This is a genomic window from Bacteroides sp. D2, assembly GCF_025147085.1.
GTDB lineage: Bacteria > Bacteroidota > Bacteroidia > Bacteroidales > Bacteroidaceae > Bacteroides.
Map to the genome: position 1 here is coordinate 2,076,175 of NZ_CP102261.1, position 115,343 is coordinate 2,191,517.

78 protein-coding genes, 1 tRNA gene and 3 pseudogenes (2 of these 82 only partly in view) are annotated in these 115,343 nt (G+C 41.5%); 40 read left to right on the top strand and 42 right to left on the bottom strand.

Annotated features, from left to right (window positions below):
* The 11 genes from NQ505_RS06995 to NQ505_RS07040 all read right to left on the bottom strand — a co-directional run.
* Positions 1-186 carry the 5' portion of a hypothetical protein gene (locus tag NQ505_RS06995; protein WP_004327415.1) on the bottom strand. 120 nt of this gene lie to the left of the window's left edge, so 186 of the gene's 306 nt are visible here — the first part of the coding sequence; it begins with the start codon at positions 184-186; the stop codon falls past the left edge of the window.
* Between the two features lie 19 nt (positions 187-205).
* On the bottom strand, positions 206-1,111 hold the full coding sequence (locus NQ505_RS07000) for a hypothetical protein (RefSeq protein WP_004326986.1): 906 nt from the start codon (positions 1,109-1,111) through the stop codon (positions 206-208).
* Positions 1,112-1,114: 3 nt separating this feature from the next.
* Positions 1,115-1,351: a hypothetical protein gene (locus NQ505_RS26235; protein WP_004326987.1), complete on the bottom strand. Its 237-nt coding sequence runs from the start codon at positions 1,349-1,351 to the stop codon at positions 1,115-1,117.
* A complete protein-coding gene (locus NQ505_RS07005) occupies positions 1,348-2,025 on the bottom strand; it encodes a hypothetical protein (protein WP_004325648.1) in 678 nt (225 codons plus the stop codon). The genes NQ505_RS26235 and NQ505_RS07005 overlap by 4 nt, the downstream gene beginning before the upstream one ends.
* 2 nt (positions 2,026-2,027) lie before the next feature.
* On the bottom strand, positions 2,028-2,426 hold the full coding sequence (locus tag NQ505_RS07010; RefSeq protein ID WP_005932412.1) for a hypothetical protein: 399 nt from the start codon (positions 2,424-2,426) through the stop codon (positions 2,028-2,030).
* A complete protein-coding gene (locus tag NQ505_RS07015; RefSeq protein ID WP_004326989.1) occupies positions 2,423-3,292 on the bottom strand; it encodes an ATP-binding protein in 870 nt (289 codons plus the stop codon). Before NQ505_RS07015 ends, NQ505_RS07010 begins: the two co-directional genes overlap by 4 nt.
* A gap of 35 nt (positions 3,293-3,327) precedes the next feature.
* A complete protein-coding gene (locus NQ505_RS07020) occupies positions 3,328-5,367 on the bottom strand; it encodes a hypothetical protein (protein ID WP_004327299.1) in 2,040 nt (679 codons plus the stop codon).
* Positions 5,368-5,382: 15 nt separating this feature from the next.
* Positions 5,383-5,604 (bottom strand): hypothetical protein, encoded by a 222-nt coding sequence (locus NQ505_RS07025; protein ID WP_005932418.1) that lies wholly within the window; start codon positions 5,602-5,604, stop codon positions 5,383-5,385.
* Complete coding sequence (locus tag NQ505_RS07030) at positions 5,594-5,794, bottom strand: hypothetical protein (RefSeq protein ID WP_004327297.1); 201 nt, start codon at positions 5,792-5,794, stop codon at positions 5,594-5,596. The genes NQ505_RS07025 and NQ505_RS07030 overlap by 11 nt, the downstream gene beginning before the upstream one ends.
* 26 nt (positions 5,795-5,820) lie before the next feature.
* A tRNA-OTHER gene (locus NQ505_RS07035) sits at positions 5,821-5,903 on the bottom strand.
* 10 nt (positions 5,904-5,913) lie between these two features.
* Positions 5,914-6,105 carry a hypothetical protein gene (locus NQ505_RS07040; protein WP_004327296.1) on the bottom strand — a complete coding sequence of 64 codons (192 nt, stop codon included), beginning with the start codon at positions 6,103-6,105 and terminating at the stop codon, positions 5,914-5,916.
* 135 nt (positions 6,106-6,240) lie between these two features.
* Here NQ505_RS07040 and NQ505_RS07045 point away from each other — a divergent pair, with 135 nt between their 5' ends.
* Complete coding sequence (locus NQ505_RS07045) at positions 6,241-6,660, top strand: helix-turn-helix domain-containing protein (RefSeq protein ID WP_004327295.1); 420 nt, start codon at positions 6,241-6,243, stop codon at positions 6,658-6,660.
* 399 nt (positions 6,661-7,059) lie between these two features.
* On the opposite strand, the gene NQ505_RS07050 is transcribed toward NQ505_RS07045, so the two are convergent.
* The gene (locus NQ505_RS07050; RefSeq protein WP_004327294.1) at positions 7,060-7,272 is read right to left on the bottom strand and encodes a hypothetical protein; all 213 of its coding nucleotides are present in this window, start codon (positions 7,270-7,272) and stop codon (positions 7,060-7,062) included.
* Between the two features lie 398 nt (positions 7,273-7,670).
* Here NQ505_RS07050 and NQ505_RS07055 point away from each other — a divergent pair.
* Positions 7,671-7,991: pseudogene (locus NQ505_RS07055) on the top strand (low temperature requirement protein A); the annotation flags it as partial.
* Between the two features lie 236 nt (positions 7,992-8,227).
* Here the strand turns inward: NQ505_RS07055 and NQ505_RS07060 are convergent.
* The 11 genes from NQ505_RS07060 to NQ505_RS07110 form a co-directional block, all read right to left on the bottom strand.
* The gene (locus tag NQ505_RS07060; protein WP_009001024.1) at positions 8,228-10,252 is read right to left on the bottom strand and encodes an LruC domain-containing protein; all 2,025 of its coding nucleotides are present in this window, start codon (positions 10,250-10,252) and stop codon (positions 8,228-8,230) included.
* Positions 10,253-10,324: 72 nt separating this feature from the next.
* Complete coding sequence (topA, locus tag NQ505_RS07065; RefSeq protein WP_004323094.1) at positions 10,325-12,670, bottom strand: type I DNA topoisomerase; 2,346 nt, start codon at positions 12,668-12,670, stop codon at positions 10,325-10,327.
* A gap of 272 nt (positions 12,671-12,942) precedes the next feature.
* Positions 12,943-14,664, bottom strand: coding sequence for a TonB-dependent receptor (locus NQ505_RS07070; RefSeq protein WP_009001023.1), 1,722 nt, complete (start codon positions 14,662-14,664; stop codon positions 12,943-12,945).
* A gap of 21 nt (positions 14,665-14,685) precedes the next feature.
* Positions 14,686-17,703, bottom strand: coding sequence for a tetratricopeptide repeat protein (locus NQ505_RS07075; protein WP_009001022.1), 3,018 nt, complete (start codon positions 17,701-17,703; stop codon positions 14,686-14,688).
* A 70-nt stretch (positions 17,704-17,773) separates the two neighbouring features.
* Positions 17,774-18,295: an NUDIX hydrolase gene (locus NQ505_RS07080; protein ID WP_009001021.1), complete on the bottom strand. Its 522-nt coding sequence runs from the start codon at positions 18,293-18,295 to the stop codon at positions 17,774-17,776.
* A gap of 364 nt (positions 18,296-18,659) precedes the next feature.
* Entirely contained in the window at positions 18,660-20,120 is a 1,461-nt protein-coding gene (locus tag NQ505_RS07085) for a DUF4832 domain-containing protein (protein ID WP_009001020.1), read from the bottom strand.
* A 33-nt stretch (positions 20,121-20,153) separates the two neighbouring features.
* Entirely contained in the window at positions 20,154-21,740 is a 1,587-nt protein-coding gene (locus tag NQ505_RS07090; protein WP_009001019.1) for a glycoside hydrolase family 31 protein, read from the bottom strand.
* Positions 21,741-21,771: 31 nt separating this feature from the next.
* Complete coding sequence (locus NQ505_RS07095) at positions 21,772-25,902, bottom strand: response regulator (protein ID WP_009001018.1); 4,131 nt, start codon at positions 25,900-25,902, stop codon at positions 21,772-21,774.
* Positions 25,903-25,919: 17 nt separating this feature from the next.
* Positions 25,920-27,023: a DUF5017 domain-containing protein gene (locus NQ505_RS07100; protein ID WP_009001017.1), complete on the bottom strand. Its 1,104-nt coding sequence runs from the start codon at positions 27,021-27,023 to the stop codon at positions 25,920-25,922.
* 31 nt (positions 27,024-27,054) lie between these two features.
* Positions 27,055-28,848, bottom strand: coding sequence for a RagB/SusD family nutrient uptake outer membrane protein (locus NQ505_RS07105; RefSeq protein WP_009001016.1), 1,794 nt, complete (start codon positions 28,846-28,848; stop codon positions 27,055-27,057).
* Between the two features lie 18 nt (positions 28,849-28,866).
* Complete coding sequence (locus NQ505_RS07110) at positions 28,867-31,938, bottom strand: SusC/RagA family TonB-linked outer membrane protein (RefSeq protein ID WP_009001015.1); 3,072 nt, start codon at positions 31,936-31,938, stop codon at positions 28,867-28,869.
* A 929-nt stretch (positions 31,939-32,867) separates the two neighbouring features.
* Here NQ505_RS07110 and ahpC point away from each other — a divergent pair.
* Both ahpC and ahpF read left to right on the top strand, forming a co-directional pair.
* Positions 32,868-33,434 (top strand): alkyl hydroperoxide reductase subunit C, encoded by a 567-nt coding sequence (gene ahpC, locus NQ505_RS07115; RefSeq protein ID WP_004307892.1) that lies wholly within the window; start codon positions 32,868-32,870, stop codon positions 33,432-33,434.
* Between the two features lie 84 nt (positions 33,435-33,518).
* A complete protein-coding gene (ahpF, locus tag NQ505_RS07120) occupies positions 33,519-35,069 on the top strand; it encodes an alkyl hydroperoxide reductase subunit F (protein ID WP_009001013.1) in 1,551 nt (516 codons plus the stop codon).
* Between the two features lie 167 nt (positions 35,070-35,236).
* Here ahpF and NQ505_RS07125 read toward each other — a convergent pair whose 3' ends face one another.
* From NQ505_RS07125 to NQ505_RS07135, 3 genes are all read right to left on the bottom strand, one after another.
* Complete coding sequence (locus NQ505_RS07125) at positions 35,237-37,753, bottom strand: glycosyl hydrolase family 95 catalytic domain-containing protein (RefSeq protein WP_009001011.1); 2,517 nt, start codon at positions 37,751-37,753, stop codon at positions 35,237-35,239.
* Positions 37,754-37,805: 52 nt separating this feature from the next.
* Entirely contained in the window at positions 37,806-38,513 is a 708-nt protein-coding gene (locus NQ505_RS07130) for a hypothetical protein (RefSeq protein ID WP_009001010.1), read from the bottom strand.
* A 188-nt stretch (positions 38,514-38,701) separates the two neighbouring features.
* Positions 38,702-42,649 carry a two-component regulator propeller domain-containing protein gene (locus NQ505_RS07135; RefSeq protein WP_009001009.1) on the bottom strand — a complete coding sequence of 1,316 codons (3,948 nt, stop codon included), beginning with the start codon at positions 42,647-42,649 and terminating at the stop codon, positions 38,702-38,704.
* Positions 42,650-43,016: 367 nt separating this feature from the next.
* On the opposite strand from NQ505_RS07135, the gene NQ505_RS07140 reads away from it, so the two are divergent.
* The 5 genes from NQ505_RS07140 to NQ505_RS07160 all read left to right on the top strand — a co-directional run bounded on the left by NQ505_RS07140 (position 43,017) and on the right by NQ505_RS07160 (position 52,370).
* Positions 43,017-45,977, top strand: coding sequence for a SusC/RagA family TonB-linked outer membrane protein (locus NQ505_RS07140; protein ID WP_009001008.1), 2,961 nt, complete (start codon positions 43,017-43,019; stop codon positions 45,975-45,977).
* Between the two features lie 20 nt (positions 45,978-45,997).
* Positions 45,998-47,632: a RagB/SusD family nutrient uptake outer membrane protein gene (locus NQ505_RS07145; protein WP_009001007.1), complete on the top strand. Its 1,635-nt coding sequence runs from the start codon at positions 45,998-46,000 to the stop codon at positions 47,630-47,632.
* Between the two features lie 23 nt (positions 47,633-47,655).
* A complete protein-coding gene (locus NQ505_RS07150) occupies positions 47,656-49,329 on the top strand; it encodes a BACON domain-containing protein (RefSeq protein WP_009001006.1) in 1,674 nt (557 codons plus the stop codon).
* A 60-nt stretch (positions 49,330-49,389) separates the two neighbouring features.
* A complete protein-coding gene (locus tag NQ505_RS07155) occupies positions 49,390-50,373 on the top strand; it encodes a glycosyl hydrolase family 18 protein (protein ID WP_032854001.1) in 984 nt (327 codons plus the stop codon).
* Between the two features lie 170 nt (positions 50,374-50,543).
* Positions 50,544-52,370: an endonuclease/exonuclease/phosphatase family protein gene (locus NQ505_RS07160; protein WP_009001004.1), complete on the top strand. Its 1,827-nt coding sequence runs from the start codon at positions 50,544-50,546 to the stop codon at positions 52,368-52,370.
* Between the two features lie 68 nt (positions 52,371-52,438).
* Here NQ505_RS07160 and NQ505_RS07165 read toward each other — a convergent pair whose 3' ends face one another.
* The 10 genes from NQ505_RS07165 to rbsK are packed head-to-tail and all read right to left on the bottom strand — an operon-like array spanning position 52,439 to position 68,166.
* Positions 52,439-53,416, bottom strand: a complete 978-nt coding sequence (locus tag NQ505_RS07165) for a fibronectin type III domain-containing protein (protein WP_009001003.1) — start codon at positions 53,414-53,416, stop codon at positions 52,439-52,441.
* 24 nt (positions 53,417-53,440) lie between these two features.
* On the bottom strand, positions 53,441-54,448 hold the full coding sequence (locus NQ505_RS07170; RefSeq protein ID WP_009001002.1) for a GRP family sugar transporter: 1,008 nt from the start codon (positions 54,446-54,448) through the stop codon (positions 53,441-53,443).
* Positions 54,449-54,466: 18 nt separating this feature from the next.
* Positions 54,467-55,987 carry an alpha/beta hydrolase gene (locus tag NQ505_RS07175; protein WP_009001001.1) on the bottom strand — a complete coding sequence of 507 codons (1,521 nt, stop codon included), beginning with the start codon at positions 55,985-55,987 and terminating at the stop codon, positions 54,467-54,469.
* A gap of 1 nt (position 55,988) precedes the next feature.
* Positions 55,989-57,584: an alpha/beta hydrolase gene (locus NQ505_RS07180; protein ID WP_009001000.1), complete on the bottom strand. Its 1,596-nt coding sequence runs from the start codon at positions 57,582-57,584 to the stop codon at positions 55,989-55,991.
* Positions 57,585-57,595: 11 nt separating this feature from the next.
* Entirely contained in the window at positions 57,596-59,143 is a 1,548-nt protein-coding gene (locus NQ505_RS07185) for an ADP-ribosylglycohydrolase family protein (RefSeq protein WP_009000999.1), read from the bottom strand.
* Positions 59,144-59,149: 6 nt separating this feature from the next.
* Entirely contained in the window at positions 59,150-60,757 is a 1,608-nt protein-coding gene (locus NQ505_RS07190) for an ADP-ribosylglycohydrolase family protein (RefSeq protein WP_009000998.1), read from the bottom strand.
* Between the two features lie 12 nt (positions 60,758-60,769).
* Complete coding sequence (locus NQ505_RS07195) at positions 60,770-62,734, bottom strand: ADP-ribosylglycohydrolase family protein (protein WP_009000997.1); 1,965 nt, start codon at positions 62,732-62,734, stop codon at positions 60,770-60,772.
* Between the two features lie 19 nt (positions 62,735-62,753).
* The gene (locus tag NQ505_RS07200) at positions 62,754-64,283 is read right to left on the bottom strand and encodes a RagB/SusD family nutrient uptake outer membrane protein (protein WP_009000996.1); all 1,530 of its coding nucleotides are present in this window, start codon (positions 64,281-64,283) and stop codon (positions 62,754-62,756) included.
* Between the two features lie 14 nt (positions 64,284-64,297).
* Positions 64,298-67,231: a SusC/RagA family TonB-linked outer membrane protein gene (locus NQ505_RS07205; RefSeq protein ID WP_009000995.1), complete on the bottom strand. Its 2,934-nt coding sequence runs from the start codon at positions 67,229-67,231 to the stop codon at positions 64,298-64,300.
* 20 nt (positions 67,232-67,251) lie between these two features.
* Entirely contained in the window at positions 67,252-68,166 is a 915-nt protein-coding gene (gene rbsK, locus NQ505_RS07210; RefSeq protein WP_009000994.1) for a ribokinase, read from the bottom strand.
* A 143-nt stretch (positions 68,167-68,309) separates the two neighbouring features.
* Here rbsK and NQ505_RS07215 point away from each other — a divergent pair, with 143 nt between their 5' ends.
* Complete coding sequence (locus NQ505_RS07215) at positions 68,310-69,326, top strand: LacI family DNA-binding transcriptional regulator (RefSeq protein WP_009000993.1); 1,017 nt, start codon at positions 68,310-68,312, stop codon at positions 69,324-69,326.
* Between the two features lie 71 nt (positions 69,327-69,397).
* On the opposite strand, the gene NQ505_RS07220 is transcribed toward NQ505_RS07215, so the two are convergent.
* The gene (locus tag NQ505_RS07220; RefSeq protein ID WP_009000992.1) at positions 69,398-69,877 is read right to left on the bottom strand and encodes a DsbA family protein; all 480 of its coding nucleotides are present in this window, start codon (positions 69,875-69,877) and stop codon (positions 69,398-69,400) included.
* Between the two features lie 498 nt (positions 69,878-70,375).
* Here NQ505_RS07220 and NQ505_RS07225 point away from each other — a divergent pair, with 498 nt between their 5' ends.
* Both NQ505_RS07225 and NQ505_RS07230 read left to right on the top strand, forming a co-directional pair.
* Positions 70,376-70,783, top strand: a complete 408-nt coding sequence (locus NQ505_RS07225) for a hypothetical protein (RefSeq protein WP_008770576.1) — start codon at positions 70,376-70,378, stop codon at positions 70,781-70,783.
* 66 nt (positions 70,784-70,849) lie between these two features.
* On the top strand, positions 70,850-71,800 hold the full coding sequence (locus NQ505_RS07230) for a toll/interleukin-1 receptor domain-containing protein (protein WP_004317470.1): 951 nt from the start codon (positions 70,850-70,852) through the stop codon (positions 71,798-71,800).
* Between the two features lie 76 nt (positions 71,801-71,876).
* Here NQ505_RS07230 and NQ505_RS07235 read toward each other — a convergent pair whose 3' ends face one another.
* The gene (locus NQ505_RS07235) at positions 71,877-72,095 is read right to left on the bottom strand and encodes a hypothetical protein (RefSeq protein WP_009000991.1); all 219 of its coding nucleotides are present in this window, start codon (positions 72,093-72,095) and stop codon (positions 71,877-71,879) included.
* Between NQ505_RS07235 and NQ505_RS07240 the strand changes: the two are divergent.
* Positions 72,003-72,278: pseudogene (locus tag NQ505_RS07240) on the top strand (DUF1016 N-terminal domain-containing protein); the annotation flags it as partial. The gene NQ505_RS07235 and the pseudogene NQ505_RS07240 overlap by 93 nt on opposite strands.
* Positions 72,279-72,331: 53 nt before the next feature.
* Here NQ505_RS07240 and NQ505_RS07245 read toward each other — a convergent pair.
* Complete coding sequence (locus NQ505_RS07245) at positions 72,332-72,454, bottom strand: hypothetical protein (protein WP_255344333.1); 123 nt, start codon at positions 72,452-72,454, stop codon at positions 72,332-72,334.
* 251 nt (positions 72,455-72,705) lie between these two features.
* Between NQ505_RS07245 and NQ505_RS07250 the strand changes: the two genes are divergently transcribed.
* On the top strand, positions 72,706-73,029 hold the full coding sequence (locus NQ505_RS07250; protein ID WP_229128454.1) for a hypothetical protein: 324 nt from the start codon (positions 72,706-72,708) through the stop codon (positions 73,027-73,029).
* Positions 73,030-73,090: 61 nt separating this feature from the next.
* On the opposite strand, the gene NQ505_RS07255 is transcribed toward NQ505_RS07250, so the two are convergent.
* Positions 73,091-73,690 carry a DsbA family protein gene (locus tag NQ505_RS07255; RefSeq protein ID WP_009000990.1) on the bottom strand — a complete coding sequence of 200 codons (600 nt, stop codon included), beginning with the start codon at positions 73,688-73,690 and terminating at the stop codon, positions 73,091-73,093.
* 420 nt (positions 73,691-74,110) lie between these two features.
* Here NQ505_RS07255 and NQ505_RS07260 point away from each other — a divergent pair, with 420 nt between their 5' ends.
* From NQ505_RS07260 to NQ505_RS07375, 24 genes are all read left to right on the top strand, one after another.
* Positions 74,111-77,530 (top strand): TonB-dependent receptor, encoded by a 3,420-nt coding sequence (locus tag NQ505_RS07260; protein ID WP_009000989.1) that lies wholly within the window; start codon positions 74,111-74,113, stop codon positions 77,528-77,530.
* A 20-nt stretch (positions 77,531-77,550) separates the two neighbouring features.
* Positions 77,551-79,284: a RagB/SusD family nutrient uptake outer membrane protein gene (locus NQ505_RS07265; protein ID WP_004317477.1), complete on the top strand. Its 1,734-nt coding sequence runs from the start codon at positions 77,551-77,553 to the stop codon at positions 79,282-79,284.
* 19 nt (positions 79,285-79,303) lie between these two features.
* On the top strand, positions 79,304-80,095 hold the full coding sequence (locus NQ505_RS07270) for an endonuclease/exonuclease/phosphatase family protein (RefSeq protein ID WP_009000988.1): 792 nt from the start codon (positions 79,304-79,306) through the stop codon (positions 80,093-80,095).
* A 28-nt stretch (positions 80,096-80,123) separates the two neighbouring features.
* Positions 80,124-82,280, top strand: coding sequence for an alpha-N-acetylglucosaminidase (locus NQ505_RS07275; RefSeq protein WP_009000987.1), 2,157 nt, complete (start codon positions 80,124-80,126; stop codon positions 82,278-82,280).
* A gap of 8 nt (positions 82,281-82,288) precedes the next feature.
* A complete protein-coding gene (locus NQ505_RS07280) occupies positions 82,289-83,431 on the top strand; it encodes a glycerate kinase (RefSeq protein WP_009000986.1) in 1,143 nt (380 codons plus the stop codon).
* A gap of 6 nt (positions 83,432-83,437) precedes the next feature.
* Positions 83,438-84,694, top strand: coding sequence for a GntP family permease (locus NQ505_RS07285; protein ID WP_009000985.1), 1,257 nt, complete (start codon positions 83,438-83,440; stop codon positions 84,692-84,694).
* A 14-nt stretch (positions 84,695-84,708) separates the two neighbouring features.
* Positions 84,709-85,794 (top strand): acyltransferase family protein, encoded by a 1,086-nt coding sequence (locus NQ505_RS07290; protein ID WP_009000984.1) that lies wholly within the window; start codon positions 84,709-84,711, stop codon positions 85,792-85,794.
* 6 nt (positions 85,795-85,800) lie between these two features.
* Positions 85,801-87,984 (top strand): alpha-N-acetylglucosaminidase, encoded by a 2,184-nt coding sequence (locus tag NQ505_RS07295; protein WP_009000983.1) that lies wholly within the window; start codon positions 85,801-85,803, stop codon positions 87,982-87,984.
* A 109-nt stretch (positions 87,985-88,093) separates the two neighbouring features.
* On the top strand, positions 88,094-88,684 hold the full coding sequence (locus tag NQ505_RS07300; protein ID WP_009000982.1) for an RNA polymerase sigma factor: 591 nt from the start codon (positions 88,094-88,096) through the stop codon (positions 88,682-88,684).
* A gap of 108 nt (positions 88,685-88,792) precedes the next feature.
* On the top strand, positions 88,793-89,749 hold the full coding sequence (locus NQ505_RS07305) for a FecR family protein (protein ID WP_009000981.1): 957 nt from the start codon (positions 88,793-88,795) through the stop codon (positions 89,747-89,749).
* A 31-nt stretch (positions 89,750-89,780) separates the two neighbouring features.
* Positions 89,781-90,554: an endonuclease/exonuclease/phosphatase family protein gene (locus tag NQ505_RS07310; RefSeq protein WP_004296439.1), complete on the top strand. Its 774-nt coding sequence runs from the start codon at positions 89,781-89,783 to the stop codon at positions 90,552-90,554.
* 7 nt (positions 90,555-90,561) lie between these two features.
* Positions 90,562-91,341 carry a hypothetical protein gene (locus NQ505_RS07315; protein WP_009000980.1) on the top strand — a complete coding sequence of 260 codons (780 nt, stop codon included), beginning with the start codon at positions 90,562-90,564 and terminating at the stop codon, positions 91,339-91,341.
* Between the two features lie 13 nt (positions 91,342-91,354).
* Positions 91,355-92,884, top strand: a complete 1,530-nt coding sequence (locus NQ505_RS07320; protein ID WP_009000979.1) for a hypothetical protein — start codon at positions 91,355-91,357, stop codon at positions 92,882-92,884.
* 321 nt (positions 92,885-93,205) lie between these two features.
* Positions 93,206-94,192: a FecR family protein gene (locus tag NQ505_RS07325; protein WP_009000978.1), complete on the top strand. Its 987-nt coding sequence runs from the start codon at positions 93,206-93,208 to the stop codon at positions 94,190-94,192.
* Between the two features lie 162 nt (positions 94,193-94,354).
* The gene (locus tag NQ505_RS07330; RefSeq protein ID WP_009000977.1) at positions 94,355-97,570 is read left to right on the top strand and encodes a SusC/RagA family TonB-linked outer membrane protein; all 3,216 of its coding nucleotides are present in this window, start codon (positions 94,355-94,357) and stop codon (positions 97,568-97,570) included.
* A 20-nt stretch (positions 97,571-97,590) separates the two neighbouring features.
* On the top strand, positions 97,591-99,069 hold the full coding sequence (locus NQ505_RS07335; protein ID WP_004317504.1) for a RagB/SusD family nutrient uptake outer membrane protein: 1,479 nt from the start codon (positions 97,591-97,593) through the stop codon (positions 99,067-99,069).
* A gap of 23 nt (positions 99,070-99,092) precedes the next feature.
* The gene (locus NQ505_RS07340; protein ID WP_004317506.1) at positions 99,093-100,169 is read left to right on the top strand and encodes a cellulase family glycosylhydrolase; all 1,077 of its coding nucleotides are present in this window, start codon (positions 99,093-99,095) and stop codon (positions 100,167-100,169) included.
* 36 nt (positions 100,170-100,205) lie between these two features.
* Positions 100,206-102,083: a hypothetical protein gene (locus NQ505_RS07345; protein ID WP_009000976.1), complete on the top strand. Its 1,878-nt coding sequence runs from the start codon at positions 100,206-100,208 to the stop codon at positions 102,081-102,083.
* Positions 102,084-102,109: 26 nt separating this feature from the next.
* Entirely contained in the window at positions 102,110-103,999 is a 1,890-nt protein-coding gene (locus tag NQ505_RS07350; protein WP_009000975.1) for a hypothetical protein, read from the top strand.
* 37 nt (positions 104,000-104,036) lie between these two features.
* The gene (locus tag NQ505_RS07355; protein WP_009000974.1) at positions 104,037-107,291 is read left to right on the top strand and encodes a DUF5107 domain-containing protein; all 3,255 of its coding nucleotides are present in this window, start codon (positions 104,037-104,039) and stop codon (positions 107,289-107,291) included.
* A gap of 226 nt (positions 107,292-107,517) precedes the next feature.
* The gene (locus NQ505_RS07360; RefSeq protein WP_009000973.1) at positions 107,518-108,039 is read left to right on the top strand and encodes an RNA polymerase sigma-70 factor; all 522 of its coding nucleotides are present in this window, start codon (positions 107,518-107,520) and stop codon (positions 108,037-108,039) included.
* 28 nt (positions 108,040-108,067) lie between these two features.
* Positions 108,068-109,207: an aldose epimerase family protein gene (locus NQ505_RS07365; RefSeq protein WP_009000972.1), complete on the top strand. Its 1,140-nt coding sequence runs from the start codon at positions 108,068-108,070 to the stop codon at positions 109,205-109,207.
* A gap of 116 nt (positions 109,208-109,323) precedes the next feature.
* On the top strand, positions 109,324-110,127 hold the full coding sequence (locus NQ505_RS07370; RefSeq protein WP_009000971.1) for an inositol monophosphatase family protein: 804 nt from the start codon (positions 109,324-109,326) through the stop codon (positions 110,125-110,127).
* Between the two features lie 31 nt (positions 110,128-110,158).
* Positions 110,159-110,866, top strand: coding sequence for a ComF family protein (locus tag NQ505_RS07375; RefSeq protein ID WP_009000970.1), 708 nt, complete (start codon positions 110,159-110,161; stop codon positions 110,864-110,866).
* A 256-nt stretch (positions 110,867-111,122) separates the two neighbouring features.
* Here NQ505_RS07375 and NQ505_RS07380 read toward each other — a convergent pair.
* Both NQ505_RS07380 and NQ505_RS07385 read right to left on the bottom strand, forming a co-directional pair.
* A pseudogene (locus NQ505_RS07380) lies at positions 111,123-111,914 on the bottom strand (family 43 glycosylhydrolase); the annotation flags it as partial.
* A gap of 5 nt (positions 111,915-111,919) precedes the next feature.
* A complete protein-coding gene (locus tag NQ505_RS07385; protein WP_009000968.1) occupies positions 111,920-113,599 on the bottom strand; it encodes a sodium:solute symporter family protein in 1,680 nt (559 codons plus the stop codon).
* 211 nt (positions 113,600-113,810) lie between these two features.
* Here NQ505_RS07385 and NQ505_RS07390 point away from each other — a divergent pair, with 211 nt between their 5' ends.
* Both NQ505_RS07390 and NQ505_RS07395 read left to right on the top strand, forming a co-directional pair.
* Positions 113,811-114,848 (top strand): LacI family DNA-binding transcriptional regulator, encoded by a 1,038-nt coding sequence (locus tag NQ505_RS07390; protein ID WP_009000967.1) that lies wholly within the window; start codon positions 113,811-113,813, stop codon positions 114,846-114,848.
* 406 nt (positions 114,849-115,254) lie between these two features.
* On the top strand, positions 115,255-115,343 hold the beginning of the coding sequence (locus tag NQ505_RS07395; protein ID WP_074637918.1) for a SusC/RagA family TonB-linked outer membrane protein. It continues 2,995 nt past the right edge of the window; only the first 89 of its 3,084 coding nucleotides appear in the window; it begins with the start codon at positions 115,255-115,257; its stop codon lies off the right edge, out of view.

Here is a 115,343-nt window from a genome sequence, read left to right on the forward strand (position 1 = left end):
GGAAATAGAGCCGACAATATGTTCAGTCTTGCCGGTAATGATTGAGCCGGCTATCTGCTCAAGCCCGTCTGGATGGTCCTCACTGGCCGCAACGCTCATAAAGGCACTAAGATCGTTTTCCTTACAAAAGTTATCCACGTATTGGCAGAGTTCCTTTACTGCCTCTTTCTGTTTTTCTGTAATCATTTCTGTTAAATTTTAATGGTTAATAATTATATGTTGAAATCGCGAAATCTCTTTTTTGATACTGGCTGTACATAGTTTCCTCCCAATCCGTCTCTTCCTCCTCCGGAAGGTCATCCTCATCAAGTTCTACCTCCTTACGGTAAATCAGATACCGTGCCTCCAGAAAGAAGAGGACCACGCGGCGCAGGAACTCACGGGCGGAGGCGATGCCGTGCTTTTCCATGAAGGAGGCGATACGGTCCGGACCGATAGTGTTCGTGCGGATGCTCACCAGACACTGCCGGCGGAAGTCCTTCAGCGTGCTGCCCCTCACCTCGAACACGCGGTCAGCGATACGGCCGAGACTCTCCGGAATATGGTATCCGGAACCTTCGTCATCCGTTCCCACCAGCAGTTCAGCAGCAGCCGTCAGCATACCCTCCACGCTCATGCGCTGGGCAGCGGCCGTCTCCTTCAGGAACACGTACTGGTAATTGCTCACGTAGGTATGTATGAGGTAGCCTTCAGGACGGCGGAACACCTCTTCGGAGGCAAGCTCCATCGAAAGGTTGTTCAATGTCACACCGGCACCGCAGCAGAAGGCGCACACCAGGCGGACGACAAGACGCTGGCGGTTGCCCCAGCCGCCAGCGATGATGGCACGCTGCAGGCTGCCGGCAACGGCCGGATCCATCTCGAAGAACAGCACCGACTTCTCCTGACGGCGGAAGAAGAACGACATGTCCGGAATACGATCCATGCAGAGGAGGATGCGCCGGGTGGCCGTGGAGACCCTGCCACCATCCGTCATGCGGATGTAGGACTTCACCAGGTGGTTCATCACTACCGTCATGTCGGAAAAATGATAGTCGGCAACCTTCCCGCGGAACAGTTCATGAAGCAGAACGGGCAGCTTCACAACGTAGTTGTAATACTCCTTTCTCATGGCTCACTTGCTTGAAGGTTTCCAGTCCACTGTTATAATCGCATCCAGCTCACCGCTGCCGCCACACACCGGGCAGGATACATGCACGTCCTCGCGGCTGCCCTCTTCCGTTCCCCAGAACCAGCCGTTGCCCTTGCAGTAACCACACTTGTGGCCGGTACTGACGAAGTTCTCACGGTTAGGCCCCTTACACATATAGGCGGGAGGACAAATCTCCAGCTGTTTCTTTATCCTGCTCATGCCTGGCCTCCTTTCTGTTTCGGTCCCGCCACATTCCAATAGTCATAGGCGCCCTTCTCCCAGATTGTGTATTCACCAGTGGCCCCCTGATAACGTCCCTTACTGAAGGCGACGTAGCCCTCTACCCATATCTTCAGGTCGGCATCATACATCACGCTCGTGGCCGCATCACCTTTAGGATTCTTGCCACGGGCATGGCTGATGAAAACAAACAGCTTGTCCGGAAACTCCTCCTTCAGCTGGATATAGTCACGATACGTCATCTGTGTGTATTGGAAGCTGTCAATGATCACGATGTTGAAACTCTTATGACGCCGGAGCCTGATCTTCAAGGTGGGGATGTCCTCCTTGATGAACGCCAAATGGCGGCTTACCTCGGCCATACCAAAGCGCCGCAGGTTATTCTGGACTGTCAGAGAAGTTCCTTCCTCCAGGGAGTTGAACGCCACACGGTCATACTTGCAAAGTTCCTTGCAGAGCTGCATCACGAAAGAGGTCTTACCGTTACCGCTGTTGCCCCACACGAACCAGCAGCCCCGGACTTCCGGAGTGTCGAAGGCATCCTTCCATTTCCCTTCGAAAGGGAATACGTCATACTTCTTGTTCAGGATGTCCCTGACATTCAAGGCACGTCTCATGCCCGCTTTTTTATTATCCTTTTTCTCTTCTTCCATGGTCAGAACAGTGTTAGTTGTCGGATATTGTCAATTCGGTCAAGTACGGCCTGCCGTGCGGCACCCCGCAGTTTCTCGTGGCAGAGCATCCTGCCGAGTGCCCACAAAAGGGCATTCTCACGGGTGGCAAACTGTCCCCATTTACGTCCCGGGTTGAAACCACCGCCGGAACCGCCCACCTCCATGTGAACGCCGGCAACCCACCAGCCGTCCTGCTGTCCCACAAGGGCGTCCAGGTAGTCGCGACCATTCCGGTAAACGGTCACCGTCTCGTATTCCCTCAAGACTGGGTAATCGCTCCAGGGAGCGGGAAGCTGCTCGCGACCGTCGATCTTTAAGTATTCAAATTTGTTTTCCATATCCTTAAAATTACGTTTGAACGGTATTTGAACGGGGGTCATTCCCCCGTCATGCGTTTCACCTTGTGAATGGACTTCCTCACACGCCGCAAATCAAAGTCACATGTCGAAGCCTCCTTTATCACCTTATCGATGTCTTTCCTGTCAGTCACACCGTTGGCGGAACAGATCGCAAACACGTCGTTCACGTCCGTAGGCTCCAACTCATAAAATTTCCGTCCGATACGGCTGTAGAACTCCTTGTAGCCGGGCTTCTGGTACCGCAAGCCGTTGCTGATGCGCTTGGCAATATAATCGGTACTCAAGAACACGACACCGCATTTCTCCTCCAGCTTGTTGTACAGGCTGATGAAATAGTGGAACACCGGTTCGGTCAGCTTGTCCGCCTCGTCGAACACCAGCAGGGGCGCGTCCATCTGGATGATGTCATCCAATATAAGCCCCCACACCTCACGGATATTATACCCTTCGGTCCGGATTCCGACCGTACGGGCGATCTCGCGGACAAAGTCACCTTTCTTCATGTCCTCAGAGCAGAGGATATAGAAAACCTCCTTATGCTCCTGGAGGTAAACACGGGCGGTGGTACTCTTGCCACAACCGGCCTCGCCGGTCACCCAGGTAACATTGCGCCAGCGCTGCGCATCGGAGAGTACAGCCGTGATCTCCTGGTAAGCACCGGTCTCCACGATCTGCCAGCCGGTAGCGCTTACACCACCGACCTGCGAGGCGACATTACGGAACATCTCGTCGCTGATATTCTCATAACGGCCATTCAGGATATTGCTAACAGTACCTACACTAACCCCCTTCAGGCTGCCAGCAGCCTTCGTCTGGCTCGGGTATTTCGCCACGTAAGCCCGGAGGCTTTCACTGATGGCGTCCTTTTCTTTCATTGTAATTTCCATAATCAATATTTTTTATCTTGTTATAAATCTGTTCCTTATAATTTCCCGACCACCTTGCGGATGCTCACTTCCTTCTTCTCAAAGCTGTCCCATGTCACGTTGCTGATGACTTTCATGTCTCGGCCGATGGAAGGACGGGCCGGCTGGCTGTATTTTCTTGTGCGACGGTCAATCTGGCGTTGCGCCTCCTTTCCGAGACCTTTCAGGTCAGGGGTACGCAGACCGTTCTGTTCCGGTGCGACACCATGTTCGTACTCGATGTCCTTGGCAACGACCTGGCGGTTTATACGCTCGTTGATGACGGCCTCCTGCTGGGCGCGGATGAAACGTTTCTCGGCTTCCGTCTGCTCCTGCTGGGCACGGTGGATCATCAGCGGGAACGAAGCCACACACTCAAAGCGCATCGCTCCGCCCTTATCCTTGTACAGCAGACGTACGCTGCTCATGTCATAAGGATCGTACTGGACATAGAACTTCTTGTAGGTGTTACGTCGGCGCCATTCCAGATCAGGCTCACCGGGGGCGGAGAAAACCTCGTAAGGGTATTTCTTTCCCTGTACCGTGATCTCGATACCGTTGGCGGTGAACAGCGACGGTTTCTCGGTCGTGTACCAGAACATCTCCACCATATCCGACACACTTACCGCATCGGTAGCCTCGTTCACGCTGGTATTGTACATCTCAATCCGGGAGATGCCGGTGGCAGGGTGTTTCATTGAATTCCACTGCTCACGGGCGGCGGCATACTGTTCCTTCAGTTCCTCCAATGTGGGGAGGGAGTCGATGTTCGCGTTGATGAATTCCAAATTCGGACGGCTTGTATCTCTCTTTGCCGTAATATTCTGCCCGGTGAAACCGAAACGTTTCTTCAATACCTGGCTCTGGAAGCGGTAGAAAATGTTCTCAATCGTCTTAGATTCGCCATTATACGGAGCTGTCGGGCGGTGGATACGGCTGATCTTCGAGAAAAGGCCCAGCGCCGCGTTCTTCTTATGACCGCCCTGGTTGTCGCACACGATCTCGTAGGGTTTGTGCCGGCTCGTCTGGATAGCCATGCGGAAAGCATGGTACTGGGCGATATAGTCCTCGTTGTCGCTGATGTAATAACCGAGCAGGACTTCACTATAGGCATCCACCACCTCGTACACGCTTGTAGTGCACTTGTTTCCGTTCTCGTCACGATAGTAGAGGTTCAGCTTCGTGCCGTCGCCATACCAAAGGCTGTCACGACGGCCCGGAAGGATGGTCCGGTGCTTGCGGTCATAACGCTGGTGTGCCTTCATTTCCCCATAAACGGCATCGTACCACAGAGGTTCGACACGCGGGCTGTTGAACCATTCGCGGAGGCTGCGGGGACTCTTCAGGGGCTTCCAGCCACGTTCCGGAGCGACACGGTTGTACTCCTCGAAGATCTCCATGTCAGTATAAACCGGAACGCGGCTGCGTTTCAATGCTACAAGGTAACGCCCGCCGTCCTCCTCGATCTTCAGCGTGTTGCTGTTGCCGTATTTACCGCTCACAAGCACACCGTAGTTGTCGGGACGGAACTTGTTTATCAGGGCTTTCAAACGCCCCACACTGCCCGGAAGACTGTGCCCGTACACCGGACGCCATTCCTCACTCGTGACAAGCAGAAGTTCCCAAAGGTTACGGCGGAAACCGGTCAGCTTGTTATTGGATGAACTCAAGCGTTTGAACTCTTCCATCAACGCGTTCAGCACCGAAGCGTTCCAGGTGTATTCCTTCTTCACATCCTCGGGAAGAGCGACCATCTCACCGTTCTTGTCGTAACGGTAATCCTCGAAAAAGTTCTCGGCCTTCTCGTCTTTCTTCACTATGTTACGGATCATTTCCTGTCTCATTTGTTTCTCGGGTTCGCCATGACGCTCAACCCAACGTTTCTTGTATTTCTCGGGAAGGGAGGAATAGGCATACAGAGCCGGATTATTTTCACCACCGCCACGGGAAACGACATCCAGTTTTTCTCGGGACAGCTGGCTATTCAAAGTGCCTTTGGGCATTATATCCAGCAACTCTTTGTAAGTTACACACAATATATTATCAAAGTATTCCATCTCCCAGCTTGATTATCAATCCTCTAAATCATTCAAAGGGACATGCTTCTTCAGCAGCCGCACGGAGATCCCGAAATTCAACACTACGAGAAGTTCCAGCAGCGGATTAATAAAAAAAATAGAGAGCAGGATCCCGAAACTCATACAGAAGTAAAGCACGCAAAAGCGCTGTTTTCGTTTCAGACGAGCAAACCAGTGCAGCTGGTCGCTGAACAATGTCATCAAATCATTTTTCATGGCTACTTGTATTTTGAGGATTACCACCTACTTTGGATCCACCGCGCTCAATGGCGAGCTTACGAATGGAACGGGCCAGTTTGCTGTTCTTACGGAAGGCAAGCGCATGACTCACCATCACGTTTGTACAGCCCATCAGTTCGGCAATTTTATTCACCTCACCGTATTCTACAACTATTCGTTCTTTCATACTATCTAATATTTAAATTATCGTAGTGGGCAGTCGCGGATTCGAACCGCGGACCATAACCTCTCCATTATAGGAGTTTAGTTTGTTCTACCAGCTGAACTAACTGCCCGAGAAAATTATTAAAGCTCCTTTATCGCATCCTCCGGAACACATATTACAGTCCAAACCTGACCATTTTTCATATAATCGATATTATATTCCCGCACGAACGTACAAATGTTATAATCCCAGTCACGAACTATACCATCAATGATCTCACCATTTCTCTTGGTGATTCTCACACTTTGTCCCTTTTTAAATTTTACTTCCATTTTGCTTCTTTTTAAATTCTCATTGTTACCTCAAGCCTTTTTTGTAGCTTTGGGGCGTGTTTAAACTTTAATCACGTGGCAAATATAGTCTAAGTTTCTTAGACAACAAAGTGTTAATCCAAATAATTTAGATTTATGAGCGTTTTTTCTAAGAATCTTAGATATCTAAGGGAGAGTAGGGGACTTAAATTAGATGAATTTGAGTTTCTGGGCATCAAAAAAGGTACAATGTCAAACTATGAACTGGGTAATACAGAACCTAAATTGAGTTTGTTATGTGAAATATCTAAGTTTTTTAGAATATCAATCGACGACTTTCTTTTAAAAGATATAGAAGCCGAAAAAATTACACCAGTAGTAACGGAAACAGCTCCTCCAGAAACAGCTAACAATAATTTTAGGGAGCTTCTGGATGTTTTAAGGGAAAAAGACTCCACCATTCGAGAAATGGCAGAGGAAATAGGGATGCTCAAACAGACAATTACACAACTTAAACAGGACAAGTCGGGGCGTGTTTCGGATGCAAGCGATTCTACGGTTGCCAATGCCATCTAAAACGTGTTTTATGGGGAAAGGGAGGTAAAAACAGTTAAATCACTATTTTACAGCAGAATATATAAAAATACAGGGGAGTAAATAAATATTATCTATATACAATTTACCCCCTACAATATTATAAAAACCGATGAATACCAAATAAAAAAAAGATATTTCCCCGTTTTATTAGAACAAAATAGGCACAAAAATGAATAACCAAATGAATAAGCAATCAAAACATTTCGTTTTTGTAATAGCTTAAATGAATAACCAAATGAATAAGCAAGTGAATAACCTTTCCACTTTTTAAGACGTTCAAAGCGTTCAAACGGATAAATACAGCCTTCCATCATAGTTTGACACTTATAAGGGCAAAAAAAGCCGCTTTTGCGGCTTTTAATTGCGTTCTAAGGCATTTTATCCCTTTCTGGTACATGTTATCAAGCGAGACTGAATAATCATTGCACGTTTCGTGTATTTGGCAATGTCATCAACCAGTCCAGCATGTAAAAGACTACTCTTAGTGATTCCGACCTGTTTCTCCGTCAGAGTTTCAAAAATGGCCGATATACTACCAAAGTAGATGTTCTTTTTCTCAAAAATCAAATGTACATGGATAACTTTACTCATGATATATAGTATTTATTTCACTGCAAATATACCAAATATCAGCTATATGGAATAATTTTAATAAATAAAAATAGGAGAGAAGCGAAGCGCTCCCCTACTCCACTTGCATAAATTACACCATTTGGTTATCTTTGTATATGGAAGTATGGCCTGGGCAAAGCATCGGAGTGAAATAATACCATACTGCCTGAATTCTCCCCTACTCCACTCCTAATGTAAAGAGATTCATTTGAACGGCGTTCAAACAAGGTTCAAATGTAAGCTCGATGTAAAGCGATGTAAACGCTTCGTTTTTCCACCCAGCTCACTCCTACCCCGTTCTAACGCTTTGAAAACCAAAGCAATCAGATATTTTCAGACCGACCGAACTTTGACACGCATCGTTTCTCCCCCCTTAATTGATTATTTGTGCGGTAGGAGACGAACTGATTGTTGCCCATCCCGAGCAAGAAATGAGAGCGGAAGTCGTTTTTGTTCTGATTATCGGACCAATCGTTTATATTCTGGCAAATAGTATCTATAAATACGTCACGTGTCGTATGCTTCCTTTATCACATATTATTGCTGTAATAGCTTTGGCTTTACTGCTTCCCTGGCCTTATCACATTTCTTTATTGACGATGAATATCTTGGTGACATCTGTTTTTATATTCGTGATTGTGTTTGATATGCTATTCCCTAATAAAGGTTTTAAGATAAAATGGGAGCCGAAGATTTAATAATAAAAGCCCATTTATAACAGATAATACTTATATCCTATTGTATGGTGGCTTAAAATAAAAACACAGTTCACACGAATTCTTGGTAAGTATTCAAGAAGTTGTGTGAACTGTGTAATTTTCGCCTTTATAAACGGATGTCTATTATGTATTTTTCATCGACGGTTCGCAATGCGAAGTCCCGATAACGATTCCGTACAATATCCGGCCTGTTCTTATTTAAATCGTATCAATCTTTATTTGTACCAATCTTTATTTTGTTTCCCATTCGATGATACCCATCCTGAGAACTTGGGATATGATTGATCGATTCGTTTCCCTTCCTCTGGAACTGGGAGATTACTTACCGGCATATTGATAGCAAACGGCATCAAGTCTGCAGAAACATAATACATCCCTTCTTCCGGTCTGTAGATGTCTTTTCCGGTTCCCAGTATTGATAAGTCGGCTTTGTCAGTCGGGGGATAATTCATCAGATGTAATTCTTTGCCTCTACCCTCATTGGAACTGATGAAGATAAACGGATTATAAGGAGGTACCACATCTTTCTCACTGGCTCCATCAAGCGTGATGGTTACAGTATATTCTTTTTTTGATTCATCAGTGATATTTTTGAATTTGGTCATGTCGTCATACAACAAAATGGTTGGGTGAGACTGTCCAGGCTCTGTTTCTTTTCCTTCCATGTATATAGAACTTGATAAACCATTGGCATCAGGCCCCGTTATTTTTACACTCTTGACATTGCTGTTTGAGAGCTTGTGGAATTGATATCCAAACCCGTTTTGCAGATAACCGCCACAGTGCTGTAAGATAAACTTGTCTTCTATTTCGTAAATGCGATTGTCAAGAGCGTTTCGGGTCATTGTACTGGTGTACTTTACCATAACGTCATTCATATCGTAATCACCTAGTTTAGGCCATAAGTCTTCAAAAGCCAGTGTACCGGAATAAGAAATTTTATATTGCTCGGGGATTGCTTCGGGGTCCTCAGGCAGTGCAGGCAATGCCGGGTCAATAGCATTCTTTTCTGACGTATGAATATAGAAGATGGCATCTGCATAATCGAAGTCAATATTATCTTCGAATCCTACTGCTACAATCTGTCCGGACTTGGAATCACGGAGAGATACAGTTCTTTGTGTATTATTCGTGTTTAGATTCCTGGTGGAGTAGCGTGCCCCCATACCTTTTATGATATCACCCACTTTGTCTTTATCTGTTTCAGAGGTGAGTTTGCTCTTGAATCCCATACCTTGCAAGCACCAGCCAATGGTGACTCCTGCAGGAAATTTGTCCTCGTATTCCTGTGTCTCTTCATTCCAATATTTGAGTTTTATTTCTTCGCCACACACTAATGCTCCTGCTCCTAAAGTCTTGTAAATAGGAGAGGTGTTTGGAAATGCAATTATTTGTTTTACATCACTCGCGCTCTGGGGCGGATTGTTGGTAGGATAGGTGTAATATCCAACTGTATTGTACCATGCAGCAGAGCTGGTTATAAATACGAGGCTCACTTCGGTCGGGTTAACAATTGGAATATCTGAAGTCATTTTAATGGTACCATCAAAAAACTCCGGATAATTCTGACTGATGTTCATAACCTTGCTTTTACCGTTTTCATCTTTGACTGTAACCTTTCTGAAAACATACTTGATGTTGTATAGTACATCTGCTGGAGGTATATTTATTTTGGCTTCCAGGTTGGTTGGTCTTCCGCTGTCATCCCAGTCTGCATCGGGAAGAACATTCCATTCTTTTAGATAGGTATGTTGGTTCACGGTCACTCCTCTGGTTTTTGATGCCGTTTGTGAACGTAAGGTAGTGATATATGCATCTTGATTAAATGAAAGTCGACGACTGTCGTCAATCGTTAGTTTTAGAGGAGATGCGGTGGCTAAATAATCCGATGATAACCATACTTCCGAGATGTCTGCCGGAATATTCATCTCTCCGCTGAATTTGCCTTCTTCGTCTGTAACTGCACGGTAGATAGGCTCTATGCCCTTTTGGGACACGGTGCCATCAGCTGAGTATTCAATGGGATCTTGATCGTAAATATCAAAAAGGACACGATAATTGTCGCTTTTAAAACAATAATCAACATCCAAAGCAACAGCTTGGGTCATGTTGAAGTCGAAGTATGCTTCTTTTGGCATATGCCTTCTCTCCCAGGATAAGTCACGCTCTTTGTCCATGCAACTGATGGAAGATATGACAAGTACTCCTATCATTAAATACTTTAAAATTGTTTGCTTCATAAGTTTGTGTATTAAAAGATAAAGAGCAAATATATACATTTAATTATATAATTTGCTCTTTTTCTAGTTTTTTTATTTCTTTTTTGCGAATCGTCCTTTTTTTGTGGTCGCTGGTCCTTTTTCATCTTGTAATTTGATGAGTTCCAAACAGCTAGCTAAACTCAAATCTTGTGGGACGATATCTTTAGGAATTTTATAATTGGAACCCTTATAGGTAATATAAGGTCCGTAACGTCCGTTCAGAATCTCAAGTTCCGGCTCCTCTTCAAACGTTTTGATGTGGCGTTCCGCTTCTTTCTGGCGTTTCTCCAGAATCAGCTGTTCAGCCTCTTCCAAAGTAATTTCCATCGGGTCAAGTGTTTTCGGGAGCGATACATATACCTTATTGTGCAGGACATACGGACCGAAACGGCCTACACCTACACTTACTGATTTTCCTTCATATTCGCCCAGTGTACGAGGTAATTTGAATAATTCCAGTGCTTCTTCCAAAGTGATGGTTTCCATGGATTGACCTTTCTTCATTTGTGCAAAGCGTGGTTTTTCTTCATCTTCTACAGTACCAATCTGTACAACAGGACCGAAGCGACCAATCTTAACAGAAACAGTCTTACCTGTTCCCGGTTCTTCTCCAAGAATACGTTCGCCTACTTTATGTTCCGTCTTGATAGCCAATGTATTTTCTACAGACGGATGGAACTTATCATAGAAATTCTTCATGATAGAAGTCCATTTCACTTCTCCTTCTGCAATCTCGTCAAATTCCTTTTCTACGCTAGCGGTAAAGTTGAAATCCAGAATGTCCGGGAAATATTCGGTAAGGAAATCATTTACCACAGTGCCGGTATCCGTTGGGAATAACTTAGCCTTTTCTGCACCGGTAATTTCAGTATGGTTTTCATCCTTAATCTGACGATCTTTCAATGTCATGACATTAAACTGCCGTTCTTCCCCGTCTTTATTACCTTTCTCCACATATTCGCGTTGTTGGATGGTAGAGATAGTAGGTGCATACGTAGACGGACGTCCGATACCCAGTTCTTCCAACTTGCGTACAAGACTTGCTTCCGTATAGCGTGGAGGACGTTGGGTGAAACGTTCGGTTGCGATGATAGGGCCGTGTTCCAACTTCTGACCTTTTTTCAGAGGAGGAAGCAGGTGGCTCTCATCTTCCTGTTCGTTGTCATCATCATAAGATTCACGGTATACACGCAGGAATCCGTCGAACTTAATCACTTCGCCGATGGCTGTAAATACATCGCTGCTGCCACTTATTGTTATGGTAGCAGTTGTCTTTTCCAGTTCCGCATCTGCCATTTGTGAGGCAATGGTGCGTTTCCATATCAAGTCGTACAGTTTCTTTTCCTGTGCTGTTCCTTCAACGGACTGGTTTTCCATATAGGTAGGACGGATAGCCTCATGCGCTTCTTGTGCACCCTTAGTCTTTGTTTCGAAATGACGGGGGTGTACGTAGCGGTCACCCATCATTTTGATGATAGCGTCTTTACTGCCTGCTGTCGCAAATTCCGAGAGGTTGACAGAGTCTGTACGCATATAAGTGATGAATCCCGATTCGTATAAGCGTTGCGCGAGCATCATGGTCTGCGCTACGGTATATCCCAGTTTGCGTGCGGCTTCCTGTTGCAACGTAGATGTTGTGAATGGAGCAGGAGGCGTTTTCTTGACCGGGCGGGTAGTAATATCGTCGATGGCAAAGCTTGCTCCCTGACATGCGTTGAGGAAAGCTTTTGCTTCTTCTTTTGTTTTAATACGGCGAGCCAGTTCAGCTTTCATCTCCACCAGTTTTCCGTCTGTGTCTGGAACGAGGAATACGGCAGTGATGCGATAAGCAGCTTCCGTTTGGAAAGCATGTATTTCGCGTTCACGTTCAACGATCAGGCGGACAGCAACAGACTGAACACGTCCGGCAGAAAGTGCCGGTTTCACTTTTCTCCAAAGCACGGGAGAGAGTTCGAAACCTACGATACGGTCCAGAATCCGTCGTGCTTGCTGTGCATTTACGAGGTTGAGGTCAATGTCGCGTGGTTGTTCAATTGCTTTTAAAATAGCGCTTTTCGTAATTTCATGAAATACGATTCGTTTTGTGTTTTCCGGTTTTAGTTTTAAGACCTCATACAGGTGCCAGGCGATCGCTTCTCCTTCGCGGTCCTCATCGGATGCGAGCCATACGGTTTCTGCGTCTTTAGCTTCTGTCTTCAGTGTGTTAACCAGAGCCTTTTTGTCTGCCGGGATTTCGTAGCTAGGTGTAAAATTCTTCTCTACGTCGATGCTGAATTCTTTTTTCTTCAGATCGCGTATGTGTCCGTAACTAGAAAGGACTTTAAAATCTTTCCCAAGAAACTTTTCAATCGTTTTTGCTTTTGCCGGAGACTCGACAATGACAAGGTTTTTCTGCATAATTCTTTCTTTTATAATGGCTTGTACCACAATATTCGGGGACAAAAGTAAAAAAAAAGATTCTCCCTACCTTATATTATAAGGAGAATTTAATAAAATCTTGAAATTTACATCTGTGAAGGTAAAGGCTAATATGGTAAATCTTAAAATTTGATTCAGGATGTTCGGTGGTATATGTTAAAATGAAATAAGATGATATTTAATGCAATATGCCCATCTCGAATAGTACGGGATGGGCATATTGTGTTTTTATTATATTCTGTCTATTTTCCTTAGAACCGGAAACTCAATCCTCCCAGGAAATTGAATCCTTCCGTAGGATAACCCAAATAATATTGATATTTCTTGTTCAGCAGGTTATGTACTTGCGCATAAACGGATACTCCTTTGAATACATTATAGCTGGCTCCGATATGCAAATCATTAATTGCGGTCATTTTTGCATACTCTTTCACTTCTTTCCGGTTGATGTAATCATAACCCAGATTTATGTTAAGAGCAGAGATCGGATGAATACGTACATTGAAAGACATTTCACTGACAGGTTTCACAGCCAACAGATATTCCTCTGTTTTGCTGTCCCAATTACGGTAAGTATATTTAGCTGATATTCCGAGGATATCTTTGTAATCGTAACTGATTTCACCGCCAAGGTAGAGATTGTCTGTATTATCTTGAGCAAAAGAAAGATAAGAGCCTGAATGAAGATTACTCGGGTCAAAACCTAAATAAGATAAGTCGTTCTTTAGATTCTGATAACCACCGAACACGTTGAACCAAAGTCCCGGATAAGGGCTTGCTTTGAATCCGATACTACCGTTGATTTGCTCGTAAGTATCATAAGGACGTTGTACATATCCCAAAGTAGCAGTGGTATTTGCCTCCGGCAGTTCACCGTAAGGACAGATGTTTTCTAATCTGCGGAAATCATTCAGTTGCTTACCGCCAGTTGCTTTTGCATAAACAATGTAGCTATCAGAAAAAATATACTGTGCAGTGATATCGGGTGAAATACGGAAAGACTTATCAAATCCGAAAGATAAATCTACATTGGCTCCGATATGCAATTTCCAGTCATCATTATCCAGTTCATAATATGGATTTAGAAGAAGCGTTGTGTAGTTCTTGAAATATTCATCTCCGGTGGAAACATTCTTTGTATATCCGCTGTAGAGAAGATTGTTCATTTCCAAAGCGATAGTTATTAATTGTTGGTCACCGATAGCTCCCGTGACATCACCTTTGGTACGTATGATTGTCTCCTTGATACCTGTATTGGCTTCAGATTCATTGAACATGTTATGCTGACGTTCATACATCAACAGATTTGTTTCTGCATTGAAACGCAGTGGTGCAGTCTCATCAATGAAATGAATGCCTGCATGAAAGTCACCGGATGTGAATTTCTGTTTGCTGTTTACGCTCCCCGGTTGGAAGTTGAAGTTGCTCAATCCGAAGTTTCCGGCAATATTTAAATCCAATTTATTAAATTGATGTGTATAATCCACATTAGCACGTGTGCGGTAGTAGAAAGCATTCCATTTCTCTCCATCTGTGAAAGGAAGAGTTAACTTACCATCCATTCCATCCATTTGGAAACGAATATTCAGCTTATCTTTCTTCGACAGGCGGAATAGATAATTGGCAAGAACATCTAAATTGCCATAATTGCCATATCCGGCACGTACATATCCGGGAGTAGTGCCTGGCTGAATTTCTTTTCCGGTATAGGGACGCATCAGACCTGCCGGAACAGAAGTAGCCGGAAAGAATGTCGTAGCATATTCGACCTCTTTCTTGCTCACTGTCGGTTCTTCTACTTTAGGAAGGACGTTCACTTTCGAAGCATCCATAATGTCCGGATTATATTCTTGTTCCACAATGACCGTGCGGTTCATTGTCGTATCCTTCGGTTGGGTCGTTTGGGCTTGAAGGCAGGATGGCATTGAGATTGCCAATGCGAGCCCTCCTATTATATAATGAGATCGTTTCATACTTTGCTATTTATTTAATTCTCAATTCTCAACTTTCAATTTACGAAGTCTGCTTTCAATCATGCTTTGAATATCGTCATTACCCTGGTAATTCTGTTGCAAACTTAACAGATACTGACGTGCATCCAGATCTTTACCTGTAGCGTGGTAAACATCGGACAGAAGGACAAAACTACGTGCCAGCCAATAAGCATGAGGTGTGCTCTGTTCTATATAGTTGAGCAATTCTTTCTCTGCAGCGGCATATTCTTTTGCATCATAGAGTGATTGTGCAACCTGATATTTTGCTTCGGCACCGTAAGAGTTACGTGTATCTTTTGCCAGTTCACGATAATCTTCCAGTGCTTTTTTGTCAGCCTTTTGCTTGGTGTAGGCTTTAGCACGGTAATAAAGAGCTTCGTTCCTTAACTCTGGACTAAGTTTGGCTTCTGCAAGCAGGTCGGTAGCTGCATGGATGGTTTCTATGTCATCTCTCAACAGGAAGGCGCAACGCAAAATACCTGTTTCGGCAAGTTGGCGACGTTCTACGTTAGTTGCTTTTTCTTTCAGCATTTTATAGCTAGCTAGTGCTTCAGCCATATTTTGTTGGTTGAACTGCACTTCGGCACGCAAGATTAGTGCTTCTTCTGCAAATGGGTTGTTAGGATACTCCAATAACTTACCGGAATGGAGAAGAACCATATCGTAATTCTTCTGTTCGTTACCAATCAGGCAGAGGTAATAATGCGCATTCAAGCTGAAAGCACCTTCCGGGAAAGTCTGCAAGTATTTGTTGAGACTTGTTTTGGCTTCTTCCATCCGGCCTTTTATATAAATCTTTTCTGCAGCGGCATACGTAAGTGAGTCTTGTTCATTGGCATCGAAACGGATATGTCCCGGCATGGCATTTGCTAAAGCTGCAAATTCGTCGATGCGGTTCAGGTCTACATAAATAGATTTCAAGTCACGCATGGCAAGGCGGGCTTCTTCGCTGCCCGGATATTTTTCGATTACTTCCTTGTAAGCTCCGATAGCCTGATTGTAGTCTCCTTTCTGATAGTACAATAATCCGATTTCTGCAGCGGCTTTCCGGCTGACAGGACTTTCGGGGTATTTGCTTAGCAATTCTTTGAAAGAGGTAATGGCTTGATTGTTGTTATCCATCAGGACATAAGAACGCCCTTTCTCATAAATGGCATTTACTGCATAAGGAGAAGAAGGATATTTACCCACCAGTCGGTTTAATAAAGTGATTTTGCCGGAATAATCTTTCTGTAGTCCCGATACGAGAGCGAGTTGATAGAAAGAATAGTCGCCGGAAGGAGTATTCATTTGTTCCGCTTGTGAGTAGTAATGTTTGGCTTCTTCGAAGCTGCGTACATGCAGGTAACAGTCACCGATACGGTTGTAGGCATCGGCAAGCGCGGTTGTATTTTCACCTTTTTCCAGTTGGATGTACTTTTGGAAATAATTGCTTGCCTGTGTATAGTCTTTGCGGTGGAAAGCGATATACCCTAGGTTGTAGTTGGCAAGTGCGTACATTTCGTTATTGGGCTGGGTGGTGAGTTGCAGGTAAGCGTTGAAGTCACGGGTTGCTTCCGTCATTCGGTTGAGGCGATAGTAAGATTCACCGCACCAGTAGTAAGCGTCTGCTTTGGTCTGCCGGTTGTATTGTCCGATGGCGATGGATTGATTCAGATATTTAAGAGCCTGTGTGAAATCAGCATTAGCAAATGCTTGTGTACCTAGTTGGAATAGGATTTTCTGTTTGGCTTCCAATATTTGTGCGCTTGGTTTGGCTATCCGGTCGATGGATTTCAGGGCTGCATCATAACTGCGGGTATTCATGTAAACTTCTACCAAATAGCTGCTGACTTTTTCAGCGTAAGGAGAAGTCGGGAATTCATTCAGGAACTTCTCGAAGGCAGTGACGGATTCGCCGAAAGCGGAGAAGGAAGTTTCATGCAGGCAAAGAGCGTAATTGTAGGCTGCCTGTTCCTTGATTTGCATATTAGCACTGGAGGCGGCTGCCTGTTCGAAAGCCATGCGGGCTTTGCTTTTTTCTGCGAGTTGCAGATAAGAGAGCCCCATGTGGAGGTATGCATTTTGAGTAAGGGCATCATTGGCAGTTGTGACTTTGCCTAATGTTTCGGCTGCTTTGGAATAGACTTTCGTCTGATAGTAGGAGAGCCCTAACATATAAAGAGCATCGCGGCGTGGAGCCGAATGATCTTTGTTCAGGTAATTGTTGAATGCTTCTACAGCTTGGTGATATTGTCCGAAGTGGTAGTAGGCATCTCCCAGAATGCGATACATCTCTGCGGCATGCTCGTTATTTGGATAGGCCGACAGATAGTTTTGTGCTACAATCTGTGCCTTATCGTAGTTTTGAAGTTGTGCATAAATTTCGGCAATGTAATAGGGGACAAGTGCCTTGTACTTCGAATCGTCCTGTAACGGCAGGAAACCTTTCAGTGCTTCGTTATAGCGTTTTTGCGTATAGCGGATATAAGAGAGATAATAATCACAGTCTTTGGCATATTTGGGACTGTTGGCGCGCAATGTTTCAAACCAAATTGCTGCTTCTCGTAGATTATCGGTTTTCAGATAACAGGTAGCCAATTGGTAAGTGCAGTCATCCCGTTCCTCATTACCCAGTAGACCGAGGTCGGCAGAGTTGAAGAGTGCCAGTGCTTCGTCATATTTTCCTTCATAGAAATAGCAGGAGGCTAATAGTGCATAAATACGGTTGGCGTAAGGAGTGTCTGGATAGCGGTCGAGATACTTGCGCAGGATTTCGATCCGGTTCTTGTCTTTCAGTTCATAAGCGGAACTGGCCAGCATGTATTCTGCGTCTTGAAGAAGGCTGGCGGCAGGCTTTTGTTTTACAAATGCTTTCAGTGCCGGCAGGGCAGCGGCATAATTTTTTTCCTGGAAAAGTTCTTTCCCTTCTTTATAAAGGTTGTCGGTCGAAGTGAACTTATCACTTGTCTGGGCAAATCCTATCATAGGCGTGCAGCAGATAGCCGCACAAATGAGTCTAGTAATTTCTTTTTTCATAATCGGGTGTTTATGCAAAAGTACAGAATGAAAGGGGATATGTTTCTGTAGTTTGTTATATTTTAACGAATTATCTGCCAGATAAGAACTTTTTAAGTCCTCGCCGGATAGAATCTAGTCCAAAATCTTCCGGATGAATCTCGGAGAGAGGTAGGAAGAAAGAATCTGCTACATCATCCATGGCGGAGAAATGGCTCATGTCTTCTACAGTGCAGAGGAAAAACATATCGAGAGTATGTACAGGAAAACCTGAATAAATATAAATATTGGGAAGTGTGAACTGGTAAACGGCTTTTTTAACTTTCAGCCCTGTTTCTTCCAGTACTTCGCGGGCAACACCTTCTTCGCCTGTTTCATTCATATCGATGAATCCGCCGGGTAGGTCGAGAGTCCCTTTGGCTGGCTCTTTGGCACGTCGGCAGACAAGCAGTTCGTTTTTCTCATTCAAGATGAGTGCTACTGTAGCAGCAGAAGGATTGAAATAATAGGCAAAGCCGCAATCTGCACATTTTTTAGATTTCTCGTTGTTGACCTCAAAATGAGAGGAACCACATTCAGGGCAATATAGGAATTGGGCAAGAGGATGTTCCATGATTCTTTATAGTAAAACGATGTTTCTTGTTTTCTGTGACAAAAGTACGCAAAAAAGCAGAAACAACAAACATTTTCGACTGTTCGTCGAAATAGTGATAATCGGTCTGGAAATGTTGCGGAAAGTACAGATTGTAGTGTAGAATCCAGCCTATGGGAGCTAACACAAAAGAGTAGGTCGTTTTTCAATATCCCTAAATTGAGAACTTATAGGAGGGGGTAAAGCTATTATTGAAATATTTTTGTCATGGTTTGAAAAATTCTTAGAAGAATCAGTAAAGATTACAGGATGCTTTAAGAATTTTTCAAGCCGTGATTTCTCACTGATGATACAGATAATTCAGATCTGTATTTAAGAACATTTCTTAGAATTTCTGCAAGGTTTCCCCATCGAATGTTTCTCCATCCGAACCATCGATTAGTATAGTATTATGTATTTTGTTATATCCGTACTGTTTGTTCCATACGTCTCTGTTAGCCAACTGTATGCTGTACTCCCAGCGTGTGGAGATGGTGGGTTTGGGGTCCGGAAGATTCAGATATATATCATATTCGCCACTGGGCATTGAGGTTGGCAGTCCGAACTGGGCTCTGATTGTGATCTGTTCCCCTGGAAACCAGAAACGCGGGTCTTCTTTAAGTTTTATCTTATACTTGTTGTCTTTCTTCTTTTTGTGGACAAATATGATTTCGACATCTCTAGGATTGAATGGAGCTGCCCATCCCGTATTTTGTAGTTTTAGCGCAATCTCATAAGGGTGACCAATTTTTCCTTTTGGGGTGAAATATCCATCAGAGAGAGTGAACCGATATCCTAAACGTTTTTTAATTTCAGTCATGCAATGCTCATCTTCCCATTGATTGATGACTGCGGGATGATAATCGATATTGATATAAGACCAGTGATATTTGGCAAAGTCGGTTACTGCATTCTCGCAGTTTGAGTACTCAGACAGTTGACAAGTCTCGCCACCCATCGCCACATATTTAGTTTCCCATTCCCAGAATTTCCTGTAATCCGGATTTTCTCCGAAAGTTCCCATATCGTCCGTATCTGCGAGGAAACAGTCGTTGTGGAAAGAGATACGCGATAAGTCGGAACCATTGTAAGCAGTTTCCTGTGTAATGGTATCAGTATGGTTGAGATTGAATGTGAATAACTTGGCGACAGGATACCGTACACTTATCATTCTATCTTTAGGCATTACCTTCAAAAGAGCATCCAGTACTTTACGACGGGGACCATATTCATTTTTCTTAGGCTGATAATTGTAATGGTCAGTGTAATACCATTCTCCCCATACCCCGACAAATCCCGCTTCGAGTACGCAAATCACATCCGAGAACTCATCAAAGATGGGCTTTAGTTGTTGGATATGTTGTTTGGTAAGTGTCCAGGGAGCATCCCAGGGCTTTTCATTTTCGGAAGAGGTATATGCAAAGCGTAATACGCATTTGGCTCCTCCCTTTCTTAATGCCAGCATGTTGTTCCGAATGCGTTGCAGATATTCTTCCGAGATCAACTTGTCTTTGAAGTTTCTCATATAGTATGCGGTGAATATAAGGCTCATTCCTTTGTTACGATATTCGTTTAGGAATTCCGGAGTGATGGCATGATCGTTGTCTGTGGCATATTCCTGATGAGTGAAAAAACCTCTTTCTGGGTTGCATATTACTTCTTCGGATGGCCGGTATGTCACCTTTTCCATTTCTTCCAACGGAGTAAGAAAAGGGAATTCTTGCTCTTCTTTAGAATTGACCTTGTCGCTGCAGAATGTTAGCAGTAAAGATGGAATGAAAAAGAGAGATATTAAGAATCTTTTCATAAGATAATATGTTGAAATGTGGATATTCTGTTGTTACTTAACTTCTACAAACCAAGGTAATCTGGATAGAGGAACATCAATGGTGTAGGTTTTACCTCCTTTATAGAGTTTCCCCATATCATCTTTCCACTTACCCTTGGGGAGTTTCACAGTCCGGGTGTTATCACTGGACATGATGGGGGCTACCAAGTATTTATTTCCCAACATGTATTGATTTTTACATTCTTCAAATCCTTGATTGGGGAAAGCATATTCCATGTGACGTACGATAGGTTCCCCCGTAATGGATGCTTCTTTGGCCAGTGAGAGTATATAATCGCCCAACTGTTCGTGCCATTTGGCGTATTTAATACACGTTTCCAGATTTTCTTTGTTTAGAATACGCCAGGGAGCTACGGAGAACTGCATCATCGGCATCATGGAATGTATCTGGCAGGAGCGTACAATTAGTGTCTGGTCAAAGCTGGAAGCGTCGATGCCCAGAAAGCTGGAATATTCTCCTCCTCCGATCATGTCGGGACAAGTATACGAATAGCCCAGTAAACCGGCGGATACCATTGAAGGAACCAGGCTTGCAACCCCATTCCATGAGTATGTCTTATCTCCTAAACGTTGTACTAAAGGTTGACCGCCCCATTTCCAGCAAGCACGAAACTCATTGTATGGAAATTCCAGTCCGAGTTTTGCCCACAAGTAAGTCTGCTCGGTATCGTATGACTGCTGGTCGAACACGTCTACATCTTTTGCGAGATATCTTTCCGGATCTCCTGCATCGAACTTGAAGCCGTCAATACCATAATCCTTTTGTATTTTTTGGAGAGCTTCTCGCAGATGATTGTAGGCAGCCGGATTGCTCAAGTCATAGCATGCACTGGAACCATTCCACCAATTGAGAATTGCTGGTTGGTCGCTACCTTTTTTTTTCACCAGATAGCCTTTTGCCCGCAGGTCTCTGAATTCTTCGCTATCGGGTGTTACAAACGGACTTACCCACAGCATCACTTTGAATCCCATGGAATGAAGTTTATCGACCATAGCTTTAGGATTTGGAAATTTATCCGGTCTGAACCCGAAATTGGCATAGTTTTTCTGCCAGCTGTCATCGATCATCAGTATGCCCGTGGGGAACCCATTGTCGATAATGCTTTGCGCATACTTCAGAATGTCCTCCTGATTCTGATTATATATGAGCTCTATCCATGTGTTGTATTGAGGCTTTGAGAAGAAAAGTTCGGGCGGCAGAGTCTCCGATGGAGGAAAATGCTTTTTAGAAGCAGCCAGGTAAGCCTCTCTCAACGTGGTTCCGGCCGTTGTATGTTCTATTGTTCCTCTGGCAGATTCAATGCGGATTTTGCCGTTTTTCAACTGGAAACGGAAGGGGCCGTCGCACCAGATATAACGGCCTTTATTAGAAATCAGCAATGGTGTAGTTTGATTATTGAAATTCTGTGTTTGCAGGTCAATTTCCATTGTATTCTCCCGGAAAGGCATTTGACTGCCTAGGTCAGTGGCTCCTCCCCACCATTTCTCATTGGGGAGGATTTCTATCTCTTTCACCTGTTGGGATAGGGTGGTTGCGGCAAGGCTGAATGCCAGGATGCTAAAGATTAATTTCTTCATGATGTTAAGTATTGAATATTCGATTATATGATTAATGCTTGATAAATTCAGATGGCGCGCTTCCGAATTGCTCTTTAAATGTTCTCGTGAAATAAGAGGGACTCTCGATTCCGACAGCGTAACCGACTTCACTGATTGACATGTCGGTAGTTCGTAGCAGTTCTGCTGCTTTGTCTAGTCTGATTTTACGGATATAATTCCCCAAAGACATGCCGGTAGTTGATTTGATGAAACTATACAGTTTGGTTCTGTTCATTCCCAGTTCAAGGCAGAGATGATCGACAGAGAATTGCTGGTTAGTAAGGTTGTCGTTGACTAATTCTATCAGTTTGTCGAACATCTCTCTTTGTCTCTTGTCCTGAATCTCTTGCCGGACATTGTTGGTGGTTGGCAGATTTCGCATCTGATGACTTTTATTGAGGAGATTACGGACATTGGCTTTAAGAAGTCTGGGATTGAAAGGTTTGGGTATGTAGGCATCCGCTCCCATTTCGATTCCTTCAATCTGATCTTCTATCTGCGACTTTGCGGTGAGCAGGATGATAGGGATAAAGCAAGTCTGCAGGTTCTTTTTTAAGGTTGCACACAACTCTATACCATTCATTCTGGGCATCATTACATCCGATATAATCATGTCCGGAAGGCTACGGTTACATTTGTCCAAAGCCTCCTGTCCATCTATGGCCATGATGATATTGTACTCTTTTACAAAGTATTCCCTTAGTATCATAAGTATTTCATGATTGTCATCCACCAACAAAATGGTAGGTTTTCCCTCTCTGTAGATTGCTGTGGTTTCTTCTACTTCCAGCGGTGCATATTCTACTGCATAGTTGGATAAATAGTCCTTTAATACGAATGTATTTTCTTCTGTTTTTTCCTCCTTAGTCAGATAAGCGTCGGATATGGGCAAAGCAATGATGACTTCTGTGCCCACATTGGGCTTACTGCTTATTATAATTCCTCCATGATGGAGTTCGATAAGAGACTTAACTAGAGATAATCCGATGCCCGAACCGGAATGTTGCTTACCTGTATTATTCTGTACCTGATGAAAACGTTTAAAAATTGTGGGCAGTACGGCTTTCTCCATGCCAATCCCTGTATCGCTAACTCTTATAATGACCTGTTCGCCGGGAATCATTTCCTTGGTGTTCCAGAAAGAATCTTTGTATAGAGGAATGATATCGTCCACTAATCCTTTGGAAACTTGGATATTGATTTCACTGTTGGCATGCGAATAGCGTATACTGTTTGATAGGATATTAGACAGTATTTTTCCAAAATGTTCCGGGTCTATCCACATTCTGATGTTTCGGTCGTCAATCTGTAGATTCACATGGATATCTGATGCTTCGGCCCAACCTTTGAATTCTTCATAAATATCGTTGACGTATTCAGGAATCGAAGTATAGGCTGTTCTAAGTTGAGCGGACTTAATTTCTGCCCGGTGGAAATCGAGCAATTCATTGACCATGTTCGACAACTTGCCTGTATTATGCTGGATGATATTTACATATTTGTTCGTGCAGATATCCTCATCTTCTGCTATTTCGTTGATTGCATGGCTTATCAGGGTGAGCGGAGTTCTGAACTCATGAGATACATCCGTGAAGAACCGCATCTTCATCTGCATCATTTCCTCTTTTTGGCGTTCTTGCTCTTTCTGCATGGAAATCGTATTCTTCATTTGAGTCCATTTGATGAAATAACGGAAACCTATGTAGAATAATCCTAGAATGACAAGGATATAGAATGTGTAGGCCCACCAAGTCATCCAGAAAGGAGGTTGAGAATAAATTTGCAATGTATATTGTTCATTGCTCCATGCTTGCCAGTCGCCTGCTTCCACTAGCAGGGTGTGCAAACCGAATGGGATTTTCTGATAAGATACAGTTGGTTCTTTGCCTGCCTCTATATATCGCCATTCATTGTCATATTTTTCCAGTTTGTATCGATAACGTATGTGATGCTGATTTCTGTAAGATAATGATGTAAAGCTGACAGAGAAATTGTTATCAGGGTATTTCAGTTTCAGACTATTGGAAAACTCGATATCCGAGTCCACGACCTTACCGTTAATGTGGCATCTGGTGAAATAGACACGATAGGAAGCCGTGTGCGGAGTCTCGGCAATAGGAGTGAAGTAATTTAACCCATGGGCTCCTCCGAAGTAGAGATTGCCGTCATCGTCTTTGGTGGAAGAAGAGGTGCCGAACACATAACTTTGCAGACCGTCATTAGTGTCGAATAGATTAAAACGTTTGATTTCATCATCGAAATAATTCAGATTGAAACCACCGCACCATACACGGCCGAATCTGTCCACCTCGATACTTTCTATGTCGTTAGACGTTGCTCCAGCTTCTATCCCGTAACTCTCAGCCGAATAGTCGTAGATGCCGTTAGGTCTGTCTATCAGTGTCACTTTATTAAGCCCGTTTCCCATGGTACCTATCCAGTACGTAGACTCGCTTCCTTTATCGATGGGCCAGATATAGTTACTGCTTAAACTGTTTTTGTCATTCTCTTTTGCCAGGTATTTGACGATGCGGATGACTTTTCCTTCATTGTCAAATATGACACGGTTTATGCCCATTGCCGATGTGATAATGAGCTCGTTTTTGATGGTGTCGCTGTATATGTTGTGAAGTAGGTCGGTTGACAGATTATTGGGGGTAGCTGTCTGAGTGGTATAGGTCATTGTGTTTCTCCATTGACTGTTTATTTCTTCGAAACATTCCAATCCGGCATAGGTTGTCACCCATAGGCGGTTGAACTTATCAAAATCCAGCCAGAATATATATCCACCATTGACTGTTCGTAGCGACTGGATGATTTCTCGTGTCTTTTTGTTGATAATGAGGATGTTGTCCCTGACAGCTGCATATATGTTCCGGTTGTCCGACTGTATGCTTGTTATGCTCGGAAATAACTGCGGGAGATGGCAATAATCCCATATCACTTCTTTTGTTTTTATGTTGAAACTGCTTAGTCCTCCGAACTTGCTTCCCATATACACATGCCCGTCTTTACTGTAATGTATGGAACTGATGAATTCGGACCCTATGTTGGTATCCGATGTTTTGAAAGGACTGTATCTGACGGTTTTGAAAAAGCGTGGCCTTGTATTGGCATAAGATACGCCTGCAGTCCAGGCAGATACCCATAGATTGTTATCTCTGTCGAGGAAAATATTGTTGATATCACTGCCTACCGAATAAGGATTGGATGGCGAATGCTTGTGTTCTATTGCAGGCATGGAATCATTGTTCTTCCATACTTGGAAAAGTCCTTCATTGGCTCCTATCCATACATAGTCCGGATCAACGCACAGTGACAGTACACCTCCGGGGGTGTTGAACATCACCTGTTTGATAAGTACATAGTGATCCCCGTTTTCAATTTTGTATTTAGCCAGATGTTCCTGATATATGAGCCATAAATATCCGTTATCATAGCAGATATCCCTGACTCCCGAACCTATGTTATTGTTTATATTTCCGGAGAACTGAAGCTCTCCATTGGCATTGGGCTTGTAGGCAGACAGGTACCTCTTTCCTGAAATCCAGACATTTCCCAAGCTATCTGTGGCGACTTTGGGGTTTAGTTCATCGGCAACATAGCTATACGTATCTCCTATCTTTTGGGCAGAAAGAACCGGCTGGGTACCGTTTTTTTCGGAAGATTGAATTTTTACCAGCCGGATCTGATTATCGGATATGAGCCATAGCTGATGATTGATACCTCGCTTTAGTACCCTGACTTTGGAGTAAAAGTCAGGGTCTGATTGTCCTTCTATACGGTAACTGACAAATTTCTTCGTTCTGATATCAAAACAAGATAATCCGGCTTCGGTAGCCAGCCAGATGTGATGCCCCACTATCTGAATACTGTAAACTCTATTGTAATAGACAGAGTTTATAATACCATTCTCGTATTTGTAAGAATCGATAGAATATCCGTCGTACCGGTTGAGCCCTCGATGGCTTCCGAACCACATATACCCTAAGGAGTCTTGTACAATACAAGTCACGTTATCATGCAACAGTCCATCGTTTCTGGTCAAATGCCGGAACAGAAGCTCCTCTTGTGCACTACTTGTAGTAAATGCACAGGTAAGAATGATAAGTGATAGGATGATTTGTTTATAATATCTCATAAGCAAAAATATCAGTATTATGGATGAACGGTTATGTCAATGGTGGATTGTTGAGTGTTATAATTATACTCACTCGCATTGATTTTGTTTCCTACGTTGTCTTTGTATCCGCTATCCGAATAGTTCTTCATACTCGTATTCGTACCTATCACGACTACTTGATAAGTACCTGGTTGGGTATAGGTATATTGGTATTTCGCTATTCCGGAATTATCATTGATATTCAGAGATTGACCCGTAGCGAATGGAATATAATCAATGTCTCCATAACTTGCAGAGGCTATGTAATAATCGCCCAAATATCCGGCATTATTACTTGGGGTAAACAATATTTGTATGTATGATAACGTTGCCATCGTTTTTCCCGTAGCTCCTTGCCAGGCATCAATAACGCTCGACAGATCAACAGAATAGTCTGTGTAGGCGATGTTAGGATTCCAGTAAATGTCCCAGACGGTTTCGTCCCTGAATATGACATCCGTTTCACCAACTCCGATACCGCCGAGGCGGATTACAACCTGAAAAGTGGTAATCTCAGGACGCGGAGCTCCCGAACTGACATCTTCCAGAATGTCTTTGTCGAATCTCATTCGTAGATTCAATTTCTTGTTCGTGCCCAGTTTTGCATGGGTGTTGAGGCGTAGAGCCTGATACCACCATTCTGGATGTACGGAGGTAATTTTCAATACATTCTGCTGGATAGATTCATCATACTCAACTTCGGCTTCCGAACCTATCAGGTTATCTCCGCTGCCGGCGTTGATAACTTCTGACAAATTATCTTTGATGGTCGTTGCACCGGTCTGTGTATTGGCAAAGTCGCAATTGTAGGGAACTATTTCCGGATCAATAGGACGGTAATTGTTGTTTTGTAAATCTGTGTCGGCCAACCCTTGCAATAGGAAGTAAGCACTTGTCTTGTAATCGTGTCCGTCATCTCCCGTGTAAATGGATAAAGCCATGGCATTGTGCCAGATGCTGAAAGTGACTGGCTCTCCCACTTTAACCTCTGTCTTGTCTGCTTCCACTGAAATTCGCAGATTGGGAGCGTCCTCTTCGCTGCACGCTATAAGCAGGCTTATCGTGAGCAGAAACATGGATTTAATATATGATGTTCTCATTCTTTTATAGTTTAATGTTTACACTAGATGATTAATATCCCGGGTTTTGAGTCAGATTCTTGTTTGTATCTATTTCACTCAAAGGTATTGGCAACAGCATATTACGGGATTGGATGTTTTCCGGAGCTCCGGGAGTGGTAATCTCTCGTTCCGTATTGCTGATAAACGGGTTGTATTGCCGCCACACCTGCATCTGTTTGACTAGGGTACCACGACGGACGAGATCACACCATCTGTCAGTCGATTCGGCTACTAATTCGCGTGCACGTTCATTTAGGATCTCTGTTCTGAAAGCAGTATAGTCATCGCCATATCTGTTATAATCCCATACGGTTCTTACTCCGTCATAAATATAACCGTATGAATTAGGCTTCCAGTCAGGAACACATTCGTCAACTTTATTTATGTAGTCGGTAATTAGTTTACGGGGAAGTACGTCTTGATGCATGATGCCCTCGTTAGCAATTCGCGAACGCTTGCGTACAAGGTTGACGGCATCGTAAGCGGACTGTACTGAAATTCCACTCATATCTATTCCCGAGGACGGCCTGTAATCACCAGGGCCATGATTGACCTCATTATAGGCTTCTGCATACATAAGTAGTACGTCAGCATAGCGGAGCAGGGGTTCGTCCATTCCGAAGTTGGTATAATTATATGATGACGGGTCTGCTAGCGGGAATCGTCTGAACTTGCCTATGCTCCATTGAAGCCAGTTGTTGTTTTCTGTCGCTTCGCTCAATTTCTGGTCTCCTCTTGTGTCCCAGTACATTTTATAATCCCATCCCCATAAAGTACCATCTTCCTGTATTGTCATTCGCGGGCAATTCCATAGACGACGGATAGAATCACTTGGTTCGTATATCATACGATGATAATCCGAGCTGGATATATTGTCCCATGAACCTCCGAGATTTTGACTCCCTCTGATACCAAACATCATACCTGTCCATGTTCCTGTATCGTCACCAGTCAGTCCCTGCACGCACCATAATACTTCATCCGGAGCTTTGTCTCGGGTTTTGGCATTAAATACATCCGGATAATAATCTACCAGTTTATAACGTCCGCCCTGAATAACCGTACTTGAGTACTCTAGCGACTTTCCAAAATTATCGGCAGCATTGCCCAATATTTCTTTTCCATCCCGTTGTGCCACACTGCCAAGCCATAAATATACTTTAGCAAGAAAGCCACGACAGGCATCTTTTGTCAGTCTGCCATATTGGTATCCTTGGGAGGTGTCTCCCTTGTCCATTGTATGATCGATGCAATACTCGAAATCTTCTATTATCTGCTGAAATACATCTTTCTGCGAAGTGCGGGTCACTTCCAGTCCGTCAAGAGACTTGGTGTCTTTTAATACCAGAGGAACATCACCGAACCATCTTACAAGGTCGAAATAGAGGAAAGCACGAATGCCTTGTGCCTGGGCAACGTATCTCTCCCAGTTGTTTATTTTGTCTTTATTGGCTGTGACATTGTCTATCACGGAGTTGCAGTCTTTTATCACTGCATAGTGATTTTGCCACATGCCGGCAATATAGGTGTTTTCAGAGCCATAAGTGAAGTTACTTAGTCCACTCGCTTCATCCCAGCTTGCACGTTTAAGTAAATCGTTGGGAATTTGTTTCATATTATATCCTGTTACCCATGAGTCGGATAGTCTGCGATAGACACCATTAATAGCTTGGCGGGCGTCAGATTCACTATTGTAGAAATTATCGGTTGTCAGTCTGCCTTTGGGGTCTTCTTCCAGAAAATCGGAGCAGCTACAAATGTTCAGGCATACAAGTATTGCAATTAATATGTTAAACTTATTCATGTCCTTGATTTTTTATGATTAAAACCCTAGTTCGATTGAAAGTGAGAAAGAGCGTGGTCTTGGATATGGGCTCATATCAAGTCCTGGTGCCAGACGGGCTACTGTTCCGTATCCGGTATTCGCTTCCGGGTCGAAGCCGGAATAACGTGTCCATAGCCACAAATTAGTTCCGGTCACTGCTACACGCATTTTGGAAAGTCCCATTTTGCGGGTTACTTTGGTAGGGAAATTATAGCCCAGTGACAGGGTTTGCAATCGTAGGAAAGAACCGTCTTCTACTAAGTCACTTCTAAGCACACTCTCTCCCCAGGTTCCTCGACCGTATAAAGGATAATTGTTTTCCGGAGTTTTGGTAGACCATACGTCTTTGTAGACACTCTTCAGGATGTTATTGATACTGGTGGTTCCAACCAAATAATAGGCATTGCCATTTACCACATCATTACCATAGGACCATCGGAAGAAAGCATATAAGTCGAATCCTTTGTAGGAGAATGTATTGCCTATTCCTCCTGTATGTTTGGGATTGACATCTGCGATTGGGGTACGGTCATTTGAGTCGATCACACCGTCTTTGTTCACATCTACTACTTTGAGCTGTCCCAGTCCAAGGTTAGGGCCGGGGTAGCCATTGATAATTTCGGTATCGTTGTTGTATGTTCCGTCACTGATATATCCATAGTAGATACCTACCGGCATTCCTACTCTCAGTAGTACATCGCTGGTGATTTTAGCATTGATCCCTCTGTCGTAGAACTGTTGATATTGTCCTTTGTCTAATGAAAGAATCTTATTCTTGTAGAATGAAATGTTGAAATCTGTAGACCAGCTGAAGTCTCCTTGGAACCAGTTTGCATTAATTGCGAATTCCATACCCTTATTTTCCATCGAACCTGCGTTTTTCCAAGCTTTGGTGTAGCCTGATGTTGATGGTATATTTACTTGCAGTAACATGTCATCAATTCTTTTATAATAAAAGTCGGCCGTGATGGAAAAACGATTATCCAGTACACCGAAATCGAATCCGACATTATATTGTTTCTGGCTTTCCCATTTCAGATCGTCATTGGTGACATTGGAGGGGTACCGCCCGATCTCCACCATATTGCCGTTCATAACCACCTTATTGTTCTCTAATTGAGAAAGGGATTGATAAGATGGAATTTGGTTATTACCTGTCATACCAAAACTGGTACGCACTCTTAGATTGGATATAAAATCGTATTTTTTTATAAACTCTTCTTCGGAAGCACGCCATGCAACGCTGACAGCCGGGAAATATCCATATTTATTATTTGCTCCGAATTTGGAAGAACCGTCTACGCGTAAAGAGGCGTTTAAAACGTATTTATTATCGAAAGTATAGGTTCCTCTACTAATGAAGGACACCATTTGACTGCTGTCATACATATATTTGGGAGCATAAGTGACCAACCCTTTATCAATACCCCAGATGCCAACTGCCATATCTTCAAAGTTGGTTGCTTTGTTATAGACGTCTTTCATTGACCATTTGCTGGCTTCAAAAGCACCCATTAAAGAGAAAGAGTGTTTCTTTATGCTCTTTGCATATTGGAGGCGAGCTTCATATACCCAGCTATTTTCTTCCCGGTTACTGATTTCCATACGTCCTCTTTCTGATTGTCCATACCATGTATCCGAACCCCATAGTTTATTCTGGTCCATGGAGTATTGACGATAGGAAGCACTGGTGCTGAATGTGAGATCTTTCTGTATTTTATAGTTGAAATAGATGTTACCATTGAGTTCACTGTATCGGTTGTTTATATCTACCTGGTCGACAGCTACCAAGGGGCTCATGATATTAATATTGCTGTAATTCATGATGTCTGCCAGTCCCGGATAAAATAGGAAGGGAGAGATTTGTAAGGCATTGAGGATGACACCTGATTGTGACCAGTCACTGACTGGATTTTTATCTTTGGAGGTGGAATAGGATAAATTGATTCCGATATTGATCTTAGAATTTACCTCTTGATTTAAGTTTAAACGCGAGGTGAAACGGTCGAAAGCGGAGCGTTTTATAATCCCCGTGTTATTTAAATATCCGAGCGAGAGCATATAAGTAGTTCCTTTGGTTCCTCCTGATATGCTGGCATTCGTTTCGTATTTTTTAGCTACCTGTGTGATTTCATCCATCCATTTGTGTACTGACGGGTCATTCCATCCTTTATTATCGACAACATTTTGCCAGAAGTTGATTAGGTTGGGGCTGTCGTAAGTTCCATAATCGAGCATTTTCTTGGCATATTCTTCTGGTGATAAAACCTCCAGTGGAATGTGGGGATTCATATCTAATCCTCCGGTCAGACTAAAAGTGAATTTAGGTTTGGTGGAGGCTGTTCCCCGTTTGGTGGTGATAATAACAACACCATTGGCTCCTTTGGCTCCATAAATAGCTGCTGCCGCTGCATCTTTCAGGATTTCCATTGATTCAATATCATTTGGATTCAGTCCCAGCAGAGGATTGTTTACCGTTTCGGTATCTTCATTGGTGATCTGTTGGGTAGGCATTGGTACACCATCAATGACGAAGAGAGGCTGGGTTCCTCCTGTGACGGAGTTGACACCTCTGATTCTGAAAGTCATTCCGCTTGAGAATGAACCGTCTGTGGGGATAATCTGTACTCCGCTGATTTTGCCTTGTAGTGCTTGTAACGTCTGCGTAGAACTACTTTTTGCAATATCTTTTATATTCACAGAAGCAACGGCGGTTGCAATATCACTTTTTCGCTGGCTACCATAGCCTACAACAACCACCTCATCCATCTCTGTGACTGAAGGGTCTAGAATGATATCAAATCTTCGGTTCTTTCCGATAGCGATAGTTTTGGGCTTATATCCCAGATAACTGATGACCAGTTTTTCAGAAGGAAGTACTTTAATCGTGAACTTTCCTTCTAAATCGGTGATTACTGCATTGGTGGTGCCTTCGATATTTATCGTGGCACCGATAAGAGGTTCACTCTTCTCATCCAACACTTGCCCTGAAATAGTTACTTGCTGTGCTAATGCTACTGTGAAATGTAGTATTAGAAACAATGTGCTTAATAGTACTTTTCTCTTCATAGTGCAGATATTAAAGTTTATAATAAGGATTAATACAATTAGATTTAAAATGGTAGTGCAAATAAAGCGAATTATAATATCTATGTTTTGACCTATTGTACTTTTCTCTTGACCAAATTACAGACTTTTTCTTCAAAGGTAATCGCTTTCTATTAATTTCATTTATCACCGCGTAAAATTATTCGATTGGACTTTTTTATAGTGAGTATTATCATGGGGAGTATTGAAAAAGATCGGATATGAAAAATTGTATATTAAATCATTCTGTTTTCTCAAATATGCAGTGGGTTGTGAGCGTAAGGAGAAATATCTGTAGGAATTGATATTAATGTATTTGAGAGTGGTATTATATCGGACTATTTCTTGTCAATGAGTATCTTCTGGGTTGAATAAGGTGAATCATTGATAGAAAAACTCTGGATAGCTATTCAATTTGATAATATCAATAAGTTTTTATCTGTATACTAACTAGAGTAACTAGCGCTCCATATAGACGTTTAGAATTCTTCTTTATGTCTTTCGAATCATTTCTTACCTTGAAACAAAGTGTTCCACACCGAGAAACACTTTGTTCCCCGGTGAGCAACATTTCGTTTCTCACCGGGGAATGATTGGGAAAGCTTCTCTTTTCTGTATATTAGTACTGTTAGCATGCATAAAATCATCGGGAATGGTATATATATGCGTGATTTTATGTGCTATTTTTTCTCGTTGTGGATATTTGGACAATTTGGTGGTGGCACAAATCTTAAAAATGGAACTTTATGGATGTTATTAATTTCATCTATCATAGCATAGAAATATTCGATTGGACTTTTTTTGCAAAGGCAGGGTTTCTGCCTTTATCTTTGCACCAGAAACAAAAAACAAAACATTGTTTCTGATGTTATAAGTCAAATCAATTAATAACAATAAAAGCAATAAAGATTATGGAACCAATTTTAAATTCTCAACTTCCTGAATTCAGTGTTCAGGCTTTTCACAACGGAGCTTTCAAGACTGTAACCAACAATGACCTGAAAGGTAAATGGGCGATTCTTTTCTTCTATCCTGCTGACTTTACTTTCGTATGTCCTACTGAATTGGTGGATATGGCTGAAAAGTACGACCAGTTCAAAGCGATGGGTGTAGAAATCTATTCGGTAAGTACTGACTCTCATTTCGTGCACAAAGCTTGGCATGATGCTTCTGAAAGCATTCGCAAGATTCAATACCCGATGTTGGCAGACCCGACTGGCGCTTTGAGCCGTGCACTGGGTGTATATATCGAAGAAGAAGGTATGGCTTATCGCGGTACATTCGTTGTCAATCCGGAAGGAAAGATTAAAGTGGTGGAACTGAATGATAACAATATTGGCCGTGATGCAAGTGAATTGCTTCGTAAAGTGGAAGCTGCACAGTTTGTAGCCAGCCATGACGGAGAAGTTTGCCCGGCTAAATGGAAGAAGGGTGAGTCTACCCTGAAACCGAGCATCGACCTGGTAGGTAAGATTTGATAGATCTTGATAATGGTGATTATGGGAGGCCGGTAACGGGAGACGCTGCCGGCCTTTCTTTTAAAAAAATAAAAGGGAAAAGATATGTTAGAATCTGCATTAAAAGAACAATTAAAGGGTATTTTTGCTGGGCTGGAGGCAAACTTTACTTTTGATATATCCGTATCGTCCAGCCACGAAAACAAAACAGAATTATTGGAGCTGCTGGGAGATGTAGCGGATTGTTCCAATCATATCACTTGTGTAGTGAATGAGGGAGACGCATTGAAGTTTACTTTACTGAAGAATGGCGACCGCACCGGAATCACATTCCGGGGTATTCCTAACGGACATGAGTTCACGTCATTGCTTTTGGCTATCCTGAATCTGGATGGCAAAGGAAAGAACTTTCCCGATGAGGCCGTTTGCAACCGTGTGAAAGCACTGAAAGGTCCGATACATCTGACCACTTATGTTTCGTTGACTTGTACGAACTGCCCTGACGTAGTGCAGGCTCTGAATGCAATGACTACTTTGAATCCGGCTATTACGCATGAAATGGTAGACGGTGCGCTTTATCAGGATGAAGTAGATGCACTGAAGATACAAGGAGTGCCCTCTGTCTTTGCAGACGGAAAATTACTTCATGTAGGCCGTGGTGAATTTGGCGAATTGCTTGCCAAGTTGGAAGAACAATATGGTATTGACGAAACCAAAGCGAATGCAGAGGTGAAAGAATATGATGTGATTGTAGCCGGTGGAGGACCTGCAGGAGTATCGGCGGCTATTTATTCTGCCCGTAAAGGACTCCGTGTAGCTATCGTGGCCGAGCGTATTGGCGGACAGGTGAAAGAAACGGTGGGTATTGAGAATTTAATTTCTGTTCCGGAAACGACAGGAAATGAACTTGCCGATAATCTGAAAACACATCTCTTACGCTATCCGGTGGATTTACTGGAGCATCGTAAAGTAGAAAAAGTAGAAGTGGTTGGAAAACAGAAGCAGATCACTACCTCTGTTGGTGAGAAATTCCTGGCTCCGGCACTGATTATTGCAACCGGTGCAAGCTGGCGTAAACTGAATGTTCCGGGAGAAGCCGAATATATAGGTCGTGGTGTCGCTTTCTGTCCTCATTGTGATGGGCCGTTTTATAAAGGAAAGCATGTAGCGGTAGTAGGTGGTGGAAATTCAGGCATTGAGGCAGCCATTGACTTGGCAGGTATCTGCTCCAAAGTGACTGTTTTTGAATTTATGGATGAGTTGAAAGCGGACAGTGTACTTCAAGAGCGACTTAAATCATTGCCGAATGTGGAAGTGTTTGTAAGTTCACAGACTACGGAAGTGATAGGAAATGGTGATAAGCTGACTGGCCTACGCATCAAAGACCGCAAAACGGAAGAAGAACGTTTGGTGGAATTGGATGGTGTATTTGTACAGATCGGGCTTTCTGCGAATAGCAGTGTATTCCGCGACATAGTGGAAACCAACCGTCCGGGCGAAATCATGATTGATGCACATTGCCGTACGAATGCGACGGGTATCTATGCAGCCGGAGATGTTTCTACGGTTCCTTATAAGCAAATTATTATCTCTATGGGCGAAGGGGCGAAAGCTGCGCTTTCTGCATTTGACGATAGAGTGAGAGGGATTATCTGATTGATATATTCAGATATAAAAAGCACACAAACAAAACATTAGCAAGAGGAGGAATGACTCCTCTATAAAACACCCTCGCTACAAATCTGTAACGAGGGCTATTTTATATTTAGAGAACATGACATTCTCTTTGAATGGCAGTGAAAGGCCTGTTCCTTTGATGTGGGCTAATGTTGGATGGGATTGTCGTTCCATCCGCTATTTTTACCTAAAGTACGCTGTTTCCAATATTTTACCTTGCTATTAGGAGTTCCGGAATAAACAGTTGGAACATTTTCTTCTTTATCACTGTTGAGCTTAACAATATATTCTCTGTCTGTGATTGTGGCAAACGTAATCACGTTATTCTTTTCAATTTTATATTTTACTTTGTTTTTATCATTGACTGACATCACCACAATATCATTAACTGGGCATGGGTTTTGAACTCTGCAGATATTTCCTTTCAGACTTTTTATCCCTATTTGGGTTACTTTGGCTTGTTCATCTCTTTCGGACGACACAATGAATGCTCCTCTTGCCAGTAAGGTGAAAGCTATTCGTGTCGTATCCCATGCTGTTGGTATTGCAGGAAATACTCTGATTTTGTCTTCATTGCTTTGGAGCATCATCTCATTCATTGCTGTACTATAATTGCTTATAGGCTCCATCCCACATTGGAAGAAATCATGCGAACGGATAGTGTAAATATGTCCCAACAAGTCGTGAACGGATTGAAGGTCATAAATATTATCCGGATATCCGGTGACATTGTGCATCAATCCTTGCGGATACATTTGATGGATGTTCACTCCATTCGTAAGGTATTTAAGGGCTTCGTCTCCAAGTCCCATTCGTGCTGCAATTTCCGGGAGAGGGTAGTGTGCATTTGCACTCTCACGACATTTCAGTAAATTGGTTATGGCTTTTCCCATGTGCGAATCTTTATCATCAATGCCAATCAGTCCTGTTGGAAAGGCACTTGAGCCGGCACTCGCCCACATCCAGGGAGAGTATCGTAACTCTGTATAGTATTCTTCCGCCGGAGCGATAACTTCTCCACATGATTCAAACGGTTCATAAGAAATCTTCCATAAGTGATTCAATACGTGTTTCCATTGGGCTATTTTATCTTTGTCCGTCTTTAATAGAGTAGCTGCTTTGATACAATTTCTGAAGAGCTGTTCGATGCAATTCCTGTCACTAATCGTATTCTTTACATAGCTGATATCTGCTGACTCATATAAAGAAGAAAGAAAATAAAACTCTTTCTTTTCGGCATCCCATTGTAATTTTTCGAGATAGAAATTAGCAGCCTTTTTCATGAAAACGTATGCTTTGTTTTTCAGAAAGTCCTTGTCTCCGGTGAACGCATAGTAATCCCAAAAGAGAGAAGCTATTTGTGAAGCAGGAGTAAAGTTGTTTCTCATATCTTCACGGTCTTTCCCTGTCTGCTCTCCGGTGAAACAATGGGCTTCAGTGATAAGTAATGCATCATCTGATGCTCCATATTCTTTTGCGAGCATTTCTCCCGATGGAATCATCTTGAAGTATGTGTCAAGATACGGAGCCATTAGTTGACAGTCATTCTGCGCACATAATCCCCAGTATTGCTGTTGTGTGTTCCAATGATGAGGAGTTACCCAATTCATGACATCGCGATTCCAACGCCACAATCCTCCATTGAATGCAACGGGAAATTCTCCTTGCGAACCGGCAGCCATCAGGTATCTGCGTAAATAATAGATATTTTCAAGATAATCGTCTCCTAATTTCATGAAAGCATTAGACCAGAAATTCTTGTACCAATTATTTTTATCTGCCTTTAAATGCTCAATGCCATCTGTTTCCGCTTCATCAAGTAATCTTCGGGCAGCTTCTACAGGAGCCTTATTCTCACGATCTGTCACTACACTAATCAAGACTGTGAACTTGTTTTTGACCGTTTTCTGTTCCATGCGATGCGAATTGATAATCACAGCCGTAGCCGGTTCTTTTATAATTCTGCATGCTACGGCGAAATGCAGTCCGTCGCCATTTTCTTCAATAATCATATCATTGCCGTTGAGTAATGACTGGGTTTTGCCTATGCCTACCTTTGGGTCTTTGGGAAATCGTCCGGCATACCAGCCGGAGAAAGAACGACTACCGAGTCTTTCGAGTGAAACAGTTGCTTTTTGTTCAGTTCCTGTTATTTCTTTATTGGGCAGGTTTTCACATTCCAGTATCCATACGTTTCGACCATGGGCCAGCCAGGTCCGGATAGTGGTTGTCGAATAAGGAGTGGCGGCTTTATAAGTCGTTTCACCTTTCTGTAATGATAATCGTCCCTCAAAGTTCTTCAAGTGTATCCAGCTAAAGACAGGAATACCAAAATCTATCTTTAAGCGCGCTGCATGCTTTAGGACGGACAGGTCGTTTTCTTCCTTGTCAGGTTTGCTCCATAAATCGTTTTTGTTTATCTGGAGTTCAATACCATTATCGTTGTTCCAGATCATACCTCCTATGTTCCCGTTTCCCATAGGAAACCCCTCTGCTTCTAATTGAGTCGGAGAGAAATAAACGATATCATGTTTTGACAGATAACTTTCATCAACTCTGAAAGAAGAGGAGGACATATTAAGATACTTGTAGTCTGCTCTATCTTGCGCATGGAGACAAATGCTCATGAATATAAGGGAAAGTGAAATGAACGTTATTCTCATGGTATTAATTTTTTGGGGGGGCTTTTAAGAAATATGTGCTAAGTTCATTTATTTAGTCATGATATGTATATCTGACGAAATCAAACAGTCCGGAATTTTCCTGCTGTGCCGGTCGGTCTCCAATAAATTTAAGATTCTCTACACTGCAAGAAATATGGAATGCAATGTCTTTTCCAAATTTCAGTTGAAGTTCATGTTTGGGCTCGTTGTCTATTAGCCAGGTGATGTAATAGTTTCCATCTTTTAATGTCAAATCAATTTCGAACAGATGCCATCCGGTTTTGATTACTATAGGGACAGAAGAAAAAGGATATGCCTGCGATGTCATATAAGCAATAATTTCGTCCGGAGCAGCATTTAATTCTCTGCGAACTGTGTCTTTGCCATATCCGACTTCAAAATCCAATTCATGTTGGTCGTCATGATATATCCACGAACCCACGCTGCATTGATCTCCTATTCCCATTTGCGGGATATGAGTACGCCAGGTATATCTTCCTGTTGTATAAATCCGTTCTATAGTGCGAACCTTTTTCCGGTCCACCGAATTAGCCCGGGTAAAAATCCGTAAGTAACCATTCTCTAATATGCATTGATTATCCGGGTTGTCATCCTGATGTCCATATTCCCATCCATCCAGATTATTGAAATTCCATTCTCTGTTTGGCGGATTTTTAGTACTGATGTCATTGGTCTGTTGCTGTGCAAAACAAATGCTGCAAATGCATATGAGTGACAGAGTCAAATAGCAGTTTCTCATAATAATTGAATTTAAGTATATTCGTTTTCTTTTAATTGCTTTGTTGCAAAAGTAGTCGAATACCCTATTCTGCTCATCAGATTTTAGTCATTTCAAATCATGAAACGTCCAAATCTGCACTGGAAATCCTAATCGTTCTGTCCCGGAAAGTATAATTTCTATATAAATGATAAACTAAAGTGCTGAATCTACTCTGATGGTTGTTGGGTAGATCCGTGTTGCGCTCTGAATTGAGAAGGAGTCATTCCTTTCATTTCTTTAAATAACGTACTGAAATATCGTTGATAAGTGAAACCTACCTGCTCTGATATTTCAGTAATGCTCATGTCAGACTGAGTTAAAAGAATGATTGCTTTGTCGATTCTTCTACGATTGATATAATCGTTTGCTCCCATGCCGGTCAGTTCCTTGATCTTATTATATAAGGATGTCCGGCTCATTGCCATTTGAGCAGTCAGGAATTTCACATCCAAATCTGGTTGAGACAGATTCTGATCGATCATTTCATTCAATTTAATCATAAATTGTTCATCTGCATTGCTGAAAGTAGCCTCTTGCGGAGACAGAATGAATTGATTGCCCCTGTATCTGGACTTAATATATTCACGGTTTCTCATCTGATTCTGGATCACGCTGAGGAGCATTTCCATTTCAAATGGTTTGGGTAAATAGGCATCAGCTCCTAATTTGTATCCTAACATCTGGCTTTCAGAATCAGCTCTGGCGGTAAGCAGGATGACAGGGATATGGCTAATATTCAGATTCTCTTTAATTTCTTTGCATAGCTGATAGCCATTCATTTGTGGCATCATTACATCACTTACTATAATGTCCGGTTGCTGTTGCTTAATAACTTCCAGTGCTACCAGTCCATTTTCTGCCTGATAGATCTTCTTGAATTTATCCTTAAGGGCACTTTTTAAGAATTCCCTTAAGTCCTGTTTGTCTTCTACAATCAACAGTGAATACCCTTGTAGAGAGAAAGAACCGGATTCTATTTTCTCTTCTTCCTCTGGAGAACTTAAAAGTTCGTTGAGGTAGGAATGTTGAGGACATGATACTTCTTGCTCTTGTAGATTAGCCGGTATTTCATAAAAGAATGTGGCCCCTCTGTCTTCATTATTGAAAGCCCCCATCCTGCCTCCATGCAGGTCAATCAACATTTTAGCATAAGATAAACCGATACCACTTCCTCCCTCATTATGTTTGCCTTGGTAGAAACGGGTAAAGAGCTTTTTTATATCTACGTTATCCAATCCGATTCCCTGGTCTTGTACGTGTACCTGTATACTTTCATTTGTACGGATTGTTTTTATGACGATACGAGTCTGATTGGGGCTATATTTCAAAGCATTCATAATCAGATTGGAAAGAACAACTCTGCATTTGGTGTCATCATACGCGATATATTGTATGCTGTCGTCAAAGTCGTATGTAATTTCAATTTCTTTGGCCTTTGATGCAGTTTGAAATGTTTCTGCCACTTCCTGTATCCACTTGTGCAAAGGATGCGAAGAGATGTGTAGCACTTCCTGTCCTACCTCCATTTTGCGTGCATCAAGCACAATGTTGATAATATCTTTCATCTGATTGGCCTGCTTGAATGCACCCTGTAGATATTCTGGCAGCTCATCTTGCTTTACCTCTTTATTTAGAATTCGTTTCAGGGAAGCATAAATGAGTGTCAAAGGGGTACGTAGCTCATGGCTGATATTGATTAAGAAGCGTATTTTCTCTTCATATATCTTCTTCTCATGTTCCCGCATCTCACGTTTCAGCCGATTCTCTTTTTTTCTTATCAAACTAAAGAAGACTACTCCTGCAACTAGAAATGCAAAGAAAATGCATAGTATAATAAACCAGGTAGATTTCCACCAAGGAGGTGAGACCATAATAGTTAAGATCTCTGTCGGCTGGCTCCATTCACCGTTGGGGGTATCACAGGATACGCTGATGGTATATTCCCCTGACGCTAAGGTACCCAATTCGAGTGTCTGGAGATAACTCTCGATCACCATTTTGTCTTTTCCTGTGATGACATACCGGAAAAGGTGTTTTCGGAAGGAGTTCTTTTCGTCAGCAATCACTTTGATATTGAACGATGAATGATTCCAGGGAATCGAAATACAGTTATTATTAACCTGTTTCAGAGTTGATTTACCATTTAGTTTTACTTCAAGTAGCTTGAGAATAGGAGACGAATTACTTTCGAAAATAATATCCGTATTAATGCGTACCAGTCCCATAGTGCCTCCCATATACAGATTGGGAGTACGAAGAGCAGGAATAGGGGTAAATATCAATTCGTTGGAAGGAACTCCATCGGATTCGTCCAGGATAACGAAACGTTTTTCGTTAATAATATACGCAAAGAACATATTTTGCGCTCCTATCCAGACTTTTCCTTTTTTATCATAGGCAAGGCTGGATACACTGTTGAACAAGTTGGTGTGTATCTTTTCTGTTTTTCCAGTCTGTTTATTGTAGAAGAGCAATCCGAAATTACTTCCTATCCAAAAGTTACCTTTATCATCTCGACAGGCCGATGTGAAATCATCTCCCTCTTTCATGCTGACCAATGAGGACAGTTCGTTGGTTTTGAAGTTTAGTTTAAACAGGTTGTTGGTTCCCATTAGATACAGATGGGTATCGTCGGAATAAATAGCCTGCATAGCTATTTGGCGCTGAATGTCTATTTGGGGTGCATAGAGAATAGATGTTTGCCGGGTATGTTTGTTGTAGATATAGACTTTTGCTCCTAATATGTAAATGTTATCTTTTGTAGCATATAGGTTTACCAAGTCGCCGGATGAAAATTCTCTTTTCGAAATAGAGTCATTGATAATGGGAAAAGGTTGCATCTGTGCGGTTCTCTTATTAAAGGTATAGACCCCTTTATTGAAACATGATAATAAGAGCTCATTTTCAGAAAAATCTGTGATAGAGGTGACTTTCTCTCCGTATGTAGTAGGGTAATGATGAAATGTATTCGTTTTTTGGTCAAATGAGTTGATACCTCCTCCGTCTGTTCCAATCCAAAGCAATGTATCCTTATCTTCAAAGATGCTAACCACGATGCGCTCACTAACTCCATTGGGATTGTTCAGTGGAACATCTTTATAGGTTTTGATGAATACTTTCTTAATAGCGAATAATCCTCCGTGTATGCTGCCTATCCATATATTGTCCATTTGATCTTTATAGAGCCGGTAGATAGAGTTGTTCGGTAAGGATTGCTCATCATCGGAAATATGTTTAAGATAAGAGAACTTCATAGTCTGGAGGTCAAGTATGTTGATGCCTCCTCCGTCAGTGGCTATCCAAAGTTGATTATCTTTTTCAAGAAAATCAAAAATGATGTCGTTGTTGAGCTCGGAATTCCTGGTGGATAAACTGAAAAGTCTTTTCCCCTCTTTCGAGTAGCAGGCCATTCCTTTGCCATAGAATGATACCCAAAGCCGGTTTTGAGAGTCAACAAATATGGTGTTTATCTCGCGCTCTTTTACAAATGGACATCGATACATTTTCTTTTTTGCTAGATCATACATCCAAAGCCCATCTTTCTTACTGCTGGTTATCAGTATATTGGGACTCCACTGAAAGATGCGGTTGATACATTTCAACTTGTCTCCGTCGATGTCGGGGAAGATCGTCGTAATACTTTTATCCGCCAGATTGTATTGGTATAAGGTTTCTTCTCCTCCAAACAGGAAATTGTCATCTATTTGAAGATAAGACCAAGCGGTAAATGGTTTTCCGTTATATTTCAATGGCTGAAACTGATTTTCGGCTTTATTGTAGATGGCAATTCCTTTATTGGTAGAAACGTATAAATCGCCGAAACGATCCTCTGTAATAAAACGAATGAAATTGTCGGGCAATGAGTTGGGCTGCTCCCGGTCATGAAAATAACTTTTCAGTTCAGATTGGTCATAACTATTTAACCCCCATTTAGTACCTATCCATATTACTCCTAAATGATCTCTGTAAATGCACTGCACTCTTGATTGTGACAATCCCTGTTCCAAAGAAATTTGTCTGAAGTAGTAGTCTTGTTGTTCAGCCTTTGTAGAAAGAACAAAGAATAATATCCAAATTAGGGAAGAATACCTCTTTAGTATGTGTGCTTTTGACATAGTTATGTTCTTTTGATATAGCAAATATAAAAGAAGTTATGAAACTGTACAATAGATTTCATCTTCTTTTGTCCACAAAGCTCATTAGATGGCTCGAAAGGGTATTCAGAATACTCCTTTTGAACAGTAGCGGACTAATTATGGATGTTATTTGATCTCTATTTCCATGCTTTGCACCTATATTTGCATAGTTGACACTAAATACGAAAAAGTATTAAACCTTAAAAAAAGACTATTTACTATGAATACATCCTAAAACTGTAGAATGAAGAGGCGGAGTAATGTTGGGAACATTTTGAATGCCTTGACTTATATCTAAAATTCCTAAAAATCTAATATCATTATATTCTAACTAAATGAAAAGTATATGGATAATCTAAGAAAAACGCTTGGCTGCTTGCTACTATTTCTTTTTGCAGCAGTTACATCTACTTATGCACAGGTTGCAAAGCAGTATTCGGGTACTGTTATGGATGCCGACAGCAATGAACCTATCATCGGTGTCAACGTAACCCTTAAAGATGCACAAACTGGTACCGTAACGGATATTTCCGGAAAGTTCTCGATTAGTGCTCCTGTTGGTTCTACACTATCATTCTCTTATATCGGATACGTGACTAAAGAGGTTAAACTGGGAACGAATACCAGTTTGAAGATTACAATGCAGGAAGATCAGAACCAATTGAGTGAGGTAGTGGTCATTGGCTATGGTGTAGTGAAAAAATCAGATATAACAGGTGCTGTGGCTTCTGTTTCTTCCAAACAATTTAAGGATCAGCCGGTAAAGCGGGTGGAAGATATTCTGCAAGGACGTACTGCAGGTGTGGCAGTGACGAGCGTAAATGGTTTACCTGGTGGCACAGTTAAAGTTCGTGTTCGTGGTACTACTTCTCTTAATACCAGCAATGATCCCTTGTATGTCATCGATGGCATTATGTCTGGTGGACTAGATGTAAATCCTGCTGACATTCAATCTATTGAAGTTTTGAAGGATGCTTCGGCAACAGCTATTTATGGTTCACGCGGTGCTAATGGTGTGGTCTTGGTAACTACTAAAAAAGGGGTAGAAGGTAAAGTGCAGATTTATGCAGATGTGGCTATAGGCGTATCGAACATCCTTAAAAAATATGACTTACTGAATGCTTATGAATATGCGACAGCATTAAAGGAATATAATGGTATTTCGTTTGCAGATGATGAGATGGAAGCTTATAAAAATGGTTCCAAAGGTATTGACTGGCAGAATTTGATGTTGCAGACCGGTATTAGTCAGGACTATAAATTAGGTATTTCGGGTGGAACGGCTAAAAATAAGTATCTTATTTCAGCCAATGTATTGAATATGACAGCCATGACCATCACGACCAAGTATCAACGTGCACAGTTGCGGATAAATTTGGATAATGAACTCACTAAGTGGTTGACACTTTCTACCAAAATTAATGCTTCACGTACTCACAGTCATAATGGGGGTATTGACATTATGAACTTCCTGAACTATTCTCCTACGATGGAAATGAAAGATCCGGTAACGGGCGTTTATAATATGGACCCTTATAATTCAGTAAATGGAAACCCTTATGGTGCACGTGTCGCAAATTATGGTGACTCATATGTGTATGCTTTGAATACTAATATGGATTTGACTTTCAAAATAATGAAAGGGTTGACATTGTCTGTACAGGGTGCTGCTAATTACTCTCATGTTCCGAGTTACTCTTTCACCTCGTCGTTAGCAAAACCCGGACAAATTAGTGGTATGGAAAATGCGAGCAGGATGAATCTATTCTGGCAGAATACCAATAATGTGACTTATAACACAAGTTTCGGCGATCATCATTTGACTGTAACAGCTGTGTTTGAAGCAAGTGGCGCCGAAGGTAGAAATTTAAAACTGACCGGTAGTGATTTAGCCAATGAGTTTGTTGGTTATTGGAATGCAAAAAATGCAAAGACACGCGATGGAGAGAATGGCTATTCCGCAGAAGCTATTGTGTCGGGACTTGGTCGAATTATGTACAATTACAAAGGGAAGTATATGCTGACAGGTACTTTCCGCGCCGATGGTTCATCTAAGTTTCAGAAGAAGAATAAATGGGGATATTTTCCGTCAGCAGCTGTTGCTTGGGATGTTGCTAAAGAAAACTTTATGAGCAAACAAAACATTGTCCAGCAATTGAAACTAAGAGCCAGTTTTGGTGTTGTTGGTAATCAAAGTATCGGCGCTTACACAACATTGGGTATGTTGGCTCCTACAAATTATGACGGTTATGGTAGCGATGCAATCCATACCGGTTATTGGACTGGAAATCTTGCTACACCAGATGTAACTTGGGAAAGCACCTATCAGTATAACATAGGTTTGGATGCCAGTGTTTTAGACGGTCGCTTGAGTTTTACAGCCGAATGGTTCCGGAAGGATACTAAAGACTTGTTGCTTCGCAAACCTGCTCCTCAATATAACGGAGGTGGCTCTTTCTGGGTCAACCAAGGTGAAGTTAGAAACTCTGGTGTTGAATTCACCATTACAGCTACTCCTTTGACAGACAAAGATATATTTGGTTGGGAAACATCGCTGAATGCATCTTATTTAAAGAATAAGATAATCGATCTGGCAGGTAGTGATTTTATCGTTGGGGAGAATTATACAAGTATTGGCGGTGGTCCCATTCAAATTAAAAAAGTAGGGTATCCGATTGGTTCTTTCTATCTTTATGAATGGGCAAACTTTAATGACCAGGGCGCCAACTTGTATAAACATCAATCTAATGGAAGTTTGACAACCAATCCGGGTGCTGACGATCTGGTTACTAAAGGGCAGGCCGAGCCTAATTGGACTTTCGGATGGAATAATACATTTACTTGGAAAAACTGGACGCTCAATCTCTTCATCAATGCTGCATTAGGACAAGATAGACTGAATGTAAGCCGCTATGCGATGGGATCTATGACAGGTGTATATCGTTTCATCTCTTTATCTGATGCTTATTACAAAAGTTGGGATAAAGTAGCCAATAAAGCAGATGCTGTGTATGCAAGTCATAAAAATTCAGATAATAGAAACTATCCTGATTCCGATTTCTGGCTTGAAGATGCATCATTTGTGAAACTGAAAAATATAAGCCTTACGTATAATATTCCTAAGAAGATAACGAAAGTAGCCGATATTCAATTGTCGGTCAGTGCTCAAAACCTGTTTACATTAACGAAATACACAGGTATGGACCCAGAAGTGTACAGTGAATCCGATTACGGCTTTAATGGCGTAGATATGGGCTCTTATCCTGTTCCAAGAACTTTCACTTTTGGTATGAAACTTAACTTTTAATCTTTTAACTATACATGGATATGAAAACAATATATAGAATATTCAAATCTGTCGGACTAGCATTGATAGCACTTTGGATGGTGTCTTGCCAGGATTTACTGACAGAAGATCCTAAAGGGCAGTTGGCGGTAACTAATTTCTTCAATTCAAAAGGTGATCTGGACTTGGCTCTGAATGGAATGTATTCCAAAGTTGCGAGTGATATGTATGCAAATATTTGGGCAGGTTTCGAATCAGTGATGGGTGATGATATTTCTACACACCCTGCAGCTAATAAACAGGGGTTGCGTGAGGTAGATACTTATAATGTTTCGGACAATAACACTTGGGTGACTGAATTGTGGGGAGCTCGTTGGAGATTGGTAAAAGCTGCTAATTTCATTATAGATAATGCCGGACGAACTCCGGAGGTGAGCCAGGAAGAGAAAGATGCGGCCATTGGACAAGCTTATTATTGGCGCGCCTATTCTTATTTTTACTTTGTAATGGCTTGGGGAGAGGTACCTATGGTTGTGAAAGATGAAATCAATTACAACATGCCATTGGCAACCGTTCCTGAAATTTATGAACTGATTGTGTCTGACCTGAAAAAGGCAGAAACAATGGTCCCTGCCAATTATACTAAAGATCCCTACGCAAGAAATGGGGTAAACATTGCTGTTAGTCAAGGAGCTGTAAAAGCAACATTGGCTTATGTGTATATGGCAATGGCGGGATGGCCGTTGAACAAAGGAACAGAATATTATCAACTGGCCGCTGCAAAGGCAAAAGAAGTAATCGATGCTGCGAAGAAAGGTACTTACTACTACAAGCTATTACCTGATTACAAGCAAGTATATTCGATGGAGTATAATAAGAATAATCCAGAAGTGTTACTTGGTGTTTACTATAATTTAGGAATAGATGCACTTACCAATGCTCCTTTAGCCGATTTCCTGGCAGACTATGCTTATGGTGGCGGTGGTTGGGGAGATACGAACGGAGAAATTAAATTCTGGTATGATTTCCCGGAAGGCTCGCGCAAAGATGCATCTTATTTCCCGAAAATTATATTGAAGAATGAGACGAAGTTGCGTGATTGGTGGGAAGACCCCAATCCGGAAGCACCACGTGTAGTTGTTGCTCCCTGTTTCATGAAGAAAGTAGAAACGACTACTGGAGAAGAATTCGACTATACGAATCCGAAAATTTCGATGAATCAGAATGGAGAAAAGACGCATCAGATTATTCGCTTGGCAGAAGTATATTGCTGGTATGCCGAAGCTGTAGGTCGCTCAAAAACAGGTAGTATCACGGAAGCTGTCAACTTATTGAATGAGGTACGTAATCGTGCCAATGGATCTGTTGTTGCAGACCGGGATATTTATAAGACAACCATGTCGTATGATGATCTGGCAGAAGCTGCCTATAATGAACATGGCTGGGAAATAGCCGGATATTATTGGGGAAATATTGCCACCAGAGCAAGGGATATGTTTCGCATGAATCGTATTAAAGATCATTTTGAATACAGAAAATTGAATCCGGAGATTGAAGTGGCTCCTGGAGTCTTTAGGAAAGAAGCTGTTTCCGTATCTGGTACGTGGAATGACAGTAAGATGTATCTTCCCCGTCCTTTTGTAGACTCGTCTATTAATCCGAATTTGAAGAACTGAGTGAAACAATAAAAACAATCATTATGAAACTAAGATATTTATATTTAGCAATAGGTGTATTATGTAATGCCTCTTTAGTATCATGCGGCGATAGCTTCAAAGAGAAAACAGAGATTGTTGCATGCGGAATCTCCACAAATGCTTTAACATTCGGAGTCTCCTCTACTGAAGTTCAGACTGTAGATATTACGTCAGAAGCAGCTTGGGAAGTAGCAGTGGATCAGGCAGGTGGTAATTGGCTTACTGTTTCTCCTTTGGAAGGAACTGGTAATGGTACGCTAACAATTTCTGCTGATAAGAATAGCGGTCCAAAACGCAGTGCAACCTTGACCATAGCAGCGAAAGGTGCTGAACTTCGAACCATTACAATTATTCAGGATGGCTATAAAGGAACCATTTATAATTACGGTGACTTTACTGGATTGCAAAAAACAGGACTTGTGGCAGGGATCAATCCGATCACTATCGTAGACAATGACGAATGTGAAGATGGAAAAGCGTTAAGAATCTATACACGGCCAGGTAAAGAGTATGAAGGTACTAATGGAGATCGTTTCAAAGTGCAAACAACAACACAATTCGGATCAGGTCGTTATGAATGGAGGATATATGTCCCTAAATTCGGAATGAATGACCGAGCTAGTATTGGAGCATTCTTATATTTTGACGATGGGCATGAGTTGGATTTTGAAATTTGTTCCGGTACGGCTGCAGACCGTGCAGCACATAGTGCCGGACCAGATGATATGCTGTGTCTTGTGACTAGTCAGGCTAATCCTTTTTTCTCTGAGTTCACGCCTATCAAGGCTGAAGCTTGGCATACGTTTGTTTTGGATTTGAAGTTAGAGAATAAGAAATATCTGGCGGAGTGGTCGGTTGATGGTAAAGTTTTAAAGAGGGCACAATTAGATTATGGTGAAGAAGCTTATTTCCGTGCTATATCTAGTGTCGAGAATCTTTATGGTATGGGCGATCATGCGGCAACTCAAGAAAATTATGCCTTATTTGATTATCTTGAATATGTTCCTTATGATTATTCAATGAAGCCGATTGTTGAAGGTCAGCTTCCTCCCGAACCAGAGGGAACAACAGTGAAGTGGGATTTTGAGGAAGCAGGTTTTGTACCTGTTGGATGGACTAATAATGGAGGAACGATTGCAGATGGAAACTTGAATCTATCTAACGGGAATAACTTCGTTTATGGTCCGGAGATAGGAGCTGGAAAATATACATGGGAAATAGATGTTCCTTTGGTAGGGGTAGGTGAAAAATGGTTGGCAGGTGGTAATATCGCTGCAACTAACGCTGAAGAAAGATCATTCTCTATGTTTGTTTTCGCAGGTACTGAAAATGATCGTGCGGCTTGTACTATTCCTCCTGTTCCAGGTCAAATGCTGGTACGTTGTTATACAGAGTCTATGGGAGTTTACGGTGTACCTATTGATCCGGGTAAACATACTCTGACTATTGACCTCAGACTTAATGCAGATGGTGCATATTGGGCGACATGGATTATAGACGGTGAAGTGGCGAAAACATTCACTACCTGGTATACTCCGGCACAGTTCAAATTTGGATTCTCAATAATGACCTTTGCTGACGGCGGTGGCTGGCAAGGAGATAAGCCTACTGCAAAAACGTATACAGCTAAGTATGACTATATAGAATATAAGAAGTATAACTATGATGAAGAATAACAGTTTACTTTACATTCAATGAGGTATTTAAGTATAATTGGAACAGCTATATGCTGTGTAATGTTGGTAATGACGAGTGTTTCCTGCAAGCAGGAAGCACTCGCTTCCACCACTTTGGAGAAAAAAGTATTTCCTTGGTATGTCTATATAGATGGAAGCTCTTTTAAGGATATAGAACCAGTGAAAGAGATAATTAGTTCCATTAGCGTTTTCGGGAATCCTCCGAAATCATTTATCGATGAGTGTCATCAGAATCATATTGAAGTATATCAGGCTGTAGGTGGAAATGAAGAAACGATTGATACGCCACAGAAAAGAAAGGCACTTGTTGAGAAGTATGTAAGCGATTGCAATGCAAATGGATATGATGGAATAGATCTTGATCTCGAACATTTGCGTCCTGATATTCAGGATGCATATACCGAATTCCTGAAACTTGCTTCAAAAGAACTTCATGCTGTTGGAAAGAAATTAAGCCATTGCGTGAGTTTTTATCCGGCTTTGTATCAGGATAACGAAACTAAGATGTTTCACGATCCGGCAGTCTTGAATGCTACCTGTGATTTAGTGAGAGTGATGTGCTACGATATGTATTTTGCACCGGGAATAAATAAGCCCGAGCTCAAGCACAGAGATGATTGTATGGGCATTGGACCTACGTCCAACTATCCATGGACTAAAGAAGCGATGCTTTTCTGGATGAAACACATTCCGAGTGATAAATTAGTGATGGCACTGCCTGCTTATGCAAATGACTATGCTGTAACTGGTGACATTAAAGGAAGGCAGGTTTATCAATCTGTGCCTGACAGTATAAATGGAATTTTGCCTTCTTCTACTTGGTTATGTTACGAAAAGGTAAACATGTATCTGTATGATGGTACCGATGGTAATCGGCATATGTTTTATGCAAGTGATGCCAGAAGTACAGAAGCACTACTTGAACTAGCCGATGAACTGGGAATCTCTCAAATCGGTTTTTGGCACTTTAATAGCGTAGACCCGCAAATGTGGGATACTACCGCAAAGTGGAAAAAGAAATAATAAGATAATAAATCGACCTTGTAAATAATATAGCTTTGTTCTCATCCCCCCATTTAGAGAAAAGCTATTCTTGGCAATAAGAGGCCGCAAAGGTATGAATTCATATCTTTGTGGCTTTTTATTTTTTTCTTACCTTTGAGGGCTTAACATTAACCCCCAAAAATGAAAACATGAAAAAGATCTTTTTACTAATTTCCGTAATCCTATTTATTTTTCCGGTACAGGCCCAGCATACATTGAGACTGATGACTTATAATATTAAAAATGCGAACGGCATGGATGATATTTGTAATTTTCAACGGGTAGCCAATGTGATAAATAATGCTTCTCCTGATGTTGTGGCTATACAAGAGGTAGACAGTATGACCCGTCGGAGCGGACAGAAATATGTGCTGGGTGAGATAGCTGAACGTACACAGATGCATGCTTGTTTTGCACCTGCCATAAAGTTTGATGGAGGTAAATATGGAATCGGACTGCTGACAAAGCAAGTTCCGCTACGTTTACAAGCTATCCCTTTACCTGGTAGAGAAGAGGCCCGCATCTTGATTCTGGCAGAATTTGAGGATTATATTTATTGTTGTACTCATCTGTCATTAACGGAAGAAGATCGCATGAAGTCCCTGGAAATAGTGAAGTCATTTACTGCTTCCTATAAAAAGCCTCTTTTTCTGGCTGGGGACATGAATGCTGAACCGGAATCCGACTTTATAAAGGAGTTACAGAAAGACTTCCAGATACTCTCCAATCCTAAACAATCTACTTATCCGGCTCCTGATCCCAAGGAGACTATAGATTATATTACTGCATTGAAGTCAAATGCTAATGGCTTCGCTCTTATATCCTCTCAAGTGTTGGATGAACCGATGGCCTCCGATCATCGCCCTATCCTTGTAGAGCTGCGTACCGCTGAAAAGGCAGATAAAATATTCCGTACTAAACCTTATTTACAGAATCCCATAGGTAATGGTATGACAGTTATGTGGGAAACTACCGTTCCGGCATATTGTTGGGTGGAATATGGAACAGATACTACTCAATTGAAACGCGCTCGTACAATTGTTGACGGGCAGGTAGTCTGCAATAATAAACTACATAAAATACGTATCAACGATCTGATACCGGGACAGAAATATTATTACCGTGTATGTTCGCAAGAAATATTGCTTTATCAAGCATATAAGAAAGTATTCGGAAATACTGCCCAGTCAGATTTCTCTGAATTTACGCTTCCGGAAACGGATACAGATTCTTTCACTGCTATTGTTTTCAGTGATTTGCATCAGCATACAAAAACCTTTCGTGCTTTATGCAAACAGATACAGAATATCAACTATGACTTTGTAGTTTTCAATGGTGATTGTGTAGACGATCCTGTTGACCACGAACAGGCAACGACTTTTATTAGTGAACTTACCGAAGGTGTACGCAGTGATCGCATTCCAACTTTTTTTATGCGTGGCAATCATGAGATTCGCAATGCTTATTCTATCGGTCTGCGTGACCATTATGACTATGTAGGGGATAAGACCTATGGTTCTTTTAATTGGGGCGATACCCGTATTGTCATGCTTGATTGTGGAGAGGATAAGCTAGACTCTCACTGGGTGTATTACGATTTGAATGATTTCACACAGTTACGTAATGAACAAGTCGATTTTCTGAAAGAGGAGTTATCTGCCAAAGACTTCAAGAAAGCGAAGAAACGTGTTCTTATTCATCATATTCCGCTTTATGGTAATGATGGAAAGAATCTCTGTGCAGATCTATGGACTAAATTATTGGAAAAAGCACCTTTCAATGTGAGCCTGAATGCTCATACTCATACGTATGCCTATCATCCGAAAGGTGAGTTGGGAAACAATTACCCGGTCATTATTGGTGGAGGATATAAGATGGACAGCGCTACGGTGATGATTCTGGAAAAGAAGAAAGATGAATTGAGGATTAAGGTGTTGAATGTGAAAGGGGAGGTTTTGTTGGATATTACAGTTTAAAGTTAAAAAAAATGGAGATGTGTCAGACTTTTAGACACACCTCCATGAAATAATTATTTCATAAAATGTTATTCGGAGAAATATGTATAATAGAATTTCTCAATATCTCCGTCATAGTTCTTGCTTTCCTCTTTGATACAACTATTTTCATCATATTCGAATGTGTAAGTAGATGCAACGGAGGAATGCTGCCAGCCGCTACTCGTATGACAATTAGCTGAAGCTTTTCCAAAGAGGCCTGTTTCAACCAACCAACGGCTTGGACCACTACCTTCTGCATAAATACAATGTGCACCGCCAACATTAGGTACGGCAGAATAAGTCTGAACTTTGAACTGCTCTACTCCATCAGAGAATCTGGTCCATTGCGTAATATTGCCATTCTCTATTGTAATGTTAGATGCGATATTGCCATTCTTTTCAGCTTTTGTCATGTAGCCATTCTCGTCGTAAGTATATTCATATGTATTTGAACCGTCTACAAAGGTGGCGACATAGCCTTGGTCATTTAAAGTCATTGTATATGCGTTCTTACCTGTTACCGTAATATTGTTTCCTTCGTAAGCAAAGAGCCATTCTCTATCTAGTTCTCCTTCATATAATCTGTAGACACGTTTAACTGTACCGTTGTCATTATATTCATAATACCATTTATCCCAATCATCAGCAAAAGTAGCTATCCGGTAGACTGTTACTTCAGAAGTCGTTGTAAAAGTGATTTCTGCGTATTCTGAATCTTCAAAATAGATTGATCCGGTTTTTTGAGCTTTCACTTTGAATGTGTAACTTTTCTCCGGCTCTAGACCTGTCAGTTGAATGGTATTCTGGTCGGTACTTTGTTCACTACCGTTATTCAAACTATAAATATAAGCTGTTGCATTTCCTATAGCTTTCCATGTAATAACGGCCGAGCTTTCTTTTACATCAGGAACGGTGACTTCTGGTTTATCCAGCACATTTGTACTGGGATGATTGTCGTCATCACTACAAGCAATTGTACTTAGTACTACTGCCAGCATGGCTAATAAATAAAAATACTTTTTCATGTTGTTCTATTTAAGGTTAATAATTTAGTTTCCGGCAACTACTATCATTCCTAAGCCAATCAGGAAGAAGATAAACATCGAAGCCAGCAACTGATTAACAGATTTGGTTGATCCCTTAAATTCTTTCCAGATAAATACTCCCCAGATAGCAGCGATAAGCGGTGCGCCTTGTCCTAACGCATAAGATACCGCCGGACCAGCTTCCCCCGATGCAATATAGCTGAATGCGGAACCAAGTCCCCATATTGCTCCACCAAGCATTCCGCATATATGAGTTCTTGCATTTCCTTTAAAATACTCGGAATAGCTGACTTTTTCCCCGACAAAAGGATATTTCATTACTAATGTGTTGAAGATAAAGTTACTTAATAATACACCAATTGAAAAGACAAAGATGGCAGAATAAGGAGTCATCATTCCTATAGCGGGAGAATTGAAGTTTTCCACGTCCATACCTTTCACTACGAACCTGTAGAATAAAGACATCAATACACCGGCAATTAATGCAATGATAATTCCCTTTTTGTTGTTTTTCTTGCTCTCTTCACCCTTTTGCATCTTTCCGGAGGCCACTCCGTTACAAATGATAGCAATGACAATGAGAGCTACACCACCGAATAAAAGCATGGGATTGCCGGTAGGAATTCCCAGATAGTTGACAATCACCCCTAGTACCAATGCGATACCGACTCCTAAAGGAAATGCTACCGACATTCCTGCTAAAGAAATGGAGGCTGAAAGGAGAATGTTTGAAGCGTTAAATATCACACCACCCAAGATGACCCAGCCGATGCTGTCTCCTGATGCTTGTCCTAGATCTTCAAGGAACGGACGTCCAGTATCTCCGTGGCTACCCATCGTGAATCCCAATAAGATAGTGAACAACACCATTCCAATCACATAATCCCAATAAAAAAGTTCATAACGCCAATTCTTGGAAACCAGTTTTTGGGTATTACCCCAAGAACCCCAACAAATCATGGTTACGATGCAGAATATAACTGCTAATAAATAACTGTTTACTGTAAACATACTATTAGTATTTAATTGTTAAACATGGATTCTGTTATTTAAATAGATAATCCAATCTTCCCAATAAGTGAAAGCATTGGTTTCTTTATATTTCCTTGACCGGAACTCATGTTCCAGATTTGATGCTTCCAAAAGGATATGGATATTACTACTAAGACCATATTCCTTTGATTCGGGTAGTACTTCTATCCAGCATCTGGGATATCTTTTATGAGAGTTAACTGCTTTTATAAAATTGGGAGCGTCACTTTCATCACCAGTGGTATTTACACAGACTATACCGGTAAACAGGTTCTCTCTCCGAATGGTTTCTATGCTTTCTTTGATATGATTTTCCCAAGTGATTAGCGCCCTCATGCGTTGAGAACCTCTGATCCCGGAGCATTGTTTTTCCACATCGGAAATTGTTTTTGACAGATCTACATTCGCTTTTACGAAGCAGAGAACAGCAGGCCATGTTTTGTTGTTATTCACCAGTTGATGAAACTGACTGACGAGAGCCTTTTGTTGTTGCCCGTTAATTTCTCCCTGTACATAGATAATAGGATATTTTCTAATGCTTCCTTGAGCCTGTTCGGGATAATAAATCGTTGTATTACCCATTTTTATAAATGGAGTCTCATTCGGAAAGTTTCTCTCTCTATTTTTTTGTTGATTTTCATTAAAATGTCCGTTGATGAATCTGAATGCTTTTGGCAGTGCTGCATTCCAGCAGGTAAAATCATGCTCTCCTGAACGAACTTCCCATTCATGAGGTATTTTCTTCTCTAACAATAATCGGTGCAACTCTTCATTACTTTCGCATAGAGTACCTTCTTTATCTCCGATATCCAGCATGATGCCAAATTCTTTTAAATCGGAATTGCGAAGGGTAGAAAGAATGTGGTAGGGTGAATGTTGTTTATAATAACTGGTTAGGCGTTCATTACCTTTCTTTCCTACTCCTCCGAAAATCCGTCCCCATTGATTGTCCCATCCTATTTGTGGCCCCTCTTCTATATATTGTTTTTCTGTGCGGATAGATGGCGATAAAGCAACGACAGAGCCGAACAGGTTACGATTACGCAGGCTAACGGACAAGGCTCCGAATCCTCCCATAGAGAAACCGGCTATTGAACGTGCATTAGCGTTTTTGTGGGTACGATAGTTATTGTCAATGTAGGGAACCAGCTCTTTAGTGAAGAAAGTTTCATAAGGGAAACTGCCATCATAAGTATCACTGTAATAAGACAGATAACCGTCGGGAATGACTATGATGAAAGGTTGAATTTCTCCTTTTTTTATCATTTGGTACATAACACGGGCCACGTTGCCATATTCAAGCCAACTGGTATAATCGCCTCCTATTCCATGAAACATGTACAAGACGGGATATTCCATATCTGAATGCTCATAACCTTCCGGCAAGATGATAGAGTAGGAGACTTCTTTTTTTAAAGCCGGACTATAAATGCTCATCCCTTCTTTTTCTATGGGAAGTGCCCGAACTCCATCTATACTTGATAGGAACAGGATGATATATAGCAGTATCTTTCTCATATCATTTCTTTATTAACTGTTCACCAATATAATAACTCATTGAATAAATACCTGTTTGGGCAGACTGTGAACTATCCACTCCGTTTCTGACACGATATTGCACTGGAGCTTCCGCTTTCCGCAATCCATTGAATAGCGTGAACATACTGTTGTAGTTAGTGCCTTCGTCTGTTATATCCAGATAATAGATTTGGGCCTGATTCTCATCAGAAGGGTTGGCAATATCCGCATCTTCTGCGAAGAAGAAATGGATGGCAGGTGTATTACCTGTTGATTGATGGTATAAATAATCGGCGTCTGAACCGTATGCCAATCCTAATCTGAAATCTGCATTATTTTCAGTATGAATTGTTTTCTCCACTGCATTGGTGATAGCTGAAAAACTTATTCCATTTTGAATGATTTCCTTCACATCAAAACCGGCAATTATCATACGTTTGATTTGCATAAGAGAATCCAATGCTACGGCTACCTGTTCTGTTGTAAGGTTAGTATTGCCTTCTCCTTTACTATAATAAAGGACTTTGTAGGTTAAGGTAGAATTGTAATCGTCCGGTATGTATAGCTCGATATTGGAATTACCGACTTTAATGTTTTTAGTTGTAGAATGTAATTCCTCCGTAAACTGCTGCAGTGTTTCTTGCGGATAACTTTGTCCTTTGAATGAACGTTCGATAAAAGGTAGTGCTTCTTTCATGGATTCACGCCAATAACTGTCAGTATGAGCACCGTTCCGTACGCGATATTCGTGTTGGATATTTTTGTCCCGTAATAGAGAGTGTAATTCACCGTTACCTGCATATAATCTCTCTTCATCATCACCACAGTCTATATAATAACGTATGGCTTGAAATGTGGAGCTTGATTTATCTTTGAAAAAGTGCAGAGGACATTGGCTTTTATAATAGCTTGTCAATCTGCCGGTTCCTGCCTGACCACTTCCCCCGAAGTTGTTTCCCCATTGAAGATTCCAACCGTCTTGTGATAGGGAAATGTATTGTTCATCTGTATTTAGAGATGGGCTTAATCCTACTGACACAGAAAATGTTTCGGGATGTTGTGATGCGATGCTCAATGCTCCAAATCCTCCCATAGAGAATCCGGCAACAGCTCTTTCCGTCTTACTGGCTATTGTCCGGAATCGTTTGTCAATCAGGGGTACTAGTTCGTTAATGAACATATCCATATAGTTGAATTTTCCGTCATAACGGTTACAAAAATAAGAGTTGAAACCTTCCGGCATGATGTAAATCAATGGACGAACACTGCCATTGTTGGTTTGTGTATCGACTATGGTTTGAATATTCAATCCTGAAGGTCCCCATGAATTCTGGTTTCCTCCCCAACCATGCAGAAGGAAAACTACTCCATATTTAGCTGTGCTCTCCGATAGATATTCTTGAGGCAGTAATACTGAATATTTGATTTCTTGTCCTATTATTTTGCTATAAAAACTTTGGTCGGGATTATAACGTTTCGTGAACTGTTCCGGTGTTTCGGTTTGTTCATCTTCGGACGGGGGATTGTCATCGGACAAACATGATGACAATCCGTAGGAGAATAATAAGGCTAATAATATGAGTAGTTTTCTATTCATAGCTTTTTCTTTTATTGATAAGGATTGATAGGCTCTGCCGGTGTGGATGAATAAACCACCATGTCTTTACACTGAACAGCATATTTCTCGTTCGGGTTGATCCATTTGATGACCAGCTTGTGAGGTCCTTCCTCTAAATCGTAGTTATAGAAAATATCGTACTTTCTTTTTATATAGTCGTAAGGCATTTCTATCGTTTCTATTTTTTTTCCGTCGATATAAGCCTCTAAAATGGCGATGTAGTTATCATTATTATCTTTAATATCCTGTCTGATTAGTCCCATTAGAACAACGCCTTTGCCGTTGAATTCAAAGGTCTTTTCGGTACCAAGGTCATATTTGATGACTCTTCTTTCAGAAGGATATAGACCTTCGAACGAAACTTCCCATGCTACGGTCTTTGGCTTTTGGATTGTGGTGTAGTATTTATCTCCTTTCACTTTACCTCCATTTGCTTTTAGTACATCGCTCAATAATTTGAGATTGATATCATAAACAGAGCTTAAAGAGATGTCAGTATATGGAAATTTGATATTTTCACATCGTTCGAGTGCTGGTTTCCAGTATTCGGGGATAGCTTTGTAGCCTTGTATGACTCCAAGGATTCCTGCAGCAGTCGCCGGATTACAGTCGGAATCTTGCCCGCAGCGAGTTGCTATATCCATTGTTTTGAAAAAGTCACCATTACCATATAACAGTCCAATAACGCAGTAGGCTGCATTGATCGTGGCGTCAATATTAAATGCATTGAATACTCCTTCCGGACAGCCGATCTCAAAAGCATGACGGTTTTCTATTTCCAACCAGCATTTACGCCAATCATCCGGATATTGTTTCCAATACTTAATTACGTCTGTGATGCAACGGTGGAATTTGCTTTGTTCAGGAATAGTTTTGAGGGCTTCTGTAACAATGGTATAAATATCGTTGTTAACATAAGCCAGTGCATACATTGCTCCCATATATACACCTCCATACCATCCGTCGCCGTAGTTCATGATATGTCCTATCCTGTCGGAAAAATCAGATGCGGTATTTACCATTCCCGGGCATATCATTCCAATGAAGTCTGCTTCAATCTGGAAATCAATATCGTCAGCGTGCGGGTTGTTTTTCCAGTGCCCGGATGCTGGTGGCATAATGCCATGTAATATATTGTATCTAGCTGCCTGGTTGGCATGCCATAGTTTGTAATCTGCATTTGCAAAGGCTTTGGCGAATGACTCGGCAGGAGCATTTATTCCTTCTTTCTGCATAACTTCCAGAAAAGTGAGATCCATATATACATCATCATACAATCCGGGATCTTCTGCAAAGATGTCTTTGCAATAGTCGTCATACCAGATAATTGGAATTTTCTCATGGATAATCGCTCCTCTGTATTTGAACTCTGTGGGACCGCCATAAGTGCATCCGATTGTTTGTCCGGCCCAACCTCCTTTAATCTTGTCGAGCAGTACATCTTTGCTTATTTCAACTGTTTTTCCATATTCTATTTGTGCCGTTCCCGATATGGAGAAAGCAAATAGTAGAATCATGTTAATCAGGACTTTTTTCATCTTAACTTATTTATTAAAGTAAAATCTATCATGTTCTTTTTTCTCTGAATAATACATTATGTCGTTGATACGAATAATATAGTCTTTCTTACGGTTCAACCATTTCATTTTTACGTGGTGTCTTCCTTCTTTCATGAGGTATTTCCAGGCTGGTTCTACTTTCCGATCCGTGTTTTTCATGGGTAATGCTGCTACATGATCCAGTTCTCCATCTATCCATATTTCAACTTTAGCAACATAGGGATCATTAGGCTCTGCTAATCCAAAGACCTCGGAACCGATGTGGCGTGTAGATACACGATTGATGTAATCTGGAGTAATACTTCTTGTGCAGCATATATTTCCCCAGATAACAAATCCATTGCCATTGAAATCGAATTCGAACGTATCTGTCAGGAAACAGTCTTTGCGCTCCCTGTAAAGTGGGTAGGTATTTTCAAAGTTTTGTTCTAGAGGAAGGACGTCTGCTTTTCTGATTGGAATTTCTACTTCTCCACTAGATACAGTACCACCTGTTTTGACTATAAGCTGTTTGGCTTGTTCAAAACTCATGTTGTAGGCTTTAGCTAGGGACATATCGGTTCCTTCAAATGTGAACTCTTCTACTTCTTTCAGGGGATTCAGCCAGAATGAGGGGATGTTGTCATAGCCATACATGACCCCGAGTACACCGCTAACTGTAGATGGGTTACAGTCAGAGTCTTGTCCACAGCGTGCTGCAATATCGATGGAATTAGTAAAATCTCCTTGACCATAAAGCATAGCTAATGCCACGAAAGCGGAATTGAGCTTGGCGTCAATGTTAAAGTTAAGAAATACACCTTTCGGACATCCTACATCACAGTTCCATTTTTCTTGTAGAAAGTACCAACAATCTTTCCAGTTGTCCGGATGCAAAGAATGGAAATTGATTACATCCTGAATACATTGATGGAATGTGCTTTCTTTAGGAATGACAGAGATTGCGGTCCTTAGAATTGCTTCAGGGCTCTGTTCATAGAAAGCAGAACTGTAGAGAGCTGCTACGAAAGCACCACCACAAAAACCGTCACCACTATTCATGATGTGGCCTACTCTTGAAGCGATATCCAATGCCTCCGGTAGCATTGCTGGCGCCATCAGGCCGATAAAGTCCGCTTCAATTTGAAAGTCCAGATCGTCAGCATGCGGGTTATTCAACCAATGACCGGAAGCTGGTGGCATGATGCCCTGACGGATATTATATCTACCTGCTTGATTGGCATGAGCCAGGTGATAATCTGCGAATGCGAATCTTTTGGCAAGTTCTTCTTGTGAACAATCCAGACCGAGCTCATTGAACGCTTCAACAAATGTGCAATCATTATAAATATCGTCGAATAATCCGGGTTTCTTTTCCCACCAGTATTTTACGTAACCTTCCGCCCATGGGATTGGTTGGTAGTCTTGAATATAAGTTCCCGTGAACTTAAACTCTGTAGGTGCTCCGAAAACAACGCCAATGGTTTGTCCTGCCCATCCTCCTTTAATCTTATCTAAAAGTTCTTTATCAGATAATTTTAAAGTTTTTACAGGTTGGGCTTGTATGTTGAGAGCGAAAAGCCCTATAATACATATAGTAATTATTTTCTTCATTTTTCTCCTTCTTTATTTTTCATAAACTCCTAACTCGGTGATAGAGATGAATGATGATACATTTTTCGTGTATTTATGCCAGTGTTCCTGTACCTTGGTATCCATTAGTACACGTATTCCCTTGGTTTTGACTGCCGGAAATTCTAAAACATATTGTGCAAAGGGAGGCTGAAAAAATACAATATCAGTTTCAGGTAGTGTCGGAGTTGATTTGAATTTGCCTGTATCATACCAATGTCCGTCATTTCCAAGATACTGGATGCTTAGAGAAGTAAACCACCCTCCGAATTCCTCCAGGCAACCCATGTCCAAAACAACCATGTTGATAGTATGCTCCTCTTTCCAGCCATATCCGAAATAGTCTATTTTGGGCAGGTTGCTTTTGGCGGCCAATGAATAAAATACAGAGCCTACGCCATCTTTAACCCCATCGTTAATTACTTCCACATTGGTTGCGTACATCGGTTTTCCAAAAGTAATCCAACAAGAATCGAGAACTTCCTCGTTCAGTTTACGGATATTAGCGTAAATAGTGTCGGCTTTGGAGGCAATATTCTTAGTTTTTACCAATAACTCAAAGTCTTTAGTGATTGCGTTTTTGTTATTGGCACTTAACTGAAGGGTAATCGGGAATTTGCCAGCTTCTGTAGGAGTTCCTGCCAATTTACCATTCTGGAATGTAACCCCTGCCGGAAGTTTACCCTTTATCAAGTCCCATTTGAAATTAGCATTTGTCCTGCAGGCAAATGAATAATCCGTAGGCTGTCCGATTTCCAAATCCGGGTTCGGACCGACACAGAATTCCAAAGGAGGGATGAATTGTGCTTTTGGATTCACATATACCATGTCACCTTTTACTTTTCCTCCTTTTGCGCAAACTAGTTCGATTGCCTTGTTATAGGTCCGTTCAATCATGTCTTCAATAGAAGCGTCAGGCATATCAAATCGGGTGATGTTGATATATCGGTCGTTGAACGGCTTTTCCCATCCTTCGATAGGTTTAGTCAGGCTTTCGGGAAGTGACTTTGCACCGTACATTACTCCCAGAAGTCCGGAAATGGTAGCTGCTTGATTATCGCAGTCAAATCCCATTGCGCAACTTAAATCCAATGTTCGTTGGAAATCTCCTTCACCGTACAGCATAGCCAGAATTCCGCATAGTCCGTTCAGGTTAGCATTCCAGATTGTTTTTGTCATAGCCGGTTCATCTATGTAATATTTCTTGGCCATGATTTGACGTGCTTTTACCCAATCTTTAGGATATTTGTCATATAAGGCAATCATTTCTTTTACAGCTATTGCATATCTGTCATCAGCTGGCAGTTCTTTAAGGGCTCGTGTAATGAGCTTGCGGATATCTTTGCAGAAAAACGCATCAGCGTACATTGCACCATATAGGACAGTGGGAGATACAGCCCACGAATCACTTGTGATACGGGCTGCCCAGTCACTTTTTCCTGCAGCATACGAGATCATGCCTGGTGCTGTATACGCCCATATTTCATTAATCAATTGAGGATCGATTTGATACCAATGAGGATTCAGATTTTCGTCACCGGTGAACGGAGGGGTGAATCCAAGATGCATTAATCCGAGTGCTGCCCTATTAGCCAACCATACACGATCTCGGATATGATACATCCATCCTTCACGCATATTGGCATAAGTGGGTTCTACTCCATATTTCTCCATTAATAGTAAATAAATGTACTCAACATCAGTGTCATCATCAGAAAATGCACCGTTATATTTCTGCAACTTATCTATGTTCTTAGTGTAACCGAATGGAAATCTGGATTCGGGAGCGGGTTCATCTACAAATTTATTTTCAAAAGGAAGTCCATATATATTTCCTACCATTTGTCCGATCCAAGCTCCGGCTATTTTGTCTTTTAACTCTGCTTTTGAGATTTTCTGTGCAGAGATAAATAAGATGTTGGTAATTAATACAAGTAAAAAGATGATTGGTTTTTTCATATTTATCAGGATATTATGGTTAATAATCTTTGTTTTGAGATAATTTGGGGTTTGCATTTAGAATATCCGTAGGAATTGGGAATACATTTCTAAAAGTTTCTGAACTTTGGTCAGGATGCGCCCAATATTTCTTCAGATATTTTCCGAAACGTATCATGTCTTCATGGCGCCATCCTTCCCATGCCAATTCTCTGCCTCGTTCTGCATAAAGTTCATCAATCGTTAGCTCACTTGTGGTATATGCGTCGAGACCGGCTCTTGTACGAATCTTCTTGAAGTCTGCCAGTTGGATAGCCTCACTTGTCCTGTTTTGTCGTACCAAAGCCTCTACGTACATTAATACAACATCAGCATAACGGAAGATGGCAAAGTCGTTGTCCATACTAACTGTATATTCTTTTAAAGAGCCATCAGTCTGGTAATGCCATTTCCAGCAACGAGCACCGTCGTATGTCCCCCGTCCTCCGTTGCTATTGTAATATTTTTCTTCGGGGAATACTGGGGTATATTCGAAACCAAGATCCTTTCCGCTTAAGTCCACTTGAGGGCCGTATAACCAGCTTTGGCTTCTGCGGATGTCTTGTTCATCGTATGTTTGGAAAAAGTCCGGTTGGCAGAGAAAACCTGACCATGGAGCTGCCGGAATATTAAATGTTGCTTGTGAGGCAGCTTCCAGTGTCAACGTATGCAGATAAAATGAGTTACTGTCACCGCTAGTATATACTCTGTCATAAAGGATTACGAAGATATTTTCTTTAGAATCTTCGTTTTTAATGTCAAAGTTAGTAGAATAGGAGTCTTCAATGCTGTAAGCGCCTATATCTATAATATCTTTGCAGGCTTTTTCTGCTTTATCATACATTGGAGTGCCAAACCATGCTTCTGCATTTAGATACATTTTCGCAAGAATGCAATAGGCTGCAGCTTGTGTAGCCCGTCCATAATTAGTATCTGAAGGCTCTCTATCCAGAAACTCTATATTGTCATTAATTTCTTTTTCCAGATAGTTGAAAATATATTCTCTACTTTTTTGTTCCGGGTATCCGGTTTCTGTGTAGTCAGTTGTAAAAGGTACGTTTCCCCAGCAAGAAATGGCTTGATAATAGTAGAAAGCACGTAATATCTTCATTTCAGCTATAATCTTCTCTTTTCCTTCAAATTGGATAGGTGATAGTTCCGTTTCGTAAATAATTTCATTACATGCGGCAATACCATTAAATATCCAGTTCCAACCTCTTGTCAATAATTTATTTGCAGGTGGAATTTTATTCGTCTGGATTTCTTCATAACGTCCATTACTATACCAAGAACCACCACAAGCGGGAACGGCACATTCATCAGAAGCTTGTAAAAGTAATGTCCATAAACTTTGTTCGGAATTGTATCCTTGTAATTTCGTATATGCTCTACCTGCATTGGCTACTAACTCTTTTTCATTTTTAAAGAAGTCATTCATAGCTACTCCCGTGTAGACTGTTTCACCCAGATCGGTGCATCCGTATGATAATATACAGATAACGAAACTTAATATTATATTTGTCTTTTTCATGGTAATCTTTGTTTTTAGAATACTATATTAATTCCAAAAGTAAATTCGGTTGTACGTGGATAATAGCTTAAACTTTCCATGCCAGGTTCCAGTCCGGAAAGGGCAACTTCCGGGTCGACACCAGAATAACCGGTGATGCAAAATACATTCTGTGCAGTAAGAGACAGTCTTAGTCTTTTTATCATTTTGGATGTGAAATCCCAAGTATATCCAAAGGTAACATTATCCAGTTTTAAATAAGAAGCATCCTCTATATATTTGGAGGAATATTTATAGGTCGTACTTGTGAAATTCGTTTGAGATAACCAGTTAGATGAGATATTTCTAAGTCCGATGCTGCTTAGATTTTCATATTCCATCGCATAGTTGTTCAGAATTTCTCCGCCGATAGATGCACGTAGTGAGAAGCTCAAGTCGAATTTCTTATATCTGAAGGTATTACTCCAGCTAAGAGTGGCATCCGGATAAGCACAGCCAATTTTTTCCCATTGTTCTTCCGGTACGGAACCGTCCGCATTTTGTCCTAACAATACGTCTTTTCCATCTGTATCAGTTCCTAACCATATAGGGCCGTAGAAAGTACCCAATGACTGTCCTTCTATCAGACGTTGAGTGTAGCAGGCAGCACTTGTAGACCATCCCACCTTGTACGTTCCGTTAGTAAACTCGTCATTAGTGAATTTCACCAATTTGTTTTTATTGTGTGAAACGGTCAGTGAGGTATTCCATGTAAAGTCTCTAGTGTTAAAAGGTGTACCGGATATTGTTAATTCAACTCCTTCGTTAGTTACTTTTCCAACATTCGTAAACAGGGTATTATACACATAAGGAGGAGTCGGTACGATGTAGTCATACAACAAGTTAGAAGTAGTCCGTTTGTAATAATCGAAAGTGAATGAAAGGCGGTTATCAAACATTGTCATATCAACACCAACGTTGAACTCTGCTTTTTTCTCCCATTTTAGATCTGGATTTGCATTACTTGCAGGTTGATAAGTATTAATCCATTGGCCATTGTAATAGAATTTACCGGCTGTAGTCATCATCATCAAAGATTTGTAGTTTGAGAAATCTTGGTTACCGGTAACTCCGTATCCGGCTCTCAATTTTAAATCATCGATCCATTTGACATTCGAGAGGAATTTCTCTTTATTTATACGCCAACCTACGCTGACAGCCGGGAACCATCCCCACTTATTATTGTCACCGAAACGGCTGGAACCATCACGACGTAGTGAAGCTGACAAAAGATATTTATCATCGTAGTTGTACATAAAACGTCCGAAGAATCCGATATATGTATTATCTTCTTTATTGGATGACATACTGGCTTTGCCTTCAGTAAGATTTGTTCCTGTCCCGATGTTATGAGTCTGGTTGTCATCGAAGTCGAAACCGGAATTTGTCATGGATGCAGATGTGCTGTAAGTATACTGGTATGTATATCCGAGTAATGCCTGAATGGAATGTTTTCCGAAAATATTCGAGTAATTTAAAGTAGACTCATATTGTGTATCGTTTTCCTGATAGTTTTCAATATAGGCTTGCCCGTTTGTTCCTATTAAACTAGGATAATAATGTGTGTAATATTCACGTGTTTCATATTGTTCTTTGTCGTATGAAACAAAATTCTCCCATTTTAATCCTTTTATAGGCAATATGTTTAGAGTAGCACGGATATTTGCACCATAATTATCATTCTTACTTTCCATGTTCCTTTCGTTAATGATCGCTACCGGATTATAATATTCCATTGCTTTGATACGGCTATATCCTCCGGCATCCGGATCGCTGTCGTCATAAACAGGCTCTGTTGGATTATGGGTAAATGCCTGCATAAAAGCACTTGTAGAGGAAGGACTGTATTTGCGATGAATGATATTCAGGTTATAATCCAAATCGACCCATTTATCTAATAATGACTGGCGAATATTGGTACGTGCCATTAGTTTTTCGGAGCTATTATGCTTTTGCAAGCCATCGCTCTTTTCATAATTGAAAGATGTGTGATGTGAGAACTTCTCGGAACCTCCGGATATAGACAAGTTGTGCTTATGGCTGAACGGAGTTTGCGTAATTTCTTTAAACCAATCGGTATCACTGTCAAAGATATAACTTTCCAATTCTGGGCGATACTCCTTGATAACAGATTTGTATTCGCTTGCCGATAAAGGTTTTGCTCTGCGTGAAACGACTCCCACGGTGAGTTGTCCATCATAAGAAACTTCCGTTTTGCCACTTCTTGCACGTTTAGTTGTGACGATGATTACTCCATTCGTACCTCTTGTTCCATAAATAGCAGCTGCCGAACCATCTTTTAATACGTCTATAGATTCCACTTCCTGGAAGTTGATATTTCTGATATCTGCACCTGCCACCCCATCAATAATAATTAATGGACCTTGGCCTGCGGAAAGTGTGTTTGTTCCGCGAAGTAATACTTCATATTTGGCTGTCGGATCAGCACCGTTCGGGTTGATAATTTGTAATCCTGCCACTTTTCCTTGCAACATTCCCATAGCATTGGTGAATGTTCCGGGATTGAGGTCATCTTTCTTCATGCTGGTAACCGATCCTGTAAGCTCTTTCTTTGTGGTAGAGCCGTAGCCGATTACTACAACGTCATTAAGCACTTTCGAGTCTTCGCGCAGGTGTATTACAAGCTGTGTCTGATTTCCTACTTGTTGTTCAACAGTTGCATAACCTACATAAGATATAACCAATACATCAGAAGGATTCGCTTTTACATTGAAGGATCCATCAACTCCTGTAATAGAACCATTTGTTGTGCCTTTGACTAGGACACTAGCACCGATAATAGGTTCATTTGCTTCATCGAGGACTGTACCTCTTATTGCCTTTTGGGCAATAACGTCATTGCTCATCAAAGAGAATACTATTAACAACATACTTGTCAATAGACCGTGGATTGAACATTGTTTTATCATAATAACAGAATTAAGGATGATTATTGTATTTCTTTTCTCAAAGGTATAGATACTTGTGCTCCCATTCTGGTAACAGAAATAGAAGAGGCTTTACTTGCAAATATAATTGCATCTTTTAGATTTTTGCCCTCAGACAGAGCTACGCACAGTCCGCCGCAGAATGTATCTCCGGCAGCGGTTGTGTCTACTGCTTCTACTTTGAAGGCTGGAATGTGGGTAAACTTGTTATTTTCATAAGCGAGAGCTCCTTTGGCTCCCATCGTAATAATGACAGTTTTTATGCCTTTCGAACTAATATAACGAATCGCTTCTTTTGCCGATTCATCATCTGTAATGTGCATTCCCGAGATGATTTCAGCCTCTGTGACATTAGGAATAAGAATGTCGACATTGGCTAATAAATCGTCAGGTAGTTGTTGAGTAGGGGCAGGGGCGGGATTTAATATAACGGTAATTCCATCTTTTTTCGCCATTTTGGCTGCATAAGTGACACTCTCGATTGGAGTTTCCAACTGCATAATGACGATGGATGCCTGTTTGATGGTAGATTCTGCACGTTGTATGTCGTCAACCGATAAAGTCCCGTTGGCTCCGGAAGCAACAACAATGCAGTTTTCCCCTTTTTTGTCGACATTGATAAGAGCTACTCCTGATGGTTCCTGCGGGGTAATTCCTACATAAGTAGTGTCGATTCCTTCTTTGTGAAACATTTCCAAGGTTTCATTTCCGAAAATGTCATTTCCTATTTTACATATGAAAGTGACATCTCCTCCTAGTCTTGCAGCAGCTACAGCTTGGTTAGCTCCTTTGCCACCATGATTCATTAAGAAGTTTCCTCCCAGAATTGTTTCTCCTGGTTTTGGTAGACGGTCTGATTTGATAACCATATCCGTATTACTGCTACCTATCACTACGATTTTCTTCTTTGTGTCCATATAATGAGTATTAAGTATTAAGGCGAATTGAATCGCAAACGATGCGCAATCGTTTGCGCAAATATAGAAATTTTTTTCAAAACAAAATATTTTTCTTGCTTTTTTCTCAAATAAAATGTTATTTTTGCAAAAAACAACCAGTAATGAAGAAAACTCTGATTGATGTATCAAAGAAAACTGGGTACTCTATCTCTACGATTTCCAGAGTGTTAAATGGGAAATCAGAGAAATATAGGATCAGCCAGTCTGCTAAGGAGGTTATTTTGCAGTCCGTTAAAGAATTGGACTATCAGCCTGATATAGTTGCGCAAAGTTTGCGCAACAACACGACATATACTATAGGCCTTCTTGTACCGCACATAGATAATCCTTTTTTTGCCAATATAGCAAGTGTTGTCATCCGTGAAGCACAACGTTATAATTATACTGTTATGCTTATTGATACCCTGGAAGATCCTGTTCAGGAAAATAAGGCTATCGATTCGCTTCTATCGCGTAAGATAGACGGAATTATTTTGGTTCCAACCGGTGAAAACCCTTCTAAACTCGAGGAGATTAGTGCTAAAACTCCGATTGTGCTGATTGACCGCTATTTTGAGAAGCATAATTTGCCATACGTAGCTACTGATAATTATGTAGGGGCTTATCAGGCAACAAAATTATTATTAGAATCGGGGCATAGTAAGATTCTCTGTATTCAGGGACCAAGTATCTCTATAACAACTAAAGAACGTGTGCGCGGGTATGTTGATGCGCTTCGCGAAGCTGGTTATCAGGATAACGCAATGATAAGAGGAAATGAGTTCTCGATTCAGAATGGTTATATTGAGACTAAGTTGGCTCTGAACTCTACTACAAAACCTACTGCTATATTTGCGTTAAGTAGTACAATTCTTTTGGGAGCCGTCAAAGCATTAAATGAGCATAAAGTGAGAATTCCTCAAGATATGTCTATCATTTCGTTTGATGATAACTTATATCTGGACTATCTAAATCCTCCTATAACTCGTATTGCACAATCACTGGAGAATATTGGCATTATTGCTGTAAAAATGTTGATGCAGAAGATTTTGGAAGAAACTGAACTACATTCGGAGATTCTTTTGAAACCTAATATTATAAAACGGGATTCGATAAAGGTGTTAACTGATAGAAAGTAGTATTTTAGATAATAGAAAAAATCGGGCTTGAACAATGTCAAACCCGATTTTTTACATATTAATACCGTTTCTTATGCTGCCGGATCCGGTGCTTCTCCGCTACCACCTCCTTCTCCTTTATCGTCTCCCTTTCCATCATCAGGCGTGGGAGAACTGTTGGTTTTAGAACTATCCAATTTCTGGATACTTATTGATTTTATCATGCCTTTAAACATGCTTCCAGGAGTGAAAATTATTTTACGGTTCTTTAGGGCGTCCGTAGTCACTCCTTTTTCATCATCCTGACTTTTGCATCCGAATGAAGGACGAAATGTTCCGAATTCTCCAAGGCTTACCGAAGCCCCGATTTCCATATAGGTTATCAGCGAATCTATCAATCCGTCGAGTACTGATTTTACAGTACCGCGTGGAACGAACCCTACTTTTGTTACCTGGTCACATAGCATTTTAAAATCAACAGTAACCGCGTTGAATGGTCTTGCTACATATTTTTCAGCTTTTTCCTTATCAAAGCCAAAGGTTGTTTTCTTGACTACATATTTCAGTGCCATAATTTTTAATAGTTTTAATCGTTAGTAAATCTAGTTATTATTTTGTGATCACGTTGCAAAGATATGGTATCGGAATTTGCTGTGCAAGCGATTTTGAAGAAGTGCGTTAATAAAATAATTAATATTGAGACAATAGACTGTTATATAGCTGCTTATACGTTTCTTAATATTTACATCATCGCAGCCGCATCTATAAATAGATACTTTTTGCTTGTTTTTTCTAAAAGGCTTAATATAAGATCAATGATAGGTTAGGGCTGCGGTTCATTTTTCATTATTCTGCAACAGCATTGATTGAAAATTGGAATCGTGTGATAGGTAAGCAGAGTATGGTCTTGGCTTCGTCAATGCACCACCCTAAACCATCCTATTTTCCATCGGTTAGTGTTATTGAATAAATATCTCACCTGAATAGTTCATTATAAAAGAATAATGCTTACCTTTAGCAACAATAAAACAGAACTAACACGAGGTTACCCCCCCCCGAAATTTAATAATATGAGAAAGATTATTATAGTAAGTGCTATATCAATGGTCATTTTTTCCTGTTGTATCGGTGTTTCTTCTAATACTGATAAAGATAAGAAATATCTATATATAGAAGCGACAGGAACTAATTCTCATGGTGATTATAGTGCTAAGATAGACACCCTTGAAATAATGGAGAAGAACGATTCACTGGCATATTTGAAAGCTTTTGAAGAATTATGTGTATCACAACGGGCGAGTGCTTTAGTAGTTGAAATAATGAAGGAAAAAATGGGAGATCGTTTTGATGAGTATGAGGAGGTTCATGATTTCCGATTATTGAATGAGAAATTAGAGGAAGTGGACCGGACTATAGTTCCCGATAGCGTCTTGGCAGAAATAGCCCAGAGCATTTTCTCATTAAAATTGGAAAAATAGTTACCTGGCACTTTATCATTATTAGTTAAGAGTTAATTATCCTGATATTATTAACATATAGACATTATGAAATACGACGTTTTTATATCTTATTCCAGTAAAGACAGTGGGGTTGCATTTGATGTATGTGCCATGTTAGAAGCAGCCGGTCTAACTTGTTGGATTGCTCCCAGGAATGTATATGGTGGTAAGTCATATGCACGGGAAATAATTGAAGCGATAACCGAATCACAGATCGTGCTTTTTATCTTTTCGAGTTATTCTAACTGCTCTTCCCATGTAGAAAGTGAAATAGATATAGCTTTCAACCAGGAGAAAGTTATCATTCCTTTTAGGATAGAGGAAGTAAAGATGTCTCCGGAACTTACTTACTATATTAATAAGAAACATCATATTGATGGAATCCCAGAGCCAGCTCTATCATTCGATATTTTAAAAGAAAGTGTGTTGAATAATATTCCCCGGCTTCAAAAGGAACTGGATAAAGAAAGAGCTTATAAATTGTTGAGAGAAGATTTAGGTGATTTTGATATTGAATTTTTAAAAAGTGTCTTGCAGAATAGTAGAAACAATAGAGCTGATCCAAGAAATGTTAATTGTGAAGATAATGTGGCCGAGAACGAATTTAATATATTGCAAAATGCCGCAGGAGAACTATGTCTTTTAATCAGATCCCGGAATGGAAGACCTAGAAAACCATGTTTTATTTGCGATAATTCAAACTTTACTATATTATTCCGGAATAATTCGTCTGCTGTATTTTTAGAAGATATTAATCCTGTAGCTGTTGAAGCTCTCAATAAAGTGAATCAGATGTTGGTCGTGGAACTTAATAATGACGAAGTAGTTAGAGAATATGTTGTACCGATAGTTCTGATTGAGGGATTAACATCATATTTGCAAGATGATGCTATATATGATAAAGATAGCGGTATTCAGGGAACTTTAGACCGTGTATTGAGTCACAAGCAGCAAACATTGTTAAGGAAGCTGTACTGTAACTGGAGAGAGAATTAAAAAGTATAACTAACAATGGAATAAAATTAGGAGAGTAGGCTGCTGCTTTATTTATTACTCAAGAAAAAGTATTTTTCTACCCGAAGGTACCAAAGGTAGCAACGTGGATTGTAGGCTTACCTTCTTCCGCGACAAGGGCGACAAACAACTTGCCGACAAACAGGTTACCGAACTCGCCACCAAAGACAGAACGCCTCTTATCAAAGGCTTCTCCGTAAGAAACTGTCAGATGATAGTTCAGTTCTATAATGAATATAGTCAACAACTTACAAATACGCAACAACCTGTTTTGCATTTGCAGTTAGTTTTCATGACATTGTCGGTTAAACAACTAAGCTGGTCACACAATGTTATTCTGATGCAAAAGGCAAAAGACCTCAAGGCCCGGTATTGGTATATGATACAGTGCCTCAAAACAGTTGGGACGTACCTTCTCACCGCCAGCCCGTTATCTAGCAGTATATCTGCAATCCCTTGACTGTAGACGACGATCACCCCGTCCGTTTCCGCTTTCACCGGAGCGTCACGAACTCACGTTCCTTTTATCCGTTTTTTCTTTTTCTTTCGTTCATCCATCGCTTTCCACAGGTTGCCCGGCATATCGCCCAGATATTTCTTGCAGAATCCGTTGAAGTGCTGTACAGTTAACGACATCTCCGACACAGTCTTCAGAAAATGGCTCAAACAGTACGATGAGGGCGGTCTTGAAGCTTTGGTACGTGCTGACGCAGAGATAAAGGATGTACTTCCTGAGGGTATTGACCGCACGGAGGAATTCTATAAACGAGAAATCTTACGCTTGTGTATAGAGAATGAACGTCTAAAAAAAATTATGCGGTGCGGACGAACGAGGTTGGGCAAACGGAGTATGTTTGTTTAAAAACGAAGAATTCAAAATAGTCGACATGCTGTCAAGAGATTTTGCAATAACGGATATTTGCGCCATGATGGGCGTAAGCCGTGCAGGTTACTATAAATGGAAGCGTCGTGATCCCTCTACGCGTGACCTTAATAGGGAAACGATGGTGGAGTTCGTTGAGCAGATGCACTCGGAACATTCTACCCATGGATACCGTTGGGTGGTAGCTTTCATACGTAATGAGCTTCGAGCCACCGTTAGTGACAACTTTGTCTACAAGTGTTTTCGTTATCTTGGTATTCAGTCGGAAACACGTCCTTGTTTTGCCATAGGCTATGATACTCCAGTGAACTATCATCTGATTTCATGAAGGGTGTAAATACTTGAAGAACTTTCATATTGGAACAGACTATCCTATTTTCTTTGTTTTTCTATTTCTTTAAATATACCACCGTCTTACCTCCACCATATTTTCGTATAATTCCCTCTTCTAAATAGGTATTTAACAGTATAGTTGCCTTGTATCGGCTTATGCCGGCTAGTCTCGTGAAATCGACACAAGTGATGCAACCTTGTTCATCCAGATGTTGCATAAGGATGCTAAGGCATTTGTCTTCATCGGGATTGCCATTGCTTCGGTAAGGTGATTCCATGCGTTCCAACGGTAATGGCTCCATGTTCTCACGGAATTTTTTGTTGATGCGCAGGTTTACTTTATTCAGGTGGATGGAAGGAGAGCGGATTTCTTTCTTCTCCATTACCGGATGGTCGCATTTCAGCGATAAGGAGAAATAACCTAATTCTCCGACTTCCACAATCCAGCCTTGTTTCAACCAATGTTGTAACTCATCGGTGACTGCTTGCAAGCATCCTTCAATGGTAGCCTGACTGAAGGCGTTGCTTTTAGATACTAATTCTATAAACTTCTTAGCATCAAGAGTTCCTGATGGAATCACTCGTGCGTGAAGTGGTTGCTGCTCATCCTTTTTTTGTGGGTTGCCACTGGCATAAAGATCATAATAAACACTCATGTCTTATTTTGTTTTTAGTTATTCAGTAAATATTGTCTCCGGCTACATGATTTTATTCGTTTGACTATAGTCATTTAAATCGTTGACTATAGTGCTTCTTTTATTCGACTATAGTCTATCGAAAGAAACACTATAGTCAAATGAATTAATTCGTGCACTCAAAGGTATTAATTATTTCAGGTAAAGACACTAATTTATGCATTAAATGAGAAAATATTATCTACCCCTTTCTATTTTTGCTATTAAAAACGATACCTTTGAAGTGTTTTCTTTCTTTTTTATCAAGTATGGATTGATTTCCGGTAAATTTTCTCATATATTTCAAATTAATATTCATTAACTTATTTGCCGTAATACTTTTTAATACCTCTTGTGTATTAGCTAATAGATATTGAACTATTAACTTTAAAGACTAATATTATGGAAAAAGATTCTCCTTTTTCATCCACCGGCAGAAGGTGTATTGTAACCCTAATGTGCATATTTGTCACTGCTTTTGTTTATGCACAACAGCAAAAAATATCGGTTAGTATCAAAGAGCTTCCTCTTAAAGAAGCTATCAGTCAGATAGCAGAGAAGGCATCGATGAATGTAGCCTATAGTAAAGAATTTGTGGATACGAGTAGGAAAGTGTCATTGGAGGTAAAAGACACAGATGTAAACAAAGCACTAACTCTTTTGCTAAAAGGGACTAACATTGGGTTCCGTTTCCTGGATGACAGTATTTTATTTTATAATAAAGAATATCAAAATAAAACTGAACCTGTTGATTCACAAGGAGAGAAGAAGGAACTGTATGTGAAAGGTAAAGTTACTGACGAGAATACGGAACCGATCATCGGAGCCACCGTATCGGTAAAGGGATCGACTACGGGTACAATCACCGATATCAATGGTCAGTATTCCATCAAGGTACCTTATGGAAGTACACTTCGGTACTCATACGTCGGCTACCGTGAAGAAAGCGTCATAGCGAAAGCAACGACAGTAAACGTAGTGATGAAAGAAAATGCTGTCAGCCTGGAAGATGTAGTAGTTGTAGGCTATGGCGTGCAAAAGAAAGTGAATGTAACAGGTGCCGTATCTATGGTTAAAGCGGAGGCTATTGAGAACAGGCCTATAACTAACGTAACTACGGGGCTGCAAGGATTGTTACCTGGAGTTAGTATCGTTTCTTCTTCGGGGCAGCCGGGTGCTGTGCCCAGTATCAACATTCGTGGTACGGGAACTATTAACAGTAGTACAGCACCTTTGATCTTGATTGATGGAGTAGCCGGGGGAGACATCAACTTATTGAATCCTTCGGACATCGAAAGCGTATCCGTACTGAAAGATGCCGCCTCATCGGCCATTTATGGAGCACGTGCCGCTAACGGTGTTATTCTTGTAACGACTAAAAAAGGAGAAAAGAAAGAGAGCGTAGTATTTCAATATAACGGATATGCCGGATTCCAGACTCCCACAGCATTGCCCGAACTTGTTAACGGAAGGGAATACATGGAACTCTCCAACGAAGCCATGAGTGCTGCCGGATTTTCCAAGCCCTATACACAAGAGGCTTTCGATAAATATGATTCGGGACTGTATCCCAACGAATATTCCAATACTGACTGGATTGACGAAATATACAAAAGCCGGGCTTTTCAGACGGGGCATAATGTGAGTGCACGGGGTGGAAGCGAGAAAACCGGATTTTTTATGTCGTATGGTTTCCTGGATCAGGATGGGCTGGTTGTAGGTGACGGATATAGTTCAAAAAGACACAATGCGCGTATCAGTGTAAACACGGAGGTGTATGATCGTCTGAAACTGACCGGACAGATGAGCTATGTCGATTTCTATAAAAAGGACTTAGGTTATAGCGGCACATCAGGAGTATTCCGCCTGTCACAGCGTATGTCTCCGTTACTTCCCGTCATGTGGCAAATTCCTGACGAGAATGGCCGGATGGTAGATAGTGAGAACTGGTCGTACGGTTCGGTGCGTAACCCCTTGCAGGTAGCCTATGAGTCGGGAATGGAAGAACGGAAAACACGTGTGCTCAATGGTATTTTCAATGCAGATCTCAAAATTATAGACGGACTGAATGTCGGTATGCAGTACTCTGCAAATATATATACCCGCCAGGTGGATGAGTTTAACCCGAAGATGTTGTCTTATTACTCGGACGGTAGCCCGTTGAAAGCAAATGAAGATGCCAAGGACTATATCTCACAAAGCCATCTTGACGTTATGACCCAAACGTTGCAATTCACCCTGAACTTTAATAAAACCATAGGGCGCCACGAGTTGGGAGCATTGATGGGATTTTCGCAAGAGTGGGAAAACAGAAGCACATTGGGTGCTACACGTGATAATGTGATGGTTGAGGATATTCACGTTATTAGTGCCGGAATGATTAATTTTATGAATAGCGGAACAAAAGACGAGTGGGCTTTACGTTCTTACTTTGGTCGTGTCAACTATGCTTTTGACGGTAAATACCTGTTTGAAGCTAACCTGCGTGCCGACGGAACTTCAAGATTTGCCAAGGGCAATCGTTGGGGATATTTTCCATCATTCTCGGCAGGATGGAACTTCTCACGTGAAAAATTCATGGAGTTCGCTACTTCGGTATTGAGCTCGGGTAAGCTGCGTGCTTCCTGGGGTGAGTTGGGAAATCAAAACATTCCCGGTAATTACTACCCCTACTTGTCACCTATCATAACCGAGGAGTCTTATCCTATCGGAGCTTCTAATACACCTGTTATGGGACTTTGGCAAAACAAAATCGGTAATCCCGACATCAAGTGGGAAACCATCCGCATGCTTAATTTCGGAGTAGACCTTAGTTTTTTGAACAATAGACTGAATGTGGACTTTGATTGGTATAAGAAAGAAAATATTGATGCATTGGTTCGTCCCGATGTTCCGGCTATTGTCGGGGTTTCCAGTAGTAACGTAGGTTATGTCAATCTTGGTAAGATTGATGTCAAAGGATGGGAACTTAATCTGTCATGGCGTGATAAGATCGGAAGTGTAAATTACAATCTCGGGTTCAATCTGTCGGACGCCCGTAATAAGATTACCGATTTGGGTGGAACTCCGGAGTCGCTGACCAGTACGGCTTCCGGTTCGTATCGTCGGGTAGGTGATCCGATAGGTGCTTTCTATGGTTATCTGACTGATGGGCTGGCGCAAGTGTATGACTTCGAATCGGTGAATACAACTACAGGTAAGTACCAGAAACCAAAATTTCCTCTTGTTGCATCACAAAACGGCATTGTACAGCCCGGAGATATTAAGTATCGGGACATCAGTGGTCCTGACGGCGCTCCCGATGGGGTAATTGATGACTACGACAAAGTGGTGTTTGGCGAGAAAGAGCCCCATTACACTTATGCAATCAAGGGTGGTTTGGAATGGAAAGGCATTGATTTCAGTTTCTATTTGCAAGGCGTAGGCAAAGTTGCCGGTTACCTTGAGGATGAGGCTCGGCATGCGTTTATCAATGACTACTCAATCCCTAAAAAAGAGCATCTTGACAGATGGACGCCTATGAATCCAAATGCTTCTTATCCCAGACTTTATCAGTCGCAGGAGCACAACAGACTCTTCAGTGACTACTGGAAAGAGGATGCATCGTACTTGCGCCTGAAGAATATTCAGATAGGTTATCGTTTCCCTGCCCGAATGGTGGCACCTCTTGGCATTAATAGTCTTAGAGTATATGCTTCGGCAGATAACTTGTTTACTAAAACCGATTACTTCGGAGCTTATGACCCTGAAGTGAGGACCACCAGCGGAGATGTCTATCCGCAAGTAAAAACCTATGTTTTTGGATTATCAATAACATTCTAACCTATTAAACGACTATAAAGATGAAATACTCAAAATACTTTTTAATCATTGCTTTATTTGGTATAGTTACCTCATGTAGCGATTTTCTGGATAGAACGAACCCTAACGAGCCGGACAATGTAACATTCTGGGTGAATGAAGATCAGCTTAAAAATGCCTTGCCTCCCTGTTACGAAGCTTTGCAAAAAGACTATCTCGTGAATTGGAGCGAATCGACGGCCGAAACTGTTATGTGGGGGAATATTACTAGTGGACTAAGTAAGGTTTCCGGAGGCAAGCACTCTTATACTGACGGCTTCCCCTTCACTACCTATTGGACAGGAGCATATAGCTATATTTATCGCTGCAATAATTTTCTGGACAACTATAATAAAGCGCAGGTAGCTCAAAATAAGAAGGACGTTTATGCCGCAGAAGTAAAAACCATCCGGGCGCTTATGTACTTTTACCTCACGGTGTTTTGGGGTGATGTACCTTGGGTAGGAGAAGTCATCCAGCCCGAAGATGCATATATCGAACGTACTCCCAGAGAGAAAGTCATTGACCAGCTCGTCGAGGATTTGAAATGGGCGGCAGAGCGCATGCCTGAAGAAAGGTATACAGGCGACAAACTGGGAAGACTCGACCGCTGGGGCGCTTTAGCCATATTGGCACGTATTGCCTTGCAAAACGAAAGATGGGAACTGGCTGCAAAAACGAGTGAATATATCATCGAAAACAGTCCCTATGGCCTGTATGAATACGAAAAACTATTTCATCACGAAGGGGATGTCGAGAATGATCCGAAAAATATCGAAGCCATCGTATATAGCCTTTTTGTACCCGAAATCCGTACACAAAGTCTGCCCAATGAAACTTGCAGTCCGACGGACTATATACGCCTCAATCCAACGAAGTCGTTAGTGGATGCTTATCTGTGTACAGACGGTAAACCGGCAAAAACCGGATTGGAATATTATAAAAAGACCGGTGTGCAGACCTCATCGTTATACAAGTCGCCTGAAGAGCATTATGTGGATTATTTCCAGAACAGAGATCCTAGAATGAAGATGACTTTATATGCTCCGGGTGACAAATGGCCGGGAGGAGATGACGGTGATCCTGATACGGATAAGGCCAACGAGATATTTAATCTGCCTCGTTTTGCTTCATTGCAAGATAATAACCGTGTGGGGGCAAATAGCCGTACAGGTTTCTATCTGAAGAAGTATAACGATATTGATTTGGCCGGCTCAAGTGTGGGTGGACATGGGAATCTCAATGTCATCCGCTTTGCCGAAATCTTGCTGATTTATGCCGAAGCCACTTTCGAACTACAAGGCAAGAAACTGACACAAACACAGATTGATTACTCCATCAACAGGCTTAGAGATCGTGTGAATATGCATCGTATGAACCTTGACGAGCTTAGCGCATGGGGGATGGATCTCGAAACCGAATTGAGAAGAGAACGTCGCATTGAGTTGGCAGGTGAAGGAACAAGATACGCCGATGTGATGCGCTGGCGTGAAGGCGAACTTCGCTTTGGACGTGCCATCACCGGTCCCAGCCTGAAAGTTTGTATGAACGATTTGGGTGCCAACCCATATCCCGATACCGGAGTAGATGAGTTTGGTGATGTTATCTACGAAAAGTCTACCGCGGAAGGCGGCGCGCGTTACTTCGACGCAACGAAACATTATTTGTGGCCCGTGCCTAATCCCGAGCGTCAGAAGAACCCTCTGTTAGGACAAAATCCGGGCTGGGAAAAGTAATCATTTAAAAATAGAAACCATGTATTCAATGAAGAAATACTTATTATTGTTTTTATGCCTGACTTTGGGTGTTGCCTATGCGCAAGATACTCTACGGGTGCGGGTAATGACCTATAATTTAAGATTTGGCGAACTGGCATCTTTAGAGGAACTTGCTCATCACATCAAATCCTTCAAGCCTGATTTTGTGGCGCTTCAGGAAGTGGATAGCAAAACAGACCGTAAGCGTACCCCGCATCAGAAGGGGAAGGATTTTATATCCGAACTTGCCTATCATACAGGGATGTTTGGGCTTTACGGAAAAACGATTGACTATTCTACCGGTTATTACGGTATTGGGATGTTAAGTAAATATCCATATATTTCTGTCCAAAAGATAATGCTGCCCCATCCGGTCAAAGAGCATGAGAGACGGGCCATGCTGGAGGGATTATTCGAAATGGGTAATGATACCATTGTTTTTACCTCTACGCATCTGGACGTCAACTCTCAAGAAACACGGGCGGAGCAAATAAAATTTATTACCGGGCATTTCAAAAATTATAAATATCCTGTAATTTTGGGAGGTGATTTCAACGCGCGTCATTACTCGGAGGTAATACGTGGTATGGATAGTTGGTTTGCTGCAAGCAACGATGATTTTGGAATGCCGGCATGGAAGCCTGTGATTAAGATCGATTACTTGTTTGCTTACCCGCAAAAAGGATGGCGTGTGATTAGTACACAAACTGTTCAGTCGCTTTTGTCAGACCATTTACCGATTATTACGGAACTGGAATATGTGAAAGAAGCATCGAAGAAAAAATATTGATACTCACTTATAACATTTATGATTTTCTATGATACATACAATAATCAAGTATTTACTGATTTCAGCAACGCTTTTTTTCTGCTCATGCCACAAGCCTAAGACGGATATTATCACCCCCGCCAAACAGTTAATAGAACGTCAGATTGGGGAAAGAGCACAGTCTATCCACTTTGAATATATCGAACCATCCGAAGGTAAAGATATATTCGAAGTGATAGCAAGCGACGGCCGGCTTACCCTAAGGGGAAGCAGCTCCGTTGCTATCTGTTACGCTTTTCATACGTACATGAAAGAGGCCTGCAAGAGTATGAAAACATGGAGCGGTGAACACATAACGTCGGTGATGCCGTGGCCCGATTATGAATTGTATGAACAGATGTCCCCTTATGAGTTGCGCTATTTCCTTAATGTTTGTACATTCGGCTACACTACTCCTTACTGGGACTGGGAGCGTTGGGAAAAGGAAATTGACAGGATGGCTCTTTATGGTGTAAATATGCCCTTGGCTACCGTGGCCAGCGAAGCCATTGCGGAACGGGTATGGCTGCGTATGGGATTGAACAAAGAAGAAATCCGTGAGTTTTTCACTGCCCCTGCACACCTTCCCTGGCATCGCATGGGCAATCTGAACAAGTGGGACGGTCCTTTATCTGATGCCTGGCAACAGAACCAAATCGCTTTGCAGCATCAAATCCTGACCCGTATGCGCGAGTTGGGTATGCAGCCCATAGCACCCGCGTTTGCAGGTTTCGTGCCGGAAGGATTCGTCCAGAAACATCCCGACACACAATTCCGGCACATGCGGTGGGGTGGTTTTGATGAAGAGTACAACGCCTATGTATTGCCACCGGATTCACCTTTTTTCGAAGAGATAGGCAAACTGTTTGTCGAAGAGTGGGAAAAAGAGTTTGGAGAAAATACGTATTATCTCTCGGATAGTTTTAATGAGATGGAACTGCCTATCGATAAAGAAGATAAAGAAGCGAAATATAAGTTATTGGCCGAGTATGGAGAAACGATCTATAAATCAATTACAGCCGGAAACCCGGATGCCGTTTGGGTTACACAGGGATGGACATTCGGATATCAACATTCATTCTGGGATAAAGAATCACTTAAAGCCTTGTTAAGCAATGTACCTGATGATAAAATGATTATCATTGATTTGGGCAATGATTATCCGAAATGGGTGTGGAACACCGAGCAAACATGGAAAGTACATGATGGGTTTTACGGAAAGAAATGGATATTCAGCTATGTACCCAACTTTGGTGGGAAAAACACCATGACAGGAGACTTGGACATGTATGCTAGTTCCTCGGTCAAAGCATTACGTGCCGCAAATAAAGGTAACTTGATTGGGTTCGGTTCTGCCCCTGAAGGACTCGAAAACAATGAGGTTGTTTACGAACTGTTAGCCGATATGGGATGGTCATCAGATAGTATCGACCTGGACGATTGGATGAAGATATACTGCGAGGCCCGTTATGGAGGATATCCCGATGCCATGGAGGAAGCTTGGAAGCTTTTTCGGAAAACAGCATATAGTTCTTTATATTCATACCCCCGTTTTACCTGGCAAACTGTAGTACCCGATCAACGGCGGATCAGTAAAATCGACCTTAGTGATGATTACTTGCAGGCTATACGTTTGTATGCTAGTTGCGCTGACGAACTGAAAGGCTCTGAATTATACAGAAACGACCTCATAGAGTTTGTTTCGTATTATGTAGCGGCTAAAGCTGAAAATTTTTATAAGCAGGCCCTGAAAGATGATTCGGAGAATCGTGTTCTCGCAGCGCAACGTAATCTGCAACAAACTGTTGATTTGTTGATGGACGTTGACAGGCTATTGGCTTCTCATCCTTTATATCGATTAGAAGAATGGGTGGAACTTGCGCGCAATAGCGGAACAACTCTTCAGGAAAAAGATGCTTATGAAGCAAATGCCAAACGCTTGATTACAAGTTGGGGGGGTATTCAGGAAGATTATGCTGCCCGTTTCTGGAGCGGGCTGATAAAAGACTACTATATCCCTCGTATACAGCTCTATTTCACAAAAGACCGGAATAAAATCCGAGAATGGGAGGAGCAATGGATTACATCTCCCTGGAGCAACAGTACGACTCCGTTTGATGACCCGGTCAAGGCTGCATTGAATTTAATAGAGAAAACAAATAAGTGATAGTTTTTATGAAAAAGATTGTATTGGCATTCGACTCGTTTAAAGGTTCGGTCGGTTCTTTCGAGATAGCGAAAGCTGCCGAAAAAGCGATTCAGGAGGAATTACCCGACTGTCAGATTATACGTTTCCCCATAGCTGATGGTGGCGAAGGGACTACAGAAGCTTTATGCTCCGCCCTTCATGCCCAAACGGTGTCATGTCGGGTGCATGATCCATTCATGAAGCCAATCGATGTATCGTATGGTATCGTAAACAATGGTGCGATGGCTATTATCGAAATGGCCTCGGCCTGCGGTCTGCCATTAATCGATTCAAGCCGGAGAAACCCCATGAAGACTACGACTTATGGAGTTGGAGAGATGGTTGCTGATGCATTAAAACGCGGGTGTCGGGAATTCATTATCGGTATCGGCGGAAGTGCTACGAATGATGCGGGAATAGGTATGCTGAAGGCTTTAGGTGCACGTTTTTTAGATAGCGGAAACCGTGAGTTGGAGCCTGTCGGCGAAAATCTGATAAAAGTCCATCAAATAGATATTTCCCAATTAAATCCGGCATTGAAGGAAAGTAACTTAACGATCGCCTGTGATGTTAGTAATCCATTTTTTGGAAAAGAGGGTGCAGCCTATGTATATGCTCCCCAAAAAGGGGCAAATAGTTTGCAAGTGATAGAGTTGGACAATGGGTTGCGGCATTATGCACAGGTGATAAAGGAATATACAAATATGGATATATCGCAGCTTCCCGGTGCCGGAGCAGCCGGAGGAATGGGAGGTGGCCTGCTTCCGTTTTTGAATGCAGAATTGCAATCCGGAATAGAAGTTATATTGAAAACGCTTCGTTTCGAAGAGGTCGTCCGACGGGCAGACCTGATACTGACCGGAGAGGGGAAGCTGGATTGCCAGACTGGTATGGGAAAGGCGTTGGACGGAATTTTACGTGTCGGTGAGAAATGTCAGGTTCCGGTGATAGCGTTGGGGGGAGCGGTCGAAGCCACCGAAGCGCTAAATAGGATGGGGTTTACTGCCGTACTGCCTATTCAACCTTTTCCGGTAACACTTGAAGAAGCGATGCAACCGGAGTTTACGAAAGAAAACATAGAGAGAACGGTGCGACAGGTGGTGAGAATCATAAAACAATTTACTAAATAATACTCAATGACAGCGATAGGCGCATTAATCGGGCTTTCATTATCCATACTGTTAATCATAAGAAAGCTTTCTCCGACATACAGTCTGATTATCGGAGCGATAGTCGGAGGGTTGTTGGGAGGACTATCTTTAAATGAGACCGTAACGGTGATGACCGAAGGGGTGAAAGAGGTCACCCCGGCGGTATTGCGGATTCTGACAGCCGGAGTCTTGTCAGGCATATTAATACAAACCGGGGCTACCACGGTCATCTCCAATGCGATTATAAACAAAATGGGTGAAAAACGGGTATTTATGGCATTGGCACTCGCAACGATGTTGCTTTGTACGGTAGGCGTATTTATTGATGTGGCTGTGATAACCGTTGCGCCGGTGGCTCTTTCGATAGGCAAGCGTCTAAACCTGTCTCCATCTGTATTGCTTATTGCTATGATCGGGGGAGGTAAATGTGGAAATATCATATCACCTAACCCGAACACCATTATAGCAGCCGGAAATTTTAATGCAGATCTATCGGCTGTAATGTTTGCCAATATTTTACCGGCAGTGATCGGTTTGTTTTTCACTGTTTTTGTTATTGTCCGTCTGATGCCTCAATCGGTAAAAAACAAAAAAACGATGATGCAAACAGAGGATAAAGAGGAAGAGAGAAATCTGCCTTCGTTAAGAACCAGTCTGATTGCTCCTGTTGTTACGATTGTTTTATTGGCATTACGTCCTGCGGCAGGAATCAATATTGATCCTTTGATAGCTTTGCCGGTAGGTGGTTTATGTGGTGCTATCTGTATGAAACAATGGAAAAACATTCTTCCGAGTATAGAGTATGGACTGCAAAAGATGTCTGTGGTAGCTATTCTGTTGATAGGAACCGGAACTATTGCCGGTATCATAAAGAACTCTTCTTTGAAAGATTGGATTCTTACAGGATTGGATCATGCTCATATGAGTGATGCATTGATTGCTCCTATATCAGGCGCGTTGATGTCGGCGGCTACCGCATCGACAACAGCCGGAGCGACACTGGCTTCTTCTTCGTTCGCTGAAACGATATTGGCTATAGGCATTTCTGCAGTTTGGGGAGCGGCTATGATTAATTCCGGAGCTACAGTTCTTGACCATTTGCCACATGGCTCGTTCTTTCATGCGACAGGAGGCGTATGCGAACTCAACTTTAAGGAACGTCTGAAACTGATACCTTATGAGTCGCTTATAGGGATAGTGTTAGCTGCCGGAACGACTATTTTATATATAATAAGTAATTAAAAGAATCAAATATTATGAATCCGAACAAACGGTTACTTTCGCTTGATGTACTTCGGGGTATTACTGTTGCCGGGATGATCTTGGTCAACAATACAGGAAAGTGCGGGTATAACTTTGCCGCTTTTGCACATGCCAAGTGGGATGGCTTTTCGCCGGCCGATCTGGTATTCCCGATGTTTATGTTCCTGATGGGTATTTCGACCTACATCTCTTTGTGTAAGTATAACTTTCAGTGTCGACCGGCCATTGCGAAAATCATAAAAAGAAGTCTCTTATTAATATTTATTGGTCTGGTTATGGAGTGGTTCATAACAGCAATAGATAGTGGTAACTATTTTGATTTGAGTCAGCTCCGGTTGATGGGAGTTATGCAACGGCTTGGGATTTGTTATGGTATTACAGCCTTATTGGCCGTAACAATACCACATAAGCGTTTTATGCCATTAGCTATTATCTTGCTGGTTGTCTACTTTATTTTTCAGTTATTTGGAAACGGATTTGAGAAAAGTGCGGATAATATCGTCGGCATGATTGATTCGGCTATTTTAGGATCTAACCACATGTATCTTCAGGGCCGCCAGTTTGTCGATCCCGAGGGGATACTTAGTACGATTCCCGCTGTGTCTCAAGTGATGATCGGTTTTGTTTGCGGAAAGATAATCATCGACATTAAAGATAATGAACGTCGGATGCTGAATCTATTTCTTATAGGTACCACGCTGTTGTTTGTCGGCTATTTGTTAAGCTATGCCTGTCCTTTGAATAAGCGTTTGTGGTCTCCTTCGTTCGTTTTGCTCACTTGTGGGATTGCGGCATTGTCATTGGCATTGCTGCTCTATATCATTGATGTGAAGCAGAATAAAAAGTGGTTTTCGTTTTTCGAAGCATTTGGAGCGAATCCGCTTGTAATTTATGTGTTTAGTTGTATAGCCGGAGGATTGCTTGTGCATTGGCATATTCATACAACAGTGTTCAATAATTTGCTTAACCCGTTATTCGGAAATTACTTCGGTTCATTTATGTACGGTGTATTTTTCCTGTTGTTCAATGGGCTGTTGGGATATATTTTGTTAAAAAGAAAAATCTATATAAAATTATAAATCAGAATGAAAAGAAAAAGTGTATACACGTGTCTGGTTATGCTGCTTATGTCGTTGGCTCTTCAGGCTAAAGACAAAGACGTAGCTGTTGCGGAAGCATTATTGAAACGTTTGCTGCCGTCATACATCGAGAGTTTTCAGTTTCAAAAGTTGAAAGGAGAGAAAGACTGCTTTACAATAGAGTCCGTAAAAGATAAAATTGTAATTGGTGGAAACAACGCCAATTCAATGGCGATGGGACTGAACCATTACTTGAAATATTACTGTCTCACTACAGTGTCATGGTATGCGGATATAGCCGTTGAAATTCCTGAAGAATTGCCGATGGTTGGTGAGAAGGTCGTTTCGGAAGCGAGAGTGGATACTCGCTTTTTCCTGAATTACTGCACGTATGGTTACACGATGCCTTGGTGGCAATGGAAAGAGTGGGAACGCTTTATTGACTGGATGGCCCTTAATGGTATAAATATGCCTTTGGCAATTACTGGACAAGAAGCCGTGTGGTATAAAGTCTGGTCGAAAATGGGAATGTCGGACATCGAAATACGCTCTTACTTCACGGGACCGCCGTATCTGCCCTGGCATCGGATGGCTAACATAGATCGTTGGAACGGTCCGTTGCCGATGGAATGGCTGGAACATCAGGTAAGTTTGCAGAAAAAAATACTCGCACGTGAGCGTGAATTGAATATGAAGCCCGTATTACCAGCCTTCGCCGGACATGTACCAGCCGATTTAAAACGGATTTATCCCGAGGCTGATATTCAACATTTGGGCAAATGGGCCGGCTTTGCTGATGCATACCGTTGTAATTTTCTGAACCCTAACGATGCTTTGTTTGCGAAAATTCAGAAGTTATTTCTTGATGAACAAAAAAAACTTTTCGGAACCGATCATATTTATGGTTTAGATCCTTTCAACGAGGTTGACCCGCCCAGTTTCGAACCCGAATACTTGCGGAAGATAGCATCGGATATGTACGCTACATTGACGGCTGCCGATCCCAAAGCCCAATGGATGCAAATGACGTGGATGTTTTATTTTGATAAAGATAAATGGACTTCCGAGCGAATGAAGGCTTTGCTGACAGGAGTGCCACAGAATAAAATGATATTACTGGATTATCATTGTGAAAATGTTGAATTATGGAAAAGAACAGAGCATTTTCATGATCAGCCCTATATTTGGTGTTATCTGGGCAATTTCGGAGGAAACACGACTTTGACAGGTAATGTCAAAGAAAGTGGCGCACGACTTGAGAATGCTCTCATTAACGGTGGAGGCAACCTTAAAGGAATCGGCTCTACGCTGGAAGGATTGGATGTGATGCAATTTCCCTACGAATACATTCTTGAGAAAGCATGGAACCTGAATGCAGATGATAATAAATGGATTGAATGTCTGGCTGACAGACATGTGGGATGTGTGTCGCAGTCTGTGCGCGATGCTTGGAAACGATTATTCAATGACATTTATGTACAGGTGCCGCGCACATTGGGTACTTTACCCGGGTATCGCCCTGCATTGAATAAGAACAGTGAAAAACGGACAAGTAATGTGTATAGCAATGTTGAACTACTAGAGGTCTGGAGAAAACTGAATGAGGCACCTTCTGACCGGAGAGATGCTTTTCGCCTGGATTTGATTACTGTAGGCAGACAGGTGCTTGGAAACTACTTTTTTGATGTGAAAGTGGAGTTTGACAGGATGGTTGAAGCTAAAGATTATCAGGCTTTGAAAGCTTGCGGCGAAAAAATGAAGGAGATATTGAATGATTTGGATAAGCTGAATGCCTTTCATCCTTACTGTTCGCTGGATAAATGGATTGATGATGCACGGAAGATGGGGGATTCTCCCCAATTGAAAGACTATTATGAAAAGAACGCTCGCAACTTGATTACGACTTGGGGAGGAAGCCTGAACGATTATGCCAGTCGTTCGTGGGCCGGGCTGATAAGTGATTATTATGCAAAACGCTGGGAGGTGTATATCAATACATTCATCAAAGCGGCCGAGAAAGGTGTAGAGGTGGATCAGAAACAACTTGAAGATGAATTAAAAGAAATAGAAGAAGGTTGGGTAAATGCAACTGATCGGAAAGATGTTCGAAAAGATATTCATTCAGCAACTGACGGATTATTATCCTTCTCAACCTTTTTATTCAGCAAATATCAAAGACTGGTGAAATAAATAAGAGGCCTGTTTTATTTGTTGCTCGCGATTCATGCTATATCAGAAAGAATTAATATATTTGAAAATAAGGACTTGATATAATAAGCTTTTTATTTTCATATTTAAAATGATTAAGCTGTCCCAGAAATACTCACAGGATGAAGCCCAAGCTTTGGTTAAGGCTCTGAAAGAGGGGAACCAGCTGGCATTTAGTATTGTATACAAGACGTATGCGGCGCAGACCTTTTCTTTGGCATTTAAATATTTGCTGAATAAAGAATTGGCTGAAGATGCTGTGCAGAACTTATTCTTAAAACTCTGGCTGAAAAAAGAAGAAATCGACGAGACAAAACCCATAAACAGATACCTTTTTACAATGTTGAAGAACGATCTGCTCAATACGTTGAGAGATTCAAAGAAAAATATCTATTTACTTGAGGATTGCCTTTCAATGGTTTTGGAATTGGAAGACAATTCTCAAAACGAAAACCTTAAACAAGAACAAATGAACATCATACAGCAAGCTCTTGAGCAACTTTCGCCGCAACGCCGCAAGGTTTTTGAAATGAAAGTTTCGGGAAAATACTCCAATCAGGAAATAGCCGATAAACTTAATCTTTCGATCAATACAATTAAATTTCAATATAGCCAATCTTTGAAGCAGATTCGCGCGACAGTGGGAGAGCTTAGCCTATTGTTGCTTTATTGTATGATGTAGTTTTATCACTTTTTGCTGATATGGAACGTTCTTTTGAATTAACACGGTTTAACGTAGTCTGTATAATACTTTTTTGTAACAGTGTGTATTACTAATAGATATTGAAATATGAAATCAAAAAAGAAATATACAAATCAGGACTTTGAAGTAGTTGACGGCATCGGGAAATATATGGATGACGACATTCAGAGGATAATAGAAGGCAAACAGCTCGAATTGGGCGACAGAGAATTGCCTCCTTTTGATGAATATCGCATTTATAAGAATATTCAGGAAGCCGTGATGCGGGAAGAAAAACGAAAGAACAGGAGAATAAGGATGCCATTGTTCTTTAAGTGGACGGTAGCCTGTGCAATTGTTTTGCTAGTGATAGGTGTAGGATATAATTTCTATCAAAGTCGTAGTGAGGCAAACCTTGTTTATCGGGAGGTCTGTGCTGTAAGGGGGGAGAAGCTACTCGTATTACTTCCTGATGGCAGCCGGGTGTGGTTAAATGCCGATTCTAAATTGACCTATCCGGAACAGTTTGCAAAATACAACAGGAATGTTACGCTGGAAGGAGAGGCTTATTTTGAGATAGCAGAAAATAAGAAATCCCCTTTTCAGGTGCTTGCCGAGAATGTGAAAATACAAGTGACGGGAACGTGTTTCAATGTAAAAGCATACGCTTCGGATAAGGTAATCAAAACTACACTCGACGAAGGAAGTATAAATATCGGGCATGTCCAAAGCCGCAGGCCTATGCAGCAAATGCTTCCCGGACAAACTGCAGTTTATGAAAAAAGGAGTAATGTAATAAAAATAAAAACTGATAGATATCACGATGATGCTTCGAGTTGGAAAAGCAACCGGCTTATTTTCAGAAATGCATCACTGAAAGAGGTGCTTACAACACTCTCGCGGCATTTTGATATAGAGATTACAGTTAAAAACGAAAAGATTGCTTCGTTTACGTACGACTTCGTTTGTAAAGGGAACGATTTGAACTATGTGTTGGAGGTGATGCAATCCATAACACCGGTTAGCTTTAAAAAAATATCAGAATATACATATACCGTTGAATAAGTAAACTTAATCTAATAATAAAAACAAATTTATGAAAGCACTTTTAAAGCCCATTGTATGGGTATGCCTTTTCTTTTTTGCGTATCAAAGTACGTATGCGCAGGCTCTTAAAATAATGAGCTATAATTGCCGGATGTCCGGGGAAATGACTGGCTACTCGGTGAAGGAGTATGCTGTATTTATCAGGAAATACAATCCGGATGTTGTAATGTTGCAAGAGATAGATTACAACACAAAAAGGAACAAAAATCAGGATTTCACCACTCAACTGGCTGCGGAGTTGGGATTGTTTTCCGTATTCGGGAAAGCGATGGATACTGGTGGTGGAGAATATGGAGTAGCTATCCTTTCAAAATATCCTTTTGTTTATATCAATAACAAAACTTTTGAAGGTATAGACGGAGCCAAAGAACCCCGGACGCTATTATATGTAGATATTCAGGAGCCGGGAACTTCAGACGTAATCAGGATAGGAACGACTCACCTGGATCATTCGACAGACCTGATAAGGAGCGCAATGGCCGAACAGATTAATGAGCGGATTGGTACGGGAGATACCCCGACACTGCTGGGGGGAGATTTTAATGCCCGGACCGACTCTAATGTGATTTGTGAGGTAATGAAGAACTGGCAGAGAATCTGTGATGATACATTCACCTATCCCGCAGATCAGCCGACAATCAAGATTGATTATATATTCGGACTTCCACAGAATAAGTGGAAAGTGAAGTCGTTTAAAGTTCTATCTAATCCGGAAGTATCTGACCACAGAGCTTTGTTTGCTGAAGTTGAATTTGTAAAATGAATGAAATATGAAATCAAACTATCTATATCTGCTATTTATATGTATCATCTCTTGCCTGTTCGTTTCGTGTAGTGATGAGGATAACAAGGGAGAAGAAATTCCGGAATGGAACCGGTTCAGAACTACTAACGTGTTGGTTTATGCACACTTGTCAGAGCAAAATTTATTTAGCTCTTGTAGCTATAAAGAGGTGGCGTCATCTATCAGAAACACTGTTCATTCAGTGGCATTGTTGGACAGGACGAACGCTGTCTATGGGCAAACTGCAATCATAAATACGGGTACGGAGACTGCTAGAGAGAGCAAGAAAGTGCCGGTGTTTGTACCTGTCAGCTATAGTAACGGAGAGAAAAAGATAATCGGCAGTACGGTTCTTTTTCCTTCTACTATTTCCGAAATGACACAATATGTAGTAAAAAACGATTGCAGATATCTTGAAACAAAAACAGAAGCAGTGAACGGAATAGATATGCTCTTCTGTTCTGTATCATTAAATAGTGAAGACCTGATAGCTCCGGCTGTCGACGTTTTCAAGAAAAAGGTAAACGAACAGACGGTTCTGGTAGGCACTGTTAAACGTGCGTTATTGCCTAATCTTGAGTCGGCAATTACTTCTAACTTAACTTCTGATACCTATTCTTTCGTAGAAGTGGAAAATAGAAATAGAGACTCCGAGTATTGTATATTTGTCCTGACTTCACACAAATGGGCTTTTAGGGGGGTAACCGAAACAAGTGTAAGCGGAGATTTACATTGTTTTCAATTACAAATCGAATCTTTAAAATAAAAAATGAACGGTCATGAAGCAATATATCAAAAATATAATGATCCTGATACTTGCCCTTCCATGGGGTTTGTTGTTGACAAATTGTAGTGATAGTGAGCCCGATTATTCGGACGACAACGCGTATCCGCCACCTACTGTAGAACTCACTTCTCCTTCTGAAATAGATGTGGTGGAGTATAACTCGACGGTGACTGTATCTGCCAGAAGTTTCTCTGCTGTGGGTATACATAGCATATATGCTACCTTGTTGAAGATGGATGAGAATGGAGAATATGAAGAGATAAACGCGACTGAACGTCAACGTTTAAAGATAGATACCTTGCAAACTGATATGACACTTGAATTTGACTTGAATGTCAAGGTTAACACGCGTGAAGCAGCCGGGATACTGGTAACATCAACGGACGTTTTGACAAAAACGGCACAAAAGGTAATACCTATTAAAAAGATAACCAAACTTCCATCCCAGATATTCACCGAACCATCAGATTTCCCTGTTTTAGTACCCGATGAAGAGGTTTCTCTGTCTGTGGTGATTCGTTCTGCTGTGGGCATTAAGTCTATAAAACATACATTGTGTAATAAAGTACTGGGTGACCTGAAGGAATATACGACTATTCCGGTATCAGGCAATCCGTTGGAAATGGAATTTATCCTGAAAACTGTCGTAGACAATAAAGAGACCAATGGAATCAAGATCGTGGTGGAAGATATAGAAGGGTTGAAAGAGGAAAAGATTATCAATGTCGAAGGTCTTGAGGGTGTTGACAATAATGTTGCGCTTGTTTTCAACGATATCGAAATGGCACCTGAATGGGAACATTCAACAGAACCGGATCAACCTTATATTTTCTCCATAGAGGGAATAATGATACGGGGTGTGCAGAAACATGTATTAAGCTTGAAGGAAATTAAAGGATATGGCTCAAAGGCAAATAGCGTAGACTTTGCTTTCATCAATATATGGAGAAATCCGAGCTTTGTTGCCGTTAAAAACAGAGGTTTCTCTTATGTCAGTGCGTCAAGAATTAATGGAGGGCCGATAGGGAGAGCTTATGATGTGAATGACTGGATCAAACCGGCAGGTGTTGCTACCAACAAAACGTTGTTTACTCTTATACCTGATGATAAGGTTACTGATCTTGGTATTGATGTGATGATGGCGAACGCGGCTTCGGACGTCAAGACTTTTGAGGCGTTGAATATGTTGGAAAGTATAGCTAAAAGAGGTGCCGATATGTTAATGCAAAGAGTCAATGCGTCTGATGGATATCCGAATGATCCTTGTAGTTTGCAGATAAAAGACGGTTCTTATATTGCCTTTGTTACTGCGGCGGGCAAATACGGTGTCATTCATGTTATTGAAGCCGCAAACGATATGGATGCATTAGTTGCCGGAGGATGTAAAATAGCTACTCCTACAGGAGTGGTAGGAAGCCAGGGGCCAGCCTATTCGGGAGCTGGCATAACCGGACTCACTTATGACGGTGTGGCATTACTCTATGGACGTACCTGTAAGTTGAAAATTGTGGTTCAGAAGTAAGGTTATTATAATGGAAGAATGAAAAAATATGTATTTTATATAAGAATCAAGAGGGTTGGCTCTGAATTTGAGATGCTTCCTTAATAATTGGCTATAGTTAAAGTAGTCCGAAAAGCCTTGAGCTTACTAAAATCACCTTTACTACAAATATATCGTAGTAAGGGTGATTTTTCTTTTTAGGGTAAAGTCATTGACTTATGCATTAAATGAGAAAAAATAGAGTTGTTTAGTGAGTGTTATGAAAAAAATGTCGAATGCTTTCAGGGTAATTCAAAAGTTACGGGTCTATTTAATAAAAGAGCTTATAAAACACATTTAAATATGGAAGACATTTATATTATCATATCTAAATATCTATTGGGAACTGCTTCTCCGCAGGAGGAGATGGAAATCATGGAATGGCGGAATGCTGATGCCGGGCACGAACAGGAATTTCAGGAACTGTGCGAGAGCTGGCAGATAGCTCATGCGGGAATACATCCGGTAATTCCTGATAAAGAACGTGTGTGGGAAAAGATAATGAGTAATCTGAATCTGGTGAAACCTGTGAAGATGTACACGCAGCGGTTGTTGTATCGGGCAGTGGGAATTGCTGCTATGCTGGCACTGGCGTTGGGTTTCTCGCTTTCTCTGCTGGTTTCGGAAAAGGAAGAAGTAGGATTAGTCTCATTTACAGCTCCTGTTGGCCAGAAAGCAGAAGTCAGTTTGCCGGATGGCACTAAAGTTTGGTTGAATTCTGGTTCTACTTTGACCTATTCTACGGATTATGCCAAAGATTGCCGTTCTGTAAAATTGAATGGACAGGCCTTTTTTGATGTGGTGCAAGACAGTAAGAGACAGTTTGATGTATCGGTAGGTGATGTAAAAGTGTTGGTTCATGGTACCGCATTCGATGTCAATGGATATGGAGACCATTCAGAATTGGAAGTTGTACTGCTTAGAGGGCACGTGACGGTTGTCTCGACTTTAACGGACAAGCTGTTGGCAGATATGAAACCCAATCAGAAAGTCATTATTCCTTTGCATGAAATGGAGAAGTGTAAATTGGAGGCTTGCGATGCTGAAGTAGAGTCCGTATGGCGATTGGGCAAGCTGAAAATTGAAAATGAGAACCTGCAGGAAATAGTTCAAAAAATGGAACGATGGTATGGCATCAAAATTCAATTGCATGATGTACCGGAAAATAAACGTTATTGGATGACAATTAAAACAGAATCTTTGCGAGAGATGCTTGAGATCATTAATCGGGTGACTCCGATTACATACACTATTAACGGAGAGGAGGTGAGCATAACCGGAAGAAAGTAATCGAAGAATAAAAAAGGACGCAGAAGAGTGCCATCTTCCACGTCCGAAGAGCAAAACCTGCGTATGTATGCTATCCGTCAGACGGATGGCACAGGTATAGCCTTGCTTTATGCAGACAAAGGTAATAATTAATTCCTTTATTTAACCTTAAATGAGTTTACAATGTTGAAGCTAAAACAAATATTATGTAGCATTCTTGTTTTGGGCAGCCTGCTTTCCAGCCCTTCGCTATGGGCGCAGAAAGAGACTAAGGTCAATATCGCTGCCAGGCAGATTTCTTTAAAAAATCTGATACAAGCTGTTGAAAAACAGACAGATTATACTTTTGTGTTCGATAATTCTATCCCTCTGTCACGTATTGTTTCCCTGAAAGGAGGTTCTCAATATCTTTCGGATGTGCTGAAACAGGCCTTTGATAAAAGTGACATTGCGTATGAAATAGTAGGCAAACAGATTGTTTTACAAAAGGTGCAGACGAAGACCAACCGGACGATTTCGGGTGTGGTGAAAGATGAGCAGGGAGAAGCGGTCATCGGAGCAAGCGTATTGGTAAAAGGTACCACCAACGGTACGGTTACCGATTTTAACGGAAAGTTTGAGTTGCAGAATGTACCAGAAAGTGCCACTATTGATGTGACGTTTATAGGTTACGCCCCACAGAGCAAAAAGGTGGTGGCCGGAGTACGTTCAATGAATTTCGTTCTTGAAGAAGATACAGAGACATTGGATGAAGTAGTAGTGGTAGGTTACGGCGTACAACGCAAACGGGACCTTTCCGGTTCGATAGCTTCCGTCAAAGGCGATATCATTACTGAATATGCAAATACTTCTGTTGCGTCAGCATTACAGGGACGCGTGTCAGGTGTACAGATTCAGCAAACTAATGGCCAGCCGGGAGCCGGAATACAAGTGAGGGTACGTGGTTCTAATTCTATTCGGGGTGACAATGAGCCGCTTTGGATTATCAACGGATTTCCGGGTGACATTAATATGATAAATACGGCCGATATCGAATCAGTTGAAGTGATGAAAGATGCTTCCGCAACTGCTATCTATGGTTCGCGTGGTGCCAATGGTGTCATCCTGATTACGACGAAGCAAGCTAAAGAAGGGAAGATTACCGTGGAATACAATGCCAGCTTCGGTGTGCAGAGTCTGGCTAAAGAACTTGAGCTGCTCGATGCTTGGGAATATATGAACTATCTGAATGAAAAAGCAGCGATTAATAATCAGCCGACGATATATACCGATGAAGAGATTAAATCTACCCGGCATAGTACCAACTGGCAGCGTGAACTGTTTCGTAATGCCCTCGTTACCGACCACTCTGTGAATGTCTCTGGTGGTACGGAAAAAGTTCAGGGAACGTTAGGCGCCAGCTATTTCGATCAGCAAGGTATCGTGAAGGAAAGTGGCTATAAACGTATGTCTATCCGTTCAAGCCTGAATTATCACATCTCAAAATATGTCACCGTGTCGAGCAACTTGATTTTCAGCCGCTCCAATCATAATCAGATGAATTCGCAGGGAGGTAGCCGGGGAACGTCTGTTATCGGTTCTACACTGATTCTGCCGCCAACAGCGACACCTCATTATGACGACGGAACCTGGAATGACTTCCAGACACAACCGATTGCACCGGTAAATCCGTTGGCTTATGTGAAAGAAGTGGATAATAAATGGTATGCCAACCGGATTATGGCAAATGCTTCATTGACAATAAAACCGATAGACGGACTTTCAATTCAGTTATCTGCCAACGTAAATAATAACCAGAACCGCAAAGATTATTACAAGTCATTACAATACCCTAATTCACAAGGGGCTGCCTCTATTACATTTGGAGAAACAGTCGGTATCACAAGTAATAATATCATAACCTATAATAAGAGTTTTCTAAAAAAACACCATTTGAGTGTGATGGGTGGTTTTACCTACGAACAGAGTACATCGAAAACTGCGGGAACGGGTACGGCCGAAGGCTTCTTGAGTGATGTGACCGAAACCTATGACATGGATGCAGCTACCGTTAAGGGGCTGCCGACATCTTCTTATTCAGATTGGCGTTTGTTCTCATTTCTGGGACGTGTCAACTATAATTATGCTGATCGCTATCTATTGACTGCCAGTCTTCGTGCTGATGGTTCCTCACGTTATAGTAAAGGAAACAAATGGGGATATTTCCCTTCAGCGGCAGCGGCCTGGCGTCTTTCGCAAGAGTCTTTTTTGCGTGATGTAGAGTGGCTTTCGGATCTAAAGTTCCGTTTGAGTTACGGAGTGACCGGTAGCACTGCCATCTCACCGTATTCTACGCAGAACACATTGAGGACGGAAAATGTAGTATTCGATAAGAATACAACAGTGGCGTATGTCCCGTCAGATACCTACACCGGCGATTTGAAATGGGAAACAACCTCACAGTTTAATGTGGGGGTTGATCTGTCCCTGTTTAATAATCGTCTCCGCATGACTGCGGATTACTATCGGAAGAAAACGACTGATTTGCTGAACAATGTAGAGATGCCTCGTTCAAGTGGATACACCACTGCCCTGCGTAACATCGGTTCCATCCGTAACTCGGGGTTTGAGTTGCAACTCGACGGGCGGATTATTGATCGTGCTGTGAAATGGGATTTGGGTGTCAACTTCTCGCTTAATCGCAGCAAAGTGTTAGTCCTTTCGGAAGATAAGGATATTTTCGGTGGCGAATTGGATAATACCATTCTGAAAGACCAGCTCAATCTGATGCGTGTGGGTGAGCCAATGTATGTTTTCTACGGATATGTTGAAGATGGATACGATGAGAACGGTCATATCGTATATAAGAATATGGATGACGATCCTGCCATCACAGCAGCAGACAAGACCATCATCGGTGATCCTAATCCTGATTTTTTGGTCAATCTAACTACAGCAGTCAGTTATAAAGGGTTTACGCTAAGCGCTTTCTTCCAGAGTTCAATAGGTAATGATATATATTCGCTTAGTATGGCTGCACAAGCTTATGATTATGGATATAACGGGAATACGTTGCGCGAGGTGTACTACAACCATTGGACACCCGAGAATCCTACCGCAAAATATCCCAATCTCGATCAGACTTCCTATAAAATGTCCGACCGGTTTGTTTATGACGGCAGCTTCGTCAGACTTAAAAACCTCGAATTGGCCTACGATGTACCTTGTGCCCGTAGCAAATTCATCAAGCGCGCCCGTGCCTATGTGAGTGCCCAAAACCTGTTTACTATTACGAGCTACCCTTTCTGGGATCCGGATATAAATGCCAATGGTGGCGGAAGCTCGATGATTCAGGGGGTAGATTCGTATTGTTATCCTAGTGCCCGTACTTATACGATTGGATGCCGACTCACTTTCTAACATATAAAAATTGATGTCTTATGAAAAAATTATTGATATATATTGCCGCTTTTGCTATGATCCTGGCAATGAACACATCCTGTGAAGATATGGGCTCTTTGGAAGAACATCCGAAGAAAGTGGATGCAACGACTTTTATGGCGAATGCCAAAGAAGTGGAGAGTGTTATCAATTCCATCTATTTCCAACTCCGTCGTGATCCGGGATTCAGTCGTTATCTGATTGTTCTGGAAGAAGGACTGGCGGATTATTGTATTGGAAGAGGTAACTATGCCACAGCTTATGATACCGGGCTTACCAGTGGTGGGGTGGGCTTCTCCAAAGATAGCTGGGCGGTGTTGTATCGTGCCATTCGTTTTGCCAATAATATTCTTGACGGTATAGGTAATACTCCACTCTCGCAACAGGAGTATAACAACCTTACCGGGGAAACACGTTTTCTACGTGCATTCGCCTATTCATGGCTGGCACGAAATTGGGGCGCCGTTCCTTTTTTTGATGAACAGAACATGAATGACTTTAATAAACCCCGTACTCCGGAAGCTGATATCTGGAAGTTTGTGATTGATGAGGCCGATTATGCTGCATCCAATCTGCCGGAAGTGGCTAAATCTGCCGGACGTCCTTCGCGTTATGCCGCATTGGCATTGAAAACAGAAGCTTGTCTTTATGCCGGTCGCTATGAAGAGGCGGCTGAAGCAGCCGGTTTAATTATTTCATCCAAACGATATTCTCTGGTTGAGGTTGGCAAAGCGGATGATTTCCTCGACCTTTACGGTCATACGGCTAATGCCACTTCTGAAGAAATTTTCTATATAAAGTTCAACCGCGATAGTGGATCGACCATCGCCTATATGTATCTCTGCAAGCCCAATCCTTTCGTGAATATGGGAGCTGTAGGAATTTATACCGATTATCAGAAGAATAAATTTATTCAGAATTGGGACCAGAATGATTTACGCTATCAGTTCGGATTGTATAAACAAACGCAGAATGGAACACTTAATGCACTGACTAAAACGGGTATGATTTGCTCGAAATTCAGAGACTCGGAATGGACAGGGAGTAGTACAACCCCCAATGACAATCCGGTATATCGTTATGCTGATATTCTGCTTTATTATGCAGAAGCTGTTTGTCGCTGGAAAGGAGCTCCTACCGATGATGCCATGGAAAAATTGAATATGGTGCGGCGACGTGCTTACGGACAGAAACCGACACAAGCATCTTCTTCAGACTATAAACTGGCTGATTATGCAAGTAAAGATGCTTTTCTTGCACTGGTGTTGCAGGAGCGTGGCTACGAAACGATTTTTGAAGGTAAACGCTACAATGACCTGAAACGTTGTGGAAAGCTTGCAGAAGCAGCTTTGGCTGCTGGACGTATTTCGGCTTTATCCGAAGTGGGAGATGCAGCTTACTGGTGGCCTATCCCTACCGATGAATTTAATTATAATATGGCATTGGATCAGACAAAAGACCAGAATCCTGGGTATTAACAACTTAATTAATTTGATTTCTTATGAATAGATTGAATATACTGATTGTAACAATTCTCTTTTTATTGACAACAACCGGCTGCGCCCAACAGGCTGAAAGATGGTCGACCGAAAAAGCAAACGCATGGTACGCATCTCAAAAATGGCCGGTGGGTATCAACTACGTTACTGCTACGGCAATCAATCAGTTTGAGATGTGGCAAGAGGAGACTTTTGATCCGAAAACCATGGAGTTGGAGTTGGGACGTGCCGGGGAACTCGGATTCAATACGGTACGCATATTCCTGCATGATATGGTGTGGGAAGCGGATCCGGCAGGGTTTAAACAACGACTGGATACATTTCTGGGTATCTGTCAGAAACATGGTATGCGTGCCATCGTCACTTTCTTTACGAATGGTGGACGTTTTGAGAGTCCGAAACTCGGTGTACAACCGGCTTCTGTACAGGGTGTTCATAACTCTCAATGGATACAGAGCCCCGGAGCACCATCCGTCAATGATCCGTCAACGTATCCGCGTCTGGAACGTTACGTGAAAGATGTGATGACTACCTTTAAAGCAGATGATCGTATTTTATTGTGGTGTTTATATAACGAACCGGAAAACTTCAAGCAGAAAGCACATAGTATGCCATTGTTGCGCGAAGTGTTCCGTTGGGCACGTGAGGTGAATCCCTCGCAACCGCTGTCGTCTCCGATATGGATTTATCCCGGAGGACATGGCACACGCAGTAATTTGCCGATTATCAGTTTTCTGGGTGAGAATTGTGATGTTATGACCTTTCACTGTTATTATGGACCTGAAGAAATGGAAAAATTCATCGCTTTCATGAAGCAGTTTGATCGTCCGGTTATCTGTCAGGAGTATATGGGACGTCCTCGTTCAACTTTTGAAGAAATAATGCCGATTCTTAAACGTGAAAAGGTAGGTGCCATCAGTTGGGGATTGACAGCAGGAAAGTGTAATTTTCATTTACAGTGGTCGAGCAAAGCCGGAGATCCGGAACCTGAAATCTGGTTTCATGATATATTCCGTCTGGATGGTACACCTTATAGTCAACAAGAAATTGATTTTATAAAAAGTATGACTTCAAACTGATCGATAACGGATTGAACAAATAAAAGAATGAATATGATGAAAAAGTTAAAAACTCATAGATACCTTTTGGTAACAGTGATGGGGCTTCTCGTTGCTTGTACATCTTATACCTCAACGGATGAGTGGCCTAATCCGCGTCCTAATTCAAATCCTGACCCTGAACCGGTCACCGGAGAGATTACCTCTATTCAGTCGCTCAATAAAAGTGAAAATGTAGCAGTGAACTCTCATGCGGATGAATGGGGGAATAGTTCTCTCGAATTAGACTATCGCCGGTTGCTGACTTTGGAAAGTCCGGCACTGTCGGCTGTGAATGCTCTTTATCCCCGTATCAAGAAATTAGGTGATGGGACCTATTTGCTATTATACCAGCAGGGACCACAGGCTTGGAATGTCTATTATGCTTTAAGTACTAATCTGATTACATGGCAGAATGCATCCAGTCCTCTGTTTCAGAGCGAAAGTGCCCAGCAAACTTCCGGTGCCAGTGATACACGCTGTTTCTCATCATGTGATGCAGTCGTTCTGGCAAATAAGGATATTTTGGCATTCGCTTCCTTTCGCTTGAATCAGGGATACAGGGTCGATCCGCAGAGTAATGGTATTATGATGAGGCGTTCTTCCGATAATGGACGTACTTGGTCGACTGCCCAGATTATTTATCAGGGAACGACTTGGGAACCTTATGCATTACAACTTCGTTCGGGTGAAATACAGGTCTATTTTACGGATAGCGAGCCTCTCACAGCCGATTCGGGGACTGCCATGCTGCGCTCTATGGATAATGGGCGGACATGGACGGTCGTTGGAAAGGTGATCCGTCAAAAGACTGGACTGGCTATAGATGGTTCGGGCAAACAAATTTATTCGGATCAGATGCCTTCTGCCCGCGAATTAAATAATTCGACGAAGATTGCAGTAGCTACAGAAACACGTTTCAGAGATGAAGGCGACGTTTATCATATTTCAATGGCGTGGAGCTCCGACAACTGGGCTTCGGCTCCATTGACCGGAGATGAAGTAGGGCCTTCGGACCGTAAACTCAATTTTGTGCAGAAGGCTGCAGCACCTTATCTGGCACAATTCCCCTCGGGAGAGACTGTTTTGTCGTACAATGCTTCTTCTCTCTTTACCATGCAGGTGGGTAACGCAGAGGCTTCCCAATGGGGAGAAACGTATCAGCCATTCAGTGGAAAAGGATATTGGGGAGCGACGGAAATTATTGATCCGCATACTCTTGTAGCTGCCATGCCTGCTACTTTTGTCAATAGCGAGAATAAAGATGCTGCCCGTATTCAGATTGGACAGTTTGTTTTGAATCATCGGATTAATGCTTCCGGAATGACACCGGTGATAGACGCCGACAATTCGGATTGGAGTGCAGTCAGTGATGCACTATTTATCGGAAGTGTGTCCACTACACAAGCCGTGTTCCGCTTTGCTTATGATGCAGAAAATGTATATTGTCTGGTGGAACGTCTTGATAAAGACTTGACTACAGACGACAGCATGGAATTGATTTTTCAGGGTGGAGATGCTACCGGAACCCCTCTTAAAATCTCTCTTATTCCGGATGCAGTTCAATATACCATTAAATGTAGTCATTCTTCAGTAACTTGTAAGGGTGCGGTTCACGGAACTTTTGGTGATACGGCAGCCGATAAGGGATATGTAGTCGAAATGGCTATTCCACGGACTTTACTTCGGGTGGTGGCCGACCGTTTGATGTTTAATGCTACCTTATACGATCAGAATGGTAGTGATACCTTTACTGGACTGACTGCTACGAATTATGAGAAATGGTTGCCAATCGTTTTAAAAGCTGCTACGGACCCTGAACCTCTACCGGGGGAAGGAGATACCGGTACTGGACCTTCCTGGAATAATGGCGATACGGAAGGTACATGGAAATAATGATAACATTTTAAATTTGCGAGACCATGAAAAAAAATAAAATTCTGATTCTTCTGGTAATTGGTTTATCATTGGGTAGTTGTGTGCAAACTGATGACGAGGCGTTTTCTCCGGAACCGACCGTAAAAGGAGGAGAAAAATCCATTACGGCAATTTGTGCTGTTACCGCCACAACACGCACGTCGCTTAATGCATCCATGAATGTGGTTTGGACCCAAAATGATGAGATACGGCTGTTTGGCACTTCAACGCCGAATGGAGCTGTTTATACTACTACTGCCAATAGTGTTCGTACCGCTGTTTTTGATCCGGTGGACGCTTCTGTAGATGATGCCATCCGATATGCTATTTATCCGGCGTCGGCTGCGTCAGGCAGCCGGCTTGAAGGTACGACACTTGCTGTTGACTTTTCGGCACTTGCCGGACAGAAATGGATGGGTGCATTTAATGCCGATAGTGAAATATCATCTTTGCCGATGGCGGCAGCCTCTGATGGTGAAGCCTTTTCTTTTAAGAATCTGTGTGGTGGAGTACGGATACAACTGACTGATTATCAGTTAATGGGAATTAGTATTAAGTCTGTAGCTGTACGCGGTAATGACGGAGAACAGGTGTCGGGTATAGCTGATGTCAATGCAGCGGATGGAATCGTATCACTTCGGAAGTCTTCCACTCCTTCTGCTGCGGCTACTGCATTGGTTACTTGTGATACAAGTGTACCTCTTTCTGTTGATAATAATCCCTCAGCTCATACTGACTTTGTTTTATTTCTTCCTGCGGTAAATTATACCAAAGGGTTGACTTTCGTCATAACGGATGCTGCCGGACGTATTTACGAACAAGCAACTCCGGGTGCTTTCACTATTGAAGCCGGGGTTGTCAAACCGATGGAATTATTGCCGGTGACGTTGTATTATGGTAAGGCAAACTGTTATCGTACGGCATCTGCAGGAACACTTGAAATAGATGTCACACCTTATTATTCATTGGCAGGAGATTATACTTATGAAAATCGCCCGAGAGTGAATGTCAATGGGGAATTAGTAGATAAGGCTGTGTCTGCAACTGTTTTGTGGACACAAACGAATTCGTCTTCATCAGGAGATGTTCTTTCTGCTGTTCCTGCATTGGAGGGAACTACTTTAAAAGTTCCTGTAAGTGGCGTGAAAGGAAATGCCCTTGTGGCTATTCGAGATGCATCGGGCAAGAATGTATGGTCTTTCCATATTTGGGTGACTGAAGCATCGGATCTTACCTATGTTAATGAGGAACGGGGAACATTCAAAATGATGGATCGTAATTTGGGTGCAACTTCTGTTACTCCTAAAGATCAGAATGCTTATGGTGCATGGTATCAGTGGGGGCGCAAAGATCCGTTCCCGCGTCCGCTTGATATTGTCCGTTCGAGTGCGACAACTGTGGATAACAAGGAACTGACCGCAAATGCAACTACTTCTGCTGAAGTGGGAACAGTAAGTTATACCATATCCAATCCTGATATAAGAATTTTTTCTGCGAATGACTGGCATAATGAATGGCGGAATAACGGACTATGGGGAAATTCTGATGGTCTCACTAAGAATGTAAAGACTGTGTATGATCCTTGTCCGGAAGGCTATTGTGTGCCCGATCAGAATTGCTATCAGGGATTCACCTTTACTTCAAAAACGGAATGTGATAACAATTACGGGCATCTGTTTGTGATTGATGGTTCGCAAACTTCTTACTTCCCGACAGGAGGTTATCTGGATAAGGGAGCTAATAAGATTGCTTATCAGGAATATCGGGGGTACCAATGGACTAGTAATCCAGGGACAACAGGAGCTTATTACTTCTATTATAATAATGCAAATCTTAATTTTACAGGTCTGGACCGTGCTTCGGCAGCATCTGTCCGTTGTGTCAAGATAGAGTAAAATGAAAAATCTTTTTTTAATCATAATACATACACTCATGAAATATTTCAGTATTTTATTTTTGATTTTGTTTCTCACTACAAGCGCGAAAGCACAATCGGTCAAGGTGTCTGTAAGTAAAGTCAGTATTCCGACATACACAGAACCCGAACGTGAGGAACTGCCGATGTTTGCCGAAAATAGGGTACACCAGCGGTCGAGTGGCAATCCTTATCCCAATAAAATTGTTTTGAAAGTGAATCGGGAACAAAAGGTGGATAAAGAATATACGCTTATCAAATTGGAGAATGAATATTTGGAACTCCAAATATTGCCGGAAATCGGTGGTAAGATATATGCTGCCAAAGATAAAACGAACGGATATGATTTTTTCTATAAGAACCATGTCATAAAACCAGCTCTTATCGGTGCTTTGGGCTCGTGGATTTCCGGTGGACTGGAGTTTAACTGGCCTTTTCATCATCGGGCTTCATCTTTTATGCCCACTGATTATGAGATAGAAAAGTTGCCGGGCGGAGGAGTGATCGTTTGGGTTTCGGAACATGATCCGACAGACCGGATGAAAGGTACGGTTGGTATTGTGCTTAACCCCGGTGAGTCTATCTTTGAGACAAGAGTCAAATTGTCGAATATCACCCCGTTAAGACATTCGTTTTTATGGTGGGAGAATGTGGCGGTACCTTCGAATAAGAATTATGAGATATTCTTTCCGCACGATGTAAGCCATGTGTTTTTCCATTACAAACGTTCGGTTACCACTTATCCGGTTGCAACAAATGCGGCGGGAATATTTAATGGTATTCGTTATGACGGTGCAGTTGATATAAGCAAACATAAGAATACGATTCAGCCTACCTCTTATTTTAGTGCTGCATCGCAGTATGATTTCTTTGGCGGTTATGATACCGGCAGGAAATGCGGGGTTGTGCATATCGGAGATCATCATGTGTCACCCGGTAAGAAGATGTTCACATGGGCTTACAATCAGTTGTCCCAGTCTTGGGAAAATGCTCTTACGGATACAGATGGAGCCTATTGTGAATTGATGGCAGGCAGCTATTCTGACAATCAGCCGGATTTTACATGGCTTGAACCGATGGAGACTAAAACTTTTTCGCAATATTGGTTTCCGATCGGAGAGATAGGGGTTCCCGACTTTGCAAATACGACAGGAGCTATATACGTCAAGGATGCGATTAAAGTGCAGTTGAATAAGACTCGTAATGTGAAGATTACGGTCAAAGGGGATGACCGGGTTCTGTTTTCGGGAAATGCGACGATCAAGGCGAGAGAAGAATATTCGTTGCCTGCGGATGTCAGAATGCGGTTAGGGTATTCAATAGATGTCACCGCTAATGACGGAACTGTTCTAATGTCTTATACAGTGAAGAAACACGATACTTTTAATATTCCTCATACAACACAGGATATGCCGAATATCAAAAAGGTTGAAAGTCCGCATTTGTTGTATCTTGAAGGTTTGCATGTTGATCAATATCGTGATCCTGCCACTAAAGGAGAGAGCTATTATAAAGAAGCTCTTGAACGTGATCCGAATTTTGCTCCTGCATTGATCGCTTTAGGAGAAGCAAAGTTACGCAATGCTTTTTATAGTGAGGCTTTGGAATATCTTTTGAGGGCGGAAAAAGTGTTGACACGGTTCAATACGCGTCTTGAAAATGGGAAACTGTACTATTTGTTAGGGCATGTCTATTTAGCGCTCGATGAGCAGGAGAAATCCTATGATTATTTCCAGAAAGCAGCATGGAGCAGTGCTTATGTTTCTTCCGCCATGACTTATGTGGCTATGCTTGATATACGTAAACTGGAGTATGACAAGGCTGTTCAACATCTTACTACTGCCATTACTTATCATAAAGATAATGCTGTAGCCAATGCGTTGATGATATATGCTTCTTATTTGCAGGGAGATAAAAAAGCATCGGAACGTCAATATCTGTCTGTAGAAGCGAATGATAAACTTAATCATTTGGCGCGTTACTTCGGTGTGCTGACCGGTAAAGTTAGTGCCCGGGATTTTATGGAAAAGATACGGACGGATAAGAATCAGGTATGTCTCGATCTTATAGAAACTTTGCTTGTCGCTAATCTGCAGAAAGAGACTGTTTCCCTGATAGAGATGTTGCAAACACACGAACCTCTGATTTTTAGTCTGTCTGCCATATATGCAGATATAAAAGGCGGTTCTCCGAATGATTCGGCAACGGAGGGGATTGCTTTCCCAAGTCGGCGAATTGAAATGAACAGTTTGTCTCATTGGGCAAAACAGGGAAGTCGGAAGGCGCAGTTGCTGTTGGGATGTGCCCTTTACGCCAAAGGACATTATGAGAAGGCAGTCGCTCTTTGGGAAGGCTTGTCCGGTACTGATTATCGTGCTGCACGAAATCTGGCTGTCGCTTACTATTCACACATGAATCGTAAAAATGAAGTGTTACCCTTATTGAAGCAGGCATTATCCCTGAAGCCGAATGATGAACAGTTGATTTTTGAAACGGTCTATGTAATGGGTAAGTTAGGAGTTGCTCCTGCTGAACGTATTTCTTTCCTGAATAATCATAAGTCTGCAATTAGCCGCGATGATATTATGCTTGAATGGGCACGAGCTTATAACATGGCAGGACAGGAGGATAAGGCAATAGAACTTCTTAGGGGGCGTAACTTTGTCCCAGCTGAAGGTGGGGAGCATGCAGTTGCAGAACAGTATATGTTTGCTTATTTCCTGAAAGGGCGTAGATTAATGAAAGAAAATAAGATGCAAGAAGCGACTGATTGTTTTAAGACTGCGCAAACTTTACCTCAAAATCTGGGAGCAGGTTTGTGGAATATCGTTAGATTGGTTCCATTTAAATATTATGAAGCAATCTGTTTGAAATCTTTGGGGCAGGAAGACAAGGCCAATGAGAATTTTGATTTTATAACGGGTATTGAGGTCGATTATTTTAGTAATATGAACTTACCGGAATTGCCATTTTATCAGGCACTTTGTTATCGTGAAACGGGTATGCCTTTTAAGGGGGATATACTCATCAATTATAAACTGCAAGATTGGAACGAAGGCATGAAGACTGTTGATGCGGGTTATTTTGCCACTACTCCTTTCTTTATAAGTTTCTGCGATCGTGCCGTACAGCAACGGAGTGCTTATTATAGCTATTTACTAGCTCTGGCCTATCGCTACACTGGTGATACGAAGCTGGCACAGAAATATATTGAGCAAGCAGCGGTGAGTGATCCTTATGCTCTGAATATTTTTGCAGAAAGACAATTCTGAACGATTTTGTAAAGCTCATTTGGACGCGGATTCATACAGATTTATATTTAGAAAGAATCTGTATGATTCGCGTCATTATCAGCATTTTTGTTTAGTGCAATTAATGTGATTTCGGTTTTAGTATTAGAAAGTGTTTTGAGGGTATGGTTCTCTTTACGAAAATGTATTCCGAAAGAAGATTATTTTTTGTAGATTTGTGAGACTGATAAACACAATTCCGGGAACGATGGATATTCAAGCCTTTCGAAATTATTACGATACATACTATGAACAACTTTGTTGTTTTCTCAACTTCTATACGCATGATGGAGCAGTTATAGAAGATGTTATTCAGGAGGTGTTTCTCAAACTATGGGAGAATAAAGATTGTATTGAAATAACCTATATCAAAACCTATCTTTTCCGGGCTGCCAAAAATCGGGTATTAAACTATCTTCGTGATGAGGAAAACAGGCATCAGTTGTTGGAAAACTGGTTTAATCAGCAACTGGAAGAAAGGAAATATAAAGATTGTTTTGATATGGATGCTTTAACAAAGGTGGTGAATCAGGCAATTGAACAACTTCCGGAGAAATGTAGAGAAATATTTTCCTTGAGCCGGAAGGAGGGGCTTTCTTATAGACAGATTGCCGAACGTCTCGGAATTTCTGTGAAAACTGTGGAAACGCAAATAAGTATTGCACTCAAACGAATAAGAGAGATATTGTCTTCTTCTGCATTTGCATTTTTGTGGCTGTTTATTCGATAAATATTTATTCCTTAATATTGAATATCAAATGAATCAATTTTTGGCTTGTTTATCTTTAGCCGTACTTGTTACTGCTTGTGCGGAATGTGGCTCCAGTTCTGGAGTAAAAGCAGCTTTTTACGGTGTTACTCAAGACGGTGATACTGTTATCCAATATACTCTGACTAATGCTTCAGGTGCTCAAATCAAAGTAATTGACTATGGTTGTCGTATAACGAATATTATAGTGCCGGACAGAGAGGGGAAAATGGCAGATGTAGTGCTTGGATATGAGAATCTTAAAGATTACGAGATTGGAGCCGAGAGATTTTTCGGGGCTTTATTAGGGCGTTATGCCAACCGTATTGCCGGTGGTGCTTTTATGATTGACTCGATTCGGTATCAGCTATCGTGCAATGAATCTCCCAACGGATATCCGGGGCATTTGCATGGTGGTATGAAAGGATTTGATCGTGTTATGTGGAAAGCTATGCCAATCAATACTCCTGATACGCTTGGAATTGTTTTTACCCGCCGCAGTCTTGACGGAGAAGAAGGATATCCTGGTAACTTAGATTGTAAAGTCACTTATTTCTGGACTTCGGATAATACTTGGCGTATAGAATATGAGGCGGTAACCGATCTACCGACTATCGTCAATATGTCGCAACATTGCTATTTTAACCTTCAGGGGTATGACGGAGGTTCGGTTTTAAATCATATTGTGCAAATTAATGCGGATTCAGTCACGGTTAATACTCCGTGGTATGTGCCGGCTTCGGTAGAAGCGATAGCAGGAGGCCCTTTGGATTTTCGTACTCCTCACAGTTTTGCGGAACGTGCCAACTCTCCCAATGAGCATATGAAACTTATGGGTGGTTATTCTGCCAATTGGATACTTCGTGATTATAATGGAGATCTGCGTTATGCCGCAACGATCACAGAACCTCAAAGTGGACGTCGAATAGAAACTTACACAACAGAGCCCGGTTTACTGATTTATACTGGCATCGGACTCTCTGAAAAGATTGTGGCTAAAGGTGGTCCACAACAGAAATATGGTGGTTTTATATTGGAAACCATCCATCATCCGGACACGCCACATCATCCTGAATTTCCATCCTGTGTGTTACGACCTCATGAGAAATATCATTCCGTTACGGAATATAGGTTTTCTGTGCAAAAGTAATTTAATAGAGTATGCCTTGGAATTACTTATCTTTTTCCTGTAAAACTCTTATTTCTATCAAAAAAAGTCATAATTTTGGCATTAATTTGCAGATTGCCTAAATTACGAAAGATAGAATGTTAGATTTAAAGCAACTTACCACTGATGTATGCCAGATTGCTACAGAGGTTGGACATTTTTTGAAAGAAGAACGGAAGAACTTCCGTCGTGAGCGTGTGGAGGAAAAACATGCACATGATTATGTGTCTTATGTAGATAAAGAGTCAGAGGTGCGAGTGGTGAAAGCACTTGCTGCTCTACTGCCCGAAGCGGGATTCATAACAGAAGAAGGCTCTGCCACTTATCAGGACGAACCCTACTGTTGGGTCATTGATCCGTTGGATGGAACTACAAATTATATTCATGATGAGGCTCCTTATTGTGTATGTATCGCTTTACGCAATCGTACCGAACTTCTTTTAGGTGTTGTTTATGAAGTTTGCCGGGATGAATGTTTCTATGCCTGGAAAGGTGGAAAGGCTTTTATGAATGGTGAAGAAATTCATGTGTCGAGTGTTGAGGATATTCAAGATGCTTTTGTTATTACAGAATTACCTTATAATCATCTACAATATAAACAGACCGCTCTTCATCTCATCGATCAACTTTATGGAGTAGTGGGAGGTATTCGCATGAATGGTTCGGCTGCCGCTGCAATTTGCTATGTAGCTATTGGGCGTTTCGATGCGTGGATGGAAGCGTTTCTCGGAAAATGGGATTATTCTGCAGCGGCATTGATCGTCCAGCAAGCGGGAGGAAAGGTTACTAACTTCTATGGCGAAGATAACTTCATAGAAGGACATCATATTATTGCAACGAACGGAACTCTGCATTCTTTCTTTCAGAAACTTTTGGCAGAAGTCCCTCCATTGAATATGTAAGTGGTATTGCAACTTTAAAATCTCTATTATTATGAAACACACACTTCTTGTAAAAGACTGGCTTAGTTCTTTTTTATCTTTACTGTTTCCCCGTTGCTGTGTTGTTTGCGGCCGACCGTTAGCAAAGGGCGAGGAATGTATTTGTACAGTATGCAATATCAAACTACCTCGTACGAACTATCATCTTCGAAAAGATAATCCGGTAGAGCGGCTTTTCTGGGGACAAATTCCTCTGGAACGGGCTACTTCTTTTTTCTTTTATGAGAAAGGAAGTGACTTCCGGCTGATTCTTCACCGTTTGAAATATGGTGGACAGAAGGAAATAGGTGCAATTATGGGACGGTATATGGCAGCAGAACTTTTATCTTCCCATTTCTTTCAAGGAATTGATGTTATAATCCCTATACCGCTTCACAAAAAGAAACAGCAAATCCGCGGTTATAACCAGAGTGAATGGATTGCCCGTGGAATCACTGCTGTAACAGGAATCCCCATAGATACAGAATCCATATTGCGTAAGAAAAATACGGAAACGCAAACACACAAATCCATACTTGAACGTCGGGATAATGTGGAAGGTATCTTTGAACTTCAACGTCCCGAAGCACTTGTCGGGAAACACATACTGATCGTTGACGATGTGTTGACCACCGGTTCTACTACGCTGGCATGTGCTTCTTGTCTGGTGAAAGTGGAGGGAATACGGATTAGTATATTGACGTTGGCAACGGTGGAATAATCTTCTTTTCGTCAGAGAATATATTTAAATTCCATTCATCTCTCCATTTTATATTTATACTATTAGTTTGGATTTTAATGGGTAGCCATATATAAAGTCCTTCAATTGGCATTTCCGGTTTCCATATATCGAACATGGCAATATAGGAATTTTTCTTTCCTTGTACAGGAATAATGAAGGATGATTGTCCCCCAAAAGTTTTTTCGGGGCCAAGTCCATTATATGGATTGACGCCATGACAGGGATTTGATTTTTCCGTATAGTCACCCGTTATTGATTTTGATGTGAATATGCGCGCGGCATTGGGCTTCCAACCGCTAGAGCCTGATCCCAGCAAATAGTAGGTACCTTTATGCTTGAAGATGGCAGGTGCTTCTGTTTCGTTAGTGATTCCCGTGACTACCTTGTACTTTCCCTGTGGGTAAGTATATTCCTTATTTAATTCACCTGCCACAAAAGCTTTATCAGGCTTGCGTACCGTGAAATGATATACTTTGCCATCATCATCTTTGTAGATACAAAAATCTCCTGAACCGTATGGAGAATCTGCTCCTAAAAACTTGTGACTGTATGTAAAGGGGCCTGTAGGAGAAATTGCCGCAGCGACTCCTAGATAACCGTATTTATAATCCTGTCCTTTGGGATAGAGTTTGAAATACATCATATATCTAGAAGTCGCCCTGTTGTATATTACTTTAGGGCGTTCGAGAATACAGCCGTCAGCAATATCACTTTTTTCATTTTTATAGTCAACGGATAATACTATTCCTTTGTCTTCCCAATGATACAAATCAGTGGATGAATAACAATGTACACCACCATCTGCTTTTTCTTTCTCAGATTTATTGGGCAGTTTGTGCTCACCATACCAATAATAGATGCCATCTACATATATAATACCACCGCCGTGTGCATTAATAGTTTTTCCATTGTTATCGACCCACACTGTTCCGGGTTTGAAGCTTTTCTTTTTCTTGTTCTGTGCCTGTATAGTATTGGAGATGACACAAATGCTCATCAGTGTGATAAGAAAATAGTAGCTTCTCATAATTCTCAATCTTTAGATATTGTTGGTTTGGACTTTCTTGTCATTAGTAATCCGAGCAGAGCAAAAACGACGCCAGTTGTGATGATAAGTTTTTGTCCGTTATCTGCCATACCACCCAATATCGCAATGCCAGCTCCGGAAGCGAAGATGCCATAACCGATTACCCGTTTGCTGAAATTATTGCCCGCTTTCTCTGTCGATTCATTTTCTTCGATTTCTTTCAATTTCCGGGCATTGTTTTCTTTATTCCATATTAAGTAAGATTGATACTTTTCCGATTCCTTGTTCTTTGCTTTATAATATATCTCAAAAATGGCCAGGCATAGGATTGGGAAAGTAACTCCAAGAATCATTTCCTCGGCACGATTGAGGGAGAAACCCATTAGTGGAGTGATGAATTTGAATAAACCATTGATAGCCAAGCTTAATAAAGTAGTCGTGATGTTAGAAGTCGCAGTCTGTCTTTTAGAGAATAGTGTCCAAATGATAGGCAGATATAAAGGAACGCCTGTCAATGCCGCCAAGCTGATAACAACGTTTACAACTCCCCCCATTTTAGGAATAAGCATGGCTATCAATATGCTGAATACTCCGAAGAGAATAGTCGAGATTCTTGCGACGTACATAAGGGTACGGTCGGAACTTTTTGGCCTTAGGTTTTTGAATATATCATTGGTGATGACTCCTGAAGCAATATTCAGCTTTGAATTCAGTGCACTGGTCGTTGCGAAAATCATGCCACCGATCATTAAGCCCAAAAGCCCGTTAGGAAGTACTTCCTTGCACATCATCAGATATGCGCCTTCTGCATCAAGTAATGAGAGCGAAGGGTCATATACTCTGTAAACCATTGGTGGAAGCATCCATAGCACTGGACTGATTATGTATAGGGCTCCAAACAAATAACCTACTTTTTGGGAATCTTTTTGTGTTTTGACGCAGGTATATCGCTGTACATATGCCCAGTTTCCACCCAGGAATATAGTATTATAGATTCCAAAAGCTACCAGGAAGCCAAAAGTATATTCATCGTTCAGAAGATTATAGAATGTGTCGGGCACTTGCTCTATTAGTGCGGTAACTCCGTTAATTTTATCGAAAGATAAAGGAACCACGATGATAACCGCTGCTGTCAGAATAACGAATTGAAGTACGTCTGTGGAAATTACTGCCCATAATCCGCCTGCAGACACATACAAAATGCATAACCCTCCTAATAATAAAATGCAAGTATTTAAAGGCAGTCCGGTGGAAACCTCTAATATTTTGGCTACTGGATACAGGAAAGATGCTGTAAGAAACACAGAGATAAATAAGAACAGGTAGGTATATATCTTCTGTGTGGACTTGCCTAATCTCTTATGTATGTATTCTGCTGCTGTGAGTGCTCCTGTTTTATGCCATTTGGGCGCGATGAGTAATCCTACAATGAAACCGGCGATCGCCATTGTCCATTGGATAGTGATTGAAACCCAGCCCATAGAATAAGCGATAGAACCCCATACGACGAATGTGCCAGCAGAGAAAAATCCCATGAACAGTGAGAGGCCGCTCATGTACCACGGCATGGTTCCGTTTGCGGCAAAGAAAGATTGCATACTTTTACCTTTTTGGGAGAAAGCCAATCCGACTAAAACAACTCCAAGGGAAAATAGTACGATAGTAATGATGTCGAGAGTAGTCATATCAAATGATTTAGTTAACAAAACAGGTTTGAAAAACATCTAAGTTGACAGCAAATATATTTTTGATTCTACAGATAAACAAACAATTCGGAATATAAATCATCGGGAACGTTACCGCAAACGTTCCCGAAATTAAACTCTTGGAGTTTTAACATTCCAATTGCCGGAATTTGATTATATTCGGGAAATTTTTTAGAGTGAGTGACAGTCTATGAGTAAACCAAGAGTGACTATCAAGGATTTAGCCAAGGAACTGAAGATTTCGACTTCTACTGTTTCCAGAGCTTTATGTGATAAATGGGATGTTAATCCAGAAACACGCAAAGCTGTTCTGGAGCTTGCAGAAAAATGGAATTATAAGCCGAATCCGATTTCTTTGAGTCTGAAACAAAGCCAGTCCATGTTTATCGGAGTGATTGTCCCTGAATTTGTCAATTCTTTCTTTTCTGAAGTAATTATGGGTATTCAGAGTGTGCTGAATCCTGAAGGATATCATGTGCTGATAATGCAATCTAATGAATCGCATGAGAATGAATTGCGGAATATGAAGGCGTTGGAAGCGCAGATGGTGGATGGTTTTCTGATTTCGGTTACCCAGGAATCGGAAAATACTAGTTACTTTTCTGACTTGATCTGGAATAATTTTCCTGTGGTTTTCTTCAATCGGATTTGTGCAGAGTTGAGTGCTCCCCATGTAGTTATTGATGATTATAAGTGGGCTTTTGCTGCAGTTGAACATTTGATACAGCAAGGGTGTAGGCGGATTGTTCATTTGGCAGGTTCTGAAGATTTGCTTATCGCGCAGAAACGCAAAAATGGATATATGGATGCCTTGCGAAAGTATGGCTTGCTGGTTGAAGAGTCTTTGATTATCGACTGCGGAATAATGATGGAGAAAGGAATCATGGCGGCTCATCAGATTCTTGAAATGGAAAAAATGCCAGATGGAATTTTTGCAGTGAACGATCCGGTGGCGATAGGAGCGATGAAAACTCTTCAGAAAAACAAGATTAGAATTCCGGAGGATATGGCAGTAGTTGGTTTTTCCGAATCTAAGGAAGCGTTTATTGTGGAACCTAATCTGACTAGTGTGGAACAACCTACTTTTGAAATGGGGCGGAATGCTGCACAATTATTATTGGAGCAAATCAAGCATAATGTCAATAATGAGGATAAAATGCTGTCGAAGTCGATTATTCTGGATGCAAAATTAAATATCAGGGAATCTTCTCTTAGAAGGACGAGTTGAAACCTCGTTTTTTCAGATCGAATTATTTGCGGGACATAGCCTTTTTATATTAAAGAGGTATGTTCCGTTTTTCTTTTTCTTGTTTCTGAAAATAAATAAAAATACACTTTCCTTTGTTTATGGGCTTTCTAGTGAGCTCTGAAAGAGTGATTATGTTTTTTTCTTTAAATTTATTTGGAGTTTAATAAATAATCGCTATGTTTGCAAAACCTAGCAGACCAGAATAGACCAGTTGCTAAGATTGAAAACTTAGATATACCATTTAAATTGTTAACGAGAAATTAAGTATTGCACCATGAAGAACGCAGTTATTTCAAAAGCGAAGTGGTACATTAGATGCTGTAGTCTTGTGTATTTATCTATTTCCTTTTCTTCTGTAGTACATTCAGCAGAAGATGTTTCAAAAATGAACAGTGTAGCGATTGCCCAACAGGCAAAAACGCGAACGGTAGTTGGCTCGGTGATTGATTTTGAAACAGGAGAACCTATTATTGG

Coding starts and splice junctions, on each gene's coding strand:
- NQ505_RS07000 (WP_004326986.1), bottom strand. CDS start 1,111: ATGAGAAAGGAGTATTACAACTACGTTGTGAAGCTGCCCGTTCTGCTT.
- NQ505_RS26235 (WP_004326987.1), bottom strand. CDS start 1,351: ATGAGCAGGATAAAGAAACAGCTGGAGATTTGTCCTCCCGCCTATATG.
- NQ505_RS07005 (WP_004325648.1), bottom strand. CDS start 2,025: ATGGAAGAAGAGAAAAAGGATAATAAAAAAGCGGGCATGAGACGTGCC.
- NQ505_RS07010 (WP_005932412.1), bottom strand. CDS start 2,426: ATGACCCCCGTTCAAATACCGTTCAAACGTAATTTTAAGGATATGGAA.
- NQ505_RS07015 (WP_004326989.1), bottom strand. CDS start 3,292: ATGGAAATTACAATGAAAGAAAAGGACGCCATCAGTGAAAGCCTCCGG.
- NQ505_RS07020 (WP_004327299.1), bottom strand. CDS start 5,367: ATGGAATACTTTGATAATATATTGTGTGTAACTTACAAAGAGTTGCTG.
- NQ505_RS07025 (WP_005932418.1), bottom strand. CDS start 5,604: ATGAAAAATGATTTGATGACATTGTTCAGCGACCAGCTGCACTGGTTT.
- NQ505_RS07030 (WP_004327297.1), bottom strand. CDS start 5,794: ATGAAAGAACGAATAGTTGTAGAATACGGTGAGGTGAATAAAATTGCC.
- NQ505_RS07040 (WP_004327296.1), bottom strand. CDS start 6,105: ATGGAAGTAAAATTTAAAAAGGGACAAAGTGTGAGAATCACCAAGAGA.
- NQ505_RS07045 (WP_004327295.1), top strand. CDS start 6,241: ATGAGCGTTTTTTCTAAGAATCTTAGATATCTAAGGGAGAGTAGGGGA.
- NQ505_RS07050 (WP_004327294.1), bottom strand. CDS start 7,272: ATGAGTAAAGTTATCCATGTACATTTGATTTTTGAGAAAAAGAACATC.
- NQ505_RS07060 (WP_009001024.1), bottom strand. CDS start 10,252: ATGAAGCAAACAATTTTAAAGTATTTAATGATAGGAGTACTTGTCATA.
- topA (WP_004323094.1), bottom strand. CDS start 12,670: ATGCAGAAAAACCTTGTCATTGTCGAGTCTCCGGCAAAAGCAAAAACG.
- NQ505_RS07070 (WP_009001023.1), bottom strand. CDS start 14,664: ATGAAACGATCTCATTATATAATAGGAGGGCTCGCATTGGCAATCTCA.
- NQ505_RS07075 (WP_009001022.1), bottom strand. CDS start 17,703: ATGAAAAAAGAAATTACTAGACTCATTTGTGCGGCTATCTGCTGCACG.
- NQ505_RS07080 (WP_009001021.1), bottom strand. CDS start 18,295: ATGGAACATCCTCTTGCCCAATTCCTATATTGCCCTGAATGTGGTTCC.
- NQ505_RS07085 (WP_009001020.1), bottom strand. CDS start 20,120: ATGAAAAGATTCTTAATATCTCTCTTTTTCATTCCATCTTTACTGCTA.
- NQ505_RS07090 (WP_009001019.1), bottom strand. CDS start 21,740: ATGAAGAAATTAATCTTTAGCATCCTGGCATTCAGCCTTGCCGCAACC.
- NQ505_RS07095 (WP_009001018.1), bottom strand. CDS start 25,902: ATGAGATATTATAAACAAATCATCCTATCACTTATCATTCTTACCTGT.
- NQ505_RS07100 (WP_009001017.1), bottom strand. CDS start 27,023: ATGAGAACATCATATATTAAATCCATGTTTCTGCTCACGATAAGCCTG.
- NQ505_RS07105 (WP_009001016.1), bottom strand. CDS start 28,848: ATGAATAAGTTTAACATATTAATTGCAATACTTGTATGCCTGAACATT.
- NQ505_RS07110 (WP_009001015.1), bottom strand. CDS start 31,938: ATGAAGAGAAAAGTACTATTAAGCACATTGTTTCTAATACTACATTTC.
- ahpC (WP_004307892.1), top strand. CDS start 32,868: ATGGAACCAATTTTAAATTCTCAACTTCCTGAATTCAGTGTTCAGGCT.
- ahpF (WP_009001013.1), top strand. CDS start 33,519: ATGTTAGAATCTGCATTAAAAGAACAATTAAAGGGTATTTTTGCTGGG.
- NQ505_RS07125 (WP_009001011.1), bottom strand. CDS start 37,753: ATGAGAATAACGTTCATTTCACTTTCCCTTATATTCATGAGCATTTGT.
- NQ505_RS07130 (WP_009001010.1), bottom strand. CDS start 38,513: ATGAGAAACTGCTATTTGACTCTGTCACTCATATGCATTTGCAGCATT.
- NQ505_RS07135 (WP_009001009.1), bottom strand. CDS start 42,649: ATGTCAAAAGCACACATACTAAAGAGGTATTCTTCCCTAATTTGGATA.
- NQ505_RS07140 (WP_009001008.1), top strand. CDS start 43,017: ATGGATAATCTAAGAAAAACGCTTGGCTGCTTGCTACTATTTCTTTTT.
- NQ505_RS07145 (WP_009001007.1), top strand. CDS start 45,998: ATGAAAACAATATATAGAATATTCAAATCTGTCGGACTAGCATTGATA.
- NQ505_RS07150 (WP_009001006.1), top strand. CDS start 47,656: ATGAAACTAAGATATTTATATTTAGCAATAGGTGTATTATGTAATGCC.
- NQ505_RS07155 (WP_032854001.1), top strand. CDS start 49,390: ATGTTGGTAATGACGAGTGTTTCCTGCAAGCAGGAAGCACTCGCTTCC.
- NQ505_RS07160 (WP_009001004.1), top strand. CDS start 50,544: ATGAAAAAGATCTTTTTACTAATTTCCGTAATCCTATTTATTTTTCCG.
- NQ505_RS07165 (WP_009001003.1), bottom strand. CDS start 53,416: ATGAAAAAGTATTTTTATTTATTAGCCATGCTGGCAGTAGTACTAAGT.
- NQ505_RS07170 (WP_009001002.1), bottom strand. CDS start 54,448: ATGTTTACAGTAAACAGTTATTTATTAGCAGTTATATTCTGCATCGTA.
- NQ505_RS07175 (WP_009001001.1), bottom strand. CDS start 55,987: ATGAGAAAGATACTGCTATATATCATCCTGTTCCTATCAAGTATAGAT.
- NQ505_RS07180 (WP_009001000.1), bottom strand. CDS start 57,584: ATGAATAGAAAACTACTCATATTATTAGCCTTATTATTCTCCTACGGA.
- NQ505_RS07185 (WP_009000999.1), bottom strand. CDS start 59,143: ATGAAAAAAGTCCTGATTAACATGATTCTACTATTTGCTTTCTCCATA.
- NQ505_RS07190 (WP_009000998.1), bottom strand. CDS start 60,757: ATGAAGAAAATAATTACTATATGTATTATAGGGCTTTTCGCTCTCAAC.
- NQ505_RS07195 (WP_009000997.1), bottom strand. CDS start 62,734: ATGAAAAAACCAATCATCTTTTTACTTGTATTAATTACCAACATCTTA.
- NQ505_RS07200 (WP_009000996.1), bottom strand. CDS start 64,283: ATGAAAAAGACAAATATAATATTAAGTTTCGTTATCTGTATATTATCA.
- NQ505_RS07205 (WP_009000995.1), bottom strand. CDS start 67,231: ATGATAAAACAATGTTCAATCCACGGTCTATTGACAAGTATGTTGTTA.
- rbsK (WP_009000994.1), bottom strand. CDS start 68,166: ATGGACACAAAGAAGAAAATCGTAGTGATAGGTAGCAGTAATACGGAT.
- NQ505_RS07215 (WP_009000993.1), top strand. CDS start 68,310: ATGAAGAAAACTCTGATTGATGTATCAAAGAAAACTGGGTACTCTATC.
- NQ505_RS07220 (WP_009000992.1), bottom strand. CDS start 69,877: ATGGCACTGAAATATGTAGTCAAGAAAACAACCTTTGGCTTTGATAAG.
- NQ505_RS07225 (WP_008770576.1), top strand. CDS start 70,376: ATGAGAAAGATTATTATAGTAAGTGCTATATCAATGGTCATTTTTTCC.
- NQ505_RS07230 (WP_004317470.1), top strand. CDS start 70,850: ATGAAATACGACGTTTTTATATCTTATTCCAGTAAAGACAGTGGGGTT.
- NQ505_RS07235 (WP_009000991.1), bottom strand. CDS start 72,095: ATGCAAAACAGGTTGTTGCGTATTTGTAAGTTGTTGACTATATTCATT.
- NQ505_RS07245 (WP_255344333.1), bottom strand. CDS start 72,454: ATGTCGTTAACTGTACAGCACTTCAACGGATTCTGCAAGAAATATCTG.
- NQ505_RS07250 (WP_229128454.1), top strand. CDS start 72,706: ATGCTGTCAAGAGATTTTGCAATAACGGATATTTGCGCCATGATGGGC.
- NQ505_RS07255 (WP_009000990.1), bottom strand. CDS start 73,690: ATGAGTGTTTATTATGATCTTTATGCCAGTGGCAACCCACAAAAAAAG.
- NQ505_RS07260 (WP_009000989.1), top strand. CDS start 74,111: ATGGAAAAAGATTCTCCTTTTTCATCCACCGGCAGAAGGTGTATTGTA.
- NQ505_RS07265 (WP_004317477.1), top strand. CDS start 77,551: ATGAAATACTCAAAATACTTTTTAATCATTGCTTTATTTGGTATAGTT.
- NQ505_RS07270 (WP_009000988.1), top strand. CDS start 79,304: ATGTATTCAATGAAGAAATACTTATTATTGTTTTTATGCCTGACTTTG.
- NQ505_RS07275 (WP_009000987.1), top strand. CDS start 80,124: ATGATACATACAATAATCAAGTATTTACTGATTTCAGCAACGCTTTTT.
- NQ505_RS07280 (WP_009000986.1), top strand. CDS start 82,289: ATGAAAAAGATTGTATTGGCATTCGACTCGTTTAAAGGTTCGGTCGGT.
- NQ505_RS07285 (WP_009000985.1), top strand. CDS start 83,438: ATGACAGCGATAGGCGCATTAATCGGGCTTTCATTATCCATACTGTTA.
- NQ505_RS07290 (WP_009000984.1), top strand. CDS start 84,709: ATGAATCCGAACAAACGGTTACTTTCGCTTGATGTACTTCGGGGTATT.
- NQ505_RS07295 (WP_009000983.1), top strand. CDS start 85,801: ATGAAAAGAAAAAGTGTATACACGTGTCTGGTTATGCTGCTTATGTCG.
- NQ505_RS07300 (WP_009000982.1), top strand. CDS start 88,094: ATGATTAAGCTGTCCCAGAAATACTCACAGGATGAAGCCCAAGCTTTG.
- NQ505_RS07305 (WP_009000981.1), top strand. CDS start 88,793: ATGAAATCAAAAAAGAAATATACAAATCAGGACTTTGAAGTAGTTGAC.
- NQ505_RS07310 (WP_004296439.1), top strand. CDS start 89,781: ATGAAAGCACTTTTAAAGCCCATTGTATGGGTATGCCTTTTCTTTTTT.
- NQ505_RS07315 (WP_009000980.1), top strand. CDS start 90,562: ATGAAATCAAACTATCTATATCTGCTATTTATATGTATCATCTCTTGC.
- NQ505_RS07320 (WP_009000979.1), top strand. CDS start 91,355: ATGAAGCAATATATCAAAAATATAATGATCCTGATACTTGCCCTTCCA.
- NQ505_RS07325 (WP_009000978.1), top strand. CDS start 93,206: ATGGAAGACATTTATATTATCATATCTAAATATCTATTGGGAACTGCT.
- NQ505_RS07330 (WP_009000977.1), top strand. CDS start 94,355: ATGTTGAAGCTAAAACAAATATTATGTAGCATTCTTGTTTTGGGCAGC.
- NQ505_RS07335 (WP_004317504.1), top strand. CDS start 97,591: ATGAAAAAATTATTGATATATATTGCCGCTTTTGCTATGATCCTGGCA.
- NQ505_RS07340 (WP_004317506.1), top strand. CDS start 99,093: ATGAATAGATTGAATATACTGATTGTAACAATTCTCTTTTTATTGACA.
- NQ505_RS07345 (WP_009000976.1), top strand. CDS start 100,206: ATGAAAAAGTTAAAAACTCATAGATACCTTTTGGTAACAGTGATGGGG.
- NQ505_RS07350 (WP_009000975.1), top strand. CDS start 102,110: ATGAAAAAAAATAAAATTCTGATTCTTCTGGTAATTGGTTTATCATTG.
- NQ505_RS07355 (WP_009000974.1), top strand. CDS start 104,037: ATGAAATATTTCAGTATTTTATTTTTGATTTTGTTTCTCACTACAAGC.
- NQ505_RS07360 (WP_009000973.1), top strand. CDS start 107,518: ATGGATATTCAAGCCTTTCGAAATTATTACGATACATACTATGAACAA.
- NQ505_RS07365 (WP_009000972.1), top strand. CDS start 108,068: ATGAATCAATTTTTGGCTTGTTTATCTTTAGCCGTACTTGTTACTGCT.
- NQ505_RS07370 (WP_009000971.1), top strand. CDS start 109,324: ATGTTAGATTTAAAGCAACTTACCACTGATGTATGCCAGATTGCTACA.
- NQ505_RS07375 (WP_009000970.1), top strand. CDS start 110,159: ATGAAACACACACTTCTTGTAAAAGACTGGCTTAGTTCTTTTTTATCT.
- NQ505_RS07385 (WP_009000968.1), bottom strand. CDS start 113,599: ATGACTACTCTCGACATCATTACTATCGTACTATTTTCCCTTGGAGTT.
- NQ505_RS07390 (WP_009000967.1), top strand. CDS start 113,811: ATGAGTAAACCAAGAGTGACTATCAAGGATTTAGCCAAGGAACTGAAG.